This window comes from Microbacterium songi (genome assembly GCF_042747925.1).
Lineage (GTDB): Bacteria > Actinomycetota > Actinomycetes > Actinomycetales > Microbacteriaceae > Microbacterium.
Window position 1 is genome coordinate 513,938 of record NZ_JBHZIE010000010.1, and the last position, 89,807, is coordinate 603,744.

At 69.4% G+C, this 89,807-nt stretch carries 81 protein-coding genes and 1 pseudogene (1 of these 82 cut by a window edge); 45 read left to right on the forward strand and 37 right to left on the reverse strand.

Annotated features, from left to right (window positions below; translation table 11 throughout):
• A protein-coding gene (locus ACFM35_RS13490) for a MarR family winged helix-turn-helix transcriptional regulator (protein ID WP_378842846.1) crosses the window boundary here: on the reverse strand, positions 1 to 486 show its 5' portion. 54 nt of this gene lie to the left of the window's left edge; the window shows 486 of its 540 coding nt (coding positions 1–486); the start codon lies at positions 484 to 486; its stop codon lies off the left edge, out of view.
• Positions 487 to 738: 252 nt separating this feature from the next.
• On the opposite strand from ACFM35_RS13490, the gene ACFM35_RS13495 reads away from it, so the two are divergent.
• From ACFM35_RS13495 to ACFM35_RS13540, 10 genes are all read left to right on the forward strand, one after another.
• Positions 739 to 1,617, forward strand: a complete 879-nt coding sequence (locus tag ACFM35_RS13495; protein WP_378842848.1) for a transketolase — start codon at positions 739 to 741, stop codon at positions 1,615 to 1,617.
• Entirely contained in the window at positions 1,617 to 2,582 is a 966-nt protein-coding gene (locus ACFM35_RS13500) for a transketolase family protein (protein ID WP_378842850.1), read from the forward strand. Before ACFM35_RS13495 ends, ACFM35_RS13500 begins: the two co-directional genes overlap by 1 nt.
• 49 nt (positions 2,583 to 2,631) lie before the next feature.
• Positions 2,632 to 3,702, forward strand: a complete 1,071-nt coding sequence (locus ACFM35_RS13505; RefSeq protein ID WP_378842852.1) for a zinc-dependent alcohol dehydrogenase — start codon at positions 2,632 to 2,634, stop codon at positions 3,700 to 3,702.
• Complete coding sequence (locus ACFM35_RS13510) at positions 3,699 to 5,225, forward strand: sugar ABC transporter ATP-binding protein (RefSeq protein WP_378842854.1); 1,527 nt, start codon at positions 3,699 to 3,701, stop codon at positions 5,223 to 5,225. The genes ACFM35_RS13505 and ACFM35_RS13510 overlap by 4 nt, the downstream gene beginning before the upstream one ends.
• Positions 5,222 to 6,211: an ABC transporter permease gene (locus tag ACFM35_RS13515; RefSeq protein WP_378842856.1), complete on the forward strand. Its 990-nt coding sequence runs from the start codon at positions 5,222 to 5,224 to the stop codon at positions 6,209 to 6,211. The genes ACFM35_RS13510 and ACFM35_RS13515 overlap by 4 nt, the downstream gene beginning before the upstream one ends.
• Before the next feature lie 85 nt (positions 6,212 to 6,296).
• Positions 6,297 to 7,292: a sugar ABC transporter substrate-binding protein gene (locus ACFM35_RS13520; RefSeq protein WP_378842858.1), complete on the forward strand. Its 996-nt coding sequence runs from the start codon at positions 6,297 to 6,299 to the stop codon at positions 7,290 to 7,292.
• 96 nt (positions 7,293 to 7,388) lie between these two features.
• Positions 7,389 to 8,171: an SDR family NAD(P)-dependent oxidoreductase gene (locus ACFM35_RS13525; protein WP_378842860.1), complete on the forward strand. Its 783-nt coding sequence runs from the start codon at positions 7,389 to 7,391 to the stop codon at positions 8,169 to 8,171.
• A 25-nt stretch (positions 8,172 to 8,196) separates the two neighbouring features.
• Positions 8,197 to 9,126 (forward strand): sugar phosphate isomerase/epimerase family protein, encoded by a 930-nt coding sequence (locus ACFM35_RS13530; RefSeq protein ID WP_378842862.1) that lies wholly within the window; start codon positions 8,197 to 8,199, stop codon positions 9,124 to 9,126.
• Positions 9,127 to 9,154: 28 nt separating this feature from the next.
• Complete coding sequence (locus ACFM35_RS13535; RefSeq protein ID WP_378842864.1) at positions 9,155 to 10,642, forward strand: aldehyde dehydrogenase family protein; 1,488 nt, start codon at positions 9,155 to 9,157, stop codon at positions 10,640 to 10,642.
• A gap of 45 nt (positions 10,643 to 10,687) precedes the next feature.
• Positions 10,688 to 11,806 carry an NAD(P)-dependent alcohol dehydrogenase gene (locus tag ACFM35_RS13540; protein ID WP_378842866.1) on the forward strand — a complete coding sequence of 373 codons (1,119 nt, stop codon included), beginning with the start codon at positions 10,688 to 10,690 and terminating at the stop codon, positions 11,804 to 11,806.
• Between the two features lie 16 nt (positions 11,807 to 11,822).
• On the opposite strand, the gene ACFM35_RS13545 is transcribed toward ACFM35_RS13540, so the two are convergent.
• The 8 genes from ACFM35_RS13545 to ACFM35_RS13580 form a co-directional block, all read right to left on the reverse strand.
• Complete coding sequence (locus tag ACFM35_RS13545; protein ID WP_378842868.1) at positions 11,823 to 13,310, reverse strand: MFS transporter; 1,488 nt, start codon at positions 13,308 to 13,310, stop codon at positions 11,823 to 11,825.
• A 157-nt stretch (positions 13,311 to 13,467) separates the two neighbouring features.
• Positions 13,468 to 14,574 carry an epoxide hydrolase family protein gene (locus ACFM35_RS13550; RefSeq protein ID WP_378842870.1) on the reverse strand — a complete coding sequence of 369 codons (1,107 nt, stop codon included), beginning with the start codon at positions 14,572 to 14,574 and terminating at the stop codon, positions 13,468 to 13,470.
• Between the two features lie 41 nt (positions 14,575 to 14,615).
• Positions 14,616 to 15,761: an MFS transporter gene (locus ACFM35_RS13555; RefSeq protein ID WP_378842872.1), complete on the reverse strand. Its 1,146-nt coding sequence runs from the start codon at positions 15,759 to 15,761 to the stop codon at positions 14,616 to 14,618.
• A gap of 71 nt (positions 15,762 to 15,832) precedes the next feature.
• The gene (locus tag ACFM35_RS13560; protein WP_378842874.1) at positions 15,833 to 17,323 is read right to left on the reverse strand and encodes an aldehyde dehydrogenase family protein; all 1,491 of its coding nucleotides are present in this window, start codon (positions 17,321 to 17,323) and stop codon (positions 15,833 to 15,835) included.
• A gap of 127 nt (positions 17,324 to 17,450) precedes the next feature.
• Positions 17,451 to 18,437, reverse strand: a complete 987-nt coding sequence (locus tag ACFM35_RS13565) for a VOC family protein (RefSeq protein ID WP_378842876.1) — start codon at positions 18,435 to 18,437, stop codon at positions 17,451 to 17,453.
• A gap of 48 nt (positions 18,438 to 18,485) precedes the next feature.
• Positions 18,486 to 19,544 carry a PrpF domain-containing protein gene (locus tag ACFM35_RS13570; protein WP_378842878.1) on the reverse strand — a complete coding sequence of 353 codons (1,059 nt, stop codon included), beginning with the start codon at positions 19,542 to 19,544 and terminating at the stop codon, positions 18,486 to 18,488.
• A gap of 13 nt (positions 19,545 to 19,557) precedes the next feature.
• The gene (locus tag ACFM35_RS13575) at positions 19,558 to 20,289 is read right to left on the reverse strand and encodes a 4-carboxy-4-hydroxy-2-oxoadipate aldolase/oxaloacetate decarboxylase (protein ID WP_378842880.1); all 732 of its coding nucleotides are present in this window, start codon (positions 20,287 to 20,289) and stop codon (positions 19,558 to 19,560) included.
• On the reverse strand, positions 20,286 to 21,041 hold the full coding sequence (locus ACFM35_RS13580; RefSeq protein ID WP_378842882.1) for a PIG-L deacetylase family protein: 756 nt from the start codon (positions 21,039 to 21,041) through the stop codon (positions 20,286 to 20,288). The genes ACFM35_RS13575 and ACFM35_RS13580 overlap by 4 nt, the downstream gene beginning before the upstream one ends.
• Before the next feature lie 255 nt (positions 21,042 to 21,296).
• On the opposite strand from ACFM35_RS13580, the gene ligM reads away from it, so the two are divergent.
• Positions 21,297 to 22,703, forward strand: coding sequence for a vanillate/3-O-methylgallate O-demethylase (gene ligM, locus ACFM35_RS13585; protein WP_378842884.1), 1,407 nt, complete (start codon positions 21,297 to 21,299; stop codon positions 22,701 to 22,703).
• 76 nt (positions 22,704 to 22,779) lie between these two features.
• Here ligM and ACFM35_RS13590 read toward each other — a convergent pair whose 3' ends face one another.
• The 3 genes from ACFM35_RS13590 to ACFM35_RS13600 all read right to left on the reverse strand — a co-directional run bounded on the left by ACFM35_RS13590 (position 22,780) and on the right by ACFM35_RS13600 (position 26,044).
• Positions 22,780 to 23,985 carry a cytochrome P450 gene (locus ACFM35_RS13590; RefSeq protein ID WP_378842886.1) on the reverse strand — a complete coding sequence of 402 codons (1,206 nt, stop codon included), beginning with the start codon at positions 23,983 to 23,985 and terminating at the stop codon, positions 22,780 to 22,782.
• A gap of 37 nt (positions 23,986 to 24,022) precedes the next feature.
• Entirely contained in the window at positions 24,023 to 25,000 is a 978-nt protein-coding gene (locus tag ACFM35_RS13595) for a PDR/VanB family oxidoreductase (RefSeq protein ID WP_378842888.1), read from the reverse strand.
• A 99-nt stretch (positions 25,001 to 25,099) separates the two neighbouring features.
• On the reverse strand, positions 25,100 to 26,044 hold the full coding sequence (locus tag ACFM35_RS13600; RefSeq protein WP_378842890.1) for a LysR substrate-binding domain-containing protein: 945 nt from the start codon (positions 26,042 to 26,044) through the stop codon (positions 25,100 to 25,102).
• Positions 26,045 to 26,136: 92 nt separating this feature from the next.
• On the opposite strand from ACFM35_RS13600, the gene ACFM35_RS13605 reads away from it, so the two are divergent.
• Complete coding sequence (locus ACFM35_RS13605; RefSeq protein WP_378842892.1) at positions 26,137 to 27,489, forward strand: aminomethyl transferase family protein; 1,353 nt, start codon at positions 26,137 to 26,139, stop codon at positions 27,487 to 27,489.
• Between the two features lie 16 nt (positions 27,490 to 27,505).
• Here ACFM35_RS13605 and ACFM35_RS13610 read toward each other — a convergent pair whose 3' ends face one another.
• Entirely contained in the window at positions 27,506 to 28,165 is a 660-nt protein-coding gene (locus ACFM35_RS13610; RefSeq protein ID WP_378842894.1) for a GntR family transcriptional regulator, read from the reverse strand.
• A gap of 93 nt (positions 28,166 to 28,258) precedes the next feature.
• Here ACFM35_RS13610 and ACFM35_RS13615 point away from each other — a divergent pair, with 93 nt between their 5' ends.
• On the forward strand, positions 28,259 to 29,065 hold the full coding sequence (locus ACFM35_RS13615) for an NAD(P)-dependent oxidoreductase (RefSeq protein WP_378842896.1): 807 nt from the start codon (positions 28,259 to 28,261) through the stop codon (positions 29,063 to 29,065).
• A gap of 18 nt (positions 29,066 to 29,083) precedes the next feature.
• Here ACFM35_RS13615 and ACFM35_RS13620 read toward each other — a convergent pair whose 3' ends face one another.
• A complete protein-coding gene (locus ACFM35_RS13620; protein WP_378842898.1) occupies positions 29,084 to 30,202 on the reverse strand; it encodes a 5-methyltetrahydropteroyltriglutamate--homocysteine S-methyltransferase in 1,119 nt (372 codons plus the stop codon).
• A 94-nt stretch (positions 30,203 to 30,296) separates the two neighbouring features.
• Between ACFM35_RS13620 and ACFM35_RS13625 the strand changes: the two genes are divergently transcribed.
• A complete protein-coding gene (locus tag ACFM35_RS13625) occupies positions 30,297 to 30,701 on the forward strand; it encodes a DUF5684 domain-containing protein (RefSeq protein ID WP_378842900.1) in 405 nt (134 codons plus the stop codon).
• 21 nt (positions 30,702 to 30,722) lie between these two features.
• Here the strand turns inward: ACFM35_RS13625 and ACFM35_RS13630 are convergent, their stop codons facing one another.
• A complete protein-coding gene (locus tag ACFM35_RS13630) occupies positions 30,723 to 31,583 on the reverse strand; it encodes an IclR family transcriptional regulator (RefSeq protein ID WP_378842902.1) in 861 nt (286 codons plus the stop codon).
• A 298-nt stretch (positions 31,584 to 31,881) separates the two neighbouring features.
• Here ACFM35_RS13630 and ACFM35_RS13635 point away from each other — a divergent pair, with 298 nt between their 5' ends.
• From ACFM35_RS13635 to pcaC, 11 genes are all read left to right on the forward strand, one after another.
• Positions 31,882 to 32,664 carry an ABC transporter ATP-binding protein gene (locus tag ACFM35_RS13635; protein WP_378842904.1) on the forward strand — a complete coding sequence of 261 codons (783 nt, stop codon included), beginning with the start codon at positions 31,882 to 31,884 and terminating at the stop codon, positions 32,662 to 32,664.
• Complete coding sequence (locus tag ACFM35_RS13640) at positions 32,651 to 33,361, forward strand: ABC transporter ATP-binding protein (RefSeq protein WP_378842906.1); 711 nt, start codon at positions 32,651 to 32,653, stop codon at positions 33,359 to 33,361. Before ACFM35_RS13635 ends, ACFM35_RS13640 begins: the two co-directional genes overlap by 14 nt.
• Before the next feature lie 3 nt (positions 33,362 to 33,364).
• The gene (locus ACFM35_RS13645) at positions 33,365 to 34,246 is read left to right on the forward strand and encodes a branched-chain amino acid ABC transporter permease (RefSeq protein WP_378842908.1); all 882 of its coding nucleotides are present in this window, start codon (positions 33,365 to 33,367) and stop codon (positions 34,244 to 34,246) included.
• Entirely contained in the window at positions 34,246 to 35,364 is a 1,119-nt protein-coding gene (locus ACFM35_RS13650) for a branched-chain amino acid ABC transporter permease (RefSeq protein ID WP_378842910.1), read from the forward strand. The genes ACFM35_RS13645 and ACFM35_RS13650 overlap by 1 nt, the downstream gene beginning before the upstream one ends.
• Positions 35,365 to 35,366: 2 nt before the next feature.
• Positions 35,367 to 36,635 (forward strand): ABC transporter substrate-binding protein, encoded by a 1,269-nt coding sequence (locus tag ACFM35_RS13655; RefSeq protein WP_378842912.1) that lies wholly within the window; start codon positions 35,367 to 35,369, stop codon positions 36,633 to 36,635.
• Between the two features lie 230 nt (positions 36,636 to 36,865).
• Positions 36,866 to 37,636 carry an IclR family transcriptional regulator gene (locus ACFM35_RS13660; protein ID WP_378842916.1) on the forward strand — a complete coding sequence of 257 codons (771 nt, stop codon included), beginning with the start codon at positions 36,866 to 36,868 and terminating at the stop codon, positions 37,634 to 37,636.
• A gap of 114 nt (positions 37,637 to 37,750) precedes the next feature.
• Positions 37,751 to 38,641 carry a protocatechuate 3,4-dioxygenase subunit beta gene (gene pcaH / locus ACFM35_RS13665; RefSeq protein ID WP_378842918.1) on the forward strand — a complete coding sequence of 297 codons (891 nt, stop codon included), beginning with the start codon at positions 37,751 to 37,753 and terminating at the stop codon, positions 38,639 to 38,641.
• Positions 38,638 to 39,216, forward strand: coding sequence for a protocatechuate 3,4-dioxygenase subunit alpha (gene pcaG, locus ACFM35_RS13670; protein WP_378842920.1), 579 nt, complete (start codon positions 38,638 to 38,640; stop codon positions 39,214 to 39,216). The genes pcaH and pcaG overlap by 4 nt, the downstream gene beginning before the upstream one ends.
• Positions 39,206 to 40,663 (forward strand): lyase family protein, encoded by a 1,458-nt coding sequence (locus tag ACFM35_RS13675; protein ID WP_378842922.1) that lies wholly within the window; start codon positions 39,206 to 39,208, stop codon positions 40,661 to 40,663. Before pcaG ends, ACFM35_RS13675 begins: the two co-directional genes overlap by 11 nt.
• Positions 40,660 to 41,439, forward strand: coding sequence for an alpha/beta fold hydrolase (locus ACFM35_RS13680; protein WP_378842924.1), 780 nt, complete (start codon positions 40,660 to 40,662; stop codon positions 41,437 to 41,439). The genes ACFM35_RS13675 and ACFM35_RS13680 overlap by 4 nt, the downstream gene beginning before the upstream one ends.
• Positions 41,439 to 41,837, forward strand: a complete 399-nt coding sequence (gene pcaC, locus ACFM35_RS13685; RefSeq protein ID WP_378843049.1) for a 4-carboxymuconolactone decarboxylase — start codon at positions 41,439 to 41,441, stop codon at positions 41,835 to 41,837. The genes ACFM35_RS13680 and pcaC overlap by 1 nt, the downstream gene beginning before the upstream one ends.
• A 37-nt stretch (positions 41,838 to 41,874) precedes the next feature.
• Here the strand turns inward: pcaC and ACFM35_RS13690 are convergent, their stop codons facing one another.
• Positions 41,875 to 43,059, reverse strand: a complete 1,185-nt coding sequence (locus tag ACFM35_RS13690) for a 4-hydroxybenzoate 3-monooxygenase (protein ID WP_378842925.1) — start codon at positions 43,057 to 43,059, stop codon at positions 41,875 to 41,877.
• A gap of 147 nt (positions 43,060 to 43,206) precedes the next feature.
• A complete protein-coding gene (locus ACFM35_RS13695; protein WP_378842927.1) occupies positions 43,207 to 43,962 on the reverse strand; it encodes an IclR family transcriptional regulator in 756 nt (251 codons plus the stop codon).
• A gap of 60 nt (positions 43,963 to 44,022) precedes the next feature.
• Here ACFM35_RS13695 and ACFM35_RS13700 point away from each other — a divergent pair, with 60 nt between their 5' ends.
• The 4 genes from ACFM35_RS13700 (at position 44,023) to ACFM35_RS13715 (ending at position 47,763) form a co-directional block, all read left to right on the forward strand.
• Positions 44,023 to 45,048, forward strand: a complete 1,026-nt coding sequence (locus ACFM35_RS13700) for an acyl-CoA thioesterase (RefSeq protein ID WP_378842929.1) — start codon at positions 44,023 to 44,025, stop codon at positions 45,046 to 45,048.
• 99 nt (positions 45,049 to 45,147) lie between these two features.
• Entirely contained in the window at positions 45,148 to 45,885 is a 738-nt protein-coding gene (locus tag ACFM35_RS13705) for a 3-oxoacid CoA-transferase subunit A (protein ID WP_378842931.1), read from the forward strand.
• Positions 45,882 to 46,592, forward strand: a complete 711-nt coding sequence (locus ACFM35_RS13710; RefSeq protein WP_378842933.1) for a 3-oxoacid CoA-transferase subunit B — start codon at positions 45,882 to 45,884, stop codon at positions 46,590 to 46,592. The genes ACFM35_RS13705 and ACFM35_RS13710 overlap by 4 nt, the downstream gene beginning before the upstream one ends.
• A gap of 1 nt (position 46,593) precedes the next feature.
• Complete coding sequence (locus ACFM35_RS13715) at positions 46,594 to 47,763, forward strand: thiolase family protein (protein WP_378842935.1); 1,170 nt, start codon at positions 46,594 to 46,596, stop codon at positions 47,761 to 47,763.
• 50 nt (positions 47,764 to 47,813) lie between these two features.
• Here the strand turns inward: ACFM35_RS13715 and ACFM35_RS13720 are convergent, their stop codons facing one another.
• Genes ACFM35_RS13720 through ACFM35_RS13730 form a run of 3 tightly spaced genes read right to left on the reverse strand, consistent with a single transcriptional unit; the run spans position 47,814 to position 51,446 of the window.
• Positions 47,814 to 48,644 carry a class I SAM-dependent methyltransferase gene (locus ACFM35_RS13720; RefSeq protein WP_378842937.1) on the reverse strand — a complete coding sequence of 277 codons (831 nt, stop codon included), beginning with the start codon at positions 48,642 to 48,644 and terminating at the stop codon, positions 47,814 to 47,816.
• Positions 48,645 to 48,684: 40 nt separating this feature from the next.
• Positions 48,685 to 50,415, reverse strand: coding sequence for an amidase (locus ACFM35_RS13725; protein WP_378842939.1), 1,731 nt, complete (start codon positions 50,413 to 50,415; stop codon positions 48,685 to 48,687).
• A complete protein-coding gene (locus ACFM35_RS13730) occupies positions 50,412 to 51,446 on the reverse strand; it encodes an agmatine deiminase family protein (RefSeq protein WP_378842941.1) in 1,035 nt (344 codons plus the stop codon). The genes ACFM35_RS13725 and ACFM35_RS13730 overlap by 4 nt, the downstream gene beginning before the upstream one ends.
• A gap of 237 nt (positions 51,447 to 51,683) precedes the next feature.
• Here ACFM35_RS13730 and ACFM35_RS13735 point away from each other — a divergent pair, with 237 nt between their 5' ends.
• On the forward strand, positions 51,684 to 52,676 hold the full coding sequence (locus ACFM35_RS13735) for a Gfo/Idh/MocA family protein (RefSeq protein ID WP_378842943.1): 993 nt from the start codon (positions 51,684 to 51,686) through the stop codon (positions 52,674 to 52,676).
• Positions 52,673 to 53,722: a Gfo/Idh/MocA family protein gene (locus ACFM35_RS13740; RefSeq protein ID WP_378842945.1), complete on the forward strand. Its 1,050-nt coding sequence runs from the start codon at positions 52,673 to 52,675 to the stop codon at positions 53,720 to 53,722. Before ACFM35_RS13735 ends, ACFM35_RS13740 begins: the two co-directional genes overlap by 4 nt.
• A 36-nt stretch (positions 53,723 to 53,758) precedes the next feature.
• On the opposite strand, the gene ACFM35_RS13745 is transcribed toward ACFM35_RS13740, so the two are convergent.
• The 10 genes from ACFM35_RS13745 to ACFM35_RS13790 all read right to left on the reverse strand — a co-directional run bounded on the left by ACFM35_RS13745 (position 53,759) and on the right by ACFM35_RS13790 (position 67,129).
• Positions 53,759 to 56,356, reverse strand: a complete 2,598-nt coding sequence (locus ACFM35_RS13745) for an alpha-mannosidase (protein WP_378842947.1) — start codon at positions 56,354 to 56,356, stop codon at positions 53,759 to 53,761.
• Positions 56,353 to 56,931, reverse strand: coding sequence for a D-sedoheptulose-7-phosphate isomerase (locus ACFM35_RS13750; protein WP_378842949.1), 579 nt, complete (start codon positions 56,929 to 56,931; stop codon positions 56,353 to 56,355). Before ACFM35_RS13750 ends, ACFM35_RS13745 begins: the two co-directional genes overlap by 4 nt.
• Positions 56,924 to 57,889 (reverse strand): ROK family protein, encoded by a 966-nt coding sequence (locus ACFM35_RS13755; RefSeq protein WP_378842951.1) that lies wholly within the window; start codon positions 57,887 to 57,889, stop codon positions 56,924 to 56,926. The genes ACFM35_RS13750 and ACFM35_RS13755 overlap by 8 nt, the downstream gene beginning before the upstream one ends.
• Positions 57,890 to 58,041: 152 nt before the next feature.
• A complete protein-coding gene (locus ACFM35_RS13760) occupies positions 58,042 to 59,061 on the reverse strand; it encodes a LacI family DNA-binding transcriptional regulator (RefSeq protein ID WP_378842953.1) in 1,020 nt (339 codons plus the stop codon).
• Entirely contained in the window at positions 59,058 to 60,905 is a 1,848-nt protein-coding gene (locus ACFM35_RS13765) for an MBL fold metallo-hydrolase (RefSeq protein ID WP_378842955.1), read from the reverse strand. Before ACFM35_RS13765 ends, ACFM35_RS13760 begins: the two co-directional genes overlap by 4 nt.
• A complete protein-coding gene (locus tag ACFM35_RS13770; RefSeq protein ID WP_378842957.1) occupies positions 60,902 to 62,677 on the reverse strand; it encodes a hypothetical protein in 1,776 nt (591 codons plus the stop codon). Before ACFM35_RS13770 ends, ACFM35_RS13765 begins: the two co-directional genes overlap by 4 nt.
• Before the next feature lie 84 nt (positions 62,678 to 62,761).
• Positions 62,762 to 64,201, reverse strand: coding sequence for an alpha-amylase family protein (locus ACFM35_RS13775; RefSeq protein ID WP_378842959.1), 1,440 nt, complete (start codon positions 64,199 to 64,201; stop codon positions 62,762 to 62,764).
• A complete protein-coding gene (locus tag ACFM35_RS13780) occupies positions 64,198 to 64,854 on the reverse strand; it encodes an aspartate/glutamate racemase family protein (RefSeq protein ID WP_378842961.1) in 657 nt (218 codons plus the stop codon). The genes ACFM35_RS13775 and ACFM35_RS13780 overlap by 4 nt, the downstream gene beginning before the upstream one ends.
• A 2-nt stretch (positions 64,855 to 64,856) precedes the next feature.
• Complete coding sequence (locus tag ACFM35_RS13785) at positions 64,857 to 65,720, reverse strand: hypothetical protein (protein WP_378842963.1); 864 nt, start codon at positions 65,718 to 65,720, stop codon at positions 64,857 to 64,859.
• Positions 65,717 to 67,129 carry an FGGY-family carbohydrate kinase gene (locus tag ACFM35_RS13790; RefSeq protein ID WP_378842965.1) on the reverse strand — a complete coding sequence of 471 codons (1,413 nt, stop codon included), beginning with the start codon at positions 67,127 to 67,129 and terminating at the stop codon, positions 65,717 to 65,719. Before ACFM35_RS13790 ends, ACFM35_RS13785 begins: the two co-directional genes overlap by 4 nt.
• 84 nt (positions 67,130 to 67,213) lie before the next feature.
• Here ACFM35_RS13790 and ACFM35_RS13795 point away from each other — a divergent pair, with 84 nt between their 5' ends.
• The 8 genes from ACFM35_RS13795 (at position 67,214) to ACFM35_RS13830 (ending at position 76,758) form a co-directional block, all read left to right on the forward strand.
• Positions 67,214 to 67,966 (forward strand): DeoR/GlpR family DNA-binding transcription regulator, encoded by a 753-nt coding sequence (locus ACFM35_RS13795; RefSeq protein WP_378842967.1) that lies wholly within the window; start codon positions 67,214 to 67,216, stop codon positions 67,964 to 67,966.
• On the forward strand, positions 67,963 to 69,219 hold the full coding sequence (otnK, locus tag ACFM35_RS13800) for a 3-oxo-tetronate kinase (protein WP_378842969.1): 1,257 nt from the start codon (positions 67,963 to 67,965) through the stop codon (positions 69,217 to 69,219). Before ACFM35_RS13795 ends, otnK begins: the two co-directional genes overlap by 4 nt.
• Positions 69,216 to 69,824 carry a class II aldolase/adducin family protein gene (locus ACFM35_RS13805; RefSeq protein ID WP_378842971.1) on the forward strand — a complete coding sequence of 203 codons (609 nt, stop codon included), beginning with the start codon at positions 69,216 to 69,218 and terminating at the stop codon, positions 69,822 to 69,824. Before otnK ends, ACFM35_RS13805 begins: the two co-directional genes overlap by 4 nt.
• 154 nt (positions 69,825 to 69,978) lie before the next feature.
• Positions 69,979 to 70,974 (forward strand): carbohydrate ABC transporter permease, encoded by a 996-nt coding sequence (locus ACFM35_RS13810; protein ID WP_378842973.1) that lies wholly within the window; start codon positions 69,979 to 69,981, stop codon positions 70,972 to 70,974.
• Entirely contained in the window at positions 70,974 to 71,921 is a 948-nt protein-coding gene (locus ACFM35_RS13815) for a carbohydrate ABC transporter permease (protein WP_378842975.1), read from the forward strand. Before ACFM35_RS13810 ends, ACFM35_RS13815 begins: the two co-directional genes overlap by 1 nt.
• Positions 71,922 to 72,132: 211 nt before the next feature.
• The gene (locus ACFM35_RS13820; protein WP_378842976.1) at positions 72,133 to 73,491 is read left to right on the forward strand and encodes an ABC transporter substrate-binding protein; all 1,359 of its coding nucleotides are present in this window, start codon (positions 72,133 to 72,135) and stop codon (positions 73,489 to 73,491) included.
• An 87-nt stretch (positions 73,492 to 73,578) separates the two neighbouring features.
• On the forward strand, positions 73,579 to 76,059 hold the full coding sequence (locus ACFM35_RS13825) for a glycoside hydrolase family 38 N-terminal domain-containing protein (protein ID WP_378842978.1): 2,481 nt from the start codon (positions 73,579 to 73,581) through the stop codon (positions 76,057 to 76,059).
• A gap of 69 nt (positions 76,060 to 76,128) precedes the next feature.
• Positions 76,129 to 76,758, forward strand: a complete 630-nt coding sequence (locus ACFM35_RS13830; protein ID WP_378842980.1) for a TetR/AcrR family transcriptional regulator — start codon at positions 76,129 to 76,131, stop codon at positions 76,756 to 76,758.
• A 48-nt stretch (positions 76,759 to 76,806) separates the two neighbouring features.
• Here ACFM35_RS13830 and hisD (ACFM35_RS13835) read toward each other — a convergent pair whose 3' ends face one another.
• The gene (hisD, locus tag ACFM35_RS13835; protein ID WP_378842982.1) at positions 76,807 to 78,132 is read right to left on the reverse strand and encodes a histidinol dehydrogenase; all 1,326 of its coding nucleotides are present in this window, start codon (positions 78,130 to 78,132) and stop codon (positions 76,807 to 76,809) included.
• 78 nt (positions 78,133 to 78,210) lie between these two features.
• On the opposite strand from hisD (ACFM35_RS13835), the gene ACFM35_RS13840 reads away from it, so the two are divergent.
• Positions 78,211 to 79,137, forward strand: coding sequence for a LysR family transcriptional regulator (locus tag ACFM35_RS13840; protein WP_378842984.1), 927 nt, complete (start codon positions 78,211 to 78,213; stop codon positions 79,135 to 79,137).
• A gap of 30 nt (positions 79,138 to 79,167) precedes the next feature.
• Here ACFM35_RS13840 and ACFM35_RS13845 read toward each other — a convergent pair whose 3' ends face one another.
• The 4 genes from ACFM35_RS13845 to ACFM35_RS13860 form a co-directional block, all read right to left on the reverse strand.
• Positions 79,168 to 79,971, reverse strand: a complete 804-nt coding sequence (locus ACFM35_RS13845; RefSeq protein ID WP_378842986.1) for a nitrilase-related carbon-nitrogen hydrolase — start codon at positions 79,969 to 79,971, stop codon at positions 79,168 to 79,170.
• A 22-nt stretch (positions 79,972 to 79,993) separates the two neighbouring features.
• Complete coding sequence (locus ACFM35_RS13850) at positions 79,994 to 81,160, reverse strand: hypothetical protein (RefSeq protein ID WP_378842987.1); 1,167 nt, start codon at positions 81,158 to 81,160, stop codon at positions 79,994 to 79,996.
• 26 nt (positions 81,161 to 81,186) lie between these two features.
• Entirely contained in the window at positions 81,187 to 82,167 is a 981-nt protein-coding gene (locus tag ACFM35_RS13855) for a nuclear transport factor 2 family protein (protein WP_378842988.1), read from the reverse strand.
• A gap of 133 nt (positions 82,168 to 82,300) precedes the next feature.
• On the reverse strand, positions 82,301 to 83,302 hold the full coding sequence (locus ACFM35_RS13860) for a LacI family DNA-binding transcriptional regulator (RefSeq protein ID WP_378842990.1): 1,002 nt from the start codon (positions 83,300 to 83,302) through the stop codon (positions 82,301 to 82,303).
• A 120-nt stretch (positions 83,303 to 83,422) separates the two neighbouring features.
• Between ACFM35_RS13860 and ACFM35_RS13865 the strand changes: the two are divergent.
• From ACFM35_RS13865 to ACFM35_RS13880, 4 genes and pseudogenes are all read left to right on the forward strand, one after another.
• A pseudogene (locus tag ACFM35_RS13865) lies at positions 83,423 to 83,731 on the forward strand (histidinol dehydrogenase); the annotation flags it as partial.
• A 94-nt stretch (positions 83,732 to 83,825) separates the two neighbouring features.
• Positions 83,826 to 84,752: a histidinol dehydrogenase gene (gene hisD, locus ACFM35_RS13870; protein WP_378842992.1), complete on the forward strand. Its 927-nt coding sequence runs from the start codon at positions 83,826 to 83,828 to the stop codon at positions 84,750 to 84,752.
• A complete protein-coding gene (locus ACFM35_RS13875; protein WP_378842994.1) occupies positions 84,749 to 85,507 on the forward strand; it encodes an SDR family NAD(P)-dependent oxidoreductase in 759 nt (252 codons plus the stop codon). Before hisD (ACFM35_RS13870) ends, ACFM35_RS13875 begins: the two co-directional genes overlap by 4 nt.
• Positions 85,507 to 86,250, forward strand: a complete 744-nt coding sequence (locus ACFM35_RS13880; RefSeq protein ID WP_378842996.1) for an HpcH/HpaI aldolase family protein — start codon at positions 85,507 to 85,509, stop codon at positions 86,248 to 86,250. Before ACFM35_RS13875 ends, ACFM35_RS13880 begins: the two co-directional genes overlap by 1 nt.
• A gap of 40 nt (positions 86,251 to 86,290) precedes the next feature.
• Here the strand turns inward: ACFM35_RS13880 and ACFM35_RS13885 are convergent, their stop codons facing one another.
• Both ACFM35_RS13885 and ACFM35_RS13890 read right to left on the reverse strand, forming a co-directional pair.
• On the reverse strand, positions 86,291 to 87,754 hold the full coding sequence (locus ACFM35_RS13885; RefSeq protein ID WP_378842998.1) for a protein adenylyltransferase SelO: 1,464 nt from the start codon (positions 87,752 to 87,754) through the stop codon (positions 86,291 to 86,293).
• Positions 87,755 to 87,918: 164 nt separating this feature from the next.
• Positions 87,919 to 88,539: an HD domain-containing protein gene (locus ACFM35_RS13890; RefSeq protein ID WP_378843000.1), complete on the reverse strand. Its 621-nt coding sequence runs from the start codon at positions 88,537 to 88,539 to the stop codon at positions 87,919 to 87,921.
• Positions 88,540 to 88,744: 205 nt separating this feature from the next.
• Here ACFM35_RS13890 and ACFM35_RS13895 point away from each other — a divergent pair.
• Positions 88,745 to 89,807, forward strand: a 1,063-nt coding sequence (locus ACFM35_RS13895) for a DUF222 domain-containing protein (RefSeq protein ID WP_378843002.1), incomplete at its 3' end; no start/stop codon positions are given.

Sequence of the window (89,807 nt, forward strand, 5' to 3'; positions counted from 1 at the left end):
CAGCAGCAGTCGGGTCAGCAGATCGTTGAGCTGGTCGACCTCGGCGTCGCTCAGATCGGCCAGCACGATCTGCTGCCCCTCCAGCGAGATCGGCTTCATGCGGTGGTGCATGTCTGCCCCGGCCCGGGTCAGATACAGATGGCGCGACCCGCGTCTGCCATCGGCGGGCACGATCAGCTCGCGGGCGATCAGCGTATTCACGCTCTTGGACACGATCGCCTTGTTCATCGCGACGAACTCGGAGATGTCGGTCGAGGTCGCGCCGGGACGGATCGCGATCGCGGAGATCACGCGCCAGTCGTTCGTACCCAGGTTGAAGGCGGCCCGCAGCAGTCGGGACTCTCTCCACACGAGGGCGTTCGACAGCAGGTGGAGCAGACGGGGCGTGAACCTCTCGGTGTCGATCACGCCGGGGAGCGGCTCGGTCTCGATCTCGACGGAGCCCACGAACACCGGCCCGACAGTGGCATCCGCGTCGCGCGTCACCCCTGCTCCCTCCCCGCGTCGAATCGACCGCGATCCGTGCCGCGAGTCTAATCATCGAGGCGTTCACCCGACTTCCGGCGGCCGACGCGTCGTCTCCGAGTTTATCGATGATCCTGTTTACAGGTAAACCACATCGTGTTACTGTCGCCACATCGAGGTCCGGAGCCCGGACCCGATCGCAGAACGAGAGTCGATGAAGACGCCTTGCGGGGCTGTTCAGCGACGTCCGTGTCATCGATGAGGAGACATGAGATGGGCCAGATGACCCTGCCGACGGATGCGGATCCGCACACCGTCGAAGAGCTCGAAGAGCTGGCGTTCGAGCTGCGCGCCAAGCTGCTGCAGCTCTGCGGCACGTATGAAGGAGCCGTCCACATCGGCGGCGACCTGTCGGCGGCCGACATCTTCACCGCGCTCTACCAATACGGGCTCCGCGTGGACCCGACCGACCTGCGGAACCCCCAGCGGGACCGTTTCGTGCTCAGCAAGGGCCATGCGGCCGTGTGCATGTACATCGCGATGGCGATGCGCGGCTTCTTCTCCTACGAGGGGATCGTCGACACCTACGGCCAGCTCGACAGTGCGTACGGCATGCATCCGTGCAAAGTGCAGCTGCCGGGTGTCGAGTGCTCGACCGGCTCGCTCGGTCACGGACTTCCGTTGGCGGTGGGCATGGCGCTCAGCGCACGCGGTCGAGGTGAGTCGCACCGTGTGGTGTGCCTGCTCGGCGACGGTGAGACCGGCGAGGGGTCGGTCTGGGAGGCCGCGATGGCCGCACGCAGCAACGAGCTCGGCAACCTCGTCGCCTTCGTGGACCGCAACCGTCAGCTGATGACGAGCTTCGCGGAGGAGCGGGTCGTCTTCGAGCCGTATCCCGACAAATGGGCGGCGTTCGGCTGGAACGTCGTCCACATCGACGGCCACGACATGACTCAGCTCGTCGACACGATCGATGCCCTGCCGGCCACCGACAGTGACCGTCCCACCGTGGTGATCTGCGAAACCGTGAAGGGCAAGGGCGTCGACTTCATGGAGCACAACCTCGCATGGCACGCCGGATCGCTCGGCGCCGCCGACCTCGATCGCGCACTGGCCGCGCTCGAGGCATCCCGCACGAAGGAGAGCGTCTGATGCCTGTGACCTTCACGTTCGGCGAGTTCCTGGGTGCCCGGTCCGTCATCGGCACCACGCTCGCCGAGCTCGGCGACGAGTATGCCAACCTGTGGGTGCTGACGCCCGACATCGGGGCGACGCTCGTGGAGTTCCGCGACAAGTTCCCCGAGCGATTCCTCGATGTGGGGCTCGCCGAGCAGGTCTGCGTCGGCATCGCTGCCGGACTCGCCTACGACGGCAACATCCCCGTCGTTTCGGGCATGCTGCCGTTCCTTTCGATGCGGGCGCTGGAACAGGTGCGCTCCGACGTCTGCTACCCGAACCTGCCCGTGAAGATCATCGGCACGCACGGTGGCCTGGTCGGCAACGGCGGCTCGACCCACTACGCGGTCGAGGATCTCGCGCTCATGTGCGCCCTCACCAACATGACCGTCACCTCCATCGGAGACCCGCTCATGGTCGGCGAGATCCTGCGCCAGTCGATGACGATGGAGGGCCCGATCTACATCCGCCTCGCCGTCGGCAAGAAGGACAAGGTGCTCTACGAACCGGGCCAGCACGACATCCGGATCGGGAAGGGCATCATCGCCCGGCAGGGCACGGACGCCACGATCTTCACCCACGGCACCGTGGTCTCCCAAGCGCTGGACGCCGCGGACGAGCTCGCCAAGGACGGTCGCTCGGTACGCGTCGTGGACATGTTCACCCTCAAGCCGATCGACGAGGACCTGATCGCTCAGTGTGCCGCCGAGACCGGCGGACGGTTCGTGATCCTCGAGGACCACCTGGCCTACGGCGGGTTGGCCTCACGTATCGCCGACGTCGTCGCTGACCGAGGCATCCGTCTCACCGCCTTCGAACGTCTCGGCATCCCCCAGGTGTACGCGGGGTTCGGGGACGACGAGGAACTGCGCGACAAGCACGGCTACGGCTTGTCGGCCACGGTCGCGGCCGCCCGTCGCGTGATCGCCGCCGCGGACTGACGGCCGCGCTCCGCGCCACCCCCTTTCGCCGCACTCGATGGAGAGTCATATGAGAACCGTCGCCGTCACCAAGATCGGCAGTCTGCGCGATCCCGACGAGGCCACTCGCGGCCGGATCGGACTGGTGGATCTTCCCCAGCCCGACCTCGGACCCGAGGACGTCCGCATCAGGGTCGCCTACTCCGCCATCTGCGGATCCGACCCCCATCTGGCCGAGGGGTTCTTCGGCACGGATGTGCCCATCGGCCTCGGCCACGAGCTCTCGGGTGTGATCGAAGCCCTCGGCGAGAAGGCGCATCGAAACGGCCTCCAGGTCGGCGACCGCGTGGCGGGCAATTTCCTCCGCTTCTGCGGCACCTGCCGTCCCTGTCAGGAGGGCAGGCAGCAGTTCTGCGAGCACATCCAGGACTACAACCGACCCGGCATGGCCGAGACGATCACGTGGCATGAATCCCAGGTCTACCCTCTGCCCGACAGCGTGTCCCTCCTACACGGATGCCTGCTCGAGCCCACATCGGTGGCTGTGCGCATCGCCGACAAGACGAACATCCGAGTGGGCGACCGTGTCGCGATCTGCGGCGGCGGGCCGATCGGTCAGCTGGCGCTGCAGGTGCTGAAGATGAGCGGGGCGACGTCGCTGACGATGATCGAGCCGATCGCCGAGCGCCGGGAGATGGCCCGCCGGCACGGGGCCGAGCACACGATCGACCCGACCTCCGAAGACCAGTACGCCCGCGCGGACGACATCACCGGGGGGCGAGGCTACGACGTCGTGATCGACGCCTCCGGGTCGCCGCGGGCAGTGCGCGGGCTGCTCGACCTCGCCGCGAAGGGCGCCACGGTGATCTACGGTGCGATGTATCCGCACGACTTCGAGATGCCGCTCAACCTTTCGGACTACCTCTACCTGAAGGAGCTGACGCTCACGGGGGTGTTCGTCTCGCCGTACGCGTTCCCGCGGGCGCTCGACGTGCTGCCCCACCTCGACCTCGACGAACTGACTCAGGCGGTCTTCGACCTCGAGGACGCGGCGGAGGCCTTCGCGGTCCATGTCAGCGGGCGCTATCCCAAAGTCGTCCTGCGGTGCAACGACATCGAGGATCGGGCGGTGGCGTCGTGACCGCCGGCGACGAAGCGGTGACCTCCACCCTCGCTCCGGCGCTGGAGGCGACCGACATCTCCAAGAGCTTCGACGGCGTCCACGCGCTGAAGGGCGTCACGCTCTCGGTGAACCCCGGAGAGATCCACGCTCTGCTCGGTGAGAACGGTGCCGGCAAGTCCACGCTGATCAAGGTCGTCACCGGCCTCTACGTCCCCGACTCGGGGACCATCCGACGGTCCGGCGAAGAGGTGGAGTTCGCCAACGTGCGCGCGGCGCACAAAGCGGGCATCGTGGCGCTCTACCAGGAGCTCTCGATCGTGCCGACGACGTCCGTGGCCGAGAACGTGCTGCTCGGCGAGCAGCTGCCCAGCCGGGCGGGCATCGTCGACACCCGCGCGCTGCGCCGCCGGGCCCGCGAGCAGCTCGAACGCCTCAATCAGAAGATCTCGATGCGCAAACTCGCGGGCGACCTGTCGCCGGTGCAGCAGACGATGGTCGCGGTCGCCCGCGCTCTCGCCACGGATGCCCGCGTCCTCATCCTCGACGAGCCGACGGCTTCGCTCACCGACACGGAGATCCGCGAGGTGTTCGCCGTCCTCCGTTCACTCCGCGACGAGGGGGTGGCCATCGTGTACGTGTCGCACCGGCTGGAGGAGGTCTTCGAGCTGTGCGACCGCCTCACGATCATGCGGAACGGCGAAACGATCACGACCAAGAACGTCGCCGACACGAGCATCAGCGAAGTCATCTCGACGATGGTCGGGCGCAACGCCGACTCGCTCTACCCCGAGCGGGGAGTCATCTCGAAGGAGGTCGCGCTCGTCGTGGACGGTCTGAACGGCCGGCGGGTCACGGACGTCTCCTTCACGGCCCACGTGGGCGAAGTGCTCGGCATCGGGGGACTCGCCGGCTCGGGACGCAGTGAACTGCTGCGCATCCTCGCGGGCGCGCAGCGGTCGAAGACCGGGACGATCACCGTGGGCGGAGTGGATATCCCCCGCCGCTCGGGCGTCGGCCGTGTGCTGGCCGCAGGGGTGGCCCTCGTGCCGGAAGAGCGTCGAAGCCAGGGGGTCCTGCTCGGATCGTCGATCCAGGACAACATCGCCCTCGCGAACATCTCCGCGGTGAGTCGCGGGGGGTGGGTCTCGGGCAGTCGGATCGCACAGATCGCCGAGCGCGGGATGTCCGACCTGCAGATCAAGGCGCGCAGCCCCCGGCAGACCGTCGGCGAGCTCTCCGGAGGCAACCAGCAGAAAGTCGTCCTGGCCAAGATGCTGGCACGCCGACCGAAGGTGCTGCTCATGGACGAGCCCACCCGGGGCATCGATGTCGGAACGAAGGCCGAGATCTATCGGCTGATCCGGGAACTCGCGGCGACGGGCACGACGGTGATCGCCGTGAGCTCCGAGCTTCCGGAACTCATCGGGATGTGCGATCGCATCCTCATCATGCACGAGGGCTCGATCGCGGGCGACGTGCCCGCGGAGGGCGCCGACGACGAACTCCTCCTCTCTTACGCCTACGGAAGGTCCACATCATGACGATCCAGAAGGAGCCGACGCGCACGGGCGCCATCATGGCGCAGCAGTCGCGGACGGTCGGCCGCGTGCTCGTGCAGAGCGGCACGATCGTGGCGCTCATCCTGCTCATCATCTTCTTCTTCGCGATGCGACCCGACACGTTCCTGTCGTTCGTCAACGTCCGCAACATCCTGTATCAGATCTCGATCCTGGCGATCATCGCCGGCGCGCAGACCATCGTGATGGTCGTCGGCGACTTCGACCTCTCGGTGGGAGCGACGTCGAGCCTCGCGGGCTCGGTGACGGCCGCGCTCCTGCTGGGCGAGAACTCGATGGGCGTGTCCGTTCTCGCCGGTCTCGCCGTGGGGCTGCTGGTCGGGCTCGTCAACGGCGTGCTGATCGCCTACCTCCACCTGTCGGCGTTCATCGCGACGTTGGCCACGATGACGTCCGTCATCGGTCTCGCGTATCTCGTCACCGGCGGCACCACGGTGTTCGGCATGCCGGCGGCGTTCAACGAGCTGGGCCAGGGGCGGTTCCTCAATGTCCCGCTGCCCGTCTATTTCGCCGCCGTGATCGCCGTGCTCATCTGGGCGCTGCTGCGGTTCACGACACTGGGCCGACGCCTCCACGCGATCGGCGGCAACGAGGAGGTCGCTCGGCTGTCGGGCGTCAACGTGCGCTGGGCTCGATTGCTCGCCTTCACGATGGCGGGGTTCGTGTCCGCCATCGGCGGCATCCTGCTCGCCGCCCGCCTGGGCAGCGCCGCCGCCGAGCAGGGAGGCGACAACACGCTGTTCTCCGTCGCCGCCGTCTTCCTGGGCATGACGGTCATCCGCTCGGGCGCCGCCAACCTCGGGGGCACGATGATCGGCGTGGCCATCATCGGCGTCATGAGCAACGGTTTGAACATCCTGGGCGTCAACGCCTACATCCAGCAGGTGGTGACCGGGCTCATCATCATCGCCGCCGTCGTCCTGTCCGGCCTCAAGACGCGGGAGCGGTAGCACCTCTCCCACGGGCCCCGCCGCGAGGTATCCCGCGGGGCCGCACATCCCCCACGAAGCGCAAATCACACGAAGGAGTAGATACGTGCGTACAAAGTTCAAGGTGGCAGCCGCGCTGGCGACTGCGGCGGTCCTGGCACTGACAGGATGTTCGGGCTCGAGTTCGGGCGGCGACGCCAGTGGTGGTGGTGGCGGCGACGGGACGTTCAAGGTGATCGCCTTCACGTCCGGCAACCAGACCCCGGTCGGCGCGTGGTGGGTCAAAGCGGTCACCGCGAAAGCGGATGAGCTCGGCTGGGACCTCACGATGATCCAGGGAGACTTCGACTTCCAGAAGATGAACCCGGCGGTGGAGAGTGCGATCGGCCAGGGCGCCGACGTGATCCTGGACGGCTACACGGATGTGTCTTCGATCGGCTCGATCGTGACGGCGGCGAAGGATGCCGAGATTCCGATCTTCTCCATGGATGCCGGCACCGAGGCCACCGACGCCTTCGCCACCAACATCACCACCAACCAGCAGCAGATCGTCGACAAGACGATCGAGGGGATCGACGCGGCGATCGGCGGACTCGACGGCAAGACCGTCATGGTCATCGGACACGACCCGCACGCCGGCATCCGTCTGCGTTCGGCGCTCGCCGTCACGGCGCTCGAGGCTGCCGGCGCAACGGTCGTCGGTGGTGAGCCTCAGCAGGTGACCAACCCGGCCACCGGGCGCACCGAGGCGCTCAACTTCGTGTCGGACTACCTCTCGGCGAACCCCGATGGACTCGACGCGGTGTGGGCCGGCTGGGACGACGCCGCGCTCGGCGCCGCGCAGGGCCTGTCGGAAGCCGGGTCCACGGCGCCCGTCACCGGGGTCGACGCGCTCGCGGAGACCCTCGCGTCGATCGAGGCGGGCGGCAACATGCTCGCGACCGTCGACCAGCCCTGGCCGCAGGTGCTCGACATGCTGATCACCGACGTGGAGGCCTACCAGGCGGACGGCACGATGCCGGCGGAGAACTTCGTCGCGGTCGACGTCACGCTCGTCACGAAGGACAACGCGGCCGACACCACGCCGTCCGACAAGCTCTGACTCCTCACCTCACCCACCGCGGGGGCGGCTGCCGTGGCATCCGCCCCCGCACCCCTGTCGTTTCACCCACCCAGACATTCGAAGAAGAGGAAATCCATGCGTCTCGACGGAAAAGTCGCGCTCATCACCGGCGGAGCGAGCGGTATCGGACTCGCGACCGTGCGCAAGTTCGTGCGCGAGGGCGCTCGAGTCATGATCGCCGACATCAATCTCGAGCAGGCGCAGGCCGCCGCCGACGCGATCTCAGGTGAGGGGTTCGAGGGCACGGTGGCGGCGGTCGGTGTCGACGTGTCCGTCTTCTCCGAGGTCGAGGCCGCCGTCGCCCGGGCCGTAGAGGTCTTCGGCAGGCTCGATGTCATCTTCAACAACGCGGGGATCGCGGGCGGCAAGCCTCTGCTCGATCACGACCCCGAGGTCGACTACGCGCCCATGATCCGCATCGATCAGGATGGCGTGTACTACGGCATCCTCGCCGCCGGCCGCCAGTTCCGAGACCAGGGCACCGGCGGCGTCATCATCAGCACGTCGTCGATCTACGGCGAGCAGGCCGCGGAGCTGTCGTTCACCTACAGTGCGGCGAAAGCCGCCGTCATCTCGTTCACGCGTTCTGCCGCCTACGAGCTGGCGGAGTTCGGCGTCCGTGCCGTCGCGATCACCCCCGGCCGGGTGTCGACCCCGATCATCAATCAGTTCAGCCCGGAGCTGCGCGAGCTGTTCGCCTCCGAGCAGCTGCGGGGCACCATGACCACGCCGGAGGAGATCGCCGACGTCGTGGCCTTCCTCGCCTCCGACGAGTCCAACGTGATCAACGGCACCGTCGTGCACGTCGACGACGGCTACTCGGTCTACAAGCAGCGGCTCGATCTGCCCACCTTCTGATCGCTCGAGAGACGTGGAGACGCTCATGACCGTCGACTCGCAGGTCCGCATGGCTCTCGATGTGGCGTGCCACATCAACGTGTTCGCACGGGATGCCTCCGCCGAACTCCTGCCCGCCGCTCTGGATGCCATCGCGGAAGCCGGGTACTCCCGGGTGGTGCTCCCCCCGCTCGACCCGGCGACCACGGACGCGACCGCACTGGCGCGTCTTCTGAGCGATCGAGGCCTGACGCCGATCACGATCGCAGGCGGGCAATCGGCGGGGGCGGATGTCTCGTCGGCCGACGCCGAGGAGCGCGCGGCCGGTGCGGCGATGCTGCGCTCCGTCGTCGACCTGACCGTCGCACTGGGCGGCGACCAGATGAACGGCGTGCCGTACGGACCTTTCGGCCCCCCCACCGGCCCCACCTCTCCCGCGGCCGTGGAACGCGCCGCCCGCGAGGTCGGGGCGGTCGCCGACGACGCGCACGAGCGCGGGGTCGCCATGACCTTCGAAGTGCTCAACCGCTACGAGACCTCGCTCATGAACACCGCGGCCCAAGCCATGGCGTTCGTCGAGGCGAGTGGCTCCGAGCACCTGCGCATCCACCTCGATACGTTCCACATGGCCATCGAGGAGGCGGACATCTCCGGGGCGATCCGCCTCGCGCTTCCGAAACTCGCCTATCTCGAGCTCGGTCAGTCCGGCCGGGGCGCGCTGAGCGCCGGTGTCGTCGACGTCGCAGACATCGTCCGATGCGCGGTGGATGACGGCTATCGGGGGCGGTGGGGGGTCGAGGCCTTTTCACGCAGCATCCTCTCCGAACCCGTGGCCGACATGCTGGCGATCTGGCGCGAACCGTATGACGATGCCAGAGTGCTGGCGGAGGATGCTCTACAGGTCATCCAGCGAGGCTGGTCCGCGAGCACCGTCGGACGCCGCGCGCAACGACTCTCCCGGAACGCCCCTGCGTGAACCCCCTGAAACAGACGAAGGAGTCATCATGACCACTGTCCTCCCGACCGCCGATGCACTGATCGACGAAGCGGTCTTCTCCGGCAAGATCTTCATCGACGGCGAGTGGGTCGTCGGTGGTGGGGGCGCGATCCCCTCGATCGAACCCGCGACCGGCGAGACGCTCGCGATGGTGGGCATCGCGGACGCCGGCGACGTGGCCCGCGCGGCCGAGGGTGCCGCCCGCGCCCAGAAGGCCTGGGCCGCTCTCCCGCACCCCGCCCGGGCTGCGGTCCTGCGCAAGGCAGGACAGCTCTGGGAGCAGCACGCCGAGGAGATCGGCGGCTGGAACACCCGTGAGGTCGGGGCCATCCCGCCGCTCGCGGGCTTCGCCCTGCACGTCACCGCGGCCGAATGCTACGAGGCATCCGCTCTGCCGTCTGCTCCCCAGGGCTCGATCCTGTCCAGCGAAGAGCCGAGGCTCTCGCTCGCGCAGCAGGTCCCCGTGGGCGTCGTGGGCGTCATCTCGCCGTTCAACGTGCCGCTCATCCTCGGCATCCGCGCCGTCGCCCCGGCGCTCGCGCTCGGCAACGCCGTCCTGCTGAAGCCCGACCCGCGGACGGTCGTCACCGGAGGCGTCTCGATGGTGCGCATCTTCGAGGAGGCCGGTCTGCCGGCAGGGCTGCTGCAGCTGATCCCGGGCGGCGCCGACGTCGGCGAGGCGATGGTCGCCGACCCGCGCGTTCGCGTGATCGCCTTCACGGGCTCGACCAAGGCCGGCCGCGCCGTCGGTGAGATCGCGGGTCGCCACCTCACGCGCGCCCACCTCGAACTGGGTGGCAACTCGGCCTACGTCATCCGCGCGGACGCCGACGTCGACAAGGCCGTGAACCTCGCGACCTGGGGTTCCTTCCTCCACCAGGGCCAGATCTGCATGACGGTCGGGCGGCACATCGTGCACGAGTCGGTGTTCGAGGAGTACGTCACGAAGCTCGCCGCCAAGGCCGACTCGATGCACGTCGGCGATCCGGCAGCCGGTCAGGTGCATCTCGGCCCGCTCATCGACGAGGTGCAGCGCGACCGGGTGCACACGCTGGTGCAGGATGCTGTGGCCCAGGGCGCGCAGCTCCGCGCCGGCGGCACCTACGAGGCACTCTTCTACCGGCCGACCGTGCTGGCCCACACGCCGAGGGACGCCGCCGCCTACTGCGACGAGGTCTTCGGGCCCGTGGCATCCGTCGTGTCGTTCTCGACCGACGACGAGGCCGTCGCGCTCGCCTCGGAGACCGACTACGGGCTGTCGCTCGGCATCGTCACAGCGGATGTCTTCGCAGGGCTGGAGATGGCGCAGCGCATCCCGACGGGCATCGTGCACATCAACGACCAGACGGTGAACGATGAGGCGAACTCGCCGTTCGGCGGTGTCGGGTCGTCGGGCACGGGTTCACGCCACGGCGGAGCCCAGGCCAACATCGACGCCTTCACCGAGACGCGCTGGATCACGATGCGACGCGAGCCCGGGCAGTACCCGCTGTGACCGCCCAGGACACCCCGCGCACCTGCCATCGATGAGGAGAGCACCATGAAGATCACCGCCGCCGTCGCCGAAGAGATCGGCGCGCCCCTTTCGATCGAGACCGTCGACCTGGACGAACCCGGCCCCGGCGAGGTGCGCGTGCGCCTCGTCGCGACCGGTGTCTGCCACACGGACGCCATCACCCGCGACGGGCACCTGCCCCTCCCGCTCCCCGGAGTCCTCGGGCACGAGGGTGCGGGCGTCGTCGACGCGGTCGGCGACGGTGTCACATCGGTCGAGGAGGGCGACCATGTCGTGATGGGCTGGCCGTTCTGCGGAGAATGCCGCAACTGTCTGCGGGGCGAGCCCCGCTACTGCGACCAGCTCGGCCCCGCGGTGGCCGCGGGGGTGCGCTTCACCGGCCCCCTCGCGGGGACGGGGGCGTATCACCGCGCCGACGGGTCGCACATTTCGGGTCACTTCTTCGGACAGTCGTCGTTCGCGACGTACTCGATCGCGCTGGCGTCCTCGCTGGTCCGCGTGGACCGCGATCTGCCTCTGGAGCTGCTGGGCCCGCTGGCATGCGGAATCTCCACCGGGGCGGGCGCGGTCTTGAACACCGCACGGCCCGAGCCGGGCGAGAGCATCGTGGTCTTCGGGGCGGGCGCCGTCGGGCTCGCCGCCGTCATGGCGGCCCGCAACACGCCCGCGACGACCATCGTCGCGATCGATCTCAACGAGTCCCGCCTCGATCTCGCACGGCGATACGGGGCCACGCACACCGTCCTGGCGACGGCCGATGACGTGGCGGACTCCGTGCGGGAGGCCTGCGGGGGCGATCCCGACTACGTCATCGAGTGCACCGGCGTGATCTCCGTCGTCGAGCAGGCTGTGGACCTCATCGGGATGCTCGGCACCTGCATCCTGGTCGGAGGGGCTCCCGCCGGCGCGAGCTTCGAGGTGGCGCATCAGCCCGCGCTCTGGGGCACGCGCATCGTCGGGACGCTCGGCGGCAGCGGGACGAGCGCCCGGCTCATCCCCGCGCTCATCGCCCTCCACACGCAGGGACGCTTCCCGTTCGACGAGCTCGTGCGCTTCTACGAGCTCGCCGACGTCGAGCAGGCGATGGCCGACAGTGCGTCGGGTGAGGTGATCAAGCCCATCCTGCGCATCTCACCGGTCTGACGCCGACGCGGTCGGTTCACCCGACGTGCGCGATCGGGGCGTCGGCGTCGGGCAGGAGCTCTTCCTTCGTGCCGCGGATCATGAAGAACGCGACCACCGAGCCGGCCGCCATGACGATCGCCGCGGCCAGGAACGTCGCGGAGTAGCCGGCAGTGAATGCGGCCAGCTGCGAGGGACCGTCCGTGACGGTCCTCGACGAGACCGCGGCGGCGTAGAACGCGGTGAAGATCGACAGGCCGATCGATCCGCCGATCTGCATCGCCGAGTTGGCCGTGGCGGATGCCGCACCGGCATCGTGCGGGGCGACCCGGGCGAGCGCGAGGTTCTGCATGGGGATGAACAGGTTCGCCATCCCGAGGCCGAGGATCACGAGACCGGGCAGCACCTCGACGAAGTAGTTCCCGTCGGGCGTGATGCGACTGAGGTAGAGCAGGCCGGCCGCCGCGATCAGCGGCCCGGCGATCATCATCGGACGCGGACCGATGACGGGGAGCAGACGCGTCAGGACGGGGGCGCACACCATGATGACCACGGTCATCGGCAGCGAGGCGAGGCCCGCGATGAGCGGGGTGAAGCCGAGGACGATCTGAAGATGGAACGCCAGGTAGACGGTGCCGCCGATCATGGCGCTGCCCGAGATCGCCTGGAGCAGGAACGCACCGCCGCGGACGCGGTCGGTCACGACGCGCAGGGGCAGCAGCGGCTGCGCGACCCTCGACTCGATGAAGACGAAGGCGGCGAGCAGCAGGACGCCCAGGACGAGGAACCCGATGGTGTCCCATCGGGCCCACCCGAACTCGGCGAGGCTGAATCCGTAGACCAGCGAGCCGAGGCCGAGGGTGACCGTGAGCGCCCCGCCGATGTCGTACCGGTTGTCGCCCTCGGCCTTCGATTCCCGGAGGAACAGGAATCCGCCGACCACCCCGACGAGCACGAAGAACACGTTGACGAGCAGGCACCAGCGCCAGTCGGCGAACTCGGTGAGGACGCCGCCGAGCAGAAGGCCCACGGCGGCCCCGGTGCCGGCCACGGTCCCGAACACGGCGAACGCGGTGTTGCGCTCCTTACCGCCGGGGAACGACACCGTCAGGAGTGCGAGCGCCGCGGGGGCGAGCAGTGCGGCGAACGCACCCTGGAGGCCGCGGGCCGCGATGAGCTCGGTCGAGTTCTGGGCGAGACCGCCGAACACGGACGCGGCCCCGAACCCCAGCATCCCGACCATGTACGTGCGCTTGCGACCCCAGTAGTCGGCGACCCGGCCGCCGAGCAGCAGAAGGGCACCGAACGCGAGCGCGTACGCGGTGACGACCCACTGGCGCTGACCGTCGGAGAGACCCAGGTCGATCTGCGCCTGCGGAAGCGCGATGTTGACGATGGTTCCGTCGAGGACCACGACCAGCTGAGCGAGTGCGAGGACGATGAGGGCACCCCAGCGGTGCGGAGCGACGCGGCCACCGCCGTTCGCGGCGGATACGCGGGGGAGGGGGATGGTGCCAGTGGACATAGAAGAAACCTCCGGGGCTTCATTGGAAGGGGTGCCGGAGGTTTCGAGCCTCGGACCGTGCTCGCTCACGCGGCACAGCCTTCTCCCGCCGGATCGCAGCGGGACAGGCTCTCAGTTTAGCAAACAGCTCGTGGGGGGCGGTTCGCAGGCGGCGGGGCTAAGCCTCGATGCCGTCGAAGAAGGCGCGCACGTCCTCGGCGAAGAACGCAGGCTCCTCCCACGGGCCGAAGTGACCGCCGCGCGGGGCGAGGGTGAACCGCCGCACGTCGAAGAACCGGTCGGCGTACGCGCGGGGCGGGACCGCGATGTCATGGGGGAACAGCGTGAATCCCGCGGGGGTGGTCGCGCGCAGCGCGGGATCGGGCGGAGTCAGCGCCGATTCGCGGTAGTAGCGCGCGGACGACGCGGAGGTGCGGGTGAACCAGTACAGCGACACGTCGTCGAGGATCTCGTCCGGCGTGAAGCGCCTCCAGACATCGCCGTCGCCGTCGCTCCACGCCCGGAACTTCTCGAGGAACCACGCCGCGAGCGCGACCGGCGAATCGGTGAGACCGTAGCCGAGCGTCTGCGGCTTGGTGCGCTGCAGGGCGGCGTAGGCGCCCTCGTCGGCGAACCAGCTGGTCATGCCGGCGAGGAAGGCGCGCTCGTCGTCGCTCGTCTCCGAGGGATCGAGCGTGTAGCGGTGCCATGCGGGCACGTCGCCCAGGTGCAGACCGATGACACGATCCGGATGACGCTGCGCGATGACCTCGGCGATCGTGCTGCCGAGGTCGCCCCCGTGCACGCCGAACCGTGTGTGACCGAGCTGGTCCATCACCCCGGCGAACAGGTCGCCGACCCGGGCCGGGCCGGTCGGCCCGTTGCGGAGCCGGTCGGAGAACCCGAAGCCGGGGATGCTCGGCACGACGATGTCGAAGCGATCGGCCAGGAGCGGCATCGCCTTCATGAACCTCCAGAACCCGTCGGGCCACCCGTGGACGAGCATCAGGGGGGTGGCGCCGGGAGTGCCGCCGCGGACGACGTGGATGCGCTGCCCGTCCACCTCGACGATGCGCTGGTCGAGCGCATTCCACCGCTCCTGGGTGGCGGTCCAGCTGTACCCCTCGGTCCAGTGGTCCATGAGTGGGCGGAGAACCGACGAGGGCGTGCCCCACCCCCAGTCGTCGACCTCCGCCGCGGCATCGTCCGGCCATCGCGTGCGGGCGATCCGCGTCCTCAGATCGTCGACGTCGCTGCGGGGGATGTCGATCGCGAACGGTGTCATGCCGTCACGCTAGCGCCGGAGCCTTCCACCGGGGCCGCCGCTCACCGCTCGAGCACGAAGCGGTCGCGGCCGACGAACAGCCCGGTCACCACCTGGCCGGCGAGCACGAGGCCCACGAGCACGAGCGAAGCGAGCCAGCCGCCGCTGACCGTCACGAGGGCGCCGAAGGCGATCGGGCCCACGGCGGCGATCAGGTAGCCGCCGGACTGCGCCATGCCCGACAGGGCGCTCGCCGACTGGTGGGTGCGTGCGCGCAGGCTGAACAGGCTCAGAGACATCCCCAGCGCGGCTCCGCAGCCGACGCCGCAGATGACCGCCCAGAGGAGGAAGAGCTCGGGCAGGGCGATCAGGCCGAGGATGCCGACGAGCGTGAGCGCGGGGATCGCGGCGGCGGCGAATCGACCGAAGCTCCCGCGCAGCAGCAGCGGGACGATGAGCGAGCCACCGAAGCAGAACAGCTGGTAGATCATCACGTCGAGCCCGGCCACCACTTCGGAGCGCCCGAGCGATTGCGCGATCGGAGCGAACCAGGTGACGAGCATGTAGAACGTCATCGACTGGAGCCCCATGTACAGCAGCACCTGCCACGCGAGCGGGTCGCGCCAGATGCCGCTGGCCGCCCGACGCTCGAGCGGCTTCTGATGCCGAGGCTGCGATCGCAGCGACGCGATCCACGCCACGACGGCGAAAGGGAGCAGCGCGCCCGTCCACAGCAGGGCCGCACGCCAGCCGAGTGTCGACCCGCCGGCCTCGATGTGCGAGATCGGGACGACGACCCCCGACGCCACCGCGCCCATGCCCGACAGGCACGCGGTGAAGGCGGCGGTCATGGAGGGCACGCGATCGGCGAAGTCCCGCTTGATGACCGCCGGCATCAGCACGTTCACGACCGCGATCGAGGCTCCGATCAGCGCGGTGCCGAGCCACAGGTTCGCGACGAGACCCGGGAGCGACCGCCAGACCGTACCGGCACCGAGCAGCAGCAGCGAGAACATCACGGTGCGCGACATCCCGAACCGCGCGCTCAGGACGTGTGCGAGCGGCGAGACGACCGCGAAGGCGATCAGCGGCACCGCAGCGAGGGCGCCGAGCGCCGCCTCGGTCGTGCCGAGGTCGTCCGAGATCTGGGCGAGCAGCGGCCCGATCCCCGTGATCGTCGGCCGGAGGTTGAGCGCGATGAGCAGCACCGCGGCCAGCAGAAGCAGGCGCGACGACCTGGTGGTCGTCGCGCCTGCGTCGTCGAGGGGCGAGTCTGCGATCAGTGCGCCTGCGCGGCGAGGGCCGCGACGTCGATGTGGGCGATCGAGCGCGTGTCCTGGAACGCCCGCACGCCCTCGATGCCCTGCTCGCGGCCCATGCCGGAATGCTTCATGCCGCCGAACGGCGCACGCAGGTCGAGCCGCGTGGCGCCGTGGTCGTTGACCCAGACGTAACCGCACACGAGCTGGCTGCCCACGCGGTTCGCCGAGTCGACATCGGCGGTCCAGACCGACCCGCAGAGTCCGCCCCAGCTGTCGTTGGCCGCAGCGATCGCCTCGTCCTCGGAGTCGAACCCGATGATCGGGATGACCGGCCCGAACTGCTCCTGCGTGACGACGCGGAGCGAGGGGTCGGGGTTGACCACGATCGCGGGACGCAGGAAGTTGCCGCCCGCCAGCTCGCCACCGGGCAGCTGACCGAATTCGCGGACGTCGGCTCCGGCATCCTTCGCCTCTTCGATGATCTCGGCGACGAACGCCTTCTGCACCGGCGAGTGCAAGGGGCCCATCGTGGTGCCCTCATCGAGGCCGTACCCGATGACCGCCTTGTCGAGGCGGGCCGAGAGACCCGCGACCAGCTCGTCGAGGCGCGAGTTGTGCACGTACAGGCGCTTGGCGTTCATGCAGATCTGACCGGTCGTGTCGAACACGGCGGCGTAGATCCGGTCGAGGTGGGTGTCATCGAGGATGGCGTCCTCCAGGAAGATCGCCGCGTCGTTTCCGCCGAGCTCGAGGGTCACTCGGGTGAGCGACTTCGAGGCCATCTCCATGATGCGCTTGCCGCCGTTCACCGACCCCGTGAAGCAGACCTTCGCGATGTCATCGCTCGAGATCAGCGCCGCCATGTCGGCGTCCTTGCCGGTGACGACGTTCAGCACACCGGCGGGGAGCTTCTCAGCGATGCGCTGCACGACGCGCGTGGTGGCCAGCGGTGCCGAGGGCGGCGGCTTGACGATCGCCGTGTTGCCCGCGAGCAGAGCGTGGGGGAGCGCGGCCCCGAGGATCGCGATCGGCCAGTTGAACGGCACGATGACGGTGACGACGCCGAGTGCCTGGTACGAGATCGTCGTCTCGACCGGGATGCCGGGCACCACGGGGAGGACCTTGCCGGAATCGACTTCCTCGGCGAGCGAGAGCGCGAGGCTCCAGCGGATCTCGAACACGAGTGCGTCGATCCAGCTCTCGAATCGGATCTTGCCGTTCTCCTGGGAGAGGATCGCGGCGTCCTCGTCGCGGTCGTCGGCGATCCCGGCGATCGCGTCGGCCATGATGGCGGCGCGCTCGGTGGCGCTCAGCGCCGACCACGCGGGGAACGCCCCCTTCGCGGCCGCGATGGCATCGTCGACGTCAGCGGTGCTGGCGGCGGCGGCGCGACCGACGATGACGCCGGCCTTGGCCGGGTCGGCGATGTCGAGCGTCGCGTCGGTGTGACGCTCCTCGCCGCCGATGTACAGGCCGGTTCGTACTTCCGTGCTCACAGTGTCACTCATGTGTCACACCTCTCTGTGCGATGTTTCTCGGGTGGATGGTGGTGTTGCGAAGGCCGGGGGGCCGGGGGATCGTGCTCATTCCATCATCGATTCAGATGGATGGATAGGGGCCGTCGACGGCTTCGGCTCAGTGCTCCGAGGCGGCCGGAGGTGCGACCACCGGTGTGCCGTGCGTGTGGAAGCTCTCGATCGTCTTCATGCCCCACGCCTGGCCCTTCTTGCGTTCTTCCGACGTCCACTCGACGACGGGCTGGTCGGGGTCAAGCAGCAGCCGGGCGCCGGCGTTCGCGAATTCGATGCGATTGCCGCCGGGCTCCCAGACGTACAGGAAGAAGGTCTGGTTGATGGCGTGCTTGTGCGGTCCCGACTCGATGTAGATGCCGTTCTCCAGGAAGATGTCGGCGGCCTTGAGGATGTCTTCGCGCGTGTCGGGGGCGAACGCGATGTGGTGCAGGCGGTTGCCATGACGCGTCCAGTCGTCGGAGTAGACGACGTCGTAGGACTTGTTGTTGAAGTGGAACCACCACGCCGCATAGCCGGCGGGCTTGCCGTCGACGTCGTCGAGCTTGATGCGCTCCGATTCGCGACCGCCGAGCGCCTGCGCGATGAACTCGCCGTTGGCGACGACGTCCTTCGCGAGGAAGTTGATGTGGTCGAGTCGACGCGCGTTGACGCCGCGACCGGGGAACGCGGATGCCTGGTTCTTGAGCGCCGGCTTGTCGTCGGTGGCCACGTACCGCTCGGTCTCGTAGTAGATCCCCATCGCATGGCCGTCCGGGTCGCGGAACGTGAAGGTCGGTCCGGTGCCGACCTCGCCGTCCGCCCAGCCATCGCCGAGCCCCGTCGCCTCGATCGCGGCCACCCGGCGCTCCAGGGCGTCCTGACTGGAGGCGCGGAATGTCGTCCGGCCGACACCCGCGGCATCCGACGCCGTGAGCTTGATCGTGTACAGCTCGTAGTCGTCCCACGTGCGCAGGTACACGGAGTCGCCCTGCTCGGCCACCACCCGCATCGCGAGCAGGTCGCGGAAGAACCACAGGCTCTTGTCGAACTCGGGGGTCAGCAGCTCGACACTGCCGATGTGGGCGACGTCGAACGAGGTGAAGTCAGTCATCTCGGTCCTCTCAGGAAAGCTTTCGGGTGGGTGTTCACAGCGGGGTTCTCACAAGCGCGGTCGCGGGAAGACCGCGCCGTTGAAGATCTTTCGTGCCGTCCGGAGCGAGGTGGACGACGCGTGCCACGTGCCGTCGGTCTCCGCGACGCGCACCCGGGCCGGGAAACTGCCTCCGGGGTGCTCGATCCCGAAGACCTCGCCCTCCGCGCGTCCGGCGAGATCCGATCCCACTGCGCCGTCGATCGCCACCCCCGCAGCCACGGATGCGGCCATCAGCACGCCGATCGACGTGTGCACCCGCGTGGGGATGAACGACCGCGTCCCGACCACGCCGCCGGCCCGGGGAGGAGAGAGGAGGATCACTTTCGGGACCGTCGCGTCGGCGACGTCCCCGAGACCCATCAACGGTCCGGCGAGCAGTCGGATGCGCTCGACGGCTGCCGAGAGGTCGGAGCGCGCCTCGAGATCGGCGGGGCTCTCGGTGCCGTCGACGCCGAACTCGTCCGCGCGCAGCAGCACGACCGGCATTCCGTTGTCGATCAGCGTCGCACGATGGCCGTCGAGGTCGTCGGTGAGTCGCCCCGTCGGAAGCAGTGGCCGATCGCCCGACGTCATCTCCAGCTCGATCCCGCCCGCCGTGCCCGGCACCCCGTCGATCGCCGCACCGCCGTCGTACTCGGGCTCCCCGTCCGTGAGTGCGAACGTCGCCGTCGCGACGTCTCCCGTGTTCACGAGGCGGATGCGCACCGATGCGGTGTCGCCGGATGCCGCGACCAGGCCGCGTTCGAGAGCGAACGGCCCGACCCCGGCGAGGAGGTTCCCGCACGTCTGCGCGTCCGAGACGACGGCTTCGCCCACCACCACCTGCAGGAACAGGTAGTCGATGTCGATGTCGGACTCCGCGGAGCGCGAGACGATCGCGACCTTGCTGGTCAGAGGGTGCGCTCCGCCGAGGCCGTCGATCTGCGCCGGATCGGGGCTGCCCATGATGCGGAGCACCAGGTCGTCGCGCGAGGCCGGTTCCGCGGGCAGATCGGAGGCGACGAAATACGCCCCCTTCGAGGTTCCGCCCCGCATGAGCATGCACGGGATCCCGGTGGCGGCCATGGTGTCGTCCCGCTCAGTCCTGGCGGGCGTCGTGCGCGGCGAAGTCCCGCTCGGACACGTACCGCACGCCGAGGTCGGCGAGCACCCCGCGGAGGTCGTTGCGGTCGAGGCTGAGTTCGCCCGACCGATAGGCCTCGCGGGATGCCGCTTCCTTCGCGACACGCGCATCGGACGCGGACAGGACGGATGCCGCCTCGCCGCGGGGCACGCACAGCACGCCGTCGTCGTCGGCCACGATCACGTCCCCCGCGCGCACGACCGTGCCCCCGACCGTGATCGGAACGTTGACGCTGCCGGCGGTGGCCTTGACCGTGCCCTGCGCGTTGACCGCGCCCGACCACACCGCGAAGCCCATGGCGCGGAGGTCGACCACGTCGCGCACGCCGCCGGTCGTCACGAGCCCGCGCACGCCGCGGTGGTGCAGAGCCGTGGCGAACAGCTCGCCGAACGAGCCGTCGAGCGAGGGGGAGACGGACGTCACGACCAGGATGTCTCCCGGCCGGCACTGCTCGACGGCGGCGTGGATCATGAGGTTGTCACCGGGCCAGGCCAGGACCGTCACGGCCGAACCCGCCAGGCGGGTGCCCTCCTGGATCGGGCGAACCGATGCGCCGACAAGGCCGCGGCGGCCCATCGCCTCGTGCACCGTCGCGACACCGTGCACGCCGAGGGCGTCGATGGTCGCGGCATCCGCCCGCTCGATGTCGGTGACGACGAAGCCCGTCCTGCCGACGGCGTCGCTCACGCGAGCACGTCCGTCACCTGGGGGTAGTAGCGCATGTACGCCTCGCCCTTCGTGTCGACGGGCAGCCCGAGGTTGGGACCGGCGTTGCGCTTGACCTGCACGCCGCGGCGAATGGCCAGTGACGTGTAGTACTCCCACATGTGCTTCTGGGCGGGAAGGCACTCCATCGCCTTCTGCTTGAGGGGGAAGGCGTCGGTGATGTCGAGCAGCACATTGGGTTTGAAATCGCTCTGTTCCGGCTGGTGCGGCTCGAAGAAGAACACGGGCGGAGCGCCGATGATCTCGTCGGTGGTGGGAAACGAGCCGTCGGAGTTCGCGACGCCGATCGCCTGCGCCAGCACGCGGGCCTGCAGCGCCATGCGCGCGGCGACCGGGTGGTCGCCGTTGTACGGATCGGTGAGCGGGTGCGTCAGCACGACCGTGGGCTGCGCGCGTCGGAACGCGTCGACCAGCAGGGAGACCGCGTCGGGCGACTCGATCAGCGGATAGTCGCCGAGGTCGAGGAACTCGATCGATGCCCCAAGGGCGGATGCCGCGGCCTCGGCCTCGTCGCGCCGGATGGCCTTGATCTCGTCGAGCGACTTGCCCTGCAGCCACTGGCTCGCCGACTCGCCGCGCTCGCCGTAGGAGAGGCAGACGACCGTGGCGCGCTCGCCGCGCATGGTGGCGGCCGCGATCGCGCCGCCTGCGCGCCAGACGAAGTCGCCGGCGTGGGCGCTGACCACGAGCAGGGCGGGTGCCACATCGACCATCGGATCTCTCCCTCGACTCCGCGGGACGGTGGTGCCGGCGGCGGTGACGGCACGGCGCGGCAGCGGATGCCATCCCCGACGCAACCACATCCGCGGACGCTGGTCAAGATATTGGCGACAATTTTGTCGCAACCGTTCTAGGCCTAGCGGAATGCTCGCGATTGTGTCTACAATTTCGGCGACGGAATACCTACGTGCAGAGGGAAATGCGCTCGGCCGTCCCCATCATCGGACAAGGAAGTCGAGGAGACACTCATGGCACGCAACCTCCAGGAAGTGCTGGACCAGGCGGGGAACACGGTCGAGCACCTGCGCAACTCGCCGCTGGGCACCTACATCTACCCCGTGGTCCCCGCGGAGTTCACCAACTGGCGGCGCGAGCAGATCTCATGGCGCGAGACCGCGGTGCTGTTCGACCAGTCCCACCACATGGTCAACTTCTTCATGTCGGGCCCGGACGCCCTCAAGCTGCTCAGCGACACCGGCATCAACAGCTTCGCGAACTTCCCGCTCAACACGGCCAAGCAGTTCGTGCCCACCGCCTCCAACGGCGGCGTGATCGGCGACGGCATCCTCTTCCGCGAGGGGGAGGACGACTACGTGTACGTCGGCCGCGCGCCCGGTGCGAACTGGCTCCAGTTCCACGCCGAGACCGGCGGGTACGACGTCGAGACGCGATACGACGACCGGTCGCCCTCGCGCCCCTACGGCGCCGCGGTGAGCCGCGAGTACTACCGCTTCCAGATCCAGGGCCCGAACGCCTGGCAGGTGATCGAGAAGCTCAACGGCGGAGAACTCGAGAAGGTCCGCTTCTTCCACATGGGCGAGATGACCGTCGCCGGCGAGCACGTCCGGACGCTGCGTCACGGCATGGCCGGCGCGCCGGGTCTCGAGCTCTGGGGCCCCTACGAGCAGCACGGCAAGATCCGCGACGCCATCCTGGAGGCGGGACAGGAGTTCGGCATCGAGCCGTGCGGCTCTCGCGCCTACTCCTCGAACACCCTCGAGTCGGGCTGGATCCCGTCGCCGCTCCCGGCGATCTACTCCAGCGAGGACGAGCGCGCGTACCGCGAGTGGCTGCCGGCCGACAGCTACGAGGCGATCAACGCGCTCGCGGGGTCATTCGTCTCGGACGACATCGAGGACTACTACCTCAACCCCTGGGAGCTCGGATACGGGTCGTTCGTCAAGTTCGACCACGACTTCATCGGCCGCGACGCGCTCGAGAAGATCGATCCGGCGGCACAGCGCAAGAAGGTGACGCTGGCGTGGAACGACGAAGACCTCGCGAAGCTGCTCACCACCCCGATCGATCGCGACGGGACGGGCTACCAGGTGTTCGACCTGCCGAACGCGAACTACGGCTCGTCGAACTACGACGCCGTGATCGACGCGAACGGCGACACGGTCGGCCTCTCGCTGTTCACCGGCGTCACGGCCAACGAGAAGCGTGGCCTGTCGCTCGCGACGGTCGATGCCGGAGTGCCGATCGGCGCCGAGGTGCGCGTGGTCTGGGGCGAGCCCGACGGAGGGTCGCGCAAGACCACGGTGCAGCCGCACGAGCAGCTCGCGGTGCGTGCCGTCGTCAGCCCGGTGCCCTACGCCGCCACGGCCCGCACCGAGTACCACGGCGGGTGGCGCACGGCGGCCGCATCGGTCTGACCAGCTTTCGGCGGCGAACGGCACGACAGGAGGAGAGCGGATGCCGCGGCATCCGCTCTCCTTCCGCGTGCGGGCGTCAGCCGAGGCGCACGCGCACGGGCATCGACTCCCAGCCGCGCAGCGTGTTGTTCAGGTGACGGCGCTCGGGCCCCGCCGGCTCGATCTCGACGATGCGGTCCAGGAGGGCGTCGACGGCGCAGATCGCCTCGAGTCGCGCGATGTGCTGGCCCACGCACTGGTGGATGCCCATACCGAAGGCGACATGGCCCGACGGGTCGCGGTCGAGATCGAATCGATCGGGATCGGACCAGCGCCGAGGGTCGCGGTTGGCCGACCCGAGGAACATCATGATCTTCTCCCCGTCGGCGATGTCGACGTCGCCGACGCGGAGATCGCGGGTCGCGGTGCGGAAGAAGGTCTGCACGGGGGACTCCATCCGCACGGCCTCCTCGAACGCGACGCGCACGAGGTGGCGGTCGCGCCGCAGTCGCTCCACCGAGCCCGGGTTGTGGGCGAGGGCGTGCACGACGGCCGCGATCCCGGTGACGGTCGTGTCGACACCGGCGGTGAGCAGCGAGCGCACGATCATCGGCGCGTGCTCGTGGGTGATCTCCCCGCGGTCGGCCGCCGCCCAGATCTGCGCGCCGAAACCGTCTGGCGTCAGATTCTCGCGCCGGCACTGCTGGGCGATCCACTCGGTGGTGCGGGGCATGTGGGGCGCGGCATCCGTCACCAGGGCGTTCGCGGGTCCGAAGGCGTTGAAGGCGAAATCGCCGTAGGGCAGCAGGTGCTCGCGACCCGTCTTGCCGATGCCGACCGCGTCGGGGAAGACGCGCAACGGGAACACCTCGGCGAGGTCGCCGACGGCGTCGAACTCGTCGCCACGGGCGATCAGCGCGTCGACCACCTCGGCCGCGTCGGCGCGCCACTGCGCTTCCAGCCCGCGCAGCCGTCGGGCCGAGATGAGCGCCTCGACCACCGCGCGCGGCGCATCGTGGCGGGGCGGGTCGGCCTCCAGCAGGACCGACGGCGGACGCCACGGCGTCTCGGTGCGGAAGTTCGAGAGACCCACGCCCGCCGCGGACTGGAACTCCTGCCAATTCACGAGGGCCGCGTGCACTTCGTCGTAGCGGGCCATGGCGTAGACGCCGTACTTCTCGAGCCGGACCACGGCCGCCGCATCCCGCAGGATCGCCTGGTAGGGGAGCGGGTTCTGCAGGAACTCCGGGTCGAACGGGTCGATGGATGCCGCGTCCGTGGTCGCCGTGTCGATGAGGGTCATTTCTTCTCCGGTTCGAGGATCGAGGTCGCAGGTCGGTTCACAGGTCGAGGACGAGCCGTGACGAGGCGGCCCGCGAGATGCAGGGGAACAGGCACGCCGAGGTGGCGCGCTCGTCTTCGTCGAGCAGGGAATCGCGGTGGTCGGGGACGCCGCGCAGCACGGTGGTCTCGCACGTGCCGCAGACCCCCTGCGCGCACGACGTGAGGATCGAGACGTCGACCCGCCGGAGCGCGTCGACGATGCTCTCGTGGGCTGCGACGGTGACGACGGCACCCGAGCTCGCGACCTCCACCTCGAACGCGGCCCGCGGGCGCCCGTCATCGGCCCGCGCGGTGAAGCGCTCGAGACGCACGCGTGGGCGGCCGAGCACCGGAGTCCACGCGTCGACCGCGTCGAGGAGCCGTTCGGGCCCGCAGGCGAACACGCGCGTCAAGCCCTGGGCTTCCGGCATCCAGTCGTCGAGTCGCACACGGGCGCCCTCGTCCGCCGCCCGCACCGTCACGCGGTCGCCGTAGCGCCCGAGTTGCTCCAGGTAGGCCATCCGCGCCCGTGAGCGGCCGAGGTAGAGCAACCGCCACGGTGTCCCGAGAAGCTCCGCCTGCTGGATCATGGGCAGGATCGGCGTGATGCCGATGCCGCCGGCGAGGAAGAAGTAGTCCCCGGCCGGTCCCAGACGGAAGTTGTTGCGCGGTCCGCCGAAGCCGACGATGTCACCGACGTCGAGGCGGGTGTGGATCAGCTCCGAGCCGCCGCGGCCCGCGCGCTCTCGGAGTACCGCGATCGTGAACGTGTGAGCATCCCAGCGATCGCCGAGGAGGCTGTACTGGCGGGTCGTGCCGTCGGGCAGCACCACGTCGAGGTGAGCACCCGGCGCCCAGTCGGGCAGGCGTCCGCCGTCGGGGCGTGCGAGCGTCAGCTCGATGACGTCCTCGGCGGCCTCGCGGCGCCGACGGACGACCAGCGCCGCCCCGTGCGCCACGTTTCGACGGGCCTCCCCGACGACCTCGGTGCTCACATCGGCCTCCTCGCCGTGACGGCGACCGTGCCGTCTTCTGGAACGCTATTGCGGCCGCCGTCGCGGTGTGGTCGCGCTTTCCGTTCAACGGAAACAGGGCTACGACCGCACCCGACCGTGGATCGAGAAGAACTCGCCGTGCGTACCGCGCACGGTGCGGGTCACCATGTCGTGCAGCCAGTCGAGGCCCGCCAGCTGCGACGTGGTCGTGCGACGGTACAGGCACACCTCGACCGTCGGCATGGCGAGCGGCAGCGGGCGCACCACGAGCGGCCACGCCTCGGCCCAGCCGTCCGCGATCGTGTCGGGTGCCGTGGCGATGAGGTCGGGGCTGGCCGCGAGCAGGCCGGGCAGCGACGCGAAATGGGTGAGCGTCACCTCCGTGTGCACGGCGGCGCCCTCGCGGCGCAGCGTCGCGCGCAGGTGCGGGAGCCCGGAGTCCCCGGCGACCACCACGTGGTCGGCGGCGACATAGTCCTCGAGCGTGAGCGCAGATGCGGCGAGGGGATGCGCCGCCGCCATCAGGACGGCGTATCCCTGCGACTTGAGCACCGTCGGCTCGAAGCCGCCGGGCACCGGCGACGAGGTGATCGCCAGGTCGACGTCGCCGCGCGCGAGCCAATCGGGGAGTGCCTGCACGTCGAGGGGCACCGCGTCGATGCCGACGTGCGGGGCGGCGCGGCGCACGGCCCGAAGGATCGACGGGAGGTACCCGATCTCGCCCAGCTCGGAGAGGGCGAGTCGGAATCTGCGCCGGGTCGTCCCGGGGTCGAACCCCGTGATCGCATCGACCGTGCGGTCGATGCCCGTCATCGCGTCGCGGAAGCCCGGGTAGACCGAGGTCGCGACAGCCGTGGGCTGCATCGTCCGGCCCTCACGCGCGAAGAGCGGGTCGTCCAGGTCGCGGCGCAGGCGCCCCAGTGCCTGGCTGACCGCGGGCTGGGTGACGTGCAGGCGGTCCGCCGCGACCGTCAGGCTCCGTGCTTCGAAGACCGCGACGAAGACGCGGATGAGGTTGAGGTCCACGAGCGCCGGATGCGGCATCCTTTCGCTCTCATTAGCAATGCTTATCGGCGAGCGTACCCGCGGTATCCCCTGGTAACTAGCATTGCTCTCACCGGAACGAAGGAGTTCACATGACCGAGTCGCTCGCCGAGGCGATCACCCGCGCAGGAAGCGCCGTGTCGCTGCTGCGGAATGCGCAAGCACGCCCGACCGTCTTCCCCGTGACGCCGGAGTTCAGCAACTGGCGCTCCGAGCAGCAGGCGTGGCGCACCTCCGTGGCGCTGCTCGACCAGTCCCACCACATGACCGATCTGTTCCTGACCGGCCCCGACGCCCTCCGGCTGCTGAGCGACGTGGGCGTCAACAGCTTCGCGAACTTCCGCGTCGACAATGCGAAGCAGTTCATCGCCGTGAACCACGAGGGATACCTGATCGGCGACGCGATCCTCTTCTACCTCGCCGACGAGTCCTTCGATCTCGTGGGCCACCCCATGGTGATCGACTGGGTGCAGTACCACCTCGAGACCGGTGACTACGACGCGCGGGCCGAACGTGACGGCAACTCGCTCGTGCGCGCGGGTGATCCCGCGCTGTTCCGCTACGAACTGCAGGGACCGCAGGCACTCGCCCTGATGGAGAAGCTCACCGGCGAGCCCGTGCCGCCGACGAAGTTCTTCCACATGGCGACGTTCACGATTGCCGGCCTCATGGTGCGTTCCCTCCGACACGGGATGGCCGGCCAGCCCGGCTTCGAGCTCTTCGGACCGTGGGCGGAGGGGGAGCGCGTCCGCGAGGCGATCCTCGACGCCGGCGCGGAGTTCGACCTCGTACTCGTGGGGTCGAAGGCGTATTCCTCGGCGAACCTCGAATCGGCATGGGTGCCGTCGCCGCTCCCGGCGATCTTCACCGGCGAGGGCACCGCGGCGTATCGGGAATGGCTGCCGGCCGCGCGCGCCGGGTCGCTCGCCGGCTCGCTCGCGTCCGACGACATCGAGGACTACTACGTCACCCCGTACGACCTCGGGTACGGCCGGAGCGTGGCATTCGACCACGACTTCATCGGGCGCGCGGCGCTCGAGCGTCATGCCGCGACCCCGTTGCGGACGAAGGTCACGCTCGTCTGGAACGAGGACGACGTCGCAGCCACCATGCGCACCCTCTTCGAGCCCGGCACCCCTGCCAAGTACATCGATCTGCCGAAGGCGCGCTACGGGCTCTACCAGGTGGACCGCGTCCTTCTCGACGGCGTTGACGTCGGCATCTCGCACGACGCGGGGTACATCACGAACGAGCATGCCTTCGTTTCCCTCGCGAGCATCGACACCGCCCACGCCGAGCCCGGCACCGAGGTCGAGGTCGTGTGGGGCGAGGAGCCGAACTCTCGGAAGCCCGCCGTCGAGCCGCACCGCCAGGTGCGCGTCCGTGCGACCGTTCAGCCGGCCCCGTACTCCGCGTTCGCCCGGGAGAACTACCGCAAGAGCTGAGGGGAGCGGGCGCCGTTCAGGACAGTTCGCGCAGCGCCTCGATGACGCTCCGCAGGTGCACCCGGACGGCGTGCTCGGCGGCATCCGAATCCCGCGCCACGATCGCATCGATGATCGCCGCGTGCTCGAGCACGGAGATCTTCGCCCGGGCGGGGCGCCCCGACAGCTTGAACTGGTGCCGGACGCTCTGCGCGTGGAGTCGCGCGAGGACCTCGGCGGCGGTGGCGTGCCCGCTCCATTCGCGCGTGCGCTGATCGAGCAGCTGGTTGAGGCGCGAGTACTCGGGGAGATCGCCGTCTGCGACGGCTGCCGTCATGGCGGCGCGCAGCTCGATGAGCTCCCGCACCTGCTCGTCGGTGACCGCGCCGGCGGCCTTGGCCGCGCACAGGCCCTCGACCCCCATGCGCACCTCGAGGATCTCGATCGCCTCGTCGAGCGAGATGGCGCGCACCCTCGATCCCTTGTTCGGCAGGCGCTCGACGAGTCCCTCTCCGGTGAGCTCGAGGAGGGCGGTGCGCACCGTCGCGCGACTCGCAGTGAACGTCGCGCTGAGGTCGGCCTCGATGAGCCGCTGATTCGGCACGTACTCGCCGCGCACGATCGCCGCGCGGATCAGATCGGCCGTCCTCTCTTCGGCGGCGGTCGCCGTGTACTCGGCGGTGGCGGACTCGGACATGGCGCTCCTCGGGCCCGTCCGACCGATTCCGTCGAGATTCGAGCCACTATTGTCGACGATACCGGGGCGGATGCCGCGGACGAAGGAGTTCGCATGCGCGTCGCCGTGCTCGGCCTCGGTGAGGCCGGCAGCATCTATTCGGCCGATCTCGCCGCCCGCGGGGCATCCGTCGCCGGGGTGGATCCGCGAGCGGTGGCCACACCGGTGGGAGTCACGCGCGCCGCGGACATCGCCACCGCGGTGCAGGCCGCAGACATCGTGCTCAGTCTCGTCGGCGGAACCTCGTCGCGTGGTGCCCTCGCCGAGGCGCTGCCCGCGATGAGCCCCGAGGCGATCTACGCCGACATGAACACGAGCCACCCCGACACGAAGCGGGCGCTCGCGGATGCAGCATCCGCTCGGGGTGTCGCGTTCGTCGATATCGCGATCCTCGCTCCGGTGCCCCGCGCGCGCATCGGCACGGCGCTGTTGCTGAGCGGGCCGGGAGCGGGAGCGCTGCTGCCGACCCTGCGCGGGCTCGGCCTGCCCGCGGAGGATGCCGGACCCGAGCCCGGCACCGCCGCCGGACTCAAACTGCTGCGCAGCGTCTTCATGAAGGGCCTGGCCGCCGTCGTGTTCGAAAGCGCGGTGGCGGCCGAGGTCGTGGGTGCGCGCGACTGGGTGATCGACCAGATGGCCTCTGAGCTCGGCCCTTCGGGACGTGAGCTCGTCGAGCGGATGATCGAGGGCACGCGGCTGCACGCGGTGCGACGAGAGGACGAGATGCGCGACGTGCGCGCCTACCTGCAGAGCCTCGATGCGACCCACGCCATGACGGACGGGACGATCGAATGGCTGCGCCGCATCGCCGCGGAGGAAGAGCGGTCGGACGCCGCGGCATCCGACCCGCGTTCGGCCTGACGGATCGCGCCCTGAAGGTCAGGCGTCCGCCCAGACCTCGGCCGCCAGCGCCACGGTCGCCTCGATCTTCGCCCACTGCTCGTCCTCGGAGAGCACGTTGCCCTCCTCGGTGGACGCGAAACCGCACTGCGGGCTCAGCGCCAGCTGGTCGAGCGGGGCGATCGAGGCTGCTTCGTCGATGCGGCGCTTGAGGTCGTCGGGGCTTTCCAGCTCGCCGGACTTCGTGGTCACCAGGCCGAGCTCGACCACCTTGGCGCCCTTCGGCAGGAACCGCAGGGGCTCGAAGCCACCCGCGCGCTCGCTGTCGTACTCGAGGAAGTACCCGTCGAACGTGGTCTCGCCGAGCAGCTGTTCGGCGACCGGCTCGTAGCCGCCGGACGAGATCCACGTGGAGCGGAAGTTGCCGCGACACACGTGCGTGGTGATCACCATGTCGTCGGGCTTGTCCCGCAGCGACGCGTTGATCAGCCGCGCGTAACGCTCGGCCAGGTGATCGGGATCGATGCCGCGCTCGGCGGCCTTTGCGAGTTCCGTCTCGGAGCAGAGGTACGCCCAGGCCGTGTCGTCGAACTGGAGGTAGCGGCATCCCTCGTCGTAGAAGGCCTGCACGGCGCCGCGGTAGGTCGCCGCCAGGTCGTCGAAGATGTCGTCGCGGTCGGCATACGGTGAGCCCTCGAGAGCGTCGGCCTCGAGCCGGAAGTCGAGCACGGTGGGGGCCGGGATGCTGACCTTCGGGGTGACCCCGGCGGCTTCGGCGACCGATGTCAGGAAGCGGAAGTGCTCGAGCATCGGATTGTCGGCGGAGAAGCCGACGGGACCCGCGATCTTGAGCCCGAGCGGGCGCGTCTGGACGCCCTGGAACTGGATGCCGTGGTCGAGCTCCACGACATCGACGCCGTCCAGCGTGCCGAAGAAATCGAAGTGCCACCAGGAGCGGCGGAACTCGCCGTCGGTCGCGACCTTGAGGCCCGACTGCGCCTCACGCGCGACGAGTGCGGTGATCGCGTCGTCCTCGACGGATCGCAGCTCCGCGTCGTCGATCTCACCGGCCGCGTGACGTGCGCGTGCGGTTTTGACCGCGGCAGGACGGAGGAAGCTGCCGACGATATCGGCGCGGAAAGGGGGGTTCACGGACATGCGGATCACCCTACTTGAGCGCTCTGCGCCGGAGTCTCCGCGTTACGTCGGGAGATGCTCCTGGATCGGTTCGGCCTGCCCCTAGACTCGCGGCATGCACAGCCTCTCGCACATTCTGCCGCTCCTCGCCGATGTCCAGTCCACCGACAACACCGGCGCCTCCGTCGGCGGGACGGTGGGTGGGGTCATCGGCTACATCCTGTTCGTCGCCGCCGTGTGGCCTTTCCTGAAGAAGGCCGGACAGCCCGGATGGACAGCACTCATCCCCATCGTCGCGGCGTTCTTCATCGTCCGCGCCGCGGGCCTGTCCGCGTGGTGGGCGCTGCTCTACCTGGTCCCGATCGTCAACATCGTGTTCGCGATCGTGGTGGCGCTGCGACTCGGGCGGGCCTTCGGCCACGGGGCGCTGTTCTCGGTGTTCCTCCTGTGGCTGTTCTCGCTCATCGGCTATTTCGTCCTGAGCTACTCGGGCGACACCTGGGATCGCGCGCGCATCTGATGCGCAGGCGGGCGCTCCGCGTCAGGCGGCGCCACCCCGCGACTCGAAGTACTCCATCGAGCGCGTCGACGATGTGACCAGTGGCCGGAAGCGGCCGCCGGGAAGCGCCTCGGGGTGTCCCTCGGGAAGATAGGCAGCGCGCATCGCGGCGCCGACGTCACGCGCGGCACGCGTGAGGAGCTCGATGTGGGGGAGCGGGTCGGTCCCGTCGTTGGCCACCACGACGCTGAGCGCGGCGATGACATCGTGATGAGCGCCGCGGATCGGCACGGCGATGCCGCGGGACTCCTCGTGGATGTGGCCGTCGCAGACAGCCCACCCGCGCGCGCGCACGGTCCGCAACGCGGCGAGCAGATCGCGTTCGGTGGTCAGGGTGTGGGACGTGTAGCGCTCGCGCGGTTCGGCCAGGATCGCGGCCAGCACCTCCGGGCCGGCATGCGCGAGCAGCACGAGTCCGCTTGAGGAGGCGTGCAGGGGGATGCGCCCGCCGATGAGCGTCGCGTTCACGACGGCGTCGCGCGCGGAGAGTCGATCGAGGAAGAGCACCCCGGTACCGCTGAGCACCCCCAGCTGGGCGTGCTGCCGCACGCGCGCGTGCACGGCCTGCAGGAAGGGGCGGGCGAGTTCCCGCAGCCCGAGCGCGCCGGGAGTGCGGCACGCGAGCTCCCACAGGCGCACGCCGAGCCGGTACGTGCGGTCGGGCAGGCGCTCCAGCAGTCCCTCGTGCTCGAGTTCGCCCACGATCCGGTGGGCGCTGGACGGCGCCAGGTCGGCGCGATCGGCGATCTCGGTCAGCGTCAGGAAGGGGACGGCGGCTTCGAATGCGCCGAGCACTCGGAGGTGCTTGCTCAGCACGGTCTGCCCGTCGGATGCCCGTGCCATGAGTGTTCCTCCCGCTGACCTCGTCGTCATCTGCGACGGGATCGGCCCGTCGCTCCCGATCCTAAGCGTGGCGACTTCCGTTGAACAGAAGTCCCGGCACCCGGCCGATGACGGGCGTCTACGGTCGAGGCATCCGACAAAGCCGTCAGATCACGAAGAGGGAACCATTGCCAGAACTCGGTGCAAAATCGTTGACAATCTCGTCTGCGATCTCTAGCGTCGTGCAGAAGCGGACGTGGACCTGTCCGCCGTCCCGCACCGTCGCCCCCCGCAATGACGCCATGAGGAGAGGTGAGGCATGGCCGCCCGCCTGACACTGCACGATGTGAACCTCCGCTTCGGGGGGATCAAAGTGCTGCAAGAGGTGTCGTTCCAGGTCGAGCCCGGCGAGGTCTTCGGGCTCGTCGGCCCCAACGGCGCCGGCAAGACGTCGCTGTTCAACTGCATCAGTGGTCACTACAAGCCGACGAGTGGATCGATCACGATCGACGACACCGAGGTGATGGGACTGGCCCCCGCCAAGCTCGCACACCACGGGCTGGCGCGCACGTTCCAGCATCCCGCGCTGCAGCTGAAGGCCACCGTGCTCGAGAACGTCCTGCTCGGAGCCCACACGCGTCTGCCCGGCGGTCCGCTCGCCTGGTCGGTGCGGCTGCCCCGCACGACGAGGTCCGAGCGCGAACTGCGCGCCGAGGCGATGACGCTCCTCGAGCGCACGAACCTCGCGTGGGCCGCCGACCTGCCGGCCGACGAGCTCAGCCACGGGCTGCACAAAGGCATCGAGCTGTGCCGGGCACTGCTGCTGAAGCCGTCGCTGCTGCTGCTCGACGAGCCCGCCGCCGGGCTCTCGCACGGCGAGGTCGAGAGCTTCATCGTCACGATCAAGCGCCTGCGCGTCGAAGACGACATCACGGTCATCATCGTGGAGCACCACATGGGGCTGATCGCCGCCCTCACCGACCGCGTGCTCGTGCTCGACCACGGTCGCACCCTCATGGAGGGGACCGCCGCCCAGGCCCAGGCCGACCCGCGCGTGATCGAGGCCTACATCGGGAAGGACGCGACCGATGACGCTGCTTGAACTGGTCGACGTCACCGCGTTCTACGGTCCGGTCCAGGTGCTGGAGAGCGTCTCACTCGAGGTCCCCGACGGCGGGGCCGTCGGCATCCTGGGCGCCAACGGCGCCGGCAAGACGACGACCCTGCGCGCGATCAGCGGCACCGTGCGCGCGGGGGGAACCGTGCGCTTCGACGGACGCGACATCCGCGGACTGGGTCCCGACCGCGTCGCCGCGCTCGGGATCGCCCACGTTCCCGAGGGCCGGGGGACCCTGACCCAGCTCACCGTGCGCGAGAACCTCCGCGTCGGGGCCTACCTGCGCAAGGACCGCAAGGCGATCGCGACCGACATCGACTACTGTCTCGACCTCTTCCCGCAGCTGCAGGACCGCATCACCTCGAGTGCCGCGGCGCTCTCCGGGGGCGAGCAGCAGATGCTCGCGGTCGGACGGGCGATCATGGCGCGGCCCCGGCTGATGCTGCTGGACGAGGCGTCCTTGGGACTCGCTCCGAGCACCGCCCAGTCCGTCTACCAGGCGATCGGCCGTCTGCGCCGGGAGTCGGGCATCGCGATGCTGATCGTCGAGCAGAACGCCAACCTCGCCTTCACGCTCGTCGACACCGCCACCGTGCTCGAGACCGGTCGCAACGCGCTGACCGGCACCTCGGCCGAACTCAAAGGCATGGACGAGATCCGCCGCGCCTACCTGGGAGGCTGACGCGTGGGCACTTTCATCCAGCTCATCATCGACGGACTGTCGACCGGTTCGATCTACGCGGCCCTGGCCCTCGCGATCGTGCTCGTCAACCAGGCCACCGGGCTCATCAACTTCGCGCAGGGCGGCATCGCGGTGCTGTCGGCCTACATCGCCTACGTGTTCGTGCAGTTCGGCCTTCCGGTCGTCCTCGCGATCCTCCTCACCGTCATCGTGTCGTTCTTCCTCGGCGGACTCATCGAGCGCACGCTCGTGCGCCGGTTCGAGCGCGGCGACCCCGACACGGCGGTCGTGGTCACGATCGGCATCCTGACCCTCATCACGGGTATCTGCGCCTGGATCTGGGGCTACAACAACCGCCAGTTCCCCTCGCTCTTCCCCCTCGACAGCATCAACGTGCTCGGCGCCGTCATCAGCTGGCGCTCACTCGGAACCATCCTCACGATCGTCGCGATCATGCTGGTGCTCCAGCTGCTCTTCCAGAAGACGAAGCTCGGCCTGGCGCTGCGGGCCGTCGCCATCAACCCCGAGTCGGCAGCCTTCTCCGGCCTGCCGGTCGGTCGCCTGCTGATGGTCGGCTGGGGCCTGGCGGCGTCGCTCGGCGCGGTCGCCGGGACGCTCGTCGCCCCCCAGCTCACGCTGACGCCCGGAATGCTCGACACCGCCCTCGTCTACGCGCTCGCGGCCGTGATCCTCGGCGGGCTGTCCTCGCCGCTCGGAGCGGTGGTCGCCGCCTGGTCGATCGGCGTGCTCGAGAACCTCGCCGCCGTGTACGTCCCGTTCATCGGCTACGACCTCAAGATCGCGGTGCCCTTCATCCTCATCTTCGTGGTCCTGATCTTCCGACCCCAGGGCCTCTTCGGCCGCAAAACGGTGGTGCGCGTCTGATGGCCGACTCGACGACGACAACGACATCGCGGATGCCTCGACCCGCGGCATCCGCCCCCCTCCGGCGGCCGTGGGTGCGGTGGACGATCACCGCCCTCGTGGTCATCGCGCTCATCATCGCGCCCCTCGTGCTGCCGCAGTTCGCGAACCAGACGCTCATCCGCATCGGGGTCTACGCGGTCGCCGTGCTGGGCCTGAACATCGTGATGGGCTACGGCGGCCAGGTGAACCTCGGCCAGATCTTCTTCCTCGGCCTCGGCGCGTACGTCACCGCGTACGGCGTGAACGAGGGGTGGAACATCGCACTCGTGCTGATCGCGGCGTGCCTCATCCCGGCCGTGGCGGGGCTTCTGATCGCTCTGGCCGCCGCCCGTCTGGGCGGTCTCGCGATCGCGATGGTCACGATCGCGCTGCCGATCGTGGGCGTCCCGCTCGCGAAGCGACTGTCCGATGTCACCGGCGGCTCGCAGGGCACGTCGGCGAGATTCTCGGACGCCCCGGAATGGACCGGCCTCTACGACGACCAATGGCAGTTCTACATCGTGCTGGCGATCGGCGCCGTGTCGTTCCTGCTGGCGCGCAACTTCGTCAACGGCAAGTACGGCCGCGCGCTCGCGATCGTCAAGGAGAACGAGTCGGTCGCCTCGTCGATGGGCGTCTCGCCCTACCGGTACAAGGTGCTGGCCTTCACGATCGCTTCGCTCTTCGGCGGTGTCAGCGGCTTCCTCTACATGGTGGCCGTTCAGTACACGTCGCCCGAGACGCTCAGCTTCGGCCATTCGATCAGCCTGCTGGCCGCCATGGTGATCGGCGGTGCCGGCAGCATCGTCGGGTCGCTCATCGGCGGGGCGTACTACGTCCTGGTGCCGCAGGCAACGAATCTCGTCGACCCGAACCTGACGATGATCAGCCAGGGGATCATCCTCCTGGTGGTCCTGTTCGTGCTGCCCGGAGGGCTTGTGAGCCTTCCGCGCGTCATCCGACGACTCACCCGACGTTCGACCGGCGGTTCTTCGCGAACCGCCGCCGACGCCGCACAGACCGCTCCGCCGCAGGGTCCGAAGACGGGCTCGTCCGCGGAGGGACCCGAGAACACAGAGAGGCAAGGCTCAGCATGAGAATGCGAAAGACAGCAAAGGGGGTCGTCAGCATCGTCGCGATGACCTCGATCGTCGCCCTCGCCCTCGCGGGCTGCTCCCGCGAGGGCGGCGGCGGAAGCGGTGGCGACGCGAGCGGCGGCGCGGCGGCGACGAGCCCCGGCATCACCGACACGAGCATCACCCTGGGCATCACGACGCCGCTCACCGGCGCCACGGCCGGCCCGGGCAACTGCACCGTCGACGGCGCGAAGGCGTACTTCGGCGTGAAGAACGCCGAGGGCGGCATCGAGTTCGGCGACGGCAAGACCCGCACGGTCGAGCTCAAGACCTACGACGACGGCTACGACCCGCAGAAGGCGCTCGCGAACTTCCAGCAGATGGTGTCGGACGGCGTCTTCGCGGCCGGGCTGGGCCTCGGAACACCGACGAACCGCGCCTGGCGCGAGGCCGCGATCGACGAAGGCGTGCCGCAGGTGCTCGTGATGACCGGCGACCCGCTCTTCAGCGACCGCGCCGAGAGCCCCGAGCAGCTCGGGCTCGTTCCGATCTACCAGCAGGAGGGCGGCGCGTTCGGCGAGCTGCTGGCGAGCGACTCCACCGAGCACAAGGTCGCGATCCTGTCGCAGAACGACGACTACGGCAAGGGCTATGTCGAGGGCTTCAAAGAGGCGATCTCCGGTGCCTCCAACATCACCATCGTCAAGGAGCTGACCTACGAGGCGACCGACGCGTCCGTCGACGCGCAGATCACCGAGCTCGCGTCGAGCGGAGCCGACGTCTTCTTCAACGCGATGTCGATCACCCCGCTCGTGATCTCGTCGCTGCAGAAGGCGCAGGCTCTGAGCTGGTTGCCGAGCTGGTTCCTGCCGTCGAACACGTCGAGCCCCACCGCAATCCTCGAGCCCGGCGGTGGCGCGGCCTTCCCCGGCATCTACTCGGTCGCGTTCGCGCAGTCGCCGCAGAGCCCGGCCTTCCAGGAGAGCGACGAGGGCAAGGCCTTCCTCGACGCGATCGCGGAATACACCACGCAGGACGGCGTACCCGCGTTCCCGCACTGCGTGTGGAGCTGGATCGGTGCGGCCACGCTCGATCAGGCCTTCCAGAAGATGGAGGAGCCCACCCGCGAGAGCTTCATGACGGCGCTCGAGGGCATCACGGACTACTCCGCGCCCTTCATGCTCGAGGGCTCGGTCATCGACACGACGCAGGACGGCAAGCCCGCCGTGTCGCAGGTGCAGGTGCAGAAGTACAACGGCAAGGGGTACGCGACGGCCGAGACGTTCGGCTGATCGTCTCCCGCTGAGACGCGGTCGGAGGGCCGGGGCGCATGATGCTCCGGCCCTTCGTCGTCCGTGTCAGGCGGGCGGTCGTCATCCGCCCGCCCCAGATCCACCCGTCCCCGCTCGCCGACTGCAGGAGCCGCGGGGCAGGAGTGGACTCTCGTGGCCCCGGGATGCGCGGGTCCGGCCCCGAGGTTTCCCGCGGTGGTTCGATAGCCTCGGCTGGTGAGGAGCTCGCCATGACCGACGACGCCGCGGGAGGGGAGGGCGTGCTCTCCCGAGCCGCGCGGATGCTCCGTGCCTTCGGCGCCGACGACGATTCACTGAGCGCCGCCGACCTCGGTCACCGCACCGGCCTGCCGCGCTCGACGGCCCATCGCCTCGCCGCCGAGCTCGCCGGGCTCGGGCTGCTGGACCGCACCGCCGACGGCGGCTTCACGATCGGAACGGGCCTCTGGGAGATGGGCGAGCTCGCGCCCGTGTCGATGCGTCTGCGCGAGCACGCCCTGCCGCACGTGCTGCGTCTCTACGAGGCGAGCGGAGAGAACGTGCACATCGCCGTGCTCAGCTCGCCCGACCCGGCGACGGCAGAGGCTCTGTATGTCGCACGGGTGACCGGGCCGAACTCCATCCCCACCCTCAGTCGCATGGGCGGTCGCCATCCGCTGCACACCACGGGCGTCGGCAAAGCGCTTCTCGCCCAGCAGGAGGACGACTGGCTCGATGCGTTCTTCCAGCGCACGTTCGAACGCGAGACCGTCTACTCGATCGTCGACGTCGTGCCGCTCCGCGATGAGATCGCGCATGCCCGGGCCCGGGGCTTCGCGACGACGCGGCAGGAGATGACGCTCGGCAACGTCTCGATCGCCGCGGCGCTCCCTGCGATCGACGGGCTCCCGCTCGCCGCCGTCGGAGTGGTGACGCATCTCGCCCGCGCCGACGAGCGCCGGCTCGGCCCGCTGGTGGTCGCCGCCGCCCGTGACATCGCGCGCGACCTCGCGCGAGACTGACGCGGCCGCGGCACCCGGCCTCGACGCCTCTCGATCCCATCCAGTGGGACACAGGCCTGGGATGCCGGGGCTCGACGTGTGACGCTGGGTCGTAGCATCCGTCGAAGGAGACCCATGACTTCCCCTGAATCCGATCCGCCGGCATTCACTTCGCGCACCGAGGAGGCGTTCTCGTCCTCCGTCGTGCTCGAGCAGCCCGCGCGGGCCGCCGCTCCCGAGTCCTTGCTCGCGACGCCCGTGCAGGTCTCGCAGGGCGAGATCACGCAGGAGATCGTCGACACGCACGCGGCCGCACAAGCGCGCGATGATTCCGGCGAATACGTCCGCACCTCCCTGCACGACTTCCCGCCCTACCGCTCGAGCATCCTGCGGCACCCGACGAAGAACCCGCGCCTGGTCGATCCCGAGACGATCGAGCTGTTCTCGCCGGCGTTCGGTCAGCGCGACGTCGCGGCCATCGAGGCCGACTTGACGCTGCAGCACATGGGCGAGCCGCAGGGTGAGCGCATGACCGTGCAGGGCCGACTGCTCGATTCCTGGGGTCGCCCGCTCGCCAATCAGCTCGTGGAGATCTGGCAGGCCAACGCCGCCGGACGCTACATCCACCAGCGCGACCAGCATCCCGCTCCCCTCGACCCGAACTTCACCGGTGCCGGACGCGTCGTGACGAACGACGACGGTGAGTACAAGTTCACGACGATCAAGCCGGGCGCGTACCCCTGGAAGAACCACGTCAACGCGTGGCGTCCCGCGCACATCCACTTCTCGGTCTTCGGCAGCGGGTTCACCCAGCGGCTCGTGACGCAGATGTACTTCCCGGGCGACCCGCTGTTCCCGCTCGACCCGATCTACAACACCATCTGGCGCCAGAAGGACCGTGACGCGCTCATCGGACTGTACGACCACGACCTGTCGGTGCCGGAGTTCTCGATGGGCTACCGCTTCGACATCGTCGTCGACGGTCCCGACGCGACCTGGTTCGAGCCCGAGGAGGACCACGCATGACCCGCCAGCCCCACCCCTCCCTCGGCGCGTCGCCGCTGGCCGCAACGGGCGGTCAGACCGTCGGTCCGTTCTTCGCGTTCGGTCTCGACTACGACAAGAAGCACCAGGTCGTGTTTCCGCACAGCCCCGGCTCGGTCGTGCTCGGCGGCACGGTCTACGACGGCGCCGGCAACCCGATCCCCGACGCGGTGATCGAGATCTGGGGTGCCGACGAGAACGGCGACGTGTCGCGCGAGCGCGGCGCGTTCCGTCGCGACGACCACACGTTCACGGGGTTCGGCCGCGCTGCGACCACCGACGACGGCCACTACGAGTTCTTCACCCGCAACCCCGGGCCCACCGACGGGAAGGCGCCGTTCTTCTCGGTGATCGTCTTCGCCCGCGGCCTCCCCGACAAGCTGATCACGCGCATCTATCTGCCCGAGCACGAGGAACTCCGCAGCGCCGACGCGCTGCTGTCGTCGCTCGGCGCGGACGAGCGCGCTACGCTCATCGCAACCCGCACCCCTGACGGGAACCTGCGGCACGACATCCGGCTGCAGGGCGATAAGGAGACCGTGTTCCTTGAGTTCTGACGACGGATCGGCGCCGACGCCCCCGCGGACGGCTTCGCCGCCGGAGCCCTTCGATGTCGGACTGATCTCGCCCGTCACCGTGGGCATCGATGACATGGTGGCGGATGCTGCGATCTTGGACGCGCTCGTCACGGCCGAGGTCGCCCTCGTCCGGGCCTACGCCGCGCTCGAGGTCGCCCCGTCGGCGGTGGCCGACGACCTCTCGACGGCGCTGGGCTGGCGCGGTGTCGGGCGCACCTGTCGCGAGCACGGGCTGGACGCGGCCGATCTGGCTCGCGCGTCGGTGGCCGGCGGCAATCCTGTCATCCCCCTCGTCGGCCTCCTGAAGGAGCGCGTCCCCGCAGAATCGCGCGGGTGGATCCACCGGGGCGCGACCAGCCAGGATGTCCTCGATTCCGCCCTCATGCACGTCGCCGAGCGCGCAGCGACCGCGATCCTCGTGCACCTCCAGCACGCCCAGGGCTGGATCGCGGGTTTCCTCGAGGCGAACCCCGACGAGCCCGCCGCCGCGCGCACCCTCACGCAGCACGCCGTCCCGACGACCATCGGGTGGCGCGCGCTCGGGTGGGGGCGCGCGCTGACGCGGGCCTACGACCGGCTCGAAGCAGCCCGCGCAGCGCTTCCCGCCCAGCTCGGAGGAGCGGGCGGCACCCTCGCGTCGTTCGTCGAGATCGGCGGCCGGGAGCGCGCCGAACAGCTGCCGGCGGCGTTCGCCCGTCAGCTCGGCCTCGCAGCTCCCGACGCCCCGTGGCACACGTCCCGCTGGCCGGTGACAGAACTCGGCGACGCCCTCGTGCAGGTCCTGGACGCGATCGGCAAGATGGCCGCGGATGTCGCGACCCTGTCGCGCACCGAGATCGCCGAGGTGTCCGAGGGCGTCGGTGGGGGCTCGTCCGCCATGCCGCAGAAGCAGAACCCGACGGTGTCCGTGCTCCTGCGTTCTGCGGCGATCCGCGCCCCCCAGCTGGGGGCGACCCTGCACCTCGCATCGGCACTCGCCGTCGACGAGCGCCCCGACGGTGCGTGGCACGCCGAGTGGCCCACGCTCCGCGAGCTGCTGCGCCTGACGCTCGGTGCGTCGTCGCATGCGGCAGCGCTTCTCTCGGAACTCCGCGTCGACCATGACGCCGTCGCCCGCAACCTGCGACTCACGCGCGGACTGATCGTCGCCGAGCGACTGTCGATCGTCTTGACGCCGCTGATCGGGGCCGGGCGTCTCGCCGAGATCGTCGCGGAGGCATCCCGCGGTACCGACCTGGGCGAGCTCGTGCGCGCGTTGCCCGAGTCCGATGGAATCGACGTCGACGAGCTGCTCGACCCTTCGCACTACCTGGGACTCGCGGCATCCCCCGACCCCGTTCCGGAGACGGACCCGGAGACGGGTGCCGCAGCCGATGGCGTGCCCGAGGCCGCCCCCCACTCCGCGCCCGACCAGGAGACGCCATGACCGTTCCCGAACTCGCCTTCACTCCCGTCGTGGGTCCGGCCGACGCGCCGCTCGTCGTGCTGGGCCCGTCGCTCGGCACGTCGACCATCCTCTGGGAAGACGTGATCCCGCTGCTGTCGGGACGCCTGCGCGTGACGGCATGGGACCTGCCCGGCCACGGCGCGTCGCCGGGAACGGTCGAGCCCTTCAGTGTTCAAGAGCTCGCCGACGCGGTCGCGGGCGGCGTCCGCGACCTGGGAGAGAGCTCGGTGCTGTACGCCGGCGTCTCCCTCGGCGGTGCGACCGGACTCATGCTCGCGCTCCGGCACCCGTCACTGGTGGAGCGCGCCGCGATCCTGGCGTCGGGTGCGAAGCTCGGCGAGCCGCTCGGCTGGTTCGAGCGGGCGAACCAGGTGCGCGCGCAGTCGACGTCATCGCTCATCATCTCGTCGGCCGAGCGCTGGTTCGCACCCGACTCCGTCGCGAACCGGCCCGAGCTGTCCGGCCGACTGCTGCACGCTCTGCAGGACGCCGACGACGAGAGCTACGCGCTGTGCTGCGGCGCGCTGGCCGCCTACGACGTGCGCGATGAGCTCAGCGACATCGCTCCGCCGATCGACGCCGTGTGGGGCGAGTTCGACAAGGTCGCGCCCGAGGAGAAGGCCGTCGAGATCGCCGACGGTGTGCAGCGCGGGAGTGTCACGCGCATCGCCGGTGCGGCGCACCTGCCACCCGCCGAGCAGCCCGAGGCCGTGGCATCCGCTCTGCTCGCGTTCTTGACGAAGGAAGAGGCGTGATGCGACCCGCAGGCGCAGGGCTCAGCGACGAGGAGCGATACGACCAGGGCATGGCGGTGCGTCGCGAGGTGCTCTCGGACGCCCACGTCGAGCGATCGACCGCGGCGGCGAACGCGCTGACGAGCGACTGGCAGGACTTCATCACGCGGGTCGCGTGGGGCGACGTCTGGTCGCGGCCGGGCCTCGATCGGCGATCGCGCTCGGTCGCGGTGCTGTCGTCCCTCATCGCCCACGGGCACCACGAGGAGCTGGCGATGCACCTCAAGGCGGCGCGCCGCAACGGGCTCTCGCTCGATGAGATCCGCGAGGTGATCCTGCAGAGCGCGGTCTACTCCGGCGTGCCGGCGGCCAACACCGCCTACCGCATCGCGTCCGAGGTCTTCGCCGACGAGCTCTGATCTCGGTCGGAGGCCCGTCCCGCCCCGGATGCCGCGGCTACAGGCTCGCCAGCGGCCAGCCCGTGTACGCCTCGGCCAGATAGGTGCGTCCGGCTTCGGACTCCACCACGGATCGCAGCTCGCCCGTCTGGCGGAGCCGGTCGAAGTCCGAGGCATCCGGCCCGACGTGCAGCATGCTCGTCATCCACCACGAGAAGTGCTGCGCCTTCCAGATGCGGCGCAGGGCCACCTCGGGGAAGGCTTCGATCGCGCGCGAATCGCCCTCGAGCAGGAGTGCGCGCAGGGCCTGGTCGAGCAGGACGACATCCGCGACCGCGAGGTTCATCCCCTTGGCGCCCGTGGGAGGCACCGTATGGGCGGCGTCGCCGATGAGGGCCACCCGTCCGCGCAGAAGCTGGTGGGCGACGAAGCTCCGGAACCGGAGCACGTCGCGCTGGAAGATCGGTCCCTCGATCAGCTCGTGCCCGTCGACGCTCGCCTGCAGAGCATCCCAGATCTCGCGCTCGCTCATCGAGTTCGGGTCGAGGTTCGGATCGCACTGCAGATACATGCGCTGCACGGTCGCGCTCCGCTGGCTGATCAGCGCGAAGCCGTTCGGGGAATTGCTGTAGATCAGCTCGGGCGCGCTCGGCGGCGCCTCGCAGAGGATGCCGAACCACGCGAACGGGTACTCGCGGAAGTATCCGCCGGTGGAAGACCCCGTCACCACCGCGCGGGCCACGCTGCGCGAGCCGTCGGCGCCGACGACGAACTCGGCCTCGATCGCGAACGGCCGGCCTTCGGCATCTGTCGCGTGCACCGTCGGTCGGTCGGTCTCCGCACCCTCGACCCGGTCGGCGGTGACCCCGAAGCGCAGGTCCTGGCCGGCGGCGAGACGGGTCGCGATGAGATCCTTCAGCGCCTCGTGCTGCGGGTAGAGCCAGACGCCGCGACCGACGGTCTCAGCGAAATCGATACGGTGGCCCTCGCCGGAGAAGCGCAGCTCGATGCCGTCGTGGCGCTGACCGTCGACGAGCACCCGCTCGGACGCCCCTGACTGGCTGAGCACCTCGACGGTGCCCTGCTCGAGGATGCCCGCACGGATCGTGCTCTCGATCTCGGCGCGGGTGCGCTGGTCGATCACGACCGAGTCGATGCCGGCGTTGGCCAGCAGATGCGAGAGCAGCAGCCCCGCGGGGCCGGCGCCGATGATCGCGACGCGGGTGCGCGTGATGTCGTTCATGATCGTCTCCTTCGACGGACGAGCGGATGCCTCGGATTCAGTGTGCCGTCGCGCGACGGCGTTCGCTGTGCTGGTTCCCATTCAATGAGAAAGATTCGTGGCCGCCCTTCCCGATCACCGACCGCCCGCGGCCGCGCCCGGAGGCGCTCAGCGTCGATCCGAAGCGAGGCCGGTGCGGATGCCCGCGGCCGCCGCCGTCAACTGCTCGAGCGCTGCAGCGGTCGGCATCTCGCGGGGGAGCACGACGGACAACGCCGCCACGACCTCCCCGGTCTCATCCTGGACCGGGACGGCGACGCCGGTCGAGACCGCCTCGATCGAGCCCGGCGCGACGACGTGGCCGAGCCGTCGCGCGTCGGCCAGCGCGCGACGAAGGGTTGCGGCATCCGTGATCGTGTCGGGCGCCAGCCGTACGAGCGGTGCGGAGAGCACGCGCTCGACGAGGTCGGGCGGCCCGAACGCCAGCAGAACGAGGCCGGAGGAGGAGGCGTGCAGGGGGAGCCGCCCCGCGACCCGCGTGATGTTCGCCCCCGCCTCGGGATGCGACAGCCGCTCCAGGAAGAGAGCCTCGTCCTGCTCGAGAACGGCGAGCTGGGTGTGTTCGCGCACCACGGACTGCACGCGCTCCATATGAGGAAGAGCGGCCTGGCGGAGCCGCAGCGCCGCCGACCCGCGCAGGGCGAGCTCCCACAGGCGCATTCCCAGACGTACGCGGTGCTCGTCGTCGCGCTCGAGCAGCCCGGCCACGACGAGCGCGTCGACCTGGCGGTGAGCCGTCGAGGACGGCAGCCCGGCGCGGCGGCCGATCTGCGCGGACGTCTGGACGGTGCGCTCCGCGTCGAACGTCTCGAGGATGCGCACCAGACGCTCCACCGCGGAGTCGCCCGACGCCGAATTCGCCATGGCATCAGGGTGGCACATCGCCCGCACGCCCGAAGGACCGCCGGGCTCTATGCTGGCGCCGTGAGCGCACCTTCGACGGCGTCGACGCCCCCGCCCGTTTCGGCGACGGCGGGGGGTGACGACCGCATCACGCTGCGGTTCATGTCCACTCCGGCCGACACGGCGGTCGGAGGTCGAGCGATCGCCGCGGGCAGCGTGATGGAGTGGATCGACAAGGCGGGGTACGCCTGCGCGGTCGGATGGTCGGGCGCATACTGCGTGACGGCCTACGTCGGCAATGTGCGCCATCGCCGGCCGATCATGCCGGGCACGTTGATCGAGGTGCAGGCGCGCCTGATCCATACCGGTCGGTCGAGCATGCACGTCGTGGTGACGGTCTCGTCCGCCGACCCGAGTTCCCGCACATACACGCCGGCGACCACGTGCATCCTCGTCTTCGTCGCGAAGGACGCGGAGGGGCACCCGACGTCGGTTCCCGCGTGGACCCCCGCGAGCCGGTCCGATCGCAAGCTCGCCGCGGGAGCGATCGAGCGCATCCCCGCACGCACCGAGATCAAACGCCGCATGCTCGCGGAGGACTACACCGACTCCGGGCGCGCACCGCGCACGGTGCTGCGCTTCCTCGTGCCGCCCGGCGTCGTCAACTGGGGAGGCAAGGCCCACGGCGGCACGGTGATGCGCTGGATCGACGAGGCCGCCTTCGCCTGTGCCGTCGGCTGGATGGGCGGGAGTCCCGACGCCGACCATGCGATCGCGGTGTACTCGGGCGGCATCCACTTCTTCGCCCCGGTGCGCATCGGCGATCTGGTCGAGGTGGACGCACGGCTGATCTACACCGGACCGCACAGTATGCACCTCAGCATCAGGGTGTCGACGGCCGATCCGCGCCGCCCGCACGAGTGGACGCTGACGACCGTCTGCATGAGCGTGTTCGTCGTCCCCGGTGCGGGCGGTGTCGCGCTGCCGGTGCCGACGTGGCAACCGCAGACCGCCGAAGACGTGCGTCTGCGCGACCACGCCCTCGAGATCATCCGGCTGCGCGAGGACATCGTGCCGATCTCACCGACCCTCTCGCTCGAGCCCTAGAACGCGGCCGAGCACCCTGTCGCATCACCGCGCCATGCTCTATGATGGACGCATAGCGCACAGTCGTTCGCAGGGCGAACACAAGCCGACGGAGGCTGCATGATCGACAAGACAGTGACGGATGCCGCGACCGCCGTCGCCGACATCCCCGACGGCGCCACGGTCATGATCGGCGGCTTCGGCCGCGCGGGCCAGCCCGTCGAACTCATCGACGCGCTGATCGCCCGCGGAGCGCGCGACCTGACGATCATCAACAACAACGCCGGTAACGGCGACACCGGTCTCGCTGCCCTGCTGGCCACCGGCGGCGTCCGCCGGATCATCTGCTCGTTCCCGCGGCAGTCCGACTCGTGGGTGTTCGACCGGCTGTACCGGGCGGGCGAGATCGAGCTCGAGATCGTTCCCCAGGGGAACCTCGCCGAGCGCATCCGCGCCGCGGGAGCGGGCATCGGTGCCTTCTTCAGCCCGACGGGCGTCGGCACCGAACTCGCCGAAGGCAAAGAGGAGCGCACGATCGACGGCCGCCGGTACGTGCTCGAATACCCGATCCGCGCCGACTTCGCCCTCATCAGCGCGCTGAGAGCCGACCGCTGGGGAAACCTCGTGTACCGCAAGACGGCCCGCAACTTCGGCCCGATCATGGCGTCCGCCGCGACGACCACGATCGCGCAGGTCGACGAGGTCGTGCCGCTCGGCGCGATCGACCCCGAGACCGTCATCACCCCCGGCATCTTCGTCGACCGAGTCGTCGCGGTGGGGGAGCGACGCTGGCTCGCCGACGGCGAGTTCGTCGGCGGCGTATCCATCGAAGGCGATCTGCGGGAGGCATCCTCATGACCACGACACCGGCGTCCGAGGCATCCGGCGCATCCGCGCCCACCCGCATCCCGCGCGACCAGCTGGCCGCGAAGATCGCAGCCGACATCCCCGAAGGGGCGATCGTCAACCTGGGCATCGGGGCGCCCACCCTCGTCGCGGACTTCCTCCCCGATGGCCTCGAGATCATCCTGCACACCGAGAACGGGATGCTGGGCATGGGCCCGAAGCCGGCGGCAGGGCGGATCGACCCTGACCTGATCAACGCCGGCAAGCAGCCGGTGACGGAGCTCGCCGGAAGCGCGTTCTTCCATCACGCGGACTCGTTCGCGATGATGCGCGGTGGACACCTCGACGTGTGCGTGCTCGGCGCGTTCCAGGTGTCGGAGCACGGCGACCTCGCCAACTGGTCGACCGGCGCGCCGGGCGCCATCCCGGCCGTGGGAGGTGCGATGGACCTCGCCATCGGCGCGAAAGACGTCTACGTCATGACCGACCTCCTCGCCAAGGACGGCTCGTCCAAGCTCGTCGCCGCGTGCACGTACCCGCTCACGGGCGTCGGCTGCGTCACGCGCGTCTACACCGACCATGCGATTTTCGACGTCACCCCCGAGGGCTTCACGGTGCGCGAGGCGTTCGGCGACAACACAGCCGCATCGCTCTCGGCGCTCACCGGACTCACCCTGCGAGAAGCGGATGCCGCGGCATCCGCTGGAAAGGAATCCTGACATGACCGGCTCCTTCATCTACGACGCCGTCCGCACGCCGTTCGGTCGGGCCGCCGGTGCGCTGTCGGGGGTGCGCCCCGACGACCTCGCCGCCCTCGTGATGCGCGCCGCCGTCGAGCGCACGGGCCTGGACCCCGCCCGCATCGAGGACGTCATCTTCGGCGATGCCAATCAGGCGGGCGAGGACAACAGGGACGTCGCACGATTCGGGGCGCTGCTGGCAGGCTTCCCGACGACGGTGTCGGGCGTGACGGTCAACCGGCTCTGCGGATCGGCCGTGGAGGCCGTGATCCAGGGGTCCCGCGCGATCGAGGTCGGCGATGCGTCGGTGATCCTCGCGGGTGGTGTCGAGTCGATGAGCCGCGCCCCGTTCGTGGTGGAGAAGTCGCCGAAGGCCTGGCCCGCCGTCGGCAACCAGACGATGTGGAACACCTCGATCGGCTGGCGCATGACGAACAAGGCGCTTCCGAAGGAGTGGACGATCAGCAACGGCGAATCAGCGGAGAAGCTCGCCACGATCTACGGCATCTCGCGGGAGGCGCAGGACGAGTTCGCCCTGCGCAGCCACCGGCTCGCCGCCGAAGCGTGGGCCGCAGGTGTCTACGACGGCGAGATCGTGCAGGTTCCCGGGGCCGAGCTCGAGCGCGACGAGGGCATCCGCGACGGCGGCACGCCGGCATCGCTCGGGGCGCTCAAGGCGCTCTTCGCCGCGGACGGCACCGTGACCGCCGGCAACTCGTCGTCGATCAACGACGGCGCGTCCGCCGTGCTGCTCGGCGCCGAAGGCGCGCTCGACGCCGAACCTCTCGCCCGCATCGCCGGGCGCGGTGTGTTCGGCAACGACCCGGACGTGTTCGGGGTCGCGCCGGTCGAGGCCGCCAATCGCGCACTCGCGCGGGCGGGCCGGACCTGGGCCGATGTGGACGTCGTCGAGCTGAACGAGGCGTTCGCCTCGCAGAGCCTCGCGTGCCTGCAGGGATGGCCCGACCTCGACCCCGAGATCGTGAACATCCACGGCGGAGCGATCGCGATCGGGCACCCGCTCGGGGCGTCCGGTGGGCGCATCATCGGCCACGCGGCGCATGAGCTCGCGAGGCGCGGCGGCGGCGTCGCCGTCGCGGCGATCTGCATCGGCGTCGGCCAGGGCCTCGCGGTGGTGCTCGAGCGCTGACCCGCGTTCCGCGCCTGTCTCCCCGACCGATCGCGCCGAGTACGACCGCGTCAGTCCGGCTTGCGGGCCTGCAGCGTATAGCTGAGCGGGGCGACGCCCAGGTGCTCGGCCAGCGCGTATTCACCGTCGGCGCGCTCCTGCATCTGTCCGGGTAGGGCCTCCCACGGCACGCTGTCGTGCTCGACGAGCCCGGTGATCTGGAGCCCCGCTCCGAGGAGCGCGGTCACGACCTCGCCGAGACCGTGGTTCCACTCGTAGGTCTTCGAAGCGACGATCGGCCGGTCGGTCGGCACGTAGGTGCTGTCGTCGTCCCACTCCATCGGGTCGGCGAGCTCGAAGTACGAGAAGCGCAGGTGCAGGTCGTCGTCGAGCCGCTCGTCCATGGCCCAGAGGATGGGATGGCCCTCGCGGAGGAAGAGTCGCCCGCCCGGGGCGAGCAGGCGGGCGACGACTTCCGCCCATTCGGTGATGCGGGGCAGCCAGCACAGCGCCCCGATCCCCGTGTAGACGAGATCGAACGAGCCGGGCTCGAGCACGGCGGAGGCACCCGCGACATCCGACTCGACGAAGTCGACGGCATCACCGGTCTCGGCCACGAGCCGGCGCGCTTCCGCGATGGCGACGGGGGAGAAGTCCAGGCCGGTCACGTGCGCACCGAGGCGGGCGAGCGACAGGGTGTCGGTGCCGATGTGGCACTGCAGGTGCACGGTGCGGAGGCCGGCGACGTCGCCCAGGCGTTCGCGATCGAAACGCACGACGTCCGAGAGCAGCGCACGGTCCTCGATGTACCTCTGCACTCCGTAGCCGAACCCGTTGCGAGCGGCGTGGAGCGCCGCCCTCTCATCCCAGTTGGCGCGGTTGGTGTCGAGATACTTCTGCATGCCCGTCACGCTAGCCGAACCGTCAGCGACGGCGTGCGCCTCACTCCAGTGGCGGTGTCCGCGGCGGCGACGTCCGGCGGCGTCCGGTTGCCTCGAAGGCCGCGGCCAGGCGAAGCAGCGCAGTGTCGTCGTAGGCGCGTCCGGCGAACGTCAAACCCACCGGCATCCCGATGTCGGTCATCGTCCCCATCGGAACCGTGACCGTCGGGATGCCGAGGTGTCGCGGCACGAGGTTGCCGTTGGCGACCCAGACCCCGTTGCGCCACCCCAGATCAGCGGATGCCTCGTTCACGTCCATGTCCGCCGGACCCACGTCCGCGACCGCGGGGAAGACGACGGCATCCAGTCGCTGCGCGTCCATCCACTCCTCGAGGTCGACACGCCTCGTCTCCTCGAGTCCGCGCAGGCCGTCCTCGAGCAGGGGGATGTCGGTGAAGGAGTGCACGGGGTGCGCGCGCACGAACGCGGGGTACTCGGCGATGTCATCGTCGAACCCGGTGTAGCGGTCGGGGAGCGCGCCGTCCGGGGCGGGGAAGATCGTCGCGCCGTCCACGTCGCGCAGGCTCGACAGCGTCGGATCGCCGTTCGCCGCGAGGAAGTCGTCCCACGCCCATGCCGACAGATCGATGATCTCGCGCCGCAGGTACTCGGGCGGCACGAGGCCGCGGGTCGCGATCGTCGGGGCGCCTGGTCGGTCGCCTTCGTAGTTCGACACCGCGGGGAAGTCGACCTCGACGACCTCAGCGCCGGCACCTTCGAGGTCGCGCCGCGCCGCCTCCCAGAGCGCCATGACGCTGTCGCGCGTCTCGATGCGCCGGCCCGTCGGCCCGCCGATACCGACCCGTGCACCGCTTCCCGCGCGGTCATCGGCGTTGATGTACATCCGGGGCACGCCGATGCGGCGCCCGCGGAGGACGCCGGCCGCGGCATCCGGCTGCGGCATTCCGAGAGCGGCATACGTGGCGGGCCGCACTTCCGACGCGGCGGGGATCGGCACCCACGGCTGGGCGCGCCAGAAGTCTCCGCGGGTCTGGTCGTCGTCGGCGACGATCACGTCGAGCACTTCGAGCAGGTCGTCCATGGTACGGGTGTGCGGCACGACGACGTCCATCGTCGGCACCAGCGGCCAGTTGCCGCGCACCGAGATCACACCGCGCGACGGCGTGTACGCGCACAGCGCGTTGTTCGAAGCCGGAGCGCGTCCCGACGACCAGGTCTCCTCCCCGAGCCCGAAGGCGGCGAAGGAGGCCGCGGTCGCCGTTCCGGAGCCGTTGGACGACCCCGACCCGAACGCGGCGGTGAGGTAGGCGGCGTTGTACGGGCTCTCGGCACGACCGTAGACGCCCCGCTGCATGCCGCCGTTCGCCATCGGCGGCATGTTCGTGAGCCCGAGCAGCACCGCGCCGCCGGCGCGCAGGCGCTCGATCGCGAAGGCGTCGTGCTGAGCCACCAGATCGGCGAAGGCGGGGGATCCGGCGGCTGCGGTCAGACCGCGGGCGAGATAGCTGTCCTTCGCCGTATAGGGGATGCCGTCGAGCGGCCCGAGGAGCGCGCCGGCGGCACGCCGCTCATCCGACGCGCGCGCGTCGTCCAGTGCCTCGGGGTTCGGCACGACGAGGGCGTTGAGCGCGGTCGTGGTGCCGGGAGCGTCGTAGGCCTCGACGCGGGCGAGGTACGCCTGCACGAGGCCGACGCTCGTCACGCGCCCGTCCTCGAGCGCCGCCCGGAGGTCGGCGATGGATGCCTCGACCACGTCGAATCCGCCGGTCATCGCGTCACCGCCGGCTGCTGCTGCGTGATGCAGTGGATTCCACCGCCGCGCGCCAGGATCGGGCGGGCGTCGATGGTGACCACACGACGGCCGGGGTACACCGACGCCAGGGTCTCACGGCCCGCAGCATCCGCCCGCTCCTCCCCGTAGCCGCACGCGATGACCCCTCCGTTGACGACGAGGTGGTTGACGTAGTTCCAGTCGACGAATCCCTCGTCGTCGCGCAGCTGCGCGGGCGCGGGGATGTCGACGATGTCCCAGCTTCTTCCCGCGGCATCGGTCGTGCCGGCGATGAATTCCCGCAGCCCGCGCATGACGTCGTGATCAGGATGCTCGGGGTTCGGCTGCTCGTGCAGCAGGAGTGTGCCGGGGGACGGGATCGTGGCGAACATGTCGACGTGGCCGCGGGTACCGAGGTCTTCGTAGTCGCGGGTCAGCCCGCGCGGCAGCCAGATGACCTTCGTCGCGCCGATCGTGCGGCGGAGTTCGGCCTCGACGCGCGCCTTGTCGGCGTAGGGGTTGCGGCCGGGGTCCAGCTGAACGGTCTCGGTGACGAGCACGGTGCCCTCGCCGTCGACATGGATGGCTCCGCCCTCGTTCACGAGCAACGACGAGATCAACTCGGCCTCCGCGCCGGCGGCGGTGAACCGTCCGATCTCGCGGTCCTTCTCCCAGGTCGACCACGCGGGTGCGCCCCAGCCGTTGAAGATCCAATCCACGCCACCCAGGATGCCGGGCCGTTCGTCGTCGAGCACGAACGTGGCGCCCATGTCGCGCATCCAGTAATCGTCCAGCGGCGCCTCGACCTGCGCGATGTCGGCGGACAGCATCCGTCGGGCGCGGTCTCGCTCGACCGGGTCGACCACCATCGTCACGGGCTCGAATTCGGCGACGGCGTGGGCGACGGCCGTCCACGCCGCGTACGCCTCCTCGGCCGACGCGGTGTCATCGCCCAGGGTGAGGCCGGGGCGGGGGAATGCCATCCAGGTGCGATCGTGGGGGGCGGTCTCTGCGGGCATGCGCCAGGCCATGGGACACCTCTGCTTCCTGTGGGACGGATGCTGCGGCTTCCGTCGACGTCGTCTCTTCGGGCGGAGCCGGACAGACCCTGTTGATCGCATGATCAACAGCTATGCACGACGCTAGCCGTGGCATCCAGCTCGTGTCAAGAGTGCGTGACCCGGAGCGCTCCGTGCGAATGTGGTAACGTTGCCACATTCCAGCAGAGACCGGCGCTCTCGGCGCGGGTTCGCACACATGGGGGTGTCGTGAAGACGATCGGGATCGGCGTCGTGGGCTTCTGGCACGTGCACGCCAACGACTACGCACGTGAGGTACGGGAGCATCCAGGTACGGATCTGGTCGTCGGGTGGGATCGCGACGCGCACATCGCCGACGAGGGGGCCGCAGAGCTGGGGATCGACCTCGTCCCTTCGCTCGACGCGCTGCTCGGCCATGCTCACGTGGACGCCGTGACGATCACCACGGCGACGGCCGATCACACCGACGTCATCCGCCGCGCGATCCGCGCCGGCAAGCACGTCTTCACGGAGAAGCTCCTGGCGCCCACGGTCGAGGAATGCATCGAGCTCATCGACGAAGCCGAGGCGGCCGGTGTGCAGCTGGTGGTTTCGCTTCCGCAGCTCGGCGCGCCGCCCACCGTCGCCGCGCGCTCGCTGATCGACGAGGGGGCCCTCGGCACCGTCACCTACGCCCGAGTCCGTGTCGCGCACGACGGCTGGCTCGACGGGTGGTTGCCGGAGCGGTTCGCCGACGCCGCTCTCGCGATCGGAGGAGCGTTCGCCGACCTCGGCTGCCACCCGGCCTATCTCGTGCAGCACTTCCTCGGAGCCCGTCCGCAGACCGTCGCGGCGACATACGGGGCCTTCACCCGGCATGCGGTGGAGGACAATGCCGTGGTCGTCCTCGGGTACGCGAACGGGGCCGTCGGCGTGGCCGAAGCGAGCTTCGTCACGACACCCGGCGCCTTCGCCCTCGAGGTGCGCGGCACCGACGCATCCGTGCTGTTCGGCTTCGGGCGGGAAGCTCTGATCGGCAAGGGCGGCCGGTTCGGCGACGCATGGACGGAGCTGGCGCTCCCCGAGGCGGAGCCGACGCCGTTCCAGCTGTGGATCGAGGCGATCCGCGACGGGGCCGATCTCACGACGAACCACGAGGCCGCCGTCGAGCTGACCCGCCTCGTCGTCGCCGCCAACGCCTCATCGGGCTCCGCTCGGAGCTACGACGCACCGCCATCATGAGCACACGACTGGAGAAGAACATGTCAGACAAGATCAGGATCGGACTCATCGGAGCCGGCGGCATCGCCGGAGCGCACGTCGCCGGCTATCGGCGCAACCCCGAGTCGGTGATCTTCGCCGCCATCGCCGATCCCGTGCGGGCGAACGCGGAGAGGCGCCGCGGAGACGACGGCGGCGTGGTCATCTTCGAGGATTACCGCACCATGATCGCGGAGGCCGATCTGGACGCGGTCGACATCTGCCTGCCGCACCATCTGCACGCGGAGGCGATCATCGCTGCCGCGGAGGCAGGACTCCACGTGCTCGTCGAGAAGCCGCTGTGCATGACGATGACCGAGGCAGCCGCCATCGCGGACGCTGCGGAGCGCTCCGGCGTCACCATCATGTGCGCGCACAATCAGCTGTTCCTGCCGGCGGTCTCGGAGGCCAAGCGACTCATCGACGACGGGGTCTTCGGCCGCGTCTACGAGGTGCGCACGACCGACAGCTTCTACAACGACTTCACGCCTGAGAGCATGGGGTGGCGCGCCAGCGCCGCGACAGCCGGCGGGGGAGAGCTCATCGATACGGGTTACCACCCGGTCTACCTGCTGCAGCACCTGGCAGGAGCGATTCCCGTCGAAGTGACCGCCATGCTCTCGCGACACCGCCTCGACTTCATGGAGGGCGAGGATTCCGCGCAGGTGCTGGTGCGCTACGACAACGGCGCCGTCGGCGTCGTCACCACCGGCTGGGCGTACGACGCCGCGCCGGGTACCGAGAAGTTCTCGCTCGTCGCGGAGCGCGGATCGCTGTCGTCCGACGGCGTGACGTTGACCTACCGACTTCGCGGACAGGATCCGGTCGTCCTCGACTTCGAGCCGGTCCACGACATCGCGGCCGAGGTCGCACATTTCGCCGAATCCCTCCTCTCCGGCCGTCGGCCGATCCACACCCACGTGGAAGGGATCGATGTGCTCGGCGTGATCCTCGCGGCGTACGAGTCGGACCGTTCTCGTTCGTTCGCGCCCGTTCCCCGCGTGCGCGCGACCACATCGGCCGTCTGAGCCCGCGGCCGCAGCCACCCCGTCGATCGACTCGCTTCAGTCGACGGGGTGGCCGAGCGGCCACTCCAGAAGATCGACCTCGACGATCTCGGCGGTCTGATCTCGCGGAACACGGAACGTCCGCAGCTGATACGGTCCGAAGTCGGCGTCGAGGGTGCGTCCGACGAGCGGCAGATCCATCGACACCGACGCCGCCGCCCCCCGTGTCTCGATGGCACGGACGATGACATCGGCCCCGCCGTCCGGGGCATCGTCCTCGCTGCCCTTCAGCGCGGTGACCATGACAGCTTCGCCGCCGTCGTCGGCGAAGCTGTGCCGCGGGGGCAGGTCTCCCTCGTGAAAGGACTCGAGCTGAGCGCGGACGGGCTGGCTCAACAGCGCGGCGCGACGGGTCGGCTGCGAGGTGCGCCGGTCACCCAGGTGGGGGATGAGCTCGACGCGGAAGTGCTGAACGCCCTGGTCCTGGAAGGAGTACACGCCCTCGGGATCCAACAGCCGGGGGTCGTGCCACGAGTAGACCGGGCTGCGCACCGCGGTGATCCCGATGCTCGGGGTGTTCATGCCGGGGGAGCCCGCCGGGGAGACGTCCCACCCGTGCTTGGTCGTGCAGATCACGGTGAAGCCCGCGGGTGATCCCTCGATCGTTCCGGTCAGGTCGACCCACGATTGGGCGGGTTCCTCGGCGCCGTCCACCGGCCGTTCGATCACCCCGAACGGGACCTCGTACGTCGCGACGGGGGAGTCCAGCCCGACGGGGTAGCGCAGCTTCAGCAGGTGCGCCTTTTCGTGCCAGTCGATCGTGACATCGACCTGGAGGCTCCGACTGTCGTATGCGAGGTAGAGCTCCTCGGTGAGCGTGCTCGAGCCCCACGAACGCTCGACACGCACGCGCACTCGAAGCGGGCCGGTCTCACGGACGACGATGCGATCGAGCATCATGGGCGCGCCCGGCCATGCGTAGGAGATCACGCGATGGCCCCACGTGTCGGTGGGGTCCTCGCAGACGACGGTGCGGGACTCGCCGAGGGTGCCGGCGAGCACGTCCGTTCCCGACGCCTTGTCGAGCATCGAGACGACGTCGCCGGTCGCGGGATCGAGCTCGATGCGAAGGTGCGCATTCTCGAAGACGGTGCCGTTGTCGCTCACCCTGATGTCCGCGTCCGTTTCGCGGTATGTGCCGGGGAGGATCCGATAGACGGCGTATCCGAGCGCGGGCACCACCGCCCGGAACGTCAGGGCGCCGCGGCTCATGTCCCCGGTCGTCGCCGTGGACTGCGTCGCCTGCGTGCGGACGGCCGCACCCTCGTGGTCGACGACGTGCACACCGTGCGGCTGGCCGCCGTACTGCATGTCGACATCGGTGGACACGGCCCAGGGATGAGGGTTGAAGACCACGACGGGTTGCGTCGAGACATCCACCGGAATATCGATGCGACGGGCGATGCGGTTGTGAGCGCGCGTGATGATGCGCTTGGCGATCGCCACGGACTCGCCGAGCTGGTCGCGCGCGTCGTCGTAGGACGGCTCGATGGCCGAGCCGGGGAGGATGTCGTGGAACTGGTTGAACAGGATCTGCTTCCACGCGCGTTCGAGGTCGTCGCGCGGGTAGACCGCACCGGTCAGTGCGAGATCGACAGCCGCCCATCGTTCGGCCGACAGCACCGCGAACTGCGCGCGCCGCTGCCACGCTTTGATGCCCGAGTGTGCCGAGTAGCAGCCGGGAGCATGATGCTGGAGGTCGTCACGCCGTACCTCGAGCCGGTCCAGGAAGGCGTCGCCGCGAGAGAGCATCTCATCGAAGTAGGCGCGGGGAGAGGACATCGTCATCCTTCCGAATGTGCCCATGCGGTCGTATCGGTGGATCGACTCGATATTGAGCTTCGTGGGGCCGCCGCCGTGATTGCCCACTCCGTAGAACACCATCATCTCGCCGAGCGAGCGATCCAGCTGCCCGAGCGCCTTCTCCGTCTGGAAAGCGAGATCGGCAGGACCACTGCCGTACTCGAACGGGATGCGGTAGGCCAGGACACGCGAGCCGTCGGGCGCTTCCCAGTGGAAGAGCGTGGCGTCGAGGTCGCTCTCATGAGGTCCCGGGCGCAGGAAGCAGTAGGAGTCCATCCGCTGGCCGCGGAGTACCTGCGGAAGCGTGACGCTGTGGCCGAACGGGTCCACGTTCATGCCCACGCTGGAGATCCGACCGAAGCGCGATCGCAGGTACCGCTGCCCGTACAGGCCCTGCCGGGCGAACGACTCGCCCATCGGCATGTTGCAGTCGGGCTCGACCCACCAGCCGCCGACGTTGACCCACCGCCCCTCCGCGACCCGCTCGCGGATGCGCTCGAACAGGGCGGGATCCTGCTCTTCCACCCAGGCCAGCAGCACGATCTGATCACACGTGAAGACGAAGTCGGGGTATTCGTCCATGCGGTCCAGAGCACTCGTGAAGGTGGCCCTGGCCTCCTGGTATCCCTCTTGCCACGGCCACAGCCAGACGGGATCGAGGTGCGCATTGCCGATCATGTGCAGACTGCGATCGGGTGTCGCCGCGGGCCGGGGCGCGCGTGCCAGGTCGGCCGGCTGGGCGCCGGAGGGCGCGTTGGAGACAGGAGCGGATGCCGGGGGCCGAGGTCTCATGAGGGCTCCTCTCCTGCCGCCCAGGCGTCCAGTATTTCGGACAGGGCATGCAGGAGGAAGGTGTGCATCTCCTGGATGCGGGGGGTGTCGTCGGACGGTACGAGCAGCACGTGATCGGCGAGAGCGACGGCGGGACCGCCGTCGCCGCCGCCGAAGAGGACAGCGACGGCACCCTTCGCCCGCGCGACGTCGAGGGCTCGCAGGACGTTCGCCGAGCGACCGCTCGTCGTGAAGGCGGCGACGACGTCACCCGGCCGGGCGAGGGCCTCTATCTGTCGCGAGAACACGTCCTCGAAGGAGTAGTCGTTGGCGATGCATGTCGACACGGTTGCGTCCGTCGTCAGGGTGATCGCTCGGAGCGGCCGCCGGTCGCGACGGTAGTGGCCGATCAGCTCACCGGTCAGATGCTGGGCGTCGGCGGCGCTGCCGCCGTTGCCGAGCGTGTACAGCGTTCCGCCGGACTCGAACGACGTGATGAGCATCGCTCCGACGGCGCGCACGGTCTCCAGCAGCGCGGACGCGTCTTCGGCGACGCGGGAGTAGGAGCGAAGCTGTTCGTCCAGCCAATCAGGCACGGTGCACCTCCGCGAGATCCATGGCGAGCGCGGCGGCGCCGACGACGCACACCTCGTCGCCGAGCTCTGCCAGCGCGATGCGGGCGGCGGCGCCGGCCGGCGGCATCGCGTCGCGGCGCACCGCCGCGCTGATCGGTTCGAGCAGCATCGCACCCGACCGGGTGACACCGCCGCCGAGCACGACGACGTGCGGTTCGAACGCGTTCACGAGGTCTGTGATCGCCTGTGCGAGCAGTTCGGTCGTGTCATCCCACAGCTCTCGAGCGAGTTTATCGCCGGCCGCGGCGCCCCGCGACACGTGCTCCGCGCGCACCGGCTCCTCGTGACGCAGCATCGAAGGGCGAGCATCGTCTGAGAGCAGATCGCGGGCCCGATCGGCGATGGACGTGCCCGAGGCGTAGGCCTCGAGGCATCCGAGTCGCCCGCACTGGCACAGGCGGCCGCCCGGTCTCACCATCACATGCCCGAATTCCCCGCCGTTCCCCGCCGCCCCCCGGTGCAGGCGGCCGCCGATGATCGCTCCACCGCCGATGCCGGTGGAGATGGTCAGGTAGAGCGCCGTCCCCGCACCGCGGGCGGCGCCGTAGCGGAATTCGCCCAGCACGGCGGCCGTGGCGTCGTTCTCCAGGACGGCGGGAACTCCGAACGCGGACTCGGCGAGCGCGACGATGGGGATGTCGATCCACCCGGGAAGATGAAGGGGGCCGGTGAGCACACCGGCGGCGGCGTCCAGCGGTCCGCCGCAGCTGATGCCGACCGCGGCCACGTCGTCGATCTCCGCCGCCGCCATGCTCCGGCGGCCGAGGTCGAAGAGATGCGCGATGACTTCGTCCGGGCCGCGCTCCTTGCGCGTCGGCTCCGACAGGAATCCATGGGTGCGCCCGTCGGGGGTCACCACGGCGGTGGCGAGCTTCGTCCCGCCGATGTCGAGCGCGAGCACCGGCAACCTGACGGCCATGTTTCCTCCGGCATCCGTACGACGGTCATTGTCGACGAGTTAATGTGACATCGTTCCCACATCGTACAAGGTTAGATCCCGGATCAGCAACACCCCGGCCCGGGGGGGGGGGGGGCTCCGGAGTGGGACAGGGCGCGGAGCGATGCGGAGCGTCAGCGCCGTGCGGACGTCGAGCCGCGGTCGACGAATACGGTCGGCAGCACGATCGTCTGCACCGGGGCATCCGGTGACTCGATGCGACCGAGCAGGGTGCGCACGGCGGCCGCACCGAGTCCGAGGGTGTCCTGGCGCCGCACCGAGATCCCTGGTTCCACCATGCTCATCCACGGGGCATCATCGAAGCCGACGATGCTGAGGTCGTCGGGCACGGACAGGTCGAGGGCCTGCGTCGCGCGCCAGACGCCCTCCGTGAGGACGTTGTTGGCCGCGAACACCGCGGTGGGCGCCTGCGGGCGCGAGAGGAGGGCGGTGGCCGCCTCCTGTGCCTGAGCGGCATCCCACCCCGCGGGCACGATGAGGCTCTCGTCGACGCGGATGCGCCGTGCCGCCAGTGCGTCCAGGTATCCGCGCTGCCGCTCGTCTCCGGTGGTCCACTCGGTCTCGTCGATCAGCAGGGCGATCCGCTCATGGCCGAGGGCCAGCAACCGGGCAGTGGTCTCGCGCGCGGCGGAGCGGTTGTCGACGACGACCGCGTCCGTGCCGGCCGGATCGAAGCGACGGTCCACCTCGACGAGCGGAACCCCCCGGCGGGCGAGGAAGGGTGCGAGCGCGGCGGACACCGGTGTGGCGATCACACCGGAGACGCGCGACGACACGAGTGTCTCCACCGATTCGAGTTCGTCTTCGCCCACCCCGTGCAGATCGACCAGGACGATGGAACGACCGGCGCTGCGGGCCTCGGCGCCGACGCCCGACGCCAGTTCGGCGTAGAAGGTGTTCCGCAGGTCAGAGACCAGCACGCCGATCGATCGGCTGGTGCGCTGTTTCAGACTCCGCGCGGTGGCGTCCACCACGTAGCCGAGTTCGAGGGCGACGGCGCGGACCCGATCGCGCACATCGGGCGCCGCGTATCCGTGCCCGGACAGAGCTCGGGACGCCGTCGATCGAGAGACTCCGGCGGCAGCGGCGACGTCTTTGATGGTCGCACGAGCGATCGGGAACTCGCGACTCATCCGCCCACCGGGCGCACGTCCAGGATGGCTTCGGCGTGTTGTCCGAGCCGCAGATCGCCGATGGTGACGTCGATCGCGAGTCGATGGCGGCGGCCGGCAGTGTCGGCGACGACGGTGAACTGCATGGTCACTTCCTCATGAGGGCCCAGCCGCGCGGCCATCTCCGCCTCGGATGACCGCCAGCCTAGCGGCAGCACCACGCGCAGCCACGCGTCCGCCTCCCGGTCGAACGGATTGCGCACCCTGACCGTGTAGGCGACCGTGTCACCGCATCCCACGCGGGCACGGTACGGGGAGATGCGCGCGAGCTGACCGTCCGCGGGGATTCCGACTTCGTCGAGAGGCAGCAGTCGTTCGTGAACATCGTCGACGAGCGCACCGGACTCTACGAGGTCGTCGAGGTACGCGGCATCCGTCCACCGCGGTTCCCAGTGACCAGACGCCATCAGGCCCGGCGCGATGCGGCGGTACAGCGCGGCGCTCTGCGGATAGTCGCCGAGTCGGAACAGATTGCGGTACTGGTAGTTCATGACGTCCCGACGGCCGTCGCGTCCGCCGAGGCCCTCCTGCTGGTCGCCGGTGAACGCCACCGTCACCCCGTCGACCTCGAGGCTGTACGCGACGGCGTAGAGCGTGTGCCCCGGCTGCGCATGCGCCGTGATCACGTACTCGTTCCAGCAGAACGGCTCCTCGAGAGGGAGCACGCGGTCGGCGGGAATGGAGTCGTACCACTGGCAGGGAAGGTCCTCCCGCCACGGATCGGCCATGGTCGGCGCGACGTTCTCCGGGATCCACAGCTGCGTGCCCTCGACCTCCCTGAGGAGCGGCAGGCCCGCGACGTGGTCATCGTGGTAGTGAGTGGGAAGCGCGACCGTGATCCGCTCCACGCCGTGATCGCGGCGGAGAGCGGGGAGGGACGCGAGCCAGGGCAGTCGGGCGGCGCGCTCCTGGCCGAGCACGATGCCGGTCGTCATGTCATAGCCGTAGTCGATCACGAGGGCCTCGCCGCCGGCGGAGAGCAGGACGTACGAACACGACAGGGAGGTGCGGTTCAGGAGCAGGTGCGGCGTCAGGGCGGTGAAGGGATGGTCGAGGCGGTCCGCCAGATCCCAGGGGGAGGAACGTCTGCTATCGACGTACTCCTGCATCGTGTCGGCGAGCTGCGCCAGCGCCGTGTGAGGGTCGGTCATCACTGCACCGTGCGAGGGTGCGAGCAGTGTGGGATCCTCACGGCCGAGCAGGATGCTGCTGAGTACCGTCATGGCGGGGCCCTCGTTCTGGGTGTAGGACCATTGCGTCGCCGCCAGCGACCACACCTTCCCCGGCGCGTAGATGAGGTCTCCGGTGAAGGCGACGCGGGCAGCGCCACGATCGAGGAGGTAGGTGACCGAGCCCAGTGTGTGACCGGGGGTGGGGAGGACGCGGACGGTGACGCCGGGCAGATGCAGGTCGCGGTAGACCGGAACGGTGGCGTGCACCGGCACCGACTCGAGGAGCGAGAACCGGTCCTGACGCAGGTTGTAGTCGTTGTCCAGCTGACGCGTCTGCCACATCTCCTCCACGCGGTCGAACAACTCCACTTCCACCGGCGGGACATGGATGCGTGCTCCGTGTGCCACGGCGCGGGGCAGCCCCTGCCCCTGGTCTCGGTGATGGTGCGTCATCAGCACATCGGTGATCGACCGGATGCCGAGGCCGGCGATCTCGTCGAGAGCCGTCCCGGATCCGAAGTCGATCGCGACGGCGTCGCGCTCGCCCGGGCGGGCGTCGACGTCGACGATGAGATACACGGCGCACGTGTCGGCGATGCGCCAGATGCCCGGTGCGATCTCGACGGGACTCACCGGAGGGTCCTCCGGTACTCATCCCATGTGGCGCGGATGACGGCGAGGTCCTCGGCGCCGATGGTCTCTCCCTCGGCGACCCGTTCGAGGTAGTAGAGCGCCGGCACCCCCAGGGTGGCCTGCACCCTCGCATAGTCGAGCCACTCCGCGCGGCCGGGCATGGGCCATTGGTCGGTGTCGATCGGATGCCTCGGCAGTGTGCGTGTCGCGATCGCATGCCGGGAGCGGAGCTGATCTGCGACGGGCACGGGATCACCTGCCACGTCGAGCTCGAGCACGTCGTTGGTGCGGACCATGTCGGTGACGTCACCGAAGGACGGATGAACGGTGTGAGTGATGACGAGCGCGTCGGACTTCACCGCGTGGGCGGCGCCGTGGATCTCGGCCATCAGGCGATGAAGCGCTGCGATTCCCCACACGCCGTCACTGCCGACTGCAGGCATCAGGGAGCGCCCGCTCGGCGCCCGCTGCGTGAAGTCCACCTTGAAACCGTCGGCGTCGAGGCCGTCGTGGGCGAGCAGACGAGCGACGATCGCGCGCAGCCGCGCCAGATAGGCCCCACTGCCCGGATCGGCCGAGATCGCTCGGCCCGCCGCGTCCGTGATGCACTCCTCCACGGGCAATCCGGTGGGATCCCACGCCTTCCACCACAGCAGGACTCTGCTGCCCTCGGCGTGACGGGCACGGATCCATCCCCGGAGGTCGGGCCACGCGTCGAGATCGGGCTGCGCCGTGCCGTACGACTCCTGCCAGCGGTCGTCGACCACGACGGTGCCGGGTCTCAGGTCGGCGGCACGCATGATCGCGAGGAATTCGTCGTAGATGTCCTGGCGGCACAGATCGGGCGCCGGTGCACCACCCCGGGCGACCTGTGCACCCCACCCGCAGAAGATCGGCTCACGCCACCAGGGGATGACGACGGATCCGGCGTCCTCGGCGAACCCGTGGGCCACGAGATCGGCGCGGTGGTGCAGGAGCGCGTCCAGCGGGGTCGACACAGGTGCGAGCACGACGATCGGCGACCGCCAGACACCCTTCACCGGCGTGTGTCCTTCATAGCTGAGCCGCAGGAGGAATCCACCGTCGAGGGGCTCGTACGCGAGGGTCGTGAACCGAAGGTCTTCGACGGGCGCTCGGACCGACATCGCGAGCCAGTCTCCGGCGGGAGGCACGGTGGGGCCGGTGGGCGCGGATCGACCCCACGCCAACGCGAGCGGTGGGGGAGAGAAGATGCCGTGCAGGCGTCCGGGGTCGGCATCCCCGACGATCCCGAGGAGGGCTGCGGCGGAGGCGGGGCGGACGAACGCGACGGGCTCCGTCGGTGTCGGCACATAGAGGGACGCCGCGTCGATCGACGAACGGAACGTACCGGAGGCCCCCGTCGGCAGGATGCCGTCGCCCCCGGCGAGGGTGACGTCGGTGATGTCGCCGAAACCCTCGGCTTCGACCCGCAACTCCACTGCCGACGCCGTGCACCGGACGACGAAGCGCCGCGCCGACCAGTGGCTGGATCGCGTGGCGATCGAGACGAGGAGGGCGTCGCCGTCGGCGGAGACCGTCGGCTCGTCGATGGACAGTGCTTCGTCCTGGCCCTGCTGGGTGTGGACGCTGGAGAGCACGCACAGCCGCGACCAGCGAGACCCGGCCGCGTCACCCAGCTCCAGATAGGGCGAGCGGGCCACGCCACGTGCGCCGGTCGACCACGACAGCGCGTAGTCGTCCCCGCGGATGGTGATGCGGTCCACGGTCTCGGTCATCGACGGGCGAGTCATGTGCGTCATCCTATGTGGCAGCGTTCCCAGGTTCGGAGGTCGCGGACGCGCCCCGGCTCGCCGCCATGACGTCAGCGCCGCCCTTCACTCGACGATCGGGTAAGGGGCGCCGTCGACGTGGATCTCGAAGCCCGGCCTGTCGAATCGTGCGTCCAGACGCGCATGGCGCGAGCCGTTGGTCCAGCTCAGCTGCAACGACCCCGCGTCGGGCGAGGTCCACACGAACCGGCCGTCGAATGCGGGGTGCCTGCGCAGCTCGGCGAGAGCGAGCTGACCCCGTGTGACGGGTGTCCGCAGTGCCGCGGAGAGCTCCTGCGGACTGTAGCGGTGGCGGTTGACGTCGCGTCCCTGACCGGTGGCGCCGAACAGCTCGCGATCGTCCTCGCCACCGAGCAGCCCGACGTAGTAGAACTGCGGCTCGCCCGGCAGGAAGATCTGCACGGCGCGCGCCAGGAGCATCCGGCGGGTGTCGCCTCCGAGGACGCTGAGGAACGTGGCGTTGACCTGGTGAGGCATGCCGGCCCAGGTCGGGGTCACCGAAGCGAGCGTCGAGTGGCCGTTCGTGGCGACGGCGGCGCGCGCGAACACGTCCACCATCTCCTCCTCCGAAAGGATGCCCCGCTGGCCGGCCCCCGGTCCGGCGTCGATGATGCCGATGCCGTCGTGCGTGTCGAGGACTGTGACGGCGTTCGCGGGCCGCATTCCGATCCACTCGGCCAGTCGATCGACGCGCCCCGTACCGAGGGCGTGCAGAAGCAGGGGCGGTGTCGCGAAGTCGTAGACCAGGTCGACGAGCGGCGCGATCGCGAGCTGCTGCGAGTAGTGCGCGTGCACTTCGACCAGGACGCGCATGCCGCGGTCGCGGATGAGACTCGCGGCCTGCCGCACGAAGACGAGCGTGTCCTCGGTCATGAACGAGTCGGTTCCCGGGGTCTTCACCGCATAGCCGACGGCGTCCAGTCGCACGGTCGACACGCCGGCCGCTGACAGCGCGTCGGCGAGTCGTTCGAGGTAGGCGATGCCGGCGGGATGTCGCACGTCGATATCGATCTGCGACGGCATGAACGTCGTCCACACGAGCCGCCGCCGTCCGTCGCCCGAGCGGTACGGGGTGAACGGCACCCCGGGACGCGGCCGGTAGAAGGCGGCGATCTCGGATTCCCCCGCGCCGTCGGGGAACACCGCGTCGAACGTGAGGAACATCCCGGCGGACGGGGAAGCGTCGCCGCGGTCGAGCCAGTCGACGAATTCGGCGGAATGGGCCGAGACGTGGTTGACGATCAGATCGAAGGTGACATCCCTGTCCCGGGAGATGCGGCGGACGTCGTTCCATCCGCCCAGACGCGGGTCGACCCGTGAATGGTCGACCGGGTCGAACCCGGCGTCATCACCGTCGAACGGGGTGAAGAAGGGGAGGATGTGCACCCCGGTGAACTGCGGAAGACTTTCCGCGAGCACGCGCGACAGCCCCGCGAGGTCAGCAGCCAGGCGGTCGACGTAGGTGAGGAGGGTGACTCCGCTCACACGACGGCACCGAGCTCGTCGACGAACGCGGTCGCGCCGCTCTCGGGCGATGTCAGCACGCGGGTGTCCCCGCCGGCAGCGGCGGCCATGGATGCCTGCGCGAGGACGACGACGTCCGCGTCCGTCGCACCCACGGCGGCGGCGATCAGCCTGTCATGGGTGGCGCCGTCACCGTCCGCGCGCGCCTCGGCTGCCTGCGGCACGAGTGTCGCGGTCACACGCACATCAGCCGACGTCAGCGCACGCTCGACGAGCCGGACCGTCGGGCCCAGCGTGGCCTCGAGGGTGGCGAGCACCGCGATCGTGCCGACGCGCCCGGTTTCCGTGCCCGCAGAGCTCGCGCGGTCGACGGCCGTGCCCGCCATGGCCGCGTCGACGCGCACGACGGACACGCCGGTGTCGGCTGAGGCCCGCTCGGCCGCCTCGCCGATGGAGGAGCACGTCACCAGGACCTTCGATGCGCCTGCGCGGGCGAGCGACTCCACGTGACCGCGCACGCGAGCGGCCACCTCGTCGGTGACCCCGCCCGCGGCGATGGTGTCGGCCAGGAGCGCGGGGTCGACCACGTGGACGATGTCCAGATCACCGCGTCGTGCGCGCAGCAGATCGTGGAACAGCGGCGCCAGGGCCGGCACCGTGTGGAGCAGACCCACTCTCATGCATCCCTCCAGGGCCGTGCGACGTCGTCCACGGTCCGGATGAGTGATTCGAGCCGGGGTAGTGCCCGCTCTCTGAGGCCTGCGCGGACGTTCTCGGTGCCCACGAGGTCGCTCCACAGAGCGCGGCCCGCAAGGAAGCCGCTGGCCCCCTCCATGCATGCAGCCCGTACGGCGTCTTCGAACCGGCTCTGCGCGACACCCTGGGAGAGGACCACCCACGGCCCGGTCATGCAGTCGTTCAGTGCGGCGCTCGCCTCCCGCTGCGCACGCTCGTCGCCGGTGCCCGCGAGCGGCACCTGCGCCTTGTACAGATCAGGGTGCAGGGACGCGAGCTCGCGCGCGGCTTCGCGGATCGCAGCATCCATGTCCCACTCCCCTTCTCCGGGGGCGGCGCGGACGACGGGCTCGAGCACGGACAGCACACCGCGGTCGCGGGCGAGGGCGATGAAGCGCTCCGCCAGCGCGACCCGTTCTTCCCGGTGTTCGTCGCGCCGCCAGATGATCAGCAGCTTCACCGCAGACACTCCGTCGAGCGGATGCCGGGCGACGACATCGTCGATGGTCGTCTCCTCGACCGGACCGCCGGCGTCCTGCGTGAGCGCGTCGGCGGCGAGGATCAGACCCGTCGTGGTCGGCAGGATCTCGCGGACCGAGTCGAATCCGTAGTGACGATCGATCAAGAAGCCGGACGCGGAAGGAGCGAGTTCGGTGGCGACGTCGGTCTTGAAGCCGATCAGCACGTCGTCGTCCGGGCGGCCGCGTCCGGCGGCATCGAACATGTGACGCAGGCTCTCGCGCTGGTCCATCGCCACCATGGCGAAGGTCCCGGTGGTACGGGCGATGGCATCGAGGGTGGTCATGAATCTCCTTCAAGAGGGTGGGTGGGATCGGAGAGGGCGTGGGCGACGAACCTGTCGTAGGCCGCGTCCAGCCCCTCTGCGCGGCAAGGGACGACCGGCTCGGTCTCGAGCACCGCTGGTTCCGGGGCCAATCCGGCGCGTACCGCGGCGAGCAGGGCCGCGCCGGCGGCGACCGGCTCCGATGATGTGCATCGCCGGACCGGCGTCGTGCCCATGGCCGCAGTGAGCGACGCCCAGACCGGTATGCGATCGGTGAGAGAGCCCAGCAGGACGACACGGTCGGCGCGCGCGCCGGTCACCCGCTCGACCGTGCGGCGCATCCACGCGGAGTGCAGGACGAGGGACTGCAGGAGCGCGCGCGGCGCATCCGCCTCGTCCTCGCCGAGGACACGCAGGCGCGCCGTCGGATCGGGCGCAGGACATTGTCGACCGCGCGGATAGGGGAGGATCACCGCGGGTGTCGTGTCCCACGCCTCGGCGCTCAGGCGGCTGAGGTGTCCGAGAACGTCGTCCGGCCACTCCGCGAGCAGGCCGCCGCACGCGGGATTGCCCGCCATCACCGTGAAGTGACAATCATCGACCGTGCGCCCGATGGAGAGACCGTCTGCCACGGCTCGTGGGTCCGGTCGATCGGTCACGGCCAGGAGCGCCTCGGCGGTGCCGAGGGAGTCCGCCATGTCACCGACCCCGCGCGCGCCTGCGGCCCAGGCCCCGACCGCATGGTCGTGCCCGGCGATGTACACGGGAATGTCACGCCCCAGCCCGAAGCCGGCGGCGGCGTGTCCGGTCATCCCTGCCGGCTCGCCGGCGTGCACGATGCGCGGCAGGACCTGCTCGCTGATGCCTGCCTCATCGAGCAATGCGGTGTCCCACCGGTGCTCGTGCTGCACCGTCGCGTCGAGCATCATGGTGCGGGCCGCGAGTGTGTGGTCGGTCGCGTCCCGGCCGGTGAGCGCCTCCACGACGACATCGGCGACGCCCCGCCACTGCGCGAGTCGCGCGTGGATCTCCGGCGCGTGTTCACGAAGTCCGAGGAGCGTCATCAGCGCCGGTTTGGGCGTCGCCGGTATGCCACTGCGCAGCGGGAGGTCGGGATGTCGCTCGAGCACGCGGCCGAGGACGTCACGGTTCTGCACGCGGTCCCACCGCAGGAAAGCGCTCAGGGCGACGCCGTGCCCGTCGACGGGCACCCCGGTCTCTGCCATCGAGCTGATGCCGATCGCGGCGACGGGACGGCGCGTCGTCGCCGTCGCCGCCCTCAGCAGGCGCGAGATCACCGCTTTCAACGACGACGGGTCAGCGGGCGTCGCCGCCCGTCCGGTCCAGACGGCGCGCCCGCTGTCGACCGCGTCGATCAGCACGACCTTCGTGTTCGTACTGCCGATGTCCACGCCCACGACGATCGTCACGCGGGCAATTCTGTTACGAAATGAACATTCTCGCAATTGTGTGAGCAGATTGACATCGGGGGACGTGCTCGATTGGATGTCGTCATGCGCTACACCGGAGCCCCCGCGCGCAGGGATGAGATCGCCCGCATCCTGGCGACGGAGGGGTACGTCTCGTCGGGCGATGTCGCGGAGCGTGTGGGCGTGTCCGAGATGACGATCCGTCGAGACCTTCACCAGCTCGAGTCCGAGGGACGAGCGCGTCGCGTCGCCGGGGGAGCCGCGGCGCCCTCGAGCGGGCTCCCGTTCGAGCGCCGCGACGTCATCGACGCCGCCTACAAGAACTTGATCGCCGAGGCGGCGATCGGCGAGATCGCCGGGGCGAGCAGCGTCGCACTCGATGCCGGCACGACCGTCGCGGCGATGGCCCCCTTCGTCCGCGCCGACATGGTCCTCACCCACTCCCTTCCGGTGATCTCGGCGGTCGCCGGCCGACGTCCCGACGCCCTCGTCGTCGCCGGCGGCCACTACCAGGCAGACACCCGCTCGTTCGCCGGCCCTCTCGCCGAGGCGACACTCGCGAATGTGCGGACGGACGTCGCGGTCCTGTCCGCGACCGCGGTCACCGCAGACGCCTTGTGGGGGGCCAACGCGCTCGACGCGGCGGTGAAGCGCGTCCTGGCGGCGCAGGCTGCGCGCGTGGTACTGGTGGCTGACGGCTCGAAACTGGGAGCATGGGCGCCGCTGCGCGTCGCCGATTCCTCCCTCGTCGACGTGCTCGTGACGGACGCGCGCGCCGACGAGGGTGTCGTCGCAGCGCTCCGCGGGCGCGGACTGATCGTGCGAATCGTCGGATGAGCGTGCATCTGGGCGTCATCGCCGACGACATCACCGGCGCGTGCGATGTCGCGGGAGGTGTGTCGCAGACGGGCATGCCGGCCGAGGTGAGACTCGGAGTGCCCGACGTCGACGATGAGCCCGCCACGTCCTGCGTGGTCGTCGCGCTCAAGTCCCGCGCGGCGATCCCTGACGCAGCGGTCGCCGAGAGCGTCGCGTCGGCTCGCATCCTGCGCGCGTGGGGAGCGACGGTGATCTACCAGAAGTACTGCTCCACGTTCGATTCCACGGATACGGGCAACATCGGGCCGGTGGCCGACGCGCTCATCGATGACTGGGGGTCGGACGCAGCATCCGTGGGCACCCCGGCGACCCCGGCCGCGCACCGGACGCTGTACCTCGGTCACCTGTTCGTCGGCGATCGACTGCTGTCGGAATCATCGGTCGCGCAGCATCCGCTCACTCCGATGAAGGACCCCGACCTCATCCGCGTGCTCGCCCGACAGACGAGCCGCCCTGTCGGCGGCGTCGCTCTCGAGGATGTACGTGCGGGAGCATCGGCTGTGCGGTCCAGGATCGCCGAGCGCCGTGAGGTCGGCGTTCGTCATCTGCTGGTGGACGCCACCCAGGAGAGCGACCTGGACGTGATCGCCGACGCGCTCATCGGCTCGCGTGACCTCATCGTGGGCGGGGCGGCCGGCCTCGCCGTCGCCATCGCGCGTACGGTCGCGCGCGCGCCCGCGTCGCCGGCAGAGTCGCCGAGCGCAGGAGGCGAACTCATCCTCTCGGGGAGTGGATCCGAGCGCACGCGCGAGCAGGTGGCTGCGTTCCGCGGACCCGTGATGCATGTCGATCCGGATGAGGCCGTCGCCACGCCCGAGAGCGTCATCGGTGCGGCGATGGCGTTCGTGGCGCGCGAGCCGCGTGCGCTGGTGAGTGTCACCGCCGCGCCGGAGGCCGTCGCCGCGGCGCAGCGACGCTGGGGCTCCGCGCGGGCCGCTTCCGCTCTGGAAACCGTGCTGGGGCGGGTGGCGGCACTGGCCGTCGAGAATCTCGGCATCAGACGAATCCTGGTGGCAGGAGGCGAGACGTCGGGCGCGGTGGCCCACGCCCTCGGAGTGCGTCGCCTCCGCGTGCGGCGCGTCGTTTCGACGGGCGTGCCGTGGATGTCGGCCGTGGACTCCGGCGGCAGGCGGTTGGACCTGTGTTTCAAGTCAGGCAACTTCGGCGAGAAGGACCTGTTCGAGTCGGCGTGGGCGGAAGGCCGGGAATGACCCTGATCGACGATCTGATCGCCGCGTGCCGTGCACTCGCGGACGCGGGCCTCTCGCCGGGAAGCTCCGGCAACGCGAGCGTGCGAGACGGCGACATCGTGTACGCCACACGGTCGGGTTCATCCCTGCGACGCGTGACGAGCGACGACCTGGCGGTCATCGGGCTGGATGGCGCACACATCTCCGGGCCGCCGGTCACGAAGGAGATCGGGATACATCTCGCGGCGTACCGGGCCCGACCGGACACCGGCGCCGTCGTTCATCTGCATTCCCGCGCGGCCACCGCGGTCTCCTGCCTCGACTCCGGCGACGCTGATCCGATCCCGGCATACACGCCCTACCGGATCAGGCTGCTGGGTCGTGTCGCCGTCGTGCCGTACGCGCCCCCCGGCAGTGTCGCACTGACTATGGGTGTCGCAGAACGTATCGCACATGCCCACGTGCTCCTGCTGGCCAACCACGGCAGCCTCGTCCGCGCGGAAGATGCCGCGACCGCCGTCGACCTCTGCGAGGAGCTCGAATCGGCCGCCGACCTCGCTCTCGCGCTGGCCGGTAGACGTGCACGGACCCTCGACCCGGCGAGCGCATGGGGCTCCTCCGAGTGACGTAGAACCACCGGATCCGGCCGCGCCACCTGGTTGCCAAGACGCGCGATGGGACTTATAGTCTGACGTGATGTGGTAACGATGCCACAAACCACCGATGATCGCTGGAGGAACCACTGATGGTCTCTGCCCCCGTCCCGAGGACGCGGACGCCATGAGCGTCAACATCGGAATCGCTGCGGAAGCGATCACCTCCGGGGAGCCGATCAAGCGGCGCCGTGGAGCGAAGGCGCCGAAGGTGCCGAAGGTCAAGGTGCGCTACAACAAACGCGAGGCCATCGCCGGCTACCTGTTCATCGCCCCGTGGATCGTGGGATTCCTGATCTTCACCGCCGGCGCGATGATCTACAGCCTGTACATCTCGTTCAGCAGCTACAACCTGGCGACCAACCGTTCTCGTCCCGTGGGACTCGAGAACTACGCGCAGCTGTTCGAGGACCCGAAAGTCTCGCTCGCTCTCGGCAACACGCTGTTCTACGCAGTACTCGCCGTTCCGGCCGAAATCATCTTCGCTGTCGTGCTGGCACTCGTGCTGGACAAGATCACCCGGGGCGCCGGGGTTTTCCGCACGCTGTACTACCTGCCCAAAATGACCCCGGCGGTGGCCACGGCATCCGTGTTCTTCCTCCTGCTCAACGGCAACACGGGAGCCGTCAACCAGTTCCTGCGCGTCTTCGGGATCGAGGGCCCGCAGTGGCTGATCGACCCGGCATGGGTCAAGCCCAGCATCGTGATCATGGCGCTGTGGACCGTCGGCGGGACGATGGTCATCTTCCTCGCCGCGCTGAAGAACGTGCCGGTGGAGCTCTACGAGGTCGCCTCGATCGATGGCGCGGGGCCGATCCGGAAGTTCTTCTCGATCACCCTTCCGATGATCTCGGGTGCAATGTTCTTCAACGTCATCGTGTTGTCGATCGCCGCATTCCAGGTCTTCGATCAGGCGTACATCCTGTTCTGGCGAGACACGGCCAACACCGCTCCCGATGCTTCGTTGTTCTATGCGATCTACCTGTTCCAGCAGGCCTTCCGTCAGTTCAACTTCGGCTTCGCGGCCGCGCTCGCCTGGCTGTTGTTCGTCATCATCCTGCTGATCACCTTCATCCAGATGAAGGTCGGCAACCGATTCGTCTATTACGAGGGAGACCGCTGATGTCGGTGTTTCAGGAGACCCCCGGCGTAGCGGAGCCGATGCCGGAGATGGCGCTCTCCGTGGATCCGACGCTCAAGCCGAAGCCGCGCCGCAAGATCTGGACTCCGCAGACCTTCATCGGCAGATTCCTGCTGTGGGTGGTCGCCATCGCGTTCGCCCTGCTGTTCATCTACCCGTTCGCCTGGCTGCTCGCGGCGAGCTTCAAGCCCCGAGGCGAGGTGTTCGACAACAAGCTGATTCCCGAGACGTTCCTCCCGCAGAACTACGTCGACGTGTGGAACCAGCTGCCGCTGCTGAACTGGATGTTCAACAGTCTCGCGATCGCGCTGCTGGCGGCGACCGCGGTAGCGGTGTCCAGCTCGATCGTGGCGTTCGGATTCGCATACTTCAAGTTCCCCGGAAGGAGCCTGCTGTTCGGCCTCGTCCTGGCGACGATGATGCTGCCGGGCGCCGTGACGATGATCCCGATCTACCTCATCTGGAAGGAGACGGGATTGCTGGGCACGTGGGTGCCCCTCTTCGGCATGAATCTCTTCGGTTCGGCTTTCTACATCTTCCTGCAGAGGCAGTTCTTCCTGGGGTTGCCGAAAGAGCTCTTCGAAGCAGCCAGGTTGGACGGCACGAGCTATTGGGGAATGTTCTGGCGCATCGCGATGCCGCTGTCGATCCCGTCGTTCATCATCGTCTTCCTCTTCGAATTCCAAGCGAGCTGGAACAACCTGCAGTCGGCGCTGATCTACCTCAACGCGGGATCTCCCGAGGGATTCACCGCACCGCTCGGGATCGCCTACGCGATGACGAAGTACAGCCCCACGAACGGCGGTCAAGGTGACTACCAGTACGTCATGGTCGCGGCGCTGATCGTGACGATCCCGATGCTCATCCTCTTCGCCTTCGGTCAGCGGTATTTCGTCGAAGGAATCGCAACGACGGGCCGCAAGGGCTGAAGTTTCGAGCGTCCTCCTGGCGCTCGATTTCAACGGTCTGGCATCGATGCCAGATCGTGACCATCACGAACAGATAAACACGCGGTTTTTTCTTGTCATCACTGTGACATGTGGCTAGCTTGATGTGGGAAGGTTCCCACATTGCGAACCTCCAGCACAGCGAGGGGCGGAATGAACCGCTCCAATCGAAAGGATCGAAATGCGTAAGCGCATGACTGCCATCGTGGCGCTGGGGGCGGCATCTGCGCTGATGCTCGCCGCCTGCTCCGGCGGTGGCGACGAGACCGCGTCCGGCTCGGACGTCGACTTCACCGCCGCGCCGACCGGCGACCTGTCCGCGTGGGGGTTCGAGAACGCGGATGACGTGGGTCAGGCGAGGCTCGACTACGCCGCAGCGCAGCTCGGCGACGTCACCGTCGACCTGGACGCGACGGCGTTCGATGCCCAGAAGTTCACCACACGCGTGGCGAGCGGCGACGTTCCCGACGTCGTGCAGATGGATCGTCGCTACGTCACCCAGTACGCGGCGCAGGGGCTCATCCAGCCCCTCGATGCGTGCTTCGAGGCTCAGGACGTCGACCCGTCGACACTGTGGTACCCCTCGGTGGTGGACGATGTCACCTACAAGGACGAGGTCTGGGCGGTGCCGCAGTTCTACCAGCCCCCGGCCATCCTGGTGAACATGAACGTGCTGAACGAGGCGGGTGTCACTCCCGAGGAGATCGACACGTCCCAGCCCGACGTCCTACTCGCCGCCGTCAAGAAGATGTACCAGGAGTCGGGCGGCGTGCCCACGCGTCTCGGATTCGACCCGGTGTCGACCGGCTCCTCCGGACTGTGGATCCTCGGCCTCGGCGGCCAGCTCAATGACGCCGACGGAAAGCCGACACTGGATGACCCCCGCAACCTGGCCGGTATCGAACTCCTCAAGGAGATCAACGACGCGCAGGGCGGGTTCGCGAAGGTGAAGAGCTTCACCGACTCCTTCGACACGTTCGGAGACAACAACCAGTACGTGGCCAATCAGGTCGGTGCGCAGATCAACGCGCAGTGGTATCCCAACGTGCTCGCCCCCTACGTCGAGGAGATCGACATCCGCGCCGTGCCTTTCCTGGACTCCGACGGCAACCCGTTCGCCGTCGCCGGCGGATCGTCGTTCGTCATCCCGGTCGGCGCGAAGAATCCCGCCGCCGCCTGCGCCTGGATGAACGAGCTCACCGCGCTCGACTCGTGGCTCGCCGCGGGTACTGCCCGTGACGAGACGCGCGCCGCGGACGGGGGAATCAACACCGGGCTGTTCACCGGCTCGCCGGAGGCTGATCAGCAGATCCGCGACAAGTCCGTCAAGCCGTCCGGCAACGAGAACTTCGACCAGGTCATCTCGACCTACTACGACGTGGTGGGCTACGGCACGAGCTATGGTTCGTCACCGGCCGGGCAGACCATCAACACCGAGCTGAACAACGCCGTCACATCGGCACTGCTCGGGGAGAAGTCGCCGGAGCAGGCTCTACAGGACGCGCAATCGGCAGCGATTCGCGACTACGAGAACGCCATCGCCGAAGGCTGATCACCTCTGTCGAAGGGCGGGCGTGCTGACAGCCGCTCGCCCTTCGTCATCCCCTCCGCGCCCCGACCCCGACACGCCCGGAAGCTCATGACGATTCGCCAGATCCTCCTCGTCCCCCATACCCACCATGACGTGGGCTACACGAACAGTCCCCGCATCATCGACGACATGCATGCGCGGATCGTCGACCGCGTGCTGGACCTCGCTGGTCCGGCCACCGGAAGGGACGATGAGTTCCGCTGGACGTTCGAGGTCGCGCGCCCCGTGCTGAACTTCCTTCGGAGGGCTGCTCCTGATCGCCGCGCCGCGCTCCGCGATCTGGCCGCGGCAGGACGCGTCAGCGTGACGGGCGGGTATCTCAACATGACGCAGCTGTCGAGCGCCGCAGAGACCGCAGCCGGTTACGAAGAGCTCTCCGCGATGCGCGACGCGGGACTCGTCCCGCGGACTCAGCAGCACGGTGACGTGAACGGACTGTCCTGGGGGATCGTCGATCAGATGCTGGACGCCGGTATCGACCGCCTGGTCATGGCGCTGAACCCCGACCACGGTCGGCCACCGTTCGTCCAGCCGTCGGGGTTCCACTGGGTCGCTCCGACAGGGCGCCGCATCTTCGTCTGGCTGTCGACGCACTACGGGTTCGGCGAGGAGTGGGGAATCATCGACGGGGACGTCGCACTCGCGGATCGACGCATATCCGAGTTCGTCTCCGCCCTCGAAGGGCGGAGTGATTACGGCTGGCAGACAGCGGTGGTCCATGCGGCCAACGACAATCGCTGGCCGACCGACCGCTTCCTCGACGTCGTGCGCGCATGGAACGTCCGGCACCCCGACCTCCCCATGCGCACGGCGACGATCGACGAGGCCGTCGACGTGCTCGAGAGGGAGGCGCAGGGCTTCGAGATCCCCCTCGTGCGGGGCGAGTGGGCGGACTGGTGGTCCCATGGACACGGTTCCACCGCCCGCGAGGTCGCCGTCTACCGGGAGGCGGGGACGTTCGCCCGGTCGGCGCAGAGTTCGCTCGCCCTCGCAGGCCTACGGGGCGAGCGGGCGACGCCCCTGGCCGAGGTCCTCGGATACCGGCGCGGCCCGGTGCGGCTCCGCACGGCGGACGAGATCCACGAGGCGATGACCCACGTCGACGAGCAGCTGCTCCTGTACGGCGAGCACACCTGGGGGAGCTGGGAGACGTACTCCAAACCGCACTCCACCTTCACGCACTCCCACCACAACGCGAAGTCCGCCTTCGCCTACGACGCATGGGACCACGCCCGGGACCTGGCCATCGAGGGGTGGTACCGCTCCGTCCACGCGGGTGCACCCGCATCGTCCGACCGCGATGTCGCGCGCGTCGTCGTCGCCAATCACTCGGAGTCCGATCGCGTCGAGGTGGTCGACGTCGAGGTCGACGGCGCGCGCCACGTGCGCCTCGCCGCCGCGGTCCCTGCTTTCGCGACGGCATCCTTCGACGTGCCCGCCGTCCCGCAGGAAGACGAGGCCGGCAACGGCATCGTGAAGACCGACCTCTACCGGCTCATCGTGGACCCCTCCCGCGGCGGCGTGATCTCGATGGTCGATCGTGGAACAGGTCGAGAGCTGATCGACCCCGACGGGCTGAGCGGCCTCGGCGCCGTCGTCGCCGAGGTCGTCGCCGAGGGATCCGATCATCCGATGCTGACGACGTCGCCCAAACTCTTCCATCCCGAGCATCCGGGGCCACTTTTCGAGGCGGTCGTGGCCGATGGATCGGGCCCGGTCCGCGTGACCCGTGGGGGGCGCCTGACACGAATCTCGTGGGGGTCCGCACTTCCGGGCATCCTGCAGGCCGAGACGGTGGTCACCATCTCGGACGACGTGCCGGACGTCGACGTCGACGTCGAGGTCCGCAAGCCCGAGCATTTCGGTCCGGAGAGCATCTTCGTCGCATTCCCCTTCGACGTCGAGGAGCCCGAGTTCCTCCTCGAGACGGCCGGTGCCGTCTTCCAGGCGGAGTCGGAACAACTGCCGGATACGAGCAAGGACTGGTACAGCATCCAGCAGGCGATCGGCGTTCGCGGGAATGGTCAGGGCATCCTCTGGGGCACGCGTGACGCTCCGCTGGTGCAGCTCGGCGGGTTCCACACGGGTCAGTGGGCCCGAACGCTGGATACCGAGCGCGGTCACGTGATGAGCTGGCTGATGAACAATCTCCATTTCACGAACTTCCCCGCGCGGCAGGACATCGCCCGCACGTTCCGCTACCGCTTCCGACCGGCAGCTGTGACTCGAGCCGACGTGCGGCGGTACGGCCGTGACCTGCGAGAACCGCTGCAGGCGCGTCACTACCGCGGGCCGGCCCCGCTGCAGGCACTCGCACCCCTGAGGGTGGAGCCGGCGGCGCAGATCCTGGTGGAGCTGAGACCCCTCGCCGAGGAACGCGTCCGCCTCCGGTTGCACAACATCGCCGACGAGGGGGTCGATGCACGGGTGGATGTTTTCCCCGACGGGTGGGAGGCGGATGCGGCATCGCCCGTGCATGTTCCTGCGCGGGGGACGATCGACCTGCTCCTCACGCGGTCGAGCCACTGACGCGCCCTCTCTCGCATTGATCAACGGATCAATAGACTGGGAGCAGAGGTTCGAGGGGAAGTGCACCCGGTGTCACCAGCTCCGCGCAAGAAGGCGGCTCGCAAGTCGCCGGCCGAGAGGTCGGCGGAGATCGCGCAGGCCGCCCGCGATCTCGCACTCGAGCAGGGGCTCGCGGGCGTCACGCTCCGCGCCCTCGCCGCGCGGATCGATGTGACCCCCGCGCTCGTCGCGCACTACGAACCCAGCATGGACGTCGTGGTGGCCGACGCCTTCGGGTCGATCGTCGCGACCGAGATCGACGAGGTCCAGGCCGAGATCGCATCGCTGGAGACCGCGACGGCCCGCATGATGGCCATGGTCGACACGCTGCTGGACGGCACGAGGGATGACGTCACGGTCGTCTGGGTCGAGGCCTGGGCGCTCGGTCGCCGCAACGAGAAGCTGGCCGCCCAGGTCCGCACGCAGATGGACGCCTGGCAGGCGGCCCTCGAGACCGTCATCGCCGACGGAGTCGCGGCGGGCGAGTTCGACGTGACGGATGCCGCGGCCACCGCCTGGCAGGTGCTCGGCATGATCGACGGTCTCAACGCCCAGGCTCTCGTCCGCTGGAACGACGCGGGCGTCCGTGGCTCACTCCTCCACCGTGCCCTGGAGGGGATGCTCGGCGTGAAAGGGTTCTCGCTCGGCGCGAGCGCCTGAGCGCCGGAGCGGTACCCGGGGCGAGACCGCACCCCGCCCCGGCCCCGGCTACGCCTGCTCGTCGAACTCGGCGAGCCTCATCGTTGCGGTCGCGCTGTGCGCAGCCATGCCCTCGGAGTCGGAGATGACCTGCACGGCATGAGCGAGCTCGGGCGTCGCCGACCGGGCGATGCGCTGGTAGGTCAGCGGCTTGAGGAATCTCGACACGGACAGCCCGGCGCTGTGCTTGGCACCGCCCGCGGTGGGGAGCACGTGGTTCGTCCCGGCCATGCCCTTGTCGGAGTAGGCCACGGTGCTCCAGGCGCCGAGGAAGATCGACCCGTAGTTGCGGAGGCGATCGTGGTACCAGTCGTCGTCGGCGGTGATGACCTCGAGGTGCTCCGGGGCCAGATCATCCATCAGCAGCGCGGCGGTCTCGCGGTCCTTCGCGACCGTCACGACCCCGTAGTCCCGCCATGCGGGCCCCGCGATCGGCTCGGTCGCCAGCGTCGTCAGCTGGCGCTCGACGGCTGCGATCACCGCCCGGCCGTGCTCCTCCGAGGTGGTGACGAGCGCGGCGGGGGAGTTGGGTCCGTGCTCGGCCTGGCCGAGCAGATCAGCGGCGACGATCTCAGGGTCGGCCGTCTCGTCCGAGATGACCGCGACCTCGGAGGGACCGGCCAGGAGGTCGATCGTGACGGTGCCGAACAGCTGACGCTTGGCCTCGGCCACGAAGGCGTTGCCGGCGCCCACCAGCATGTCGATCGGGGGCTCCCCGAGCAGCCCGTAGGCCATCGCGGCGAGCGCCTGCACGCCGCCGAGCACGAACACGCGGTCGACGCCTGAGAGGTGTGCGGCGTAGACGACCGCGTCGTTGGCGCCGCCGTCCGGCTGCGGCGGGGTGCAGGCGATCACGGTCGGCACGCCGGCGGCCTTCGCGACGCCGACCGTCATGAAGGCGCTCGCGGTCAGCGGGAAGCGTCCGGCGGGCAGGTACGCGCCCACGCGTGAGACCGGGATGTACCGGGCGCCCGTGACGAGGCCGGGGACCAGCTCGGTTTCGAAGTCGACCAGATGCGCGCGCTGCTCGGCGGCGAACGCCTTCGTGCGAGCCGATCCGAGTTCGATCGCCTCGCGGAGGTCGGCGGGCAGTCGGTCGCCGCTGGTGGCGATCTGCTCGGCGGTGAGTTCGATGTCGCCGCCCTGGTAGTTGTCGAGCGAACGCGCGTAGTCCAGAACGGCGTCCAGGCCGCGGCGCTGGATGTCGGCGAGCATCTCGGAGACGGTCGCGATGACCGCGGGGTCGCGCTGGGCGGCGGGCGCATCCACGAGCGGGGTCTTGAGGTGGTGGAACGAGCCGTCGAGGCTCTGCAGAAGAGGGGGGCTGTATTGCATACGACGACGGTAGATCCTCGCCTGATCCCCCACAAGAGCCGTACATGCGATGCGAACCACAGGGTTTACCATTGGCACGTGACCCTCGCTCAGCTCAAGGCCTTCCTGGCCGCGCTGCAGTTCGGGTCCTTCACGGCGGCGGCGGTCGAACTCGGTGCGACGCAGGCGTCGATCTCGGAACTGGTGGCGCGCCTCGAGCGCGAGCTGGGCGTCCGCCTCTTCACCCGCGGTCCGCGCCGCCTCACGCCGACCGACGCGGGGATCGCGCTGCGGGAGCACGCCGAACTCGCCGTCAGCGCGATCGCCAACGGCGTCGAGACCATCGCCGCGCTGCATGCGCTCGAGGGTGGCACCTGCACCTTCGGGGTGCTGCGCAACGCCGCGTACTACGACCTGTCCGACCTCGTACAGCGTTTCCATCAGCAGCATCCGAATGTCAAGGTGCGCTTGGTGGGCCTCAACTCGGCGCTCGTGGCCGAGTCGATCGCCGCCGGCGAGATCGAGGCCGGCCTGCTCGTGCTGCCGATCGACGAGCGGGGCCTCCGCATCACCCCGCTGTTCCGCGACGAGGTGCTCTACGCGTCAACACGTCGGAACGCCCGTGACGGCGCCGTGCGCATCGACGAGGTCGCCCGCGCGAAGCTCGTGCTGTACGACGCCTACGCGGGCTGGAACGATCCCACGCGGCGTCAGCTGCTCGAGCGTGCGCGCCTCGAGGGGCTGACGATCGACCCCGCCATCGAGGTCGAGCACGTCGAGACCGCGCTGAGCCTCGTCGCCACGGGCGCCGCCGACACGATCGTGTCGCGCACGATCGCCGAGTCCGCGTCCTTCCCTCCGGGCGTCGAGGTCACGCCTTTCGCGGAGCCCCTCTTCGACACGATCGCGCTCGTCCAACGCGAGGGCGCCTACCTCTCGCCCGCGACGCGACGCCTCGCCGAGCTGGCCGAGCGCACACTGCTGGCCAAGGTCGGCGAGCACGAGGGGCGGTCCCGCGCGGGGTGAGGTGAAGACGGATGCCGCGGCATCCGTCTCTCAATACAGGTCGGGTCTGCGGTCGGCGAAGAGGTCGTTGTGCGGGGGGAGGGTCTTGTCGCCCGGTGCCCGCAGCCTCAGCGTCGCGACCGCGGAGCCGCGATCGTCGGCGCTCGCGGCGACCCACCCGTCTTCGTCGATGACGGCTGTGCCGCCCGTCCACTCGACACCGCGTTCGGCGCCCCGGCGGTCGGAGATCACCGTGGCCAGTCGAGAAGATCGGGCAGCCGCCATCGCCTGAATGGTCTCGGGGGCCCGCTCGCCCTCGGGCCTCGGCACGAGCGGCCAGTTGACCGGCAGCGCGAGGAGATCGGCGCCGCCGAGGGCGAGACGGCGCGGCACTTCGGGGAACTCGTTGTCGTAGCAGATGGCGACCGCGAGGCGGCCCAGCGGGGTGTCGAAGATCGCGCCCGCTCTCGGTCCTCGCTCGAAGAGGACCGCCTCAGCCCCCCACAGGTGGGACTTCCGGTAGTCGCCGATCCTCCGGTCGTTCGTGAGCACCGCGGCGGAGTTGAACAGCCCGGCGTCGTCGCGCTCCGCGTAGCCGACCACGGCCACGGTCCCCGCGGGCAACGCCGACGCGAGATCCGCCCATCCGGCGTGATCGCGCGGGACCGCGGCCGCAGCCGCTTCGTCCCGATCGGCGAACACGTAGCCGCTGGTTGCGAGCTCGGGCAGCACGATGAGCTGCGCGCCCTCCTGGACGGCCCGCTCCAGGGCGGTCCGGATGCGTGCGAAGTTGCCGACGACCTCGCCCAGATGGATCTCGGGCGAGGTCGCGGCGACGCGCAGTTCTCGAGTCATGCAGTGACGGTCGTACGACCGCTCAGTCGTCTTCCGTGGCGGTGACCATGACGCCGACGGGGGCGAGGTAGCCGTTCGGATCGATCATCCAGTCGGCGTCGCGCGCCGCATCGACGACCTCGGGGGCCCACTCCAGGTAGACGCGGTCGTCGCCCGAGTTGACGACGAGCAGTTCGCCCGCACCCGATTCACCGGCCTCGATGCAGCGGAACGCCCGCCAGGCGCCTGCGGGTACCGAGAACGAGTCCGAGGGGCCGATCTCGATCGTCGTCGCCGGGTCGCCGTTGAGCGTGATCGCCCAGCGCCCCGACTTCACCAGCAGCGCCTGCGTCTTGTCGTGACGGTGACGCAGCAGCCCCTCGTCCGCCGCGGCGCGCACCCATGCCATGTTGAAGGAGTGCGGCTCGTGGATGTTGGGGACCTGACGGCGGTCTTCGCTCATGCCGTACCCGATCGCGAGGCTGAGCTCGGCGGCACCTCCGGGGAGGCTCGCGCACAACAGCGCGTTGCGGCTGTAGACGCGGTCGCCCGGCTGGATGACCCGGCCCCGCATCTCGTCGACCGAGTAGGTGGTCAGCTCGTCGATGTACTTCTGCTGGATCGGCTTGATCAGCGTGGCGCCCTCGGGGAGGACGTCGCCCGCGACGGTGTCGATGAGCTGGTTGTCGGCGGTGAGGTGCAGGCCGTACGACTCGGCCTCCTTCAGCACCGACGGACCCCAGATGATGCCGCCGGTGACGTCGCGGCCGAGGACGGTCCAGAGGATGCCGTCGTCCGGGCCCTCGTTCGTGAAGCCGCGGAAGATCCAGGTCGGGATCGAGATGATGTCGCCGTCGGTGCTGACGTACTCGCCCTGCTTCCCGTCGATGCCCCATCGGAGCCGGAACTGGCCGCCCAGGTTGACGAAGACCTCGGCGGTGAAGTGCAGGTGGAGGTTGTTCGAGATCCCCGCCGGCATACCGGCGGCGCCGGTGTTGAATCCGTGCTCCTCGGTGAGGTTGATGACCTGGCCGGCGTTCTGCGAGACGCCGCCGCCGATGAACGCGTAGTTCTCCTTGCGGTCGGACCCCGGCGTGCGGCAGTCGATGAAGGCCGCGTTGTGCGGCACCCAATCGGTCTTGCGGATCGTGCGACGCTCGATCTCGTGCCCATCGACGATGACGTCGTGGCTCAGGTGACCGGTGCTCATGTTCTCTTCTTTCTCTTCAGGAGGTGTCAGTAGATGTTCGTGGGGCCGACCGGCTCGTCGCCGCGCATGCCGGCGATCTGCGCCCGGAGGGCGATGTCATCCCACAGGCGCACTTCCTTGACGAGCGCGCCGTTGTGGAAGGTGAACTGGGAGATGCCCAGCACGTCGACGGGCGCGCCGGTGAGCGGGCCGTAGTCGGGCTTGCCGTTGTATGCGCCGACGAACTTCCAGGTGACGGCTACGCGGAGACCCGCGTACCGCACGTCGTAGTTGGTCTGGATGTCGCGGATCTCGAACTGTCCGGCGGGGAAGGCCTCCAGGAAGCGCAGGAGCGCGCGTCGGTAGCCCTCGGGGCGGATCACCAGGCGGTTGCCGACGGTGAGCAGCACCAGGTCGCGGTGGAAGAACTTGTCGACCTTCTGCAGGTCCCGGTCGTTCCACACGGTCTGGATCATGTCGAGCACGGTCTCGACCTCGGGGCGGTAGTCGTCAGGGCGGGCGCCGGAGTCGCCGAGGGCGATCGGATCACGGGGCGCCGGCTCGGTCCACGACCCCGTATAGCCGCGGAACGCCTGGGCGCGGGCGAGCTCATCGAGGTCGTCGCCACGGAGAAGGGCGCCGGCGAGCGAGTCGCGCACGACCCACTCCTCCACCATCCGGCCGCGCCGGTAGAGGCAGTTCGCGATCGTCCTGCTGTATTCCGACGTCTGCAGCTGCCCCGAGAGGACCAGGTGCGAGCTGAGGAACGCGTCATCGCCGCGCGCTTCCCAGATGACGTCTTCTGCCTGGCCGGTGCGGTCGGGAGTGGAGGAGATGCGCATCAGCGTCCCCTCGATCACCTCGTCCCGAGTGGTCGACGTGCCGTACGCGCCGTGCACGATCGAGTCGGGCTCGTAGTTCTCGCGGATGTAGCTGATCGAGCGGTCCACCCAGATGAGGTCGGTGACCTCGCGGATGAAGTCGTCGGGGTCGGCGTACGGCTGGTAGGCGACCGGATCGAGAGGCACGCGTGCACTCCTTCTGTTCGTGGCCCGCATGCGACGGTATGCCGCGGGCTCTGGAGGTGTGATTGGCAGTGTATGCGTATGCACAACTGAACGCAAGGCAGGGCGCCGGCGCTCGACAGGGGTCGAAGAGCGGTCAGCCGCGACGGGGAGCGGCGAGCGTGCTGCGCTCGATGAACGACGTGGGGAACTCGACGTGGGCCACGGTCGCGTCGGGCTGCTCGATACGCCGCGTCATCAGGCGGGCAGCCTCCCGCGCCATCGCGACGAAGTCGTACGCGATGGTCGTGAGTTCGATGATGGGCCAGGATGCGGCCGGCAGATCGTCGAAGCCGACGATCGAGACGTCGCCGGGAACGGATGCCCCGGCCCGGCGTGCGGCGTTGAGGGCGCCGTAGGCGACGACGTCGTTTCCGCAGAAGACGACAGTGGGCGGGACGGGGAGGGCGAGCAGTGAGGCCGTCGCCTGGTCTCCCGCCACGGTGTCGAAGGGGCTCCTGCGCATGTACTGCGGTTCCAGTGCGAGTCCGTGCTCGGCGAGGGCGGCGCGCAGGGCGATCTCGCGGGATTGGGCGGTGCTGGTGTTGCTCGGTCCGAGGACCGCGCCGATGCGCGTGTGCCCCAGCTCGACGGCCCGCGAGGCGGCGGCCGCGAACCCGGCGGCGGGGGAGACGACCGTGGCGTCGGCGTCGACGAACGAAGCCGTGCGATTGAAGTACACGAAGGGAAGGCCGCGGTCGCGGAGGCGCAGGGGGGCCACGGAGTCGACGGTGGTGGTAGCGAGGATGACGCCGTCGAGCCCGTTGGCGATGAGACGTTCCGCCACCGCCTCGTTGTCGTCCGTCTCGGTGTGGAGCATGAGCTGGTAGCCCGTGCGTTCGAGCTCGTAGTGCACCGGTGCGATGATCTGCGCGTAGAACTGATTCGCGAGATCGGTCACGAGCAGACCGATCCGCCGTGTGCGTCCCGAGGACAGAGCGCGGCCGGCTTCGCTCGGCACGTAGCCCAGCAGAGCGGCGGCCTCGCGCACCCGTTGCTTCGTCCCCTCGGAGACGCGGGGGTCGTCGCGCAGCGCCCGCGACACGGTCGGCTGCGACACGCCCGCCAGTCGCGCGACATCTCGGCTCGTCACGGCCATGTCCACCCCCTCACCCCGATGGTGGTTTGGCCGCAGTCTAGCGGGACTTGACCGGAGGTTGCATACGCAAGCATAATGTGAACATACGTATGCACACTCGTGTGCCGAAAGGAAGCACTGATGCCCCTGTACCTGAAGAGCGCGCCCACGAAGTCGTTCACGGACACGGCCCAGAGCGACGTCGCCGAGCGCGTGACGTCGATCATCGCCGATATCCGCTCGCACGGCGACGCCGCCGTGCGGAAGTACTCCGAGACCTTCGACCGCTGGTCGCCCGAGGCGTTCCGCCTCGACGACGCGCGGGTGGAGGAGATCATGGCGACGCTCGACCCGCAGGTGATCGAGGACATCGTCTTCGTGCAGCAGCAGGTGCGCACTTTCGCCCAGGCGCAGCGCGACACGCTGACCGACATCGAGGTCGAGACCCTGCCCGGTGTCTTCCTCGGTCAGAAGCACGTGCCCGTGCAATCGGCCGGAGCGTACATCCCCGGTGGCAAGTACCCCCCTGACGGCATCAGCGCACATGACGATCATCACCGCGAAGGTCGCCGGCGTGCCCCGTGTCGTCGCGTGCACCCCGCCCATCCGCGGCGAGATCCCTGCGGCCACGGTCGCCGCGATGAAACTCGCCGGCGCCGACGAGATCTACGTTCTCGGCGGTGTCCAGGCGGTGGCGGCGATGGCCGTGGGGACCGAGACGATCGCTCCGGTCAATCTCATCGCCGGTCCGGGCAACGCGTACGTCGCCGAGGCGAAGCGCCAGCTGTTCGGCGAAGTGGGCATCGACCTGTTCGCCGGCCCCACCGAGATCCTCATCGTCGCCGACGAGCACGCCGACCCGTTCCTCACCGCGGTCGATCTGCTCTCGCAGGCCGAGCACGGTCCCGAATCGCCGGCGGTACTCATCACGACGTCGAAAGAGCTCGGAGAGCAGGTGATGGCGCAGATCGAGCAGCTGCTGCCCGGTATGTCGACGAAGGACTACGCCGAGCCGGCCTGGCGCGACTGGGGGCAGGTCATCGTCGTCGACGATCTCGACGAGGCGTACACCCTGGCCGATTCGTTCGCCTTCGAGCACGTCCAGATCTTCACCGAAGAACCTCGGGCTGCGCTCGAGAAGATGCACGACTACGGGGCCCTGTTCCTCGGCGAGAACACCTGCGTCTCGTACGGCGACAAGGTGATCGGCACCAACCACGTGCTGCCCACCCTGGGAGCAGCCCGCTACACGGGCGGCCTGTGGGTCGGCAAGTACCTGCGCACGGTCACCTACCAGCAGATCCTCGATCCCGCGTCCTCCGCGAAGCTCGGCGAAGTCTGCGGCCGCGCGGCGCGTGTGGAGTTGTTCGAGGGTCACGCCCGATCGGGTGACGCGCGCGCGTGGCGTCACGGCGGAGCATCCTTCCCCTGGATCGAGGAGAACCTCGCAGCGGGGGTCGGCACGCGATGACCGACCTCGCGGGACGCACGGCGCTCATCACGGGCGGGGGCAGCGGATTGGGCGCCGCCATCGCGCGGGCCCTGCACGGCGAGGGGGCGGACGTCGTGGTGGTCGGACGCGACACCGCGAAGCTCGACGCCGTGGTGGGCAGCCTCGGCGACCGGGCGCGCGCGGTGATGTGCGATGTGGCCGACCCCGCGGCCGTAGATCGCCTGGCCGAGGCGCTCGAGGGCGTGGACGTGTCGATCCTCATCAACAACGCAGGCGTTCCCGGGCCGGTGGCCGCGCTCACCGACATCTCGGTGGAGGACTGGGACGCGGTCTTCGACGTCAACGTGCGGGGCACGTTCCTGATGTGCCGGGCGTTCCTGCCGGGGATGGTGCAGCGCGGCACCGGCGACGTGATCAACGTCGCGTCGGTGTCGGGCAAGCGCCCCCTCGCGCACCGGACCCCCTACTGCGCGTCGAAGATGGCGGTGATCGGGCTGACCACGACGCTCGCCTACGAGGTCGGTCCGGCCGGCGTCACCGTCAACACGCTGTCACCGGGCCCCGTCGCCGGACCCCGTATGGAGCGCAACTTCCGCCTCGAGGCCGAGCGGTCCGGCAGCTCGGTACAGGATGCGGAGCAGGCGTTCGTCTCCCGGTCGGCGCTCGGGCGGATGATCACCGAGGAGGAGGTCGGACGAGCCGTGGTGGCGATGCTCGCGATGCCCGGTATGTGCGGTGCAGACGTCGACCTCTCCGCCGGGATGGTGGCCTGATGTCGCTCAGTCTGCGGGCCCGCGCCGAGGCGGGTGATCGCCTCCTCGGTGTGCTGCTGCGGATGCCGTCGGAAGAGCTCGTCGAGATGGCGGCCGTCGCCGGTTTCGACTACGTGCTGATCGACTGCGAGCACGGCCCCGCCGACGTCATCGCGTTGCGGCAGCACATCGCCGTCGCCGCGATCCACGACGTGCCGGTGATCGTGCGGGTCGGCGAGGATGACGCGGGGATGATCCTCCGCGCGCTCGACCAGGGCGCGCAGGGCATCCTGGTGCCGCACATCGACTCCGCCGCGGATGCCGCTGCAGCGGTGGCGGCCGCGCACTATCCGCCCGCGGGTCGCCGGGGCTTCGCGACTTACAGTCGAGCGGGACGATTCGGCGAGACGGATGCCGCGACCCATCGCGACTGGTTCCTCGCGAACACCCTCGTGCTCGGGATGATCGAGTCGCCCGTCGGCGTCGCGGCCGCGACGGACATCGTCGCGACGAGCGGGCTCGACGGCATCATGATCGGACCGGCCGACCTCGCCGCGACATCCGGTCCCGGTGACCAGCCACTCGCCGCCGCTACCGCGCAGGTGAACGCGGCGATCGCCGCGGCCGGGGTGCTGCGGATGGACATCGTGGGCACCGCCGCCGCCGCGACGGCCGCCTTCGACGACGGCGCGCAGCTCGTCGTCTACAACCTCGCGGCATCGCTGATGGGGCACCTCCGCGGTCTGATCGAACCGCGCGGCTGATGCGTCGCCCTCCGTCAGGACGGCGTCGCCCGCGAGCGGATCAGGTGCCGCAGAACGTCTGGTACGCGCCGAAGTCCGGCGGTGCGGGCGCCGCGTAGCGCTCCCGTCCTGACCGCTCGCGGTAGGGCGACGCGACGACGTCGAGCAGCGTTTCGAACGGAGCGAGGTCGCCGGCGACGGCGGCGTCCAGCGCCTCCTCCACGAGGTGGTTGCGGGGGATGTAGACCGGGTTCACGTCGTCCATGGCAGAGGCATCAGGGCCGGACGACGCCCATCGCAGCATCCAGGCATCGAACGCGGTCGGGTCGGAGAACATCGCGCGTACGCTGTCGGCGTTTCCCCGCGCGGCCGCACCGAGCGCGCGGAAGAACGCGGTGTGGTCCACGCCGCCGGCCTGCAGCACGTCGAGCAGGTCGGCGAGGAGCGGCGGGACGGCGGCAGGATCCAGGTCCGGACGCAGACCGAGTTTCGCGAGCATCCCGGCGGACCAATGCGCGTTGTACCGCGTTCGGAAGGTCTCCAGCGATGCCTGGGCCAGGGTGATCGCGGCGTCGGGATCGTCATCGAGCGTGGGCAGCAGTGTTTCCGCGAAGCGGGCGAGATTCCACTCGGCGACGAGCGGCTGGTTGCCGAAGGCGTAGCGCCCGCCGCTGTCGATGGAGCTGTAGACGGATGCCGCGTCGAACGCGTCCATGAACGCGCAGGGCCCGTAGTCGATGGTCTCGCCCGAGATGGTCATGTTGTCGGTGTTCATCACGCCGTGGACGAAGCCGACGAGCATCCACCGGGCGACGAGCTCCGCCTGTGCTGCGATGACCGCGTTCAGCAGGGCGAGACCGGGGTTGTGCGCGCCGACGAGTTCGGGGTGGTGACGCTCGATCGCGTGCGCTGTCAGACGTCGGACGAGATCGACGTCGCCGGTCGCCGCGGCGTACTGGAAACTGCCCACACGCAGATGGCTGCCGGCCACGCGCGCGAGGACCGCCCCCGGCAGCATCGTCTCGCGCCGCACGGCCTGCCCGGTCGCGACGACCGCCAGAGCACGCGTGGTCGGCACGCCCAGCGCGTGCATGGCTTCGCTGATGATGTACTCGCGGAGCATGGGCGCCACGGCGGCGAAGCCGTCGCCGCCGCGGGAGAACGGTGTCGGGCCCGATCCCTTGAGATGCAGGTCGCGGAGGTCGCCGCGGACGTCGACGATCTCGCCGAGCAGCAGGGCGCGCCCGTCGCCCAGTCGAGGCGAGTAGCCGCCGAACTGATGCCCGGCGTAGGCCTGTGCGACCGGGTACGCCCCGTCGGGCAGCAGATCGCCGACGAGCAGTCTCGCGCCGCCCGCGCTGCGCAGGAACGCCGAGTCGAGACCGAGCTCCGCCGCCAGCGGCTCGTTCAGGACCAGCACGTGCGCGGCGTCGAATGTCGCTGCCTGCCAGGGGACGGCCATCTCGGGCAATTCGCGCGCGAAGCGGCTGTCGAGCGCCACCGTGGTATCTGATCGGACCGTCACACGCTCAAAATTACCGCCGGGGTCCGGCGGCGGGGCCGTCGAGCGGGTCTTCCTCGCGGTCGCTCACCAGTCGTCTCACCACGAGTCTCGCGACGAGTCCGATGATGCGGCCACCTGAGGGAGCCCCTCCAGCAGGGCGATCAGAAACAGCGATCCGGAAATGTTCACCGCAGCTTTTCGAGCGGATTCTCCGCGAGCTTCCTCACGACGCCGCCGTCGACGAGCCGTCGGGCGGCTGTCGTGGGCTTCCGCTCGGCCTGATCGATCACGCATGCACCGAACTCCTGTGCGAGGGCCCCGCGGGGATGCGCGTCGAGCACTTCGCGCAGGAACTCCTCAGGAAGCACATCCGACCGCTGGCCGGAGATATCCAGGCCCGTGGCGATCTCCAGCAGATGTCCTTCGACATCGAGTTCCGGGTCGACGCTCGGCCAATTGTGGCGCACGATCACATCGAGCACCCGTCCGCGCCGGTCGGCGGACCATCCCGCGCCGGCGGTCAATGCGACACCCACGTGTCCTCCCGCGTGCTCATACGAGATCGCGTGGTTGTCGTACTCGGGCACGGTACCGATGTCGTGGAGGATCGCGGCCACGTACAGGAGCTCGTGATCGACGTCCGGACGTCCCTCGACCACGGCGAACGCCTCGGCCCACAACCACGAGCGGACCGCGTGCGCAGTGAGCGCCGTGGACTGGTACTCCGTCGCCAGGGCGAGCGCGCCACGGGCTGCCAGGCTGTCAGGTCGCGGAAAGTCGCTGATACGCACAGCCCATCGTGGCACAACGCAGCGCTCGAAGGCCGGACCGAGTGCAGACTGTCAGGTCGCCGCAAGGCAGTGGCCAAGGGTTCCTGTCGAGTTGATTCCAGCGCCCCACACCACACTGCCGCGAGGTCATTTCCGAAGTTATCCACAGGGCTTCGAATCAGCACTTGATCTGGTAGTTTTCTTCGCTTCGATGTCGGTGGTCCTCGGCAGAATAGGGGGTATGGACAACCTCGCTGACACGCTCCGGCAGGTCGAGTTGACGCTCGGTGCGGTGGTGGGTCGGGCGTATCGGTCGGGCGAGCTGCGGGGCATGGATGACGAGGTCGTGTTGGCGCTTGTGCGGGGGGCGTCGGTGATCGCCCGGCAGGCCGAGGCGTTGGTGGTGGGCGCGGTTGCCGAGTTGGAGGAGCGGATGGATTCCGCGGCATACCCGGACCGGCCCACCACCCGGTTCGGGTGCCGGTCGTTGAAGGAGCTGGTCCAGCGCACCACGCTGGGGTCGGGTCGGACGGCGGGTGACATCGTGAAGGCAGCGCGTGCCCTGCAGCAGCCCGTAGCGGTGTCGACGGGTGAGGTTCTCCCCGCCGCGTATCCGGCGCTGCGTGAGGCAGCGGCCGATGGGGTCGTGGGGGTGGAGGCCCTGGTCGCGGTCGTCGGAACTCTCGCCGCGGCGCAGTGCGACCGGGGGGCGCGTTTGATCGCGGACGCCGAGCTCGCCGCATCGGCTCGCGGGGCCGGGGTGGACGGTGGCCCGTGTCCGGGGGTCGATGATCTGCGGTTGCAGGCGCAGGTGTGGGCGGCGTACCTCGACCAGGACGGTGCCGAACCGCGCGAGACCCGTGCGCTGCGGAAGAGGGCGTTCACGATCGGTGTGTGCCGCGAGGGGATGGTGCCGTGTCGCGGGACCCTGCTGCCGGAGGTTGCCGCCCAGATGCAACGACTGTTCGATAGCATCCTGAACCCGAAGGCGGACGGACCCGACACCCCCGCGGGGCCCCGATTCGTCGACGGCGGCGAGCCGAGCGGCGACGCAGCTCTTGAGGACGCGGTTCCCGACGGCGCGGCTCTGGAGGACGCCGGTGATCCCCGTACGCGGGTCACGCGGCAGCATGACGCGCTCGCGATGATCCTCACCGTCGCGGCGCGGTCAGGCGACGTGCCGTCGATCGGGGGCGCGGCCCCGACCCTCGTCGTGTCCGTGACTGCTGAGGATCTTGTGTCGGGTCGGGGGCACGCTCACCTCGACGGGTGTGACGAACCGGTCTCCCTCGCCGTGGCCCGGC

What these genes read in the sequence shown, in the direction of transcription:
- ACFM35_RS13495 (WP_378842848.1), top strand. Translation starts at nt 739, where the DNA reads ATGGGCCAGATGACCCTGCCGACGGATGCGGATCCGCACACCGTCGAA.
- ACFM35_RS13500 (WP_378842850.1), top strand. Translation starts at nt 1,617, where the DNA reads ATGCCTGTGACCTTCACGTTCGGCGAGTTCCTGGGTGCCCGGTCCGTC.
- ACFM35_RS13505 (WP_378842852.1), top strand. Translation starts at nt 2,632, where the DNA reads ATGAGAACCGTCGCCGTCACCAAGATCGGCAGTCTGCGCGATCCCGAC.
- ACFM35_RS13515 (WP_378842856.1), top strand. Translation starts at nt 5,222, where the DNA reads ATGACGATCCAGAAGGAGCCGACGCGCACGGGCGCCATCATGGCGCAG.
- ACFM35_RS13525 (WP_378842860.1), top strand. Translation starts at nt 7,389, where the DNA reads ATGCGTCTCGACGGAAAAGTCGCGCTCATCACCGGCGGAGCGAGCGGT.
- ACFM35_RS13530 (WP_378842862.1), top strand. Translation starts at nt 8,197, where the DNA reads ATGACCGTCGACTCGCAGGTCCGCATGGCTCTCGATGTGGCGTGCCAC.
- ACFM35_RS13535 (WP_378842864.1), top strand. Translation starts at nt 9,155, where the DNA reads ATGACCACTGTCCTCCCGACCGCCGATGCACTGATCGACGAAGCGGTC.
- ACFM35_RS13540 (WP_378842866.1), top strand. Translation starts at nt 10,688, where the DNA reads ATGAAGATCACCGCCGCCGTCGCCGAAGAGATCGGCGCGCCCCTTTCG.
- ACFM35_RS13545 (WP_378842868.1), bottom strand. Translation starts at nt 13,310, where the DNA reads ATGTCCACTGGCACCATCCCCCTCCCCCGCGTATCCGCCGCGAACGGC.
- ACFM35_RS13550 (WP_378842870.1), bottom strand. Translation starts at nt 14,574, where the DNA reads ATGACACCGTTCGCGATCGACATCCCCCGCAGCGACGTCGACGATCTG.
- ACFM35_RS13560 (WP_378842874.1), bottom strand. Translation starts at nt 17,323, where the DNA reads ATGAGTGACACTGTGAGCACGGAAGTACGAACCGGCCTGTACATCGGC.
- ACFM35_RS13565 (WP_378842876.1), bottom strand. Translation starts at nt 18,437, where the DNA reads ATGACTGACTTCACCTCGTTCGACGTCGCCCACATCGGCAGTGTCGAG.
- ACFM35_RS13570 (WP_378842878.1), bottom strand. Translation starts at nt 19,544, where the DNA reads ATGGCCGCCACCGGGATCCCGTGCATGCTCATGCGGGGCGGAACCTCG.
- ACFM35_RS13580 (WP_378842882.1), bottom strand. Translation starts at nt 21,041, where the DNA reads ATGGTCGATGTGGCACCCGCCCTGCTCGTGGTCAGCGCCCACGCCGGC.
- ligM (WP_378842884.1), top strand. Translation starts at nt 21,297, where the DNA reads ATGGCACGCAACCTCCAGGAAGTGCTGGACCAGGCGGGGAACACGGTC.
- ACFM35_RS13590 (WP_378842886.1), bottom strand. Translation starts at nt 23,985, where the DNA reads ATGACCCTCATCGACACGGCGACCACGGACGCGGCATCCATCGACCCG.
- ACFM35_RS13600 (WP_378842890.1), bottom strand. Translation starts at nt 26,044, where the DNA reads ATGCCGCATCCGGCGCTCGTGGACCTCAACCTCATCCGCGTCTTCGTC.
- ACFM35_RS13605 (WP_378842892.1), top strand. Translation starts at nt 26,137, where the DNA reads ATGACCGAGTCGCTCGCCGAGGCGATCACCCGCGCAGGAAGCGCCGTG.
- ACFM35_RS13610 (WP_378842894.1), bottom strand. Translation starts at nt 28,165, where the DNA reads ATGTCCGAGTCCGCCACCGCCGAGTACACGGCGACCGCCGCCGAAGAG.
- ACFM35_RS13615 (WP_378842896.1), top strand. Translation starts at nt 28,259, where the DNA reads ATGCGCGTCGCCGTGCTCGGCCTCGGTGAGGCCGGCAGCATCTATTCG.
- ACFM35_RS13620 (WP_378842898.1), bottom strand. Translation starts at nt 30,202, where the DNA reads ATGTCCGTGAACCCCCCTTTCCGCGCCGATATCGTCGGCAGCTTCCTC.
- ACFM35_RS13625 (WP_378842900.1), top strand. Translation starts at nt 30,297, where the DNA reads ATGCACAGCCTCTCGCACATTCTGCCGCTCCTCGCCGATGTCCAGTCC.
- ACFM35_RS13630 (WP_378842902.1), bottom strand. Translation starts at nt 31,583, where the DNA reads ATGGCACGGGCATCCGACGGGCAGACCGTGCTGAGCAAGCACCTCCGA.
- ACFM35_RS13635 (WP_378842904.1), top strand. Translation starts at nt 31,882, where the DNA reads ATGGCCGCCCGCCTGACACTGCACGATGTGAACCTCCGCTTCGGGGGG.
- ACFM35_RS13640 (WP_378842906.1), top strand. Translation starts at nt 32,651, where the DNA reads ATGACGCTGCTTGAACTGGTCGACGTCACCGCGTTCTACGGTCCGGTC.
- ACFM35_RS13650 (WP_378842910.1), top strand. Translation starts at nt 34,246, where the DNA reads ATGGCCGACTCGACGACGACAACGACATCGCGGATGCCTCGACCCGCG.
- ACFM35_RS13655 (WP_378842912.1), top strand. Translation starts at nt 35,367, where the DNA reads ATGCGAAAGACAGCAAAGGGGGTCGTCAGCATCGTCGCGATGACCTCG.
- ACFM35_RS13660 (WP_378842916.1), top strand. Translation starts at nt 36,866, where the DNA reads ATGACCGACGACGCCGCGGGAGGGGAGGGCGTGCTCTCCCGAGCCGCG.
- pcaH (WP_378842918.1), top strand. Translation starts at nt 37,751, where the DNA reads ATGACTTCCCCTGAATCCGATCCGCCGGCATTCACTTCGCGCACCGAG.
- pcaG (WP_378842920.1), top strand. Translation starts at nt 38,638, where the DNA reads ATGACCCGCCAGCCCCACCCCTCCCTCGGCGCGTCGCCGCTGGCCGCA.
- ACFM35_RS13680 (WP_378842924.1), top strand. Translation starts at nt 40,660, where the DNA reads ATGACCGTTCCCGAACTCGCCTTCACTCCCGTCGTGGGTCCGGCCGAC.
- pcaC (WP_378843049.1), top strand. Translation starts at nt 41,439, where the DNA reads ATGCGACCCGCAGGCGCAGGGCTCAGCGACGAGGAGCGATACGACCAG.
- ACFM35_RS13690 (WP_378842925.1), bottom strand. Translation starts at nt 43,059, where the DNA reads ATGAACGACATCACGCGCACCCGCGTCGCGATCATCGGCGCCGGCCCC.
- ACFM35_RS13695 (WP_378842927.1), bottom strand. Translation starts at nt 43,962, where the DNA reads ATGGCGAATTCGGCGTCGGGCGACTCCGCGGTGGAGCGTCTGGTGCGC.
- ACFM35_RS13705 (WP_378842931.1), top strand. Translation starts at nt 45,148, where the DNA reads ATGATCGACAAGACAGTGACGGATGCCGCGACCGCCGTCGCCGACATC.
- ACFM35_RS13710 (WP_378842933.1), top strand. Translation starts at nt 45,882, where the DNA reads ATGACCACGACACCGGCGTCCGAGGCATCCGGCGCATCCGCGCCCACC.
- ACFM35_RS13715 (WP_378842935.1), top strand. Translation starts at nt 46,594, where the DNA reads ATGACCGGCTCCTTCATCTACGACGCCGTCCGCACGCCGTTCGGTCGG.
- ACFM35_RS13720 (WP_378842937.1), bottom strand. Translation starts at nt 48,644, where the DNA reads ATGCAGAAGTATCTCGACACCAACCGCGCCAACTGGGATGAGAGGGCG.
- ACFM35_RS13725 (WP_378842939.1), bottom strand. Translation starts at nt 50,415, where the DNA reads ATGACCGGCGGATTCGACGTGGTCGAGGCATCCATCGCCGACCTCCGG.
- ACFM35_RS13730 (WP_378842941.1), bottom strand. Translation starts at nt 51,446, where the DNA reads ATGGCCTGGCGCATGCCCGCAGAGACCGCCCCCCACGATCGCACCTGG.
- ACFM35_RS13740 (WP_378842945.1), top strand. Translation starts at nt 52,673, where the DNA reads ATGAGCACACGACTGGAGAAGAACATGTCAGACAAGATCAGGATCGGA.
- ACFM35_RS13745 (WP_378842947.1), bottom strand. Translation starts at nt 56,356, where the DNA reads ATGAGACCTCGGCCCCCGGCATCCGCTCCTGTCTCCAACGCGCCCTCC.
- ACFM35_RS13755 (WP_378842951.1), bottom strand. Translation starts at nt 57,889, where the DNA reads ATGGCCGTCAGGTTGCCGGTGCTCGCGCTCGACATCGGCGGGACGAAG.
- ACFM35_RS13760 (WP_378842953.1), bottom strand. Translation starts at nt 59,061, where the DNA reads ATGAGTCGCGAGTTCCCGATCGCTCGTGCGACCATCAAAGACGTCGCC.
- ACFM35_RS13770 (WP_378842957.1), bottom strand. Translation starts at nt 62,677, where the DNA reads ATGACTCGCCCGTCGATGACCGAGACCGTGGACCGCATCACCATCCGC.
- ACFM35_RS13785 (WP_378842963.1), bottom strand. Translation starts at nt 65,720, where the DNA reads ATGACCACCCTCGATGCCATCGCCCGTACCACCGGGACCTTCGCCATG.
- ACFM35_RS13795 (WP_378842967.1), top strand. Translation starts at nt 67,214, where the DNA reads ATGCGCTACACCGGAGCCCCCGCGCGCAGGGATGAGATCGCCCGCATC.
- otnK (WP_378842969.1), top strand. Translation starts at nt 67,963, where the DNA reads ATGAGCGTGCATCTGGGCGTCATCGCCGACGACATCACCGGCGCGTGC.
- ACFM35_RS13805 (WP_378842971.1), top strand. Translation starts at nt 69,216, where the DNA reads ATGACCCTGATCGACGATCTGATCGCCGCGTGCCGTGCACTCGCGGAC.
- ACFM35_RS13810 (WP_378842973.1), top strand. Translation starts at nt 69,979, where the DNA reads ATGAGCGTCAACATCGGAATCGCTGCGGAAGCGATCACCTCCGGGGAG.
- ACFM35_RS13815 (WP_378842975.1), top strand. Translation starts at nt 70,974, where the DNA reads ATGTCGGTGTTTCAGGAGACCCCCGGCGTAGCGGAGCCGATGCCGGAG.
- ACFM35_RS13820 (WP_378842976.1), top strand. Translation starts at nt 72,133, where the DNA reads ATGACTGCCATCGTGGCGCTGGGGGCGGCATCTGCGCTGATGCTCGCC.
- ACFM35_RS13825 (WP_378842978.1), top strand. Translation starts at nt 73,579, where the DNA reads ATGACGATTCGCCAGATCCTCCTCGTCCCCCATACCCACCATGACGTG.
- hisD (WP_378842982.1), bottom strand. Translation starts at nt 78,132, where the DNA reads ATGCAATACAGCCCCCCTCTTCTGCAGAGCCTCGACGGCTCGTTCCAC.
- ACFM35_RS13845 (WP_378842986.1), bottom strand. Translation starts at nt 79,971, where the DNA reads ATGACTCGAGAACTGCGCGTCGCCGCGACCTCGCCCGAGATCCATCTG.
- ACFM35_RS13850 (WP_378842987.1), bottom strand. Translation starts at nt 81,160, where the DNA reads ATGAGCACCGGTCACCTGAGCCACGACGTCATCGTCGATGGGCACGAG.
- ACFM35_RS13860 (WP_378842990.1), bottom strand. Translation starts at nt 83,302, where the DNA reads ATGGCCGTGACGAGCCGAGATGTCGCGCGACTGGCGGGCGTGTCGCAG.
- hisD (WP_378842992.1), top strand. Translation starts at nt 83,826, where the DNA reads ATGACGATCATCACCGCGAAGGTCGCCGGCGTGCCCCGTGTCGTCGCG.
- ACFM35_RS13875 (WP_378842994.1), top strand. Translation starts at nt 84,749, where the DNA reads ATGACCGACCTCGCGGGACGCACGGCGCTCATCACGGGCGGGGGCAGC.
- ACFM35_RS13880 (WP_378842996.1), top strand. Translation starts at nt 85,507, where the DNA reads ATGTCGCTCAGTCTGCGGGCCCGCGCCGAGGCGGGTGATCGCCTCCTC.